This is a genomic window from Glutamicibacter sp. NPDC087673 (genome assembly GCF_044743255.1).
Lineage (GTDB): Bacteria > Actinomycetota > Actinomycetes > Actinomycetales > Micrococcaceae > Glutamicibacter.
Map to the genome: position 1 here is coordinate 283,802 of NZ_JBIUWB010000005.1, position 99,228 is coordinate 383,029.

General features: G+C 61.3%; 96 protein-coding genes, 4 tRNA genes, 1 pseudogene and 3 riboswitches (1 of these 104 running past the window's edge). Of the genes and pseudogenes, 48 read left to right on the plus strand and 53 right to left on the minus strand.

Translation table 11 applies throughout. From position 1 onward, the window contains the following. A protein-coding gene (locus ACIOTL_RS13755) for an acyl-CoA dehydrogenase (protein ID WP_400343139.1) crosses the window boundary here: on the minus strand, positions 1–587 show its 5' end (the start). The gene continues 745 nt to the left of window position 1, outside the view; 587 of the gene's 1,332 nt are visible here — the first part of the coding sequence; the start codon lies at positions 585–587; its stop codon lies off the left edge, out of view. Positions 588–602: 15 nt separating this feature from the next. Further along, positions 603–694, minus strand: a riboswitch (SAM riboswitch). A gap of 267 nt (positions 695–961) precedes the next feature. Continuing rightward, a riboswitch (SAM riboswitch) is annotated at positions 962–1,063 on the plus strand. A 5-nt stretch (positions 1,064–1,068) separates the two neighbouring features. On the opposite strand from ACIOTL_RS13755, the gene ACIOTL_RS13760 reads away from it, so the two are divergent. From ACIOTL_RS13760 to acs, 4 genes are all read left to right on the plus strand, one after another. Beyond that, positions 1,069–1,890, plus strand: coding sequence for an ABC transporter ATP-binding protein (locus ACIOTL_RS13760; protein ID WP_400343141.1), 822 nt, complete (start codon positions 1,069–1,071; stop codon positions 1,888–1,890). A gap of 87 nt (positions 1,891–1,977) precedes the next feature. Then, positions 1,978–3,000 (plus strand): aliphatic sulfonate ABC transporter substrate-binding protein, encoded by a 1,023-nt coding sequence (locus tag ACIOTL_RS13765; RefSeq protein ID WP_400343143.1) that lies wholly within the window; start codon positions 1,978–1,980, stop codon positions 2,998–3,000. Positions 3,001–3,069: 69 nt separating this feature from the next. Continuing rightward, positions 3,070–3,834, plus strand: coding sequence for an ABC transporter permease (locus tag ACIOTL_RS13770; protein WP_388024657.1), 765 nt, complete (start codon positions 3,070–3,072; stop codon positions 3,832–3,834). Positions 3,835–3,890: 56 nt separating this feature from the next. Next, the gene (gene acs / locus ACIOTL_RS13775; RefSeq protein ID WP_400343145.1) at positions 3,891–5,852 is read left to right on the plus strand and encodes an acetate--CoA ligase; all 1,962 of its coding nucleotides are present in this window, start codon (positions 3,891–3,893) and stop codon (positions 5,850–5,852) included. 80 nt (positions 5,853–5,932) lie between these two features. Here the strand turns inward: acs and ACIOTL_RS13780 are convergent, their stop codons facing one another. Continuing rightward, positions 5,933–7,804 (minus strand): BCCT family transporter, encoded by a 1,872-nt coding sequence (locus tag ACIOTL_RS13780; protein ID WP_400343146.1) that lies wholly within the window; start codon positions 7,802–7,804, stop codon positions 5,933–5,935. A gap of 665 nt (positions 7,805–8,469) precedes the next feature. On the opposite strand from ACIOTL_RS13780, the gene ACIOTL_RS13785 reads away from it, so the two are divergent. Next, a complete protein-coding gene (locus tag ACIOTL_RS13785) occupies positions 8,470–8,898 on the plus strand; it encodes a Fur family transcriptional regulator (RefSeq protein WP_388024594.1) in 429 nt (142 codons plus the stop codon). A gap of 103 nt (positions 8,899–9,001) precedes the next feature. Further along, the gene (katG, locus tag ACIOTL_RS13790) at positions 9,002–11,185 is read left to right on the plus strand and encodes a catalase/peroxidase HPI (RefSeq protein ID WP_105657950.1); all 2,184 of its coding nucleotides are present in this window, start codon (positions 9,002–9,004) and stop codon (positions 11,183–11,185) included. 98 nt (positions 11,186–11,283) lie between these two features. Here katG and ACIOTL_RS13795 read toward each other — a convergent pair whose 3' ends face one another. From ACIOTL_RS13795 to ACIOTL_RS13805, 3 genes are all read right to left on the minus strand, one after another. Further along, positions 11,284–11,913, minus strand: coding sequence for a methylated-DNA--[protein]-cysteine S-methyltransferase (locus ACIOTL_RS13795; RefSeq protein WP_332488328.1), 630 nt, complete (start codon positions 11,911–11,913; stop codon positions 11,284–11,286). Next, positions 11,910–12,407, minus strand: coding sequence for an RNA polymerase sigma factor (locus tag ACIOTL_RS13800; protein ID WP_400343147.1), 498 nt, complete (start codon positions 12,405–12,407; stop codon positions 11,910–11,912). The genes ACIOTL_RS13795 and ACIOTL_RS13800 overlap by 4 nt, the downstream gene beginning before the upstream one ends. A 112-nt stretch (positions 12,408–12,519) precedes the next feature. Next, positions 12,520–13,080: a histidine phosphatase family protein gene (locus tag ACIOTL_RS13805; protein WP_400343149.1), complete on the minus strand. Its 561-nt coding sequence runs from the start codon at positions 13,078–13,080 to the stop codon at positions 12,520–12,522. Between the two features lie 111 nt (positions 13,081–13,191). Then, positions 13,192–13,286, plus strand: a riboswitch (SAM riboswitch). 115 nt (positions 13,287–13,401) lie between these two features. Between ACIOTL_RS13805 and ACIOTL_RS13810 the strand changes: the two genes are divergently transcribed. The 3 genes from ACIOTL_RS13810 to ACIOTL_RS13820 all read left to right on the plus strand — a co-directional run bounded on the left by ACIOTL_RS13810 (position 13,402) and on the right by ACIOTL_RS13820 (position 16,083). Next, entirely contained in the window at positions 13,402–14,775 is a 1,374-nt protein-coding gene (locus tag ACIOTL_RS13810; protein ID WP_400343151.1) for an O-acetylhomoserine aminocarboxypropyltransferase/cysteine synthase family protein, read from the plus strand. Continuing rightward, positions 14,775–15,269: a CoA-binding protein gene (locus ACIOTL_RS13815; protein WP_105657946.1), complete on the plus strand. Its 495-nt coding sequence runs from the start codon at positions 14,775–14,777 to the stop codon at positions 15,267–15,269. Before ACIOTL_RS13810 ends, ACIOTL_RS13815 begins: the two co-directional genes overlap by 1 nt. A 586-nt stretch (positions 15,270–15,855) precedes the next feature. Then, on the plus strand, positions 15,856–16,083 hold the full coding sequence (locus ACIOTL_RS13820; RefSeq protein ID WP_146112981.1) for a hypothetical protein: 228 nt from the start codon (positions 15,856–15,858) through the stop codon (positions 16,081–16,083). Between the two features lie 44 nt (positions 16,084–16,127). On the opposite strand, the gene ACIOTL_RS13825 is transcribed toward ACIOTL_RS13820, so the two are convergent. From ACIOTL_RS13825 to ACIOTL_RS13845, 5 genes and pseudogenes are all read right to left on the minus strand, one after another. Continuing rightward, positions 16,128–16,391, minus strand: coding sequence for a hypothetical protein (locus ACIOTL_RS13825; protein WP_286134701.1), 264 nt, complete (start codon positions 16,389–16,391; stop codon positions 16,128–16,130). Positions 16,392–16,949: 558 nt separating this feature from the next. Further along, complete coding sequence (locus tag ACIOTL_RS13830; RefSeq protein ID WP_400343232.1) at positions 16,950–17,261, minus strand: ATP-binding protein; 312 nt, start codon at positions 17,259–17,261, stop codon at positions 16,950–16,952. Next, entirely contained in the window at positions 17,231–17,650 is a 420-nt protein-coding gene (locus ACIOTL_RS13835) for a hypothetical protein (protein ID WP_105662623.1), read from the minus strand. Before ACIOTL_RS13835 ends, ACIOTL_RS13830 begins: the two co-directional genes overlap by 31 nt. A gap of 33 nt (positions 17,651–17,683) precedes the next feature. Next, positions 17,684–18,400 (minus strand): amidase domain-containing protein, encoded by a 717-nt coding sequence (locus ACIOTL_RS13840; RefSeq protein WP_400343153.1) that lies wholly within the window; start codon positions 18,398–18,400, stop codon positions 17,684–17,686. A 26-nt stretch (positions 18,401–18,426) separates the two neighbouring features. Next, positions 18,427–19,502: pseudogene (locus tag ACIOTL_RS13845) on the minus strand (IS3 family transposase); the annotation flags it as partial. Between the two features lie 111 nt (positions 19,503–19,613). Here ACIOTL_RS13845 and ACIOTL_RS13850 point away from each other — a divergent pair. From ACIOTL_RS13850 to ACIOTL_RS13910, 13 genes are all read left to right on the plus strand, one after another. Then, on the plus strand, positions 19,614–20,090 hold the full coding sequence (locus ACIOTL_RS13850; protein WP_105657939.1) for a GNAT family N-acetyltransferase: 477 nt from the start codon (positions 19,614–19,616) through the stop codon (positions 20,088–20,090). 183 nt (positions 20,091–20,273) lie between these two features. Next, positions 20,274–21,107, plus strand: coding sequence for an AraC family transcriptional regulator (locus ACIOTL_RS13855; protein WP_400343154.1), 834 nt, complete (start codon positions 20,274–20,276; stop codon positions 21,105–21,107). Between the two features lie 117 nt (positions 21,108–21,224). Then, positions 21,225–22,067, plus strand: a complete 843-nt coding sequence (locus tag ACIOTL_RS13860; RefSeq protein ID WP_400343156.1) for an ABC transporter ATP-binding protein — start codon at positions 21,225–21,227, stop codon at positions 22,065–22,067. A 220-nt stretch (positions 22,068–22,287) separates the two neighbouring features. Further along, positions 22,288–23,181: an ABC transporter substrate-binding protein gene (locus tag ACIOTL_RS13865; protein WP_332488347.1), complete on the plus strand. Its 894-nt coding sequence runs from the start codon at positions 22,288–22,290 to the stop codon at positions 23,179–23,181. A 12-nt stretch (positions 23,182–23,193) separates the two neighbouring features. Next, positions 23,194–25,335: an iron ABC transporter permease gene (locus ACIOTL_RS13870; protein ID WP_388024607.1), complete on the plus strand. Its 2,142-nt coding sequence runs from the start codon at positions 23,194–23,196 to the stop codon at positions 25,333–25,335. Between the two features lie 57 nt (positions 25,336–25,392). Continuing rightward, positions 25,393–26,487 (plus strand): peptidase C39 family protein, encoded by a 1,095-nt coding sequence (locus ACIOTL_RS13875; protein ID WP_388063420.1) that lies wholly within the window; start codon positions 25,393–25,395, stop codon positions 26,485–26,487. A gap of 1,182 nt (positions 26,488–27,669) precedes the next feature. Next, positions 27,670–28,446, plus strand: coding sequence for a DeoR/GlpR family DNA-binding transcription regulator (locus tag ACIOTL_RS13880; RefSeq protein WP_133834940.1), 777 nt, complete (start codon positions 27,670–27,672; stop codon positions 28,444–28,446). Beyond that, positions 28,443–29,420, plus strand: a complete 978-nt coding sequence (locus ACIOTL_RS13885; protein WP_105662631.1) for a 1-phosphofructokinase family hexose kinase — start codon at positions 28,443–28,445, stop codon at positions 29,418–29,420. Before ACIOTL_RS13880 ends, ACIOTL_RS13885 begins: the two co-directional genes overlap by 4 nt. 2 nt (positions 29,421–29,422) lie before the next feature. Further along, entirely contained in the window at positions 29,423–31,417 is a 1,995-nt protein-coding gene (locus ACIOTL_RS13890) for a fructose-specific PTS transporter subunit EIIC (protein WP_388024611.1), read from the plus strand. Beyond that, positions 31,414–33,096, plus strand: a complete 1,683-nt coding sequence (ptsP, locus tag ACIOTL_RS13895; protein WP_105662633.1) for a phosphoenolpyruvate--protein phosphotransferase — start codon at positions 31,414–31,416, stop codon at positions 33,094–33,096. Before ACIOTL_RS13890 ends, ptsP begins: the two co-directional genes overlap by 4 nt. A 52-nt stretch (positions 33,097–33,148) precedes the next feature. Beyond that, complete coding sequence (locus ACIOTL_RS13900) at positions 33,149–33,427, plus strand: HPr family phosphocarrier protein (RefSeq protein ID WP_105657931.1); 279 nt, start codon at positions 33,149–33,151, stop codon at positions 33,425–33,427. A gap of 129 nt (positions 33,428–33,556) precedes the next feature. Then, complete coding sequence (locus ACIOTL_RS13905; protein WP_133834942.1) at positions 33,557–34,861, plus strand: MFS transporter; 1,305 nt, start codon at positions 33,557–33,559, stop codon at positions 34,859–34,861. Between the two features lie 103 nt (positions 34,862–34,964). Then, on the plus strand, positions 34,965–35,726 hold the full coding sequence (locus ACIOTL_RS13910; protein WP_388024613.1) for a polysaccharide deacetylase family protein: 762 nt from the start codon (positions 34,965–34,967) through the stop codon (positions 35,724–35,726). Between the two features lie 19 nt (positions 35,727–35,745). Here ACIOTL_RS13910 and ACIOTL_RS13915 read toward each other — a convergent pair whose 3' ends face one another. From ACIOTL_RS13915 to ACIOTL_RS13935, 5 genes are all read right to left on the minus strand, one after another. Then, a complete protein-coding gene (locus ACIOTL_RS13915; protein ID WP_166650869.1) occupies positions 35,746–36,177 on the minus strand; it encodes an SRPBCC domain-containing protein in 432 nt (143 codons plus the stop codon). A 142-nt stretch (positions 36,178–36,319) separates the two neighbouring features. Continuing rightward, the gene (locus tag ACIOTL_RS13920) at positions 36,320–36,694 is read right to left on the minus strand and encodes a hypothetical protein (protein WP_105657927.1); all 375 of its coding nucleotides are present in this window, start codon (positions 36,692–36,694) and stop codon (positions 36,320–36,322) included. Between the two features lie 132 nt (positions 36,695–36,826). Then, complete coding sequence (locus ACIOTL_RS13925) at positions 36,827–38,455, minus strand: hypothetical protein (protein ID WP_400343161.1); 1,629 nt, start codon at positions 38,453–38,455, stop codon at positions 36,827–36,829. Positions 38,456–38,478: 23 nt separating this feature from the next. Beyond that, positions 38,479–39,762, minus strand: a complete 1,284-nt coding sequence (locus tag ACIOTL_RS13930; RefSeq protein ID WP_400343163.1) for an AAA family ATPase — start codon at positions 39,760–39,762, stop codon at positions 38,479–38,481. Between the two features lie 135 nt (positions 39,763–39,897). After that, on the minus strand, positions 39,898–41,553 hold the full coding sequence (locus ACIOTL_RS13935) for a thiamine pyrophosphate-dependent enzyme (protein ID WP_400343165.1): 1,656 nt from the start codon (positions 41,551–41,553) through the stop codon (positions 39,898–39,900). Positions 41,554–41,921: 368 nt separating this feature from the next. Between ACIOTL_RS13935 and ACIOTL_RS13940 the strand changes: the two genes are divergently transcribed. Next, entirely contained in the window at positions 41,922–43,451 is a 1,530-nt protein-coding gene (locus ACIOTL_RS13940; RefSeq protein WP_105657923.1) for a sodium:solute symporter, read from the plus strand. Between the two features lie 93 nt (positions 43,452–43,544). On the opposite strand, the gene ACIOTL_RS13945 is transcribed toward ACIOTL_RS13940, so the two are convergent. The 3 genes from ACIOTL_RS13945 to ACIOTL_RS13955 all read right to left on the minus strand — a co-directional run bounded on the left by ACIOTL_RS13945 (position 43,545) and on the right by ACIOTL_RS13955 (position 46,816). Continuing rightward, positions 43,545–44,525, minus strand: a complete 981-nt coding sequence (locus ACIOTL_RS13945; RefSeq protein ID WP_388024617.1) for a TIGR00730 family Rossman fold protein — start codon at positions 44,523–44,525, stop codon at positions 43,545–43,547. Between the two features lie 192 nt (positions 44,526–44,717). Then, positions 44,718–46,007 carry an adenylosuccinate synthase gene (locus ACIOTL_RS13950; protein WP_400343167.1) on the minus strand — a complete coding sequence of 430 codons (1,290 nt, stop codon included), beginning with the start codon at positions 46,005–46,007 and terminating at the stop codon, positions 44,718–44,720. Between the two features lie 155 nt (positions 46,008–46,162). Next, positions 46,163–46,816 carry a Pr6Pr family membrane protein gene (locus ACIOTL_RS13955; RefSeq protein WP_105657920.1) on the minus strand — a complete coding sequence of 218 codons (654 nt, stop codon included), beginning with the start codon at positions 46,814–46,816 and terminating at the stop codon, positions 46,163–46,165. A 176-nt stretch (positions 46,817–46,992) separates the two neighbouring features. On the opposite strand from ACIOTL_RS13955, the gene ACIOTL_RS13960 reads away from it, so the two are divergent. After that, positions 46,993–47,802, plus strand: a complete 810-nt coding sequence (locus ACIOTL_RS13960) for a MerR family transcriptional regulator (RefSeq protein WP_400343170.1) — start codon at positions 46,993–46,995, stop codon at positions 47,800–47,802. Here ACIOTL_RS13960 and ACIOTL_RS13965 read toward each other — a convergent pair. Continuing rightward, the gene (locus ACIOTL_RS13965; RefSeq protein ID WP_400343172.1) at positions 47,787–49,022 is read right to left on the minus strand and encodes an ROK family protein; all 1,236 of its coding nucleotides are present in this window, start codon (positions 49,020–49,022) and stop codon (positions 47,787–47,789) included. The two genes, ACIOTL_RS13960 and ACIOTL_RS13965, sit on opposite strands and share 16 nt — an antisense overlap. Positions 49,023–49,152: 130 nt before the next feature. Between ACIOTL_RS13965 and xylA the strand changes: the two genes are divergently transcribed. From xylA to ACIOTL_RS13985, 4 genes are read left to right on the plus strand one after another with little or no spacing between them, the layout of a single operon-like run. After that, positions 49,153–50,340: a xylose isomerase gene (xylA, locus tag ACIOTL_RS13970; RefSeq protein WP_400343174.1), complete on the plus strand. Its 1,188-nt coding sequence runs from the start codon at positions 49,153–49,155 to the stop codon at positions 50,338–50,340. 41 nt (positions 50,341–50,381) lie between these two features. Then, complete coding sequence (gene xylB / locus ACIOTL_RS13975) at positions 50,382–51,809, plus strand: xylulokinase (RefSeq protein WP_400343176.1); 1,428 nt, start codon at positions 50,382–50,384, stop codon at positions 51,807–51,809. A 9-nt stretch (positions 51,810–51,818) separates the two neighbouring features. Further along, positions 51,819–53,087, plus strand: coding sequence for an FAD-binding protein (locus ACIOTL_RS13980; protein ID WP_105662645.1), 1,269 nt, complete (start codon positions 51,819–51,821; stop codon positions 53,085–53,087). A gap of 33 nt (positions 53,088–53,120) precedes the next feature. Next, positions 53,121–53,654 (plus strand): TetR/AcrR family transcriptional regulator, encoded by a 534-nt coding sequence (locus ACIOTL_RS13985; protein WP_105657914.1) that lies wholly within the window; start codon positions 53,121–53,123, stop codon positions 53,652–53,654. Between the two features lie 622 nt (positions 53,655–54,276). Here the strand turns inward: ACIOTL_RS13985 and ACIOTL_RS13990 are convergent. From ACIOTL_RS13990 to kynU, 3 genes are all read right to left on the minus strand, one after another. Then, positions 54,277–54,900, minus strand: a complete 624-nt coding sequence (locus ACIOTL_RS13990) for a thymidine kinase (RefSeq protein ID WP_105658007.1) — start codon at positions 54,898–54,900, stop codon at positions 54,277–54,279. Between the two features lie 106 nt (positions 54,901–55,006). Continuing rightward, a complete protein-coding gene (locus ACIOTL_RS13995) occupies positions 55,007–56,389 on the minus strand; it encodes an amino acid permease (protein WP_400343179.1) in 1,383 nt (460 codons plus the stop codon). A gap of 123 nt (positions 56,390–56,512) precedes the next feature. Then, the gene (gene kynU / locus ACIOTL_RS14000; RefSeq protein ID WP_400343181.1) at positions 56,513–57,793 is read right to left on the minus strand and encodes a kynureninase; all 1,281 of its coding nucleotides are present in this window, start codon (positions 57,791–57,793) and stop codon (positions 56,513–56,515) included. A gap of 127 nt (positions 57,794–57,920) precedes the next feature. On the opposite strand from kynU, the gene ACIOTL_RS14005 reads away from it, so the two are divergent. The 4 genes from ACIOTL_RS14005 (at position 57,921) to ACIOTL_RS14020 (ending at position 61,016) form a co-directional block, all read left to right on the plus strand. Beyond that, the gene (locus ACIOTL_RS14005) at positions 57,921–58,406 is read left to right on the plus strand and encodes an Lrp/AsnC family transcriptional regulator (protein ID WP_105662647.1); all 486 of its coding nucleotides are present in this window, start codon (positions 57,921–57,923) and stop codon (positions 58,404–58,406) included. Between the two features lie 72 nt (positions 58,407–58,478). After that, positions 58,479–58,910 carry a hypothetical protein gene (locus tag ACIOTL_RS14010; RefSeq protein WP_400343183.1) on the plus strand — a complete coding sequence of 144 codons (432 nt, stop codon included), beginning with the start codon at positions 58,479–58,481 and terminating at the stop codon, positions 58,908–58,910. After that, on the plus strand, positions 58,903–60,351 hold the full coding sequence (locus ACIOTL_RS14015) for a sensor histidine kinase (RefSeq protein WP_400343185.1): 1,449 nt from the start codon (positions 58,903–58,905) through the stop codon (positions 60,349–60,351). The genes ACIOTL_RS14010 and ACIOTL_RS14015 overlap by 8 nt, the downstream gene beginning before the upstream one ends. Beyond that, positions 60,348–61,016 carry a response regulator transcription factor gene (locus ACIOTL_RS14020; protein ID WP_105657909.1) on the plus strand — a complete coding sequence of 223 codons (669 nt, stop codon included), beginning with the start codon at positions 60,348–60,350 and terminating at the stop codon, positions 61,014–61,016. The genes ACIOTL_RS14015 and ACIOTL_RS14020 overlap by 4 nt, the downstream gene beginning before the upstream one ends. 18 nt (positions 61,017–61,034) lie before the next feature. Here ACIOTL_RS14020 and ACIOTL_RS14025 read toward each other — a convergent pair whose 3' ends face one another. From ACIOTL_RS14025 to ACIOTL_RS14050, 6 genes are all read right to left on the minus strand, one after another. Next, entirely contained in the window at positions 61,035–61,853 is an 819-nt protein-coding gene (locus ACIOTL_RS14025; protein WP_400343187.1) for a polyphosphate polymerase domain-containing protein, read from the minus strand. Next, a complete protein-coding gene (locus tag ACIOTL_RS14030; RefSeq protein ID WP_400343189.1) occupies positions 61,853–62,521 on the minus strand; it encodes a DUF4956 domain-containing protein in 669 nt (222 codons plus the stop codon). The genes ACIOTL_RS14025 and ACIOTL_RS14030 overlap by 1 nt, the downstream gene beginning before the upstream one ends. 286 nt (positions 62,522–62,807) lie before the next feature. Beyond that, entirely contained in the window at positions 62,808–63,224 is a 417-nt protein-coding gene (locus ACIOTL_RS14035; protein ID WP_105657906.1) for a DUF3151 domain-containing protein, read from the minus strand. Between the two features lie 2 nt (positions 63,225–63,226). After that, positions 63,227–64,249, minus strand: coding sequence for a class II fructose-bisphosphate aldolase (gene fbaA, locus ACIOTL_RS14040; RefSeq protein ID WP_105657905.1), 1,023 nt, complete (start codon positions 64,247–64,249; stop codon positions 63,227–63,229). A 196-nt stretch (positions 64,250–64,445) separates the two neighbouring features. Then, a complete protein-coding gene (locus ACIOTL_RS14045) occupies positions 64,446–65,774 on the minus strand; it encodes a peptidoglycan DD-metalloendopeptidase family protein (RefSeq protein ID WP_400343191.1) in 1,329 nt (442 codons plus the stop codon). 171 nt (positions 65,775–65,945) lie between these two features. Further along, positions 65,946–66,602, minus strand: coding sequence for a TrmH family RNA methyltransferase (locus tag ACIOTL_RS14050; protein WP_400343193.1), 657 nt, complete (start codon positions 66,600–66,602; stop codon positions 65,946–65,948). Between the two features lie 139 nt (positions 66,603–66,741). Here ACIOTL_RS14050 and ACIOTL_RS14055 point away from each other — a divergent pair, with 139 nt between their 5' ends. The 4 genes from ACIOTL_RS14055 to ACIOTL_RS14070 all read left to right on the plus strand — a co-directional run bounded on the left by ACIOTL_RS14055 (position 66,742) and on the right by ACIOTL_RS14070 (position 69,785). Further along, the gene (locus ACIOTL_RS14055) at positions 66,742–67,584 is read left to right on the plus strand and encodes an HAD-IIA family hydrolase (protein WP_105657902.1); all 843 of its coding nucleotides are present in this window, start codon (positions 66,742–66,744) and stop codon (positions 67,582–67,584) included. A gap of 79 nt (positions 67,585–67,663) precedes the next feature. Then, positions 67,664–68,302 carry a TetR family transcriptional regulator gene (locus ACIOTL_RS14060; protein WP_400343195.1) on the plus strand — a complete coding sequence of 213 codons (639 nt, stop codon included), beginning with the start codon at positions 67,664–67,666 and terminating at the stop codon, positions 68,300–68,302. 35 nt (positions 68,303–68,337) lie between these two features. Further along, positions 68,338–69,063, plus strand: coding sequence for an ABC transporter ATP-binding protein (locus ACIOTL_RS14065; RefSeq protein WP_133834970.1), 726 nt, complete (start codon positions 68,338–68,340; stop codon positions 69,061–69,063). After that, the gene (locus ACIOTL_RS14070; protein WP_133834971.1) at positions 69,060–69,785 is read left to right on the plus strand and encodes an ABC transporter permease; all 726 of its coding nucleotides are present in this window, start codon (positions 69,060–69,062) and stop codon (positions 69,783–69,785) included. The genes ACIOTL_RS14065 and ACIOTL_RS14070 overlap by 4 nt, the downstream gene beginning before the upstream one ends. Positions 69,786–69,788: 3 nt before the next feature. Here ACIOTL_RS14070 and ACIOTL_RS14075 read toward each other — a convergent pair whose 3' ends face one another. The 4 genes from ACIOTL_RS14075 to ACIOTL_RS14090 are packed head-to-tail and all read right to left on the minus strand — an operon-like array spanning position 69,789 to position 75,393. Continuing rightward, positions 69,789–72,119: a glycoside hydrolase family 3 N-terminal domain-containing protein gene (locus ACIOTL_RS14075; protein WP_400343198.1), complete on the minus strand. Its 2,331-nt coding sequence runs from the start codon at positions 72,117–72,119 to the stop codon at positions 69,789–69,791. A gap of 45 nt (positions 72,120–72,164) precedes the next feature. Beyond that, positions 72,165–73,052, minus strand: a complete 888-nt coding sequence (locus tag ACIOTL_RS14080; protein ID WP_400343200.1) for a carbohydrate ABC transporter permease — start codon at positions 73,050–73,052, stop codon at positions 72,165–72,167. After that, positions 73,049–74,086 (minus strand): carbohydrate ABC transporter permease, encoded by a 1,038-nt coding sequence (locus ACIOTL_RS14085; protein WP_105658004.1) that lies wholly within the window; start codon positions 74,084–74,086, stop codon positions 73,049–73,051. The genes ACIOTL_RS14080 and ACIOTL_RS14085 overlap by 4 nt, the downstream gene beginning before the upstream one ends. Before the next feature lie 8 nt (positions 74,087–74,094). Beyond that, a complete protein-coding gene (locus tag ACIOTL_RS14090; protein WP_105657896.1) occupies positions 74,095–75,393 on the minus strand; it encodes an ABC transporter substrate-binding protein in 1,299 nt (432 codons plus the stop codon). A 216-nt stretch (positions 75,394–75,609) separates the two neighbouring features. Between ACIOTL_RS14090 and ACIOTL_RS14095 the strand changes: the two genes are divergently transcribed. Next, on the plus strand, positions 75,610–76,680 hold the full coding sequence (locus ACIOTL_RS14095; RefSeq protein WP_400343202.1) for a LacI family DNA-binding transcriptional regulator: 1,071 nt from the start codon (positions 75,610–75,612) through the stop codon (positions 76,678–76,680). A gap of 81 nt (positions 76,681–76,761) precedes the next feature. Here the strand turns inward: ACIOTL_RS14095 and pyrE are convergent, their stop codons facing one another. Continuing rightward, positions 76,762–77,319: an orotate phosphoribosyltransferase gene (gene pyrE / locus ACIOTL_RS14100; RefSeq protein WP_181148872.1), complete on the minus strand. Its 558-nt coding sequence runs from the start codon at positions 77,317–77,319 to the stop codon at positions 76,762–76,764. A 39-nt stretch (positions 77,320–77,358) separates the two neighbouring features. Between pyrE and ACIOTL_RS14105 the strand changes: the two genes are divergently transcribed. Then, positions 77,359–77,796, plus strand: coding sequence for a MarR family winged helix-turn-helix transcriptional regulator (locus ACIOTL_RS14105; protein ID WP_105657893.1), 438 nt, complete (start codon positions 77,359–77,361; stop codon positions 77,794–77,796). A 92-nt stretch (positions 77,797–77,888) separates the two neighbouring features. After that, positions 77,889–78,713 (plus strand): ammonia-dependent NAD(+) synthetase, encoded by an 825-nt coding sequence (gene nadE, locus ACIOTL_RS14110; protein ID WP_133834975.1) that lies wholly within the window; start codon positions 77,889–77,891, stop codon positions 78,711–78,713. A 3-nt stretch (positions 78,714–78,716) separates the two neighbouring features. Here the strand turns inward: nadE and ACIOTL_RS14115 are convergent, their stop codons facing one another. From ACIOTL_RS14115 to ACIOTL_RS14130, 4 genes are all read right to left on the minus strand, one after another. After that, positions 78,717–79,016, minus strand: coding sequence for a transcriptional regulator (locus tag ACIOTL_RS14115; RefSeq protein ID WP_105657891.1), 300 nt, complete (start codon positions 79,014–79,016; stop codon positions 78,717–78,719). Beyond that, positions 79,013–79,453, minus strand: a complete 441-nt coding sequence (locus ACIOTL_RS14120; RefSeq protein ID WP_105662662.1) for a hypothetical protein — start codon at positions 79,451–79,453, stop codon at positions 79,013–79,015. Before ACIOTL_RS14120 ends, ACIOTL_RS14115 begins: the two co-directional genes overlap by 4 nt. Next, entirely contained in the window at positions 79,450–79,653 is a 204-nt protein-coding gene (locus ACIOTL_RS14125; protein ID WP_105657889.1) for a hypothetical protein, read from the minus strand. Before ACIOTL_RS14125 ends, ACIOTL_RS14120 begins: the two co-directional genes overlap by 4 nt. Before the next feature lie 116 nt (positions 79,654–79,769). Beyond that, on the minus strand, positions 79,770–80,912 hold the full coding sequence (locus ACIOTL_RS14130) for an acyl-CoA dehydrogenase family protein (protein WP_400343205.1): 1,143 nt from the start codon (positions 80,910–80,912) through the stop codon (positions 79,770–79,772). Positions 80,913–80,984: 72 nt separating this feature from the next. Here ACIOTL_RS14130 and ACIOTL_RS14135 point away from each other — a divergent pair, with 72 nt between their 5' ends. Then, positions 80,985–81,488, plus strand: a complete 504-nt coding sequence (locus tag ACIOTL_RS14135; RefSeq protein WP_400343207.1) for a MarR family winged helix-turn-helix transcriptional regulator — start codon at positions 80,985–80,987, stop codon at positions 81,486–81,488. Here ACIOTL_RS14135 and mmsB read toward each other — a convergent pair. Together mmsB and ACIOTL_RS14145 are read right to left on the minus strand one after the other, a co-directional pair. Then, on the minus strand, positions 81,483–82,379 hold the full coding sequence (mmsB, locus tag ACIOTL_RS14140; protein ID WP_105662664.1) for a 3-hydroxyisobutyrate dehydrogenase: 897 nt from the start codon (positions 82,377–82,379) through the stop codon (positions 81,483–81,485). The two genes, ACIOTL_RS14135 and mmsB, sit on opposite strands and share 6 nt — an antisense overlap. Beyond that, complete coding sequence (locus ACIOTL_RS14145; protein ID WP_400343209.1) at positions 82,376–83,428, minus strand: 3-hydroxyisobutyryl-CoA hydrolase; 1,053 nt, start codon at positions 83,426–83,428, stop codon at positions 82,376–82,378. The genes mmsB and ACIOTL_RS14145 overlap by 4 nt, the downstream gene beginning before the upstream one ends. 105 nt (positions 83,429–83,533) lie before the next feature. Here ACIOTL_RS14145 and ACIOTL_RS14150 point away from each other — a divergent pair, with 105 nt between their 5' ends. Beyond that, positions 83,534–84,334 carry an exodeoxyribonuclease III gene (locus ACIOTL_RS14150; protein WP_400343211.1) on the plus strand — a complete coding sequence of 267 codons (801 nt, stop codon included), beginning with the start codon at positions 83,534–83,536 and terminating at the stop codon, positions 84,332–84,334. A 14-nt stretch (positions 84,335–84,348) separates the two neighbouring features. Continuing rightward, the gene (locus ACIOTL_RS14155) at positions 84,349–85,191 is read left to right on the plus strand and encodes a hypothetical protein (protein ID WP_105658002.1); all 843 of its coding nucleotides are present in this window, start codon (positions 84,349–84,351) and stop codon (positions 85,189–85,191) included. 52 nt (positions 85,192–85,243) lie between these two features. Here ACIOTL_RS14155 and ACIOTL_RS14160 read toward each other — a convergent pair. The 4 genes from ACIOTL_RS14160 to ACIOTL_RS14175 all read right to left on the minus strand — a co-directional run bounded on the left by ACIOTL_RS14160 (position 85,244) and on the right by ACIOTL_RS14175 (position 85,702). Continuing rightward, a tRNA-Asp gene (locus tag ACIOTL_RS14160) sits at positions 85,244–85,317 on the minus strand. A 61-nt stretch (positions 85,318–85,378) separates the two neighbouring features. Continuing rightward, positions 85,379–85,451 (minus strand) — tRNA-Phe (locus ACIOTL_RS14165). A 49-nt stretch (positions 85,452–85,500) separates the two neighbouring features. Next, a tRNA-Asp gene (locus tag ACIOTL_RS14170) sits at positions 85,501–85,574 on the minus strand. A 55-nt stretch (positions 85,575–85,629) separates the two neighbouring features. Beyond that, positions 85,630–85,702: transfer RNA gene (locus ACIOTL_RS14175), tRNA-Glu, on the minus strand. Between the two features lie 138 nt (positions 85,703–85,840). Between ACIOTL_RS14175 and ACIOTL_RS14180 the strand changes: the two genes are divergently transcribed. After that, positions 85,841–86,212, plus strand: coding sequence for a metallopeptidase family protein (locus ACIOTL_RS14180; protein ID WP_400343214.1), 372 nt, complete (start codon positions 85,841–85,843; stop codon positions 86,210–86,212). Positions 86,213–86,990: 778 nt separating this feature from the next. Then, positions 86,991–88,691: an NlpC/P60 family protein gene (locus ACIOTL_RS14185; protein WP_400343216.1), complete on the plus strand. Its 1,701-nt coding sequence runs from the start codon at positions 86,991–86,993 to the stop codon at positions 88,689–88,691. A gap of 78 nt (positions 88,692–88,769) precedes the next feature. On the opposite strand, the gene ACIOTL_RS14190 is transcribed toward ACIOTL_RS14185, so the two are convergent. Beyond that, positions 88,770–89,747 carry a universal stress protein gene (locus ACIOTL_RS14190; RefSeq protein WP_105657882.1) on the minus strand — a complete coding sequence of 326 codons (978 nt, stop codon included), beginning with the start codon at positions 89,745–89,747 and terminating at the stop codon, positions 88,770–88,772. A gap of 169 nt (positions 89,748–89,916) precedes the next feature. Here ACIOTL_RS14190 and ACIOTL_RS14195 point away from each other — a divergent pair, with 169 nt between their 5' ends. Next, the gene (locus ACIOTL_RS14195; RefSeq protein ID WP_181148871.1) at positions 89,917–91,368 is read left to right on the plus strand and encodes an NCS2 family permease; all 1,452 of its coding nucleotides are present in this window, start codon (positions 89,917–89,919) and stop codon (positions 91,366–91,368) included. Positions 91,369–91,460: 92 nt separating this feature from the next. Then, positions 91,461–91,970, plus strand: coding sequence for a DUF2087 domain-containing protein (locus ACIOTL_RS14200; RefSeq protein WP_181149090.1), 510 nt, complete (start codon positions 91,461–91,463; stop codon positions 91,968–91,970). Here the strand turns inward: ACIOTL_RS14200 and ACIOTL_RS14205 are convergent. Both ACIOTL_RS14205 and ACIOTL_RS14210 read right to left on the minus strand, forming a co-directional pair. Next, positions 91,967–92,794, minus strand: a complete 828-nt coding sequence (locus ACIOTL_RS14205) for a spermidine synthase (protein WP_286134238.1) — start codon at positions 92,792–92,794, stop codon at positions 91,967–91,969. The genes ACIOTL_RS14200 and ACIOTL_RS14205 overlap by 4 nt on opposite strands. Beyond that, a complete protein-coding gene (locus tag ACIOTL_RS14210; RefSeq protein ID WP_400343219.1) occupies positions 92,787–93,293 on the minus strand; it encodes a GNAT family N-acetyltransferase in 507 nt (168 codons plus the stop codon). The genes ACIOTL_RS14205 and ACIOTL_RS14210 overlap by 8 nt, the downstream gene beginning before the upstream one ends. Positions 93,294–93,445: 152 nt before the next feature. Here ACIOTL_RS14210 and ACIOTL_RS14215 point away from each other — a divergent pair, with 152 nt between their 5' ends. After that, positions 93,446–93,826, plus strand: coding sequence for a hypothetical protein (locus ACIOTL_RS14215; protein WP_105657877.1), 381 nt, complete (start codon positions 93,446–93,448; stop codon positions 93,824–93,826). On the opposite strand, the gene ACIOTL_RS14220 is transcribed toward ACIOTL_RS14215, so the two are convergent. The 7 genes from ACIOTL_RS14220 to ACIOTL_RS14250 all read right to left on the minus strand — a co-directional run bounded on the left by ACIOTL_RS14220 (position 93,823) and on the right by ACIOTL_RS14250 (position 98,238). After that, complete coding sequence (locus tag ACIOTL_RS14220) at positions 93,823–94,512, minus strand: O-methyltransferase (RefSeq protein ID WP_400343221.1); 690 nt, start codon at positions 94,510–94,512, stop codon at positions 93,823–93,825. The two genes, ACIOTL_RS14215 and ACIOTL_RS14220, sit on opposite strands and share 4 nt — an antisense overlap. After that, a complete protein-coding gene (locus ACIOTL_RS14225) occupies positions 94,509–94,829 on the minus strand; it encodes an MTH1187 family thiamine-binding protein (RefSeq protein WP_400291005.1) in 321 nt (106 codons plus the stop codon). The genes ACIOTL_RS14220 and ACIOTL_RS14225 overlap by 4 nt, the downstream gene beginning before the upstream one ends. A gap of 53 nt (positions 94,830–94,882) precedes the next feature. Then, positions 94,883–95,200, minus strand: coding sequence for an AzlD domain-containing protein (locus tag ACIOTL_RS14230; protein ID WP_105657874.1), 318 nt, complete (start codon positions 95,198–95,200; stop codon positions 94,883–94,885). Then, complete coding sequence (locus ACIOTL_RS14235; RefSeq protein WP_286134236.1) at positions 95,197–95,928, minus strand: AzlC family ABC transporter permease; 732 nt, start codon at positions 95,926–95,928, stop codon at positions 95,197–95,199. Before ACIOTL_RS14235 ends, ACIOTL_RS14230 begins: the two co-directional genes overlap by 4 nt. Next, a complete protein-coding gene (locus ACIOTL_RS14240) occupies positions 95,909–96,595 on the minus strand; it encodes a hypothetical protein (RefSeq protein WP_105662673.1) in 687 nt (228 codons plus the stop codon). Before ACIOTL_RS14240 ends, ACIOTL_RS14235 begins: the two co-directional genes overlap by 20 nt. A 5-nt stretch (positions 96,596–96,600) precedes the next feature. Then, positions 96,601–97,470 carry a glycerophosphodiester phosphodiesterase gene (locus tag ACIOTL_RS14245; RefSeq protein WP_400343223.1) on the minus strand — a complete coding sequence of 290 codons (870 nt, stop codon included), beginning with the start codon at positions 97,468–97,470 and terminating at the stop codon, positions 96,601–96,603. A gap of 210 nt (positions 97,471–97,680) precedes the next feature. Beyond that, entirely contained in the window at positions 97,681–98,238 is a 558-nt protein-coding gene (locus tag ACIOTL_RS14250) for a dihydrofolate reductase family protein (protein WP_105662675.1), read from the minus strand. A gap of 266 nt (positions 98,239–98,504) precedes the next feature. Here ACIOTL_RS14250 and ACIOTL_RS14255 point away from each other — a divergent pair, with 266 nt between their 5' ends. After that, positions 98,505–98,999, plus strand: coding sequence for a hypothetical protein (locus ACIOTL_RS14255; RefSeq protein WP_400343225.1), 495 nt, complete (start codon positions 98,505–98,507; stop codon positions 98,997–98,999). Positions 99,000–99,228 lie beyond the last annotated feature (229 nt).

The following is a 99,228-nucleotide window of genomic DNA, read 5'->3' on the forward strand; positions in this document are numbered from 1 at the left end:
TAGTACTTTTCACCGTCGATCACCCAGCGCCCGTCCACGGTGCTGGCCTTGGTGTTCAAGGTGCCCAGGGCGTTGCCACCGCGTTCGGTGTAGGCGTTGCCGATAATCTGCCCGGCAGCGATGCGAGCGACCCACTTCTTGCGCAGCTCTTCGTCCTCCATCGCCAAGACGTTCTCGACGAATGCGATATGCGCACGCCACAGCTGGCCAACGTGGGAGTCCGCCTCGGACAGCTCGATGAGCAGGCGGAAGACATCCACCAGCCGTGCGCCGTAGCCCCCGTCGGCAACGGAAAGGCGCAGCGCACCGAAGCGCTCGCGGTTCAGCAGGCCTACCTGCTCGAAAGGAAGCACGCGGTTCAAGTCGCGGTCCTTGGCGGTTGCGGCGATCTGCGCAAAAACGGGACGGAAGATTTCGGCCAGCCGGTCGTATTGCTCATCCGCACTTGGTCCGGGGGTGATTTTCAGCAATTGCCTAGTCGGCAACTGTTCTTCAAACTTGTCCAGGTCCATTGCGGTGGCCTGCGAAGGGTCACTGAGCTGGTTGAAGTCCAGTCCGAGGGCATTGTGCGATTCACCAATAGGCATCAGGGTTCTCAATTCTTTCCATCGGTCCTGGCGGTAGCACCGTCCCGCTATTGGGGTGGTTGCTGCGGCGTCGTGGAGCCAGATCTCTCAGCCGCTCTGGATGGGTCGTAATTCATTTGTAACGGTAATAAACCGGTGATTCCAACCCGCGAAGTCACATTTCGTCCCAGTGCCGGAAGTGCCCATCTTCAAATTTCACAGCCTAATCCGTGTCCTGCCGAAGATGAGTTGCAAAGTTTTGCTTAATGTCGAGCAAACCGGCCTGCAATAAAATAAATAACGAAATTTCTGGGCAATGTGACGTAGTTGTCGAAGATTTTTTCATATTACGCGAGATTTGCGTTCAAATCGTTCGACTCGTTGTAATGGACACGTAACCATCCCGAGCGGCCGAGAGATCTGGCTCGTTGACGCCGCAGCAACCACCTTTGGAGTTTTGCTCTGCAGGCCGGTGCTACCGCCAGGACCGATGGAGATGAACATGACTCTTTCCTTTGCAGCGCCCGAGGCAGCTCCCGTTGTCTCAGCTTCAAGCGCCCTGGGTGTGCAGTTCAGCAACGTGTCGCGGACCTTCACCACCAAGATGGAAAGCCTCACGGTCCTGGCCGATATCAACCTGCAAATTCCAGCAGGTCAAGTCGTGGCCATTCTTGGAGCCAGCGGTTGCGGAAAATCCACGCTGCTGCGTTCAGTATCGGGCTTGGACCAACCCACCACCGGCACCATCCGCACCGGCACCCGCGAGGTCACCGGCATCAACGAGTTATGCGCCGTTGCCTTCCAGGAGCCCCGGCTGCTGCCATGGCGCTCGGTTCGCCAGAACATTGCACTGGGCCTGGCACCGGAAACCGATAAGCGCGCCGGCAACTCGCTGATCGATGAGTTGATCGAGCTGACCGGTCTGAGCCATGCAGCCAGCTTGCGCCCACGAGAGATCTCCGGAGGCATGGCGCAGCGGGTTTCGCTGGCTCGCGCGCTGGCTCGGCGCCCGGGTGTATTGCTTCTTGATGAACCCTTCGGCGCCCTCGATGCGCTGACACGCTTGAAGATGCAGGATCTGCTGCTCTCGATTCACGCATCGTTCCCCACCACCGTTCTCATGGTGACCCATGATGTGGACGAGGCGTTGACTTTGGCTGACCGCGTGATTGTTCTGGGGCGAGGCGCTGAGCATAGTGCAGCGGGCGTCATCGAAGATCTGTCCATCTCAGCTGGGCATCCACGCCGGCATACCGATGAAAAGTTCGTTGCAGATCGTCTGCACCTATTGCGCCTGCTCGGCGTCGACCCAACCAACCATTAGTCCCGGGCACGCCGTGGGGTCCGAACCATTCGGCGGCCTCTTTGCCTTTCACCTACACCGCTTGCACGCACAATTCTAGGATTCTCCATGCTTTTGAACCGTCTCACCCGCCGCACTGCATTGTCCGCCGCCGCCTTGCTCGTTGGCGCAATTGCCCTGACCGGCTGTGCTGGCGAAAACGCTACAGCCTCCTCGGATGGCCAGACCCTGTCCATCGACTTTGCCACATACAACCCGCTGAGCCTGGTGCTCAAGGAAAAGGGATGGTTGGAAGCAGCCGCCAAGGAGCAGGGCGTAAATGTCGAATGGATCCAGTCCGCTGGTTCCAACAAGGCCAATGAAGCTCTTCGCGCCGACGCAATCGATGTTGGTTCCACAGCCGGTTCCGCTGCGCTCCTGAACCGTTCGAACGGTGCACCCATCAAGACCATCGCACTGTATTCGCAGCCGGAATGGGCGGCCCTGGTAGTGGATAAGGACTCGAAAATCGAGTCCGTTGAAGATCTCGCTGGCAAGACCGTGGCCGCTACAAAGGGCACCGACCCATACTTCTTCCTGCTGCAGGCGCTGGAATCCGCGGGCTTGAGTGAAGCTGACATCAAGCTGCAGAACCTCCAGCATGCCGATGGACGTACCGCCCTGGCCAACGGCTCGGTTGATGCCTGGAGCGGTTTGGATCCGATCATGGCCGCTGCCGAAAAAGACGGCGCGCAACTGGTTTACCGGAACTTGGATTTCAACACCTACGGTGCGCTGAACGCTCGCGAAGACTTCATTGAGCAGAGCCCCGAACTCGCCCAGCTCGTTGTCGATGCCTACGAAAAGGCTCGTGGCTGGGCAGCTGACCATCCCGAGGAAACCGCAGAAATCCTGGCCGACGTAGCAGGGCTCGAACCAGGAGTTGCTGCCACCGTCATTGAGGAACGCTCCAATCTGGACGTTCCGGCAGTTCCCGACGCCAAATTCACTGGAGTCCTGAGCAAGATTGCTCCCACGCTGGTCGCTAGCGGCGATGTCTCGGAGCAGGAATCCGTTGATGAAGCTCTGGAAACCCTCATCGATGACCAGTTTGCCGTCAAGGCAGACGCAACAAAGATCTCCGGAGAGTAACCAGCCATGAGTCCCACTAACGTGGCTGGAACCCGCGGAAGCCAAACACCTGCCAAGCAGAAGGCCAGCATGGCCGCAACGATCCTGCGTGCCCCGAAATGGCTGCTTGCGCTGGTCTTGCCGCTGACCACCCTGGCTGTGTGGCAATTTGTCACCGTTACCGGAATCGTTGCTCCGTGGACACTGCCAACTCCGGGTTCAGTGGTTTCTGCTGCCATTGAGCTCTTCCAGGATGGCGAACTCGGAAAGCACATCGGCATCTCCACTCAGCGTGTTCTTCTCGGTTTCGCCTTCGGATCATTGCTGGGCTTGGCGCTGGGTGCGCTTGTCGGGCTGTCCAAATTGGCAGATGCATTTCTGGGACTGAGCATCAGCGCCCTGCGTGCAGTCCCTTCCTTGGCTTGGGTTCCGCTGCTGGTGCTCTGGATGAAAATGGGTGAAGATTCCAAGGTCACACTCGTGATCATTGGTGCCTTCTTCCCGGTCTTTACCACCGTCGCCTTGGCGTTGCGCCATGTCGATGCCCACCTGGTCGAAGCAGCCCGCGCCTTCGGGTTGAAGGGACTGAAGCTGCTGCGCACCGTCCAGCTGCCCGCAGTGGTCCCTTCGATCTTCTCCGGACTGCGTTTGGCACTAGCCCAAGCTTGGCTCTTCCTGGTCGCAGCCGAACTCCTCGGCGCGTCAATGGGCCTTGGCTTCTTGCTCACCGACTCGCAGAACAACGGCCGATTGGACCGCCTAATCATGACCATCGTGCTGCTGGCCGTCTTTGGAAAGATCACCGATGCCCTGCTGTCGATAGCAGAACGTTGGGCTATCAAGCGCTGGACCTGAAACTGGACCAGCTAGTACCCGCTGACAAAACTACCCCTCACCAAAGAAAGTTTGCGATGACCACCGAATTGGCAACAACCTCAACTCAAGTTTCAGAGGCAGCACGCCAGGAATTCTGGGACGAAGCGGCGAACCTCTTGGATTGGGACACCCCGTGGCACACCACCAGCCGCATCATTCCGGCCGATCCGGATGCCAAGCGCGGACCGGAAATTTCTTGGTACCTCGGCGGCAAGCTGAACGCCGCAGTGAACTGCGCCGACCGCCATGTAGCTGCGGGACGCGGCCAGAAGGTCGCACTGTATTTCGAAGGCGAGCCCGGTGACCGGGTAGCCGTCACCTACAAGAATTTGCAGGAGCGGGTCTCCCAGGCAGCCAACGCCTTGGAATCCCTGGGTGTGGTGAAGGGCGACCGCGTGCTCATTTACCTGCCGGTGCTCATTGAAACAATTGTCATCACCTTGGCTTGCGCCCGCATCGGCGCCATCCATTCGCTGGTCTTCGGCGGGTTCTCCGCCGAGGCGCTGAGGTTCCGCGTGGAGGACACCAAGGCAAAGGTCCTGGTCACCACCGACGGCCAGTTCCGCCGCGGCACTTCGGTTCCGGTCAAAGGCAACGCCGATGCGGCCGTTGCCGGCGAGAACGAAATCGAAAAGGTCCTGGTTATCCGCCGCACCGGCGACGAAATCCTGTGGACCGAGGGCCGCGACATCTGGTGGCATGAGGTGGTTGATACCCAGTCCACCGAGCACCACGCGCAGGCATTCGATGCGGAAACACCGCTGTTCATCATGTACACCTCGGGAACCACCGGCCAGCCGAAGGGCTTGGTTCACACCACCGGCGGGTACCTGACGCAGGCGGCCGCCAGCTACAACCTCCTGTTCGCCAACCCGGACGAGTCCCAGCGCGCCAAGGACGTGCACTGGTGCACCGCCGACCTCGCCTGGGTCACCGCGCATACCTACGAGATCTATGGCCCGTTGGCCAATGGCGTCACCCAGGTAATCTACGAGGGCGTCCCCAACGCCCCGCACCCGGGCCGCCACTTCGAGGTCATTGAACGCTACAAGGTCACCAGCTACTACACCGCTCCCACCTTGGTCCGCTCGTTGATGGGCTGGTTCCCGGACGGCATCCCCGCTCAATACGATCTGTCCTCGGTGAAGATCGGCGGCACTGTGGGTGAAGCCGTCAATCCCGAGGCATGGAAATGGTTCCGCCAGCAGATCGGCCGGGACAGCGAAGCAGGACTGCCGATGGTTGACACCTGGTGGCAGTCCGAATCCGGCGCGACCGTGCTTTCCCCCCTGCCGACCGATGGACATTTCAAGCCAGGCTGCGCCGCACGCGCGCTGCCGGGCATCTCGGTGGACATTGTCGACGATGGCGGCCTGAGCGTGCCGGCCAACCAGCAGGGCAATATTGTCATCACGCGCACTGGCCCGTCGATGGCCCGTACCGTATGGGGCAACCCGACGCGCTACTACACCAGCTACTGGGAACAATACGTAGAGCAAGGCTGGTTCTTGGCTGGCGACGGTGCCCGCTTCGATGAGGACGGCGATATCTACATCCTGGGCCGCACCGACGACGTGATCAATATTTCCGGCCACCGGCTTTCCACCATTGAAATCGAATCGGCATTGGTCACCAACCCCGGCGTGGTGGAAGCCGGCGTCTGCCCCACCCCGGATTCCAAGACCGGACACGCTGCAACCGCCTTCGTGGTACCGCTGGACAAGACCCTGGTTGCCGAGTCGCCTGACGAGCAGCTCGTTGCACGGCAGGCCGAGTTCATTGCTGAACTCCGTGATACCGTCGCGGTGCAGATCGGCCCGATTGCCAAGCCGCGGGAAATCGTCTTGGTTCCAGATGTGCCCAAGACCCGTTCGGGCAAGATCATGCGCCGCCTGCTCACCCAGCTGTTCGAGGGCACCACGCTCGGCGACACAACGAGCCTGCAGAATGAGCCGTGCATTCCGGAGATCAACGCGATCTGCCGCGCGCGCGGCTAATCGCTGCTCCCAAGCCCCTTGGGGTTAAACAAATGAAGCTTCTTCCCCGGCTGGGGAAGAAGCTTCATTTGATTTGCCGGTTAGGAATCCCCGGCCGTTGGCTTCTGGCTCTGGCCATCGCCCGCGCTGCCCTTGCCGTCCTGCACCGGGTCAGCGGTGGCTTCGGTGGCGAAAAGCTTCACTTCGGAGGCCCTGCCCTCGGCCCTGACCAAAGGGATTTCGGTGGTCATCAAGCTGAACTGGCCACCCTCATGGCGGTCAACCGCCTGGCCCACGGACTGTTCCAGGACCTGTCGAGCCACCTTGCCGCGAAGCACCAGCGGATCCTTGCTCAGGTCCTTCCACAACGCCACGCAGAGCAGGAGCATCACAATCACGAATGGCAGCGCCGAAACAATAGTGATGTTCTTCAGCCCGGTCAATGCCTCCGCCGGATGATCGCCGCCAGCCAGCAGCATCACCGCGGCCACAGCGCCGGTGGCCACGCCCCAGAAGATCACGGCCTTCTTGGATGGCTCTTCAGCGCCGCGTTCGCTGAGCGCACCCATCACGATCGAGGCCGAGTCTGCGCCGGTCACGAAGAAGATCGCAATCAGCAGCACGGTGACGACCATCAGCACGGTAGCCATCCAGCCCGACAGCGGGAGGCTGCCAAGCATGTCGAAGAGGATCAAATCGAAGTTGATGTCTGGTGCGCCATCAACAATGCTGGCCAGCTTTTCCCCGGTTTCCCCGGCGCGTTCAGCGCGTTCCTGAATACCGATGGCGCCGCCGCCGAAGATTGCGAACCAAATCAGGGTGACACTGGATGGAACAAGCAGCACGCCGGTAACGAACTGGCGAATAGTGCGGCCACGGGAAATGCGGGCGATGAACAAGCCGACGAATGGGCTCCAGGAGATCCACCATGCCCAGTAGAAGACAGTCCACGAGGACAGCCAATCAGACATTGCACCGTCGCCGGCGGCCGTACGCGAGGCCATCTCTGGCAAGTCGCCGATGAAAGCGCCAATGGCATCGGGAATGACGTTCAGGATGAACAGAGTTGGGCCGCCAATGAAAACGATCAATGCGATGATCAGTGCCAATACCATGTTGGTGTTGGACAACCACTGGATACCGCGCTCGATACCGGAAACGGCAGAAGCGACAAACAATGCGGTCAGAATGCCAATGATGATAACCAGAACGCCGGAACCGACCTTCTCCATCATCCCGGTGGCCTGGATGCCGCCGCCAATCTGCAATGCGCCCAGACCCAGCGAACAAGCCGAACCGAAGAGGGTGGCGATGATGGCCAGGATATTGATGGTGCGCCCGCCCCAACCATGGATGGCCCGGTCGCCGAAGATCGAGCTGAACATGGCTGAGAACAGCTGGGGGCGTCCCAGCCGGAAGCTGCCGTACGCCATGCCCAAGCCAACGATGGCGTACATGGCCCATGGGAATAAGGTCCAGTGGAAGAGCGTGGTGCCCATAGCGGTGCTCAATGCATCACTGGTGGAACCTTCCACCGTTCCCGGAGGAGGCGACATGTAGAAGTACAGCGGCTCGCCCACGCCGTAGAAGACCAAGCCGATGCCCATGCCGGTTGCGAACATCATCGAGATCCACGAGACCGTGGAGAACTTTGGCGTCTCGCCGTCCTTGCCCAGCGGGATGCGTCCAAAGTTCTTGGCCGCTACGACGATGGCGAAGACCGCGAAAACCGCGGCAGCAATGACAAAAAGCCAGCCAGTGTTGGTGATAACCCAGTCAAGGGCCGCGCTGGAGGCCTTGCCCAGCCCTTCGGGGCTAGCGAAACCCCAAATGATAAAGGCCAGCGCTAGAGCGCCGGCGATTCCGAATACCCAGTAATCCGTACCGGAAAGTGAGTACTTCTTAGGTCGTCTGTGACGAACTGAATGCAGTTCCTCAACGAGGTCGCCGATTGATTGATCCGTCTGCTTCATTGCGGTCTTCCTTCACTGGTGAGATCCCGTGGATAAGATCCGGGCGGAATCTGCCGAGCCATCGCCTCTCGAGTAAACGATCGCCATGCAGTGTGATTGATTGCGAATTGCTTTTCGGGTGTCGGTCCACTGTGTCTAAATCTCGCGTTGGAGCAGCCTGAAAGAAACGACTATTCTCCGCTAATATCCCGCGAATTATTCCTGCGAGTTGACTCGATTTAGCACGATTTTGACACGATAAATCCCAAAATGGGCCTTTTCCAGCATGGTCGACATCTCATCAAGGGTCAAATCAGATCCTTGATTTCTCGCCGTTTCCGGATCTTCAGCACCCCGGGATCACATTGTTTACGCTGGCAGCGCCATCCATGTGAGCTTCCTCGCCCCACAGGGTTTTTCGCTCCCCGAACCCGTGGAATCATCAATTGGACCGCAATATTTCCCAAGATAAAACCACGCACTATTCGCTTTCTTATTTCGGGTGAAATGTCTGCGATTTCGTAATTTCCCTCCCCCAGAAGCACATCACGCTTGAACATGCATCATACGGAATACTTACTAATGAAGCACCGATTCAACCAGTCAGCTGGAGTCCACCCACTTTTAACGCGAAATACACTGGAACTTATCTTGACTGATTCAAAATAAGCAGGCATGCTGGGTACATGACATCACAGGCAGGGATCGAGCAGGTGCTGAAGGCGGCATCGATGCGGGTCACGCAACCGCGCGTTGCGGTACTTTCCGCCGTCGCGGCGCACCCGCACGCGGATACCGAAACCATCATTTCGGCTGTCCGTGAAGATCACCCCAATGTGTCGCACCAAGCTGTCTACGATTCACTCAGGCTCTTCACGAAACTGGGTGTCATTCGGCAGATACAGCCACAGGGCCATACCGCCCGCTATGAAGCCCGCGTTGGCGACAATCACCACCATGTGGTGTGCCGCCAGTGCGGAACGCTGGCGGACGTCGACTGCGCTGTCGGCGGCGCCCCGTGCCTGCATGCTTCCAATGACCACGGGTTCAGCATTGATGAAGCCGAAGTGATCTATTGGGGCACCTGCCCGGATTGCCAGGCTGCGAACGCATAGTTGCTGTCTAAGTAAACCCCTAGATTTGCCATCGTCATCAGCGCAGCTGCTGTGCGATGGATAAAACCAGATAAACCCTAAACAATCCGGAAGGAAAGAGCACATGTCTGAGATGACTGCAGGTCAGTGCCCAGTAGTTGGCGGCGCGGGTCGAATTCACCCTACCCAGGGCAATGCCAACACCGAATGGTGGCCGAATAAGCTGAATCTGAGGATTCTGGCCAAGAACCAGCAGGTTTCCAACCCGCTGGACGAGAACTTCGACTACATTGAAGCCTTCAATGCCCTCGACTTGTCGGCAGTAAAAGCCGACCTGACCGAAATCATGACCCAGTCGCACGACTGGTGGCCAGCAGACTTCGGCCACTACGGCCCGTTCTTCATCCGCATGGCTTGGCACTCCGCAGGCACCTACCGCTCGCACGACGGCCGCGGCGGCGGCGGCGCAGGCCAGCAGCGCTTCGCTCCGCTGAACTCGTGGCCTGACAACGTTTCGCTGGACAAGGCTCGCCGCCTGCTGTGGCCAGTGAAGAAGAAGTACGGCCAGTCGATTTCCTGGGCCGACCTTATCCTGCTGGCTGGAAACGTGGCTCTGGAAGACATGGGCTTCGAGACCTTCGGTTTCGCCGGCGGCCGCAAGGACGTTTGGGAAGCAGATGACGATGTCTACTGGGGCCCGGAAAAGGTCTGGCTGGACAGCGAACGCTACACCGGCAAGCGAGACCTGGATGCTCCTCTGGCAGCAGTGCAGATGGGCCTGATCTACGTGAATCCTGAGGGTCCTGACGGAAATCCGGATCCGCTGGCCTCGGCCGTAGACATCCGCGAAACCTTCCGCCGCATGGGCATGAACGACGAGGAGACCGTCGCGCTGATCGCCGGTGGCCACACCTTCGGCAAGACCCACGGCGCGCATGCCGATGACAAGATCGGCCCGGATCCAGAAGCAGCTCCGCTTGAAATGCAGGGACTGGGCTGGAAGAACGGCCACGGCACCGGCAAGGGCGCGGACACCGTGTCCTCGGGTCTTGAAGTCACCTGGACCTACCACCCAACCCGCTGGGACAACGAGTTCTTCCACATCCTCTTCGCCTACGAATGGGAACTGTTCGAATCCCCAGCAGGCGCCAAGCAGTGGCGCCCGGTCAACAATGGCGGAGCCGGCTTGGTCCAGCCTGCATTCGAGACCTTGGAACACCGCGAGCCACGCATGCTTACCAGCGACCTGGCCCTGCGCTTCGACCCGGTCTACGGCCCGATCTCCAAGAACTTCAAGGAGAACCCAGACCAGTTCGCAGACGCCTTCGCCCGCGCATGGTTCAAGCTGACCCACCGCGACATGGGCCCGAAGTCCCGCTACTTCGGCCCAGAGGTTCCTGCTGAGGACCTGCTCTGGCAGGATCCACTGCCAGCAGCTCCGCAGACCACCTTGGGTGCAACTGAAGTTGCCGCACTTAAAGCCCTGATCAACGATTCGGGACTGACCGTCCAGCAGCTGGTATCCACGGCTTGGAAGGCCGCTTCGACCTTCCGCACCTCGGATAAGCGCGGCGGCGTTAACGGCGGCCGCATCCGCCTGGAACCACAGGTCTCCTGGAGCGTGAACCAGCCTGAGCAGCTCAAGCCGGTAATTGCCAAGCTGGAAGAGATTGTTGACAACTTCAACGCCACTTCCGGGATCAAGGCTTCCTTCGCGGACGTCGTTGTCCTAGCCGGCAACGTCGGAGTCGAGCAGGCAGCCCTGGCAGCTGGCCAGCAGGTCGAGGTTCCATTCACCCCGGGCCGCGTAGACGCAACCCAGGAGCAAACCGACGTTGACCAGTTCGCATGGCTGGAACCAGTTTCCGACGGATTCCGCAACTACGACTCGGGCTTCGTCAAGCTGCCTAGCGAGTACTTGCTGATCGACCGCGCGAATCTGCTGGGCCTCTCGGCACCGGAAGCGACCGTACTGCTCGGTGGACTGCGCGTCATCGGCAATAACTGGGACGGTTCCAACTTGGGCGTCTTCACCGACACCCCAGGCGCGTTGACCAACGACTTCTTCGCGAACCTGCTGGAGCTGGGGTTGGAATGGACCCCATCCGCTGACGAGCAGACCTACACCACCACCGATGGCCGCTGGACCGGCAGCCGCGTGGATCTGGTGTTCGGTGCCAACTCCGAGCTGCGTGCACTGGCCGAGGTTTACGCTTCGGATGATGCCAAGGAGAAGTTCGTCAATGACTTCGCCTCCGCTTGGGCCAAGCTCATGGACGCAGATCGCTTCGAACTGCGCAGCAAGTAGCAGCTGCTGGGCCGCGAGCCCGTAGCAATTAGTGCTGGGCTGCTGCTTCCCGCAAGGGAGGCAGCAGCCCAGCACTTGTTTCATGCGGGAACTGCCCGTCAGAACAGCGTCGCGGCGCCGCTGGCGAAGTCCGGGTTCTCCAGCTTCAGCAGCTCGGACTTGGCTTCCAAGCCTCCCAGGTAGCCGCCCAATGAACCATCGGTGCGCAGCACCCGATGGCAGGGCAGCACGATGGGAATCGGGTTGGTGGCGCAGGCTGAACCGACGGCCCGCACCGCCTTCGGCTTGCCGATCTGCTGCGCCAGCTGGGCGTAGCTCAGGGTACGCCCGTAATCGATATGACCCAGTTCCAGCTGCACCTGGCGGCGGAACTCGGTGGAGAGCTGCAAGTCCACCGGAAGATCGAAGCCATGCCGCTGGCCCGCGAAATACTCATCCAGCTGCCGGACGGCACCATCCAAGCTCGACTTGTCGCGCAGGATCCGCGGGCTGAGCCTTTCCGAGAGCACCTCCAGAATCCGGTCATGGCCTTCGGATTCAAAAGCGACCCGGACCAGCCCGGCATCGGTACTGGCCAGCAGCAAGGCCCCCACGGGGCTATCGACCACGCGATAGGCAACATCAACAAGTTCCCGTGCACGGGCCCGTTCAACGAGCCGGTCCTGCAGCGAGTCGAGGACTTGCGCTTCAGCGGCCGTAGCCTGCTGCCGATAATTTTTTCCGTTCATGGCTGCTCCCGCCATAGTTCTTGGTCATCCATCCGGGCCCGCAGATTCTTGATCCCATCGGCGCCCGAACGCCGGGCGGCAGCTTCGGTGCCGGAAAGGATTCCGGCAATTTGCGCGTAGCTCATTCCGCCCAGGTAGCGGTAGGCCACCACCTGCCGCTGCTTGCCAGGAAGCTGGTTCACCTCATGCCACAGCTGCAGGTTTTCCAACTGCAGATCCGGCCGTTGGGCCGATGGGGCCAGGCTGTCCACGTCTTGGCCGATGAGGATTTCCGGCTTGTTCCTGCGCAACTCGTCAATGGCTTTGTTCCGGGCAATACGCACTAGCCATGCCAGGACATTGGCGTCCTCCGGCAGTTGCGGGTACGCCTTGAGCGCGGCAAGGAACGTTTCGGACCAGGCGTCTTGCGCGCGATGCTCATCAAGCAGGGCACGGCAAACGCGCAGGATGTTGAGTCCATAGTCCTGGACTATCCGCTCGAACGGTGCTTGCATGGCTCTCCTGGAATTTTGCGCCTTCATGGCTTCTCACCATGTAAACGTACGAGGAGACCATTTTGTGAGGCGTGAACGAAAAAAATTCCTTCACGCAGATACCCATGGATTCCTAGAATGCCACCAGATCCAATTCGCTGGCGATCTGCTCAAGGCGGATCAAGTCCAGGTGGAGCATTTCGCCATTTTCCACGCCTTGGGGATCCGTGGTTCCGGCCAATGCGTCGCGGATGGTGCGCATGGTGGCCCCATGGCTGACAATCATGACCTTGCGCCCGGCATGCCTGCTGGCCAAGTCCAGCAGCGCTGGCACCGCACGGCTCAAGATCTGGGCACGCGGCTCACGCAGGTCCTTGGCAGCAGCCGATTCCGCTCCGCTGACCTCGGCCATGATCCGGCCTTCCAGCGGGCCGAAGCCGCGTTCAATGAGTTCCGGAACGGCGTTCCCCGTCTCGGCCCCGATCTGCTGGGCAATCAGCGCGGCAGTTTCCCGGGCACGTTCCAAGGGCGAAGCAAGTACCAGCGACCAGTTCTGGCCGATCAGCTGGCGCCCGACCTCGCGAGCTTGCTCGCGCCCGGTGTCGTTCAACGGGATATCGGTACGCCCCTGCAGGCGCCCTGCAAGGTTCCAATCGGTCTGCCCGTGTCGCACCAGTGCCAGCGAAGTATCCATGGCTCCAGCCTAACCGGGGTAACAGGTATCGAAGAATCTCCGGCATTACGTCCAATACGCAACGTTACGACTCATAGTTGGGTCAAGAACGGTCATGTTGCGAAGATTATTACACCATCCCGAGCGGTTGAGAGATCTGGTTCGATGACGCCGCAGCAACCTGCCACATCCGGTGGTTACGGTGCTACCGCCAGAAACGATGCAGCCGCCTACCCGTTGGACCACAGCAGGAAGCGACATTGATTCCGGGATTCCTGCCTCGATCGCGGCCCGCCCTACGGTGCCCGCGAAACCCCAATCGACAAGGAGTCGTAAGCCACCATGGCAGATCACAAGTTTGGATTCCGCACCCGCGCATTGCATGCCGGAGGCACCCCCGATGCCGAGCATGGCTCACGCGCAGTGCCGATCTACCAGACCACTTCGTTCGTCTTCAAGGACGCCGACGATGCGGCCAACCTCTTTGCCCTGCAGAAGTACGGCAACATCTACTCGCGTATCGGCAACCCGACCGTAGCGGCTTTCGAAGAGCGCATGGCTTCGCTGGAAGGCGGCATCGGAGCGGTAGCCACCGGCTCGGGCATGGCCGCGGAATTCGTCACCTTCGCGGCCTTGGCCCAGTCAGGCGACCACATTGTGGCTTCTTCGAAGCTCTATGGCGGCACCATCACCCAGCTCGATGTCTCGCTGCGCCGCTTCGGCATCAACACCACTTTCATCGACTCCAATGATCCCGCCGACTTCGAAGCGGCGATCCAGGAAAACACCAAGGCCGTCTACACCGAGGTGGTGGCCAACCCGTCCGGCGACATCGCTGACCTGAAGGGCCTGGCCGAGGTGGCGCACCGCCACAATCTCCCGCTGGTAGTCGATTCGACGCTCACTCCCCCGTACATCCTGCGCCCTATCGAGCACGGCGCGGACATCGTGATCCACTCGGCCACCAAGTTCATCGGCGGGCACGGCACCACCCTGGGCGGCGTGGTCATCGAGTCGGGCAAGTTCAACTGGGGCAATGGCAAGTTCCCCACCATGACCGAACCGGTTGCCAGCTACGGCAACGTCTCCTGGTGGGACAACTTCGGCGAGTACGGCTTCCTGACCAAGCTGCGCAGCGAACAGCTGCGCGACTTCGGACCGGCTCTGCCGGCCCAGTCCGCATTCCAATTGCTGCAGGGCCTGGAGACCTTGCCGCAGCGCATGGACAACCACCTGTCCAACGCGAAGCAGGTCGCTGCCTGGTTGCAGGCCGATGAGCGTGTGACCTACGTGAACTATGCCGGCCTGGAATCCCACCCGCAGCACGCGCAGGCCAAGGAGCTGCTGCCCATGGGCGTCGGCTCGGTCTTCAGCTTCGGAGTGAAGGGCGGGCGCGAAGCCGGCTCGAAGTTCATCGAAGCCCTGCAGCTGGCCAGCCACCTGGCCAACATCGGCGATGCCCGCACCCTGGTGCTGCACCCGGCCTCCACCACCCACCAGCAGCTGAGCGCCGAGCAGCTGGTCTCCGCTGGCGTGCCAGAAGATCTGATCCGGCTGTCGGTAGGACTGGAAGATGTCGAGGACATCCTCTGGGATCTGGACCAGGCGCTGGCCGCTTCGCAGGAAGCGATTGCCGCTTCCGCCGCAGGGTTCGAGGCTCCGGCCTATGATGGTTCCGCCTGCGCATTGCCAACCGCTTCGAAGGGAGCAATCTAATGACTGCCGTTGATACCGCTTGGGAAGGCCCTGGAGCCGCACAGCGCCTGGAGATCCTGCGCGACACCAAGTCCATCGCCATTGTCGGTGCCTCGAACAAGCCATCGCGCGCCAGCTATTTCGTGGCTACCTACCTGCTCTCCTCCTCCAAGTACAAGGTGTATTTCATCAACCCGGTACTCGATGAGATCCTGGGCCAGCCGGTGTACAAGTCGCTGGCCGATCTGCCGGAGACCCCGGACCTGGTCGAGGTTTTCCGCAAGCACGATGACCTGCCTACCGTGCTGGACGAGGCCCTGGCCGTAGGCGCGAAGACCCTGTGGCTGCAGCTGGGATCCTGGCATGAGGAAGTGGCCCGGCGCGCCGAGGCCGCGGGCATGAATGTGGTCATGGACCGCTGCGTGAAGATCGAGCACGCCCGCTTCCACGGCGGCCTGCGCCTGGCTGGATTCAATACCGGCGTCATTTCCTCCAAGCGCCAGGTACTTGCCTAGGGAGTCCAAGATTCCAGGAAATGGGTGCATGCAACGTTGCGTTGCATGCACCCATTTTTCTGCGGCAATTCCCCGGAATCGGCCGGTTTGGTCAACGACGCTGAACTTTTGCACGGAGCATTCCGAAGGAAGAACAAGACCTCTGACGAACCATGGTCGACGCAATTGGCCCACGGCATGCCGTGGGTGTGGCCCCGAAGTGCTCGACGCGTTCAATCACAGATCGAAAAATCTGCAAACCACAGCACTGCAACGCAAGGCCAAACGACCCAACCCTAAAACAGGCAGAGAGAATCGATTTCGATTCGCTACGAGCGCGAACGAAAGAAGAAAAATCCCGCCCGCACTGCTATATGAAAACTCAATTCCCCTGGCCCGAGAACATTCCAGCATCTCGCAATAGCATTGCGCCGCACCCTCAATGCTGCACGGAGTTGAAATTTCTCTGGGCGAGGATTCCCTCTGCGGCACCCAGCTAAGAGGCATCGGAGACAGTACTCTGGGTTGACGCACTATTCAGAATTCTCCGGAAGCAGAAGCTTCCTTGGAAGTGCGCCAGTTGACTGGAGATACGAAGGAGCAGACAGTGGATGCAAATCGAAGAACCCTATGGTCCGTGGCCCTCGGGATGAGCTTGACTGCCTTGGTATGCAGCGGGATTGCCCTGTATTCTACGGGGGTCATCATGGATGAGAACAACCTGGACTCATGGCCTGCCCCGGCTCTTTGGGTGGTGGCGATTGTTGGTGTCGTGGGGCTGCTGATTAGCTTGCCCGGCTGGTTTGCTACCAAGGAAACCAAAAAGGCTTCCTAGCTGTTGCTCCCCTTGTCCATAATCGGAGCGTTCTGCCGGACGGCCTAGTTCTTTTGACCAGTTACGTCGCCTTCCACGTAGGTGGTGTATCCGCACAACTTCCCGGTTTCATCGGTCGTCTTCGTCGCGGCGAAGATGATGTAAGGCCAGGATCCCAGGTCCCATCCGTCGCGTCCCCACCCTGGAACTTCGTACCACCCGGTACCGGCCAGCGATTCCATCCAGTCATACATTTCGCCGTACATGTCGCGCTCGACAGTTGCCGGGACGGTAACGGTTTCGCGGCTGTCTTTGGTCGTGGTCTGCATAGGTTTTTGCATCCTTTCGCTTCACGGAAAGTGGGGCAGATTGCCAGCCTCCCGTCGAAGCCCTCCCCCGGTTGTTTTTCTGCCTGCTGGCGAAAAGAAATGAAGCGGGGCCAGCCGGAAACCCATCAACCCGTCAGGGGTGCGCAATCCACGAAAATCTTGGGCCGAAAGAAGCGACGAAGGAGCGCGGACCAAGAATTTCTGGTGGAGCACGCCCGAAGCGCAGCGAGTGGCTTGTGGGTTTGGAGGTGGCCCGTACACTCCGAAGGACAGCAGCAAAAACAGGAAAAGACCGGACGAAGTCCGGGCCACCAACCGGACACGCCAGCGGACGCCCGACACACCCTGGAGACGAGCTTGCGAGGACCCAGGGTGTTCAACGGGACGAGAACCTCATGGCATACCTAGCCTGCGTCTAACGTCCACGACTATCCTGAACGGGGAATGCTCGCATGTTCAGAACCCACAGCGGGATTTGTAGCCAAAGTTTATCAACGCTAACTGAAAATTGACCCCCTACCGCCAATCGAAAATTGACCCCTCCACACCCAATTTGTTCTATACCTGCTCAGCGTTGCGCAGCAGATCCTGACGGTTCTTCACCCGATATGAATCCCCAGCCAAAGACAACACCTCCGCATGATGAACCAAACGATCAAGCATCGCCGAAGCAACAACATCATTACCGAAAACCTCACCCCACCGGCCGAAAGGCATATTCGAGGTCACCAGCACCGACCCCTGCTCATATCGATGAGCAATCAGCTGAATGGACGCAGACCCTGAATGAGATTCAGGGTCTACGTCCTTATCGCGGGGCTTGATAATACGGTAGTGACTCAGTAGTTTTCGCCAAATACTATTCGCGATCCTTTGCCAACGTCCATGAACGTAAGGTCCACGGACTTATCAGGCTGATCAGCATACACATGGTAGAAGTGTGCTGGACCGCCGCGCTCGAACTCGACCATCGTGAAGTTGGATGAGGTGACTTCTACCGAATCCATGTCGGTCTTCAGCGCAGCTAGCTGTGTGTTCATGACTGTTTCGTCTAATTTGTCCATGATCACTGAACACGCTTTGTCATGGTCAGTTGTTTCTGCAGCCTCAAGTAGTACTCGAACTGCTTCCTGTGGATCGCTGACGGGTTTTCCTCCGTCACAAGCCTGCTTCCTATCGGCTGAACACCCTGCTGCCGAAAGAGCTAGCGGAAACAGCAGTAGTGGGGCAATAATCTTTGAGATGCGTTTTTCGTACACAAATGACCTTTGCAAATCGAATGAGCTGTACGACTAGATCCTATGCGCGTACCAAGTTACATTCAGTGGTTTCAGCTGAGTGAAGGGCTTATTCAAAGTAGCGTTGCTGTGGTACGAGAGGTATGGGACACCATTGATTTTCTTAGTGGTCACCATGGTGTGCGTCATATTCTTAATCTTGGCACCGTTCGTTTTGTACTGAAGGATATCTCCAGGAACGAGGCTGTAGACACTGGCAAGACGTGAAGCCCGCTTTGATTCATTCCGGGCAAAACGATAGAAATTTTCAGCACCGCTCCAAGTCCAGCTGGTCATGACACCATTGCCAAACCATTTCGAGTTGCTCTTGTAGTAGCCTTCAATTTTCTTCCATCCACCTGCATAAAGCGCTTGGGAAGCGAAATTAGTACAGTCGTAGCCGTGCCTCTTATAGGCAGGATTGTACGACTTAGCCCACTTGATTGCGTAGTTTGCAACTTTCGTCTTGTTGGACGAACTAAGCTTTGAAGCCGCCATTTCGGCGACGTTCAGGGGGAGAGGATTGATTAATGCCCCACTGTCCTCCTCGCTGCCAGGGACAGTGGGGTCAACTTCGATTTCCTCTTCTTCGGTAGTTAGAGCTAGTGCCGCAGACTGCGAGACAAGATACTCATCATCCTTCACTACGATGTTTTGGATCTTGCCAGTGTCGTCGATTGTTAGCTCATAAGGGATGAGCTCGCTCCTGAGCTGGTCAAGTTTTTGGGACACGAACTTTGATCTTTTTGTACATTTCCTCAAGCCGTCAAAGCTAGAGGATCCCTTTCCTGATACGAGTCCAGAACCGCCTGGGGGCTAACTCCGCCATTTGCCGTATACGGGCGCTTCCGGTTGTACCAAACCGCGATGCACTCCTTCACTGCGGCACACGCAGCCACCCTGCTGCTGAAGAACCTGTGGTGGAACATTTCCTTCTTGATCGTCCAGAAGGCTGACTCGGCGACGGAATTATCCCAGGGACACCCCGGCGCGTCCCGTCGACTACTGCACCCTGTGCGCAGCACACCACCTCTGGAACGCGCCGAGGTACATTGGGGCCTCGGTCTGAATGGAACACACTACCAAACTGGATGAACGCCTGCGACGCAGCAAGCCCCCTCGCGTCAATGGCCAACTACGTTTACATGTTCTTACCCATTGACCAGCCCACGATCTGTCGCGAATTCAAATCGATCACCGTCGCCAAATACAACCAGCCTTCACCGGCGCGCAGGCAGGCAATATCGCCTAACAGTTTCGCCGCAAGCCGCGAGGAGCGGAAGTCACGCATGCCGAGATTGTCGACCCTATGGTTTTCTATACGCACCGTCCGGGATTGGCGCTCACGCACGGTCGTGGTTTTGAAGGCGCTCATCCGCCTGGCCCGGATTCTCAGCTCTTTCATGAGCGACATCACCGTGGATGTCGAGAGGTCTTCCTCATGGTTTTTGCGGATCAAATCCACTGATTGTCCGCCACCGGCGACCTGGTTGGACGCCTCACACTCGTCCTGGAGCAGTTTCGTGCGGTGTGCTCGCAGGACTTAGGCTTCGCTCAGCTCTTGGCAGGCGTTCAGACATCGGTAGTGACTGCCCCTGGAATTCTGGGTTTCCTGCCCATCCAGTTCACTGGATACTCGCCTATGTGGGCTTCGATGAAGTCTAAGACCGCGCTTACTCCTTACTGTTCGAGGCGCGATAGGCGCCGACAACTTTTATGAAGCCGTTCTCCCGTTTCACCTTCAACAGTTCTTTGCGCAGGTTCTCGTTGTGGACCGTTTCACTGGGCCGTGTTCTTCGGTTTCCGCTATGGGACGCTCGGCGCGGTCGGCGCGGGATTCTGAGCGCTCATTGACCTCTATTTGAAATAAGAGCGCCATAGGTAGGTCTAGTACTGTTTAATGCATTTAAGAGTTTTTTAAATTTACGACATCGAAAGGCTTTGGATGTCGCGCTCACAATCAATTACCCTGCGTCCATTTCGCAGCGCAGACACCGAATTCTTTGCCAGCATGGCCTCGGATGAACGTGTAGCTCGTTTTATTGGGTATGGGGAGCCATGGGACCGGCAAACCATCAACGCCTGCGTTAAGCAATCCCTCCAACATGAACCACTCGACACTGTGGGGGGCTCTCGATGGTTCCTAGCTACTGAAGCAAATGCAGCAGTGGGCCTCGTGTTTTGCACCCGGCAGGAAAGTTGCGTGGAGGTCGGTTACTGGGTATCTCCAGATCAATGGGGGCGAGGAGTTGGTGGAGCCGTGCTCGATAGCACCCTGATTTCAATTCCCAAGATATACGGAATTACGAAATTCAGTGCCCGCGTAGCTCCGGCTAACACTGCTTCAACCCGACTGCTCACCAGTCGAGGATTCAGACTGGAAAAACGTGATGACATGCTTGAGTACTACACACTGGAATAGCCTTCTGTGGGTAACCGAACGCAGCCTAGATTCCTGATTGAACCAGTTGGGGGTGAAATGTATTTGGTTTAGTAGCCGATCCGTAGAATTTTGGCACGCGATTATTGAACCGTTCTTCAAGGGGTTCGGTAGATCTCACATGAAACTTGCTATGTCATGCCGAATACTTTCTATACTGCAAATATGACTTCCCCTCCTACCTCGACCATCGGGCTTGGTACTTGGTCCCGTGAACCAGGTACTGCTCTAGTGCAAGCAACTGCCTTGCCTAGCGATGCGACCTCATCATTTGTGATTCTGAGCGAAACGCACACCATTGAGGTCTCTACGGAGTGGGAGCCTCATTCGCACCTGGCCCATGAGCTCTTATGGACCCAAGATGGGACACTCACCGCTCAAATCGAAGGACAGATTTTTACGGTCTCCGAGGGTCATGGTCTGTGGATTCCGTCCGGAGCGCTGCACGGTGGACGCCTGACCGCACATGTAGAACTTTTCAGCGCGTTCTTTTCCCCTGAACGAACCACCACCCCATTCAGTACCCCTACAGTGATCGACATGAAACCGTTGCTTAAGTCGTTGCTGGTCCATTTATCCAGTCGGGAACTGAGCCAAGAAGCCAGAGCGCGTGCGGAGGCTGTAGTTTTCGACGTACTCAAACCATCAGCTCATCAGCTAGCGCTGCGCTTGCCCGATGACCCTCGTATCCATGGCATTGCCAACCGTTTACTAGCCAACCCTGCGGATAACCGATCTCTCGAGCGATGGGCGGTAGATGCTGGAATCAGCTCACGAACCATCACGCGAGTCTTCCGCGAAGCAACCGGCTTATCCTTTGCCCAGTGGCGTCAAGCGGTGAAAATTCATCGCGCCCTGGAGCTGCTCACCAACGGTGAAGGCGTCCAAGACATCTCTGAAATGCTGGGCTACGCGCAGCCGAGTACTTTTATCGACGCTTTTCGACGCACCATGGGCTCCACACCTGGCAAATTCACCTTAGCAAATGTGAATAGGTGACCGAAAAGCCGGATGCACTGTCAGAAATCATCGATTGCTGACATCGATTAGTTAACTTAGACTTACCTAAGTGAAAATACCTATTCAAATCGGACGTATTCAATCCGTTCCTTACGCATGCTAGACGTGGCGTCCGGAGCAGCATCCGCCGCAGCCGGAACGATGCTCGCCCACGAGGTAGTGCTGCGCTACGGCAAAAGCACTGTAGTGGACGGTGCTTCCATCCGTTTATCCCCGGGTGAAGTCACCGCACTCATTGGACCCAATGGCAGCGGGAAATCCACACTTCTCCGTTCCATGGCAAGGTTGCATGAGCGCGCCGCGGGGGTGATCACGCTCTCCAATTCTCACGGGGAGGCCCGCGAAATTAGCACGCTGAATGGACGAACATTCGCCCACGAAGTTACGCTCTTCGCGCAGTCCCACGCCACCCCGGAAGGGTTAGCCGTGGCAGATATCGTCGCCTTCGGTCGCCATCCATATCGGCGCGGTTTCTCGGGGCTATCCGATACGGATCATGCGGCGATTGCCTCGGCCATGGAACTGACTGGCACTACCTCGATGTCCCGGAAGGCAGCTGGGGAACTATCCGGTGGAGAACTTCAACGTGTCTGGTTGGCCGTGTGCTTGGCACAGCAAACCAATGTGGTGCTTCTCGACGAGCCGACCAATCACCTCGACTTGAGATATCAGGTCGAGACCCTAGATCTGGTCCATGATCTAGCCCGTCAAGATCGGCTAGCCATCGGCATCGTCCTGCATGACCTGAATCAAGCCGCCGCGTTGGCTGATCGGCTGGTGCTGATGAAACACGGCCGGGTATACGTCTCAGGAACCCCCGCTGAGGTCCTCACCGCAGATAACCTCTCGGAGGTCTATGAGATCCCTGTGCAGGTCCTCTCTGATAAGCAGAATGGATTGTTGCGCATCGAACCGGTTAGCCGCCACCGGATGAGCTAACCACTTTCTTTCTACCACCGAAACATATAATTACAAGGGAAAACCTATGCCTACACTCGCTCGAAATGCAGTCACTTCAGCGGCCGCTCTAGCACTGTTGTTCTCAGCCACCGCTTGCGGTACCACGGACATTAGCAGCGCTGGTGCCGAACGGAGCCCCGCTGCCGCATCCGCAAGTTGCGCGAATGACACCACCGCCACTAGCACAGATCCGGTATCTATGACCGATGATCTGGGCCGCACACTTGAATTGGATAAACCAGCCGAGCGCGTGGTGGTGCTCGAATGGCAGGAAATTGAAGATGTACTAACCTTGTGCGTCACTCCGGTGGGCGTCGCTTCCCCAGATGGATATAGCACCTACGTCACTGCAGAGGAGCTGCCTGAGGGTGTTGCTTCGGTGGGTGAACGTGGCGAGCCAGATCTGGATTCGATCTACGCGCTGGACCCCGACTTAATCATCGTGGACGCTTTTAGTGAAGAAGACCCCGTGCTGTCGCAGCTTGATAAGGGCGACGTTCCCGTATTGGCGGTCAAGGGCAACGATTCTGCGGATCCCATCGGCAACATGAAAAAAGTCTTCTCACAGGTCGCCGAAGCCACCGGCCGCACCGAGCGTGCTGCGTTAGTGCTCAACGAATTCGACGCCCACTTGGCGCAGAAAAAACAGGAAGTCTCCGAGGTGAAGTTGGAAACCACCGACTTCCTCTTCTTCGACGGTTGGGTTGACGGCTCCAACCTGACGATTCGTCCATACACTGACGGGGCTCTGTTCACAGAGCTTGGCAAGGAACTGGGCCTGAGCCCAGCTTGGAACGATGACATCAACAAGTCCTTCGGATCCGGCGGCGTGAACAAAGAATACGGACTGGCCCAGACGGACATAGAAGGCCTAGCGGGCGTTGGCGACGTCAACCTGTTCTACTCCAACGACGCAGGCACCGGGTGGACCACCGAGCTGGAATCCAGCGAGATCTGGAACAACTTGACCGCAGTCAAGGATGGCCGGACCTTCCAGTTCCCAAACATCTGGGGTGCCGGCGGGCCGAAATCCACCAGTCAAGCGGTAGATGCCTTCACCGATGCACTGACCTCCGCCTCGGAAGCCAAGTAGCGTACAACTGAAATGAAAACCGCTGAAAAATCAGCAGAGCGACACATCGTGGACAGCAGGGTCGGCATCCGAATGACCGGCCCTGGTTATTCCCCCGCGCCAGTCACCGGTACCCGTCTCGCCACTGGCCTAGGTCTGCTCGCCGCCTTAGCGGCAGCGGTACTGCTGGTGGGTGCTTGGCACCTCACCCAGGGGACCTCCGGTATTGGTTTGGGTGAACTGCTACGCGCACTCACCGGAGATGACACCCGTATCGGAGGGGTAGGAGCCGCCGAGATCTTCACCGGCTCCCGGCTACCGCGCCTCTGTGCGGGTGCCGCCGTTGGTCTGGCTTTGGGGGTGGCAGGTTCATTGCTCCAATCCGTCACCCGCAACCCGCTGGCCTCGCCGGACACATTGGCTGTCACCTCTGGTGCATTCTTCGCGTTGAGCGTGGCTGCTGCCTTGGGAATAAGCATGTCCACGCTGGCTTCCAGCACTCTCGCATTCGCTGGCGGGCTGCTCGCCGCCGGGATCGTATTGGCTATCTCTGGGCGCAGCGCGGGAACCGCCACCACCCGGTTGATCCTCGCTGGCTCTGCCATCGCCATGGCGTTGGAAGCAGGCAGCGGAATCATTTTACTGCTGTTCAAGGAAAATACGACTGGACTGTATGCCTGGGGTTCAGGGTCGCTGGCCCAATTAAATCTCGATGCATTCTTGCGCAGTCTGCCAGTGATCTTGGTGGTGCTGGCCATCTGCCTCTTGCTCTCTCGCCGACTGGATGTCCTGTCCTTGGGTGATGAAAACGCTGCGGTGCTCGGCATCCCGGTGCGCTCAACCCGCACTCTCGCCGTCCTGTGTGCTGTGCTGCTCACCGGCGTTTCCGTTTCGCTGTCCGGCCCGATTGCTTTTGTAGGGCTTGGCGCCCCCGTGCTCGCCCGACTGCTGTCGCGCCGCCTGGTAGTCTTGCGCCGTCAACTGTTCTTGCTCCCCGCCACCGGCCTGATTGGTGCGCTACTGATCCTGCTGGCCGATGTTTCGCTTCGTGCCTCGCTCGGTGCGCAAGGTGCGGCTTCCATTCCTACTGGAGTTCCCACCGCGATCCTGGGCGGGGTGCTGATCATCATCTTGGCAATGCGACTGCCCGAAGCTTCCAGCTCCCGCAACCCGTTACAGGTAGCAAGCAAATTGCGCAGCAACCGCCGATTCGTTCTCACCATGACGCTGGGATTCAGTTTGCTGTTGGGAGCCGTGATTCTAGGCCTTTTGGCCGGGAGCATGTTACTCAAGCTGGGAGATCTCGCCTTGTGGTTCCAGGATGATGCGCCCAAGCTCATTGCCCGAGCCTTCTCCGAACGTGCACCACGGACCAGCGCGGCGCTGGGTGCCGGAGCCGCCTTAGGACTGGCTGGTTGTTTGGTGCAGGGCGCCGTGCGAAACCCATTGGCCGAGCCCGGAATCCTGGGTATTACCGCGGGGGCAGGGCTGGGCGCGGCTGTAGTGGTCACTGCCTTTGGCGGTTCCCGCTCGCTACTGGTGATTTTTGCGGTGATTGCCGGGCTCGCGACCTTCGCTGCCATCACCGCGCTAGCCTGGCGTCGAGGATTCTCCCCTGAACGTTTTGTGCTAATCGGCATCGGTGCTGGCTACACGCTCTCTGCGGTCACCACCTACCTGCTGCTGAGCATTAATTCGTGGGAAACTCCGCGCATCTACACCTGGCTGTCTGGCTCAACTTATGGACGTCAGTTCGCAGACGTGTTACCTGTTCTGACGGTGTTGGCATTAGCTCTTCCGGTCGTACTGCTCATGGGACGCAAGCTGGACCTGCTAGCCATCGACGAAGACCTGCCCCGGGTGCTGGGCGTCAAGACCATTCGCATCCGATTAGTCTCATTGTCCATTGCCGCGCTGCTTGCGGCACTCAGCGTCGTGGCCGTAGGTGTGGTTGGCTTTGTCGGACTCATCGCCCCGCATCTGGCGCGGTCGTTGGTGGGTTCCCGCCATCACCGGGCGATCCCGGTGTCCATGGTTTTCGGAGCCTTGCTAGTTTGCCTGGCCGATACCTTGGGCCGTACCGCAATCGCGCCGGCACAGATTCCCGCCGGTCTGATCGTGTCGTTACTCGGCTCCCCGTACTTCATTTGGCTTTTGTACCGATCACGCGCCTAGGTGTTAAGCGAGGATCCTAACCGACGCCGCCTCCACCCCACCTAATAGTAAGGAATCATGGCGAAACGCTCTGCCCGGCAAACGAGAATCCAGGCCTTTGACCCCGAGCAGCACCCGGCGCAACTACGGCATCTGGGTTGCATATCAGGTCCGTGGGAAAGTCTCATGGCAACGGTCAACGCTCGGCTGCTCACGATACAGTCATCAGATGCCACCATACTCGGTGCCGCATTGCTTACCGCCCGTTCGGCGACTGCATACGTGAAGATCTCTGGGGTTCTTGCCCGCGACACAGCTGCATATGAAGAGCTCGTCCGTGCGGTGCTGGACTACGCCAGGGAAAAAGATCTGGCCTGCGTGAAATGGGAAAGCTGGTCGGAAGAACCGTGGCTCGCAGACCTGGCTGAACAAATGGGTTTCCAGTCGTTGCCTGCTCCACGCTTCACCACAGATGCGTCGGTATCGATTCCAAAATTCGGCTATGTGCACTGGTCACATCCAGCCCGATATCTGCGTACCTCGCACTACCAGCAAAGCGAGAACTTCACCTGCGCGGCGGTTTCCGCGCTGGCCGCGCACGGGGAAACGATGAGCATTGCAACGATGGATCGCCTGCGTACCGCCGAGTTGTTACTGTGGCGTCAAGCGACTAATTTCATGGCTTGCGAACCCGTGGGGCTCGGGCTGGCCATCGCTGAGCGCTGGCCAGCAAGCTCAGTTCAGGTGTCTTTGGATACCGATAAGCCAGTAATCGTCGACTATTATCCCGAGGTTGAACGTGGCTGGCGGGGCATCTTGCAGGCTGACTCGCGCCGCCGTGCAGAAGCTACCGGGTTGCCGGTGACCTCTATGCGTATGGAAATCTCACAGATTCACAAAGTATTAAGTCAGGGTGCCCGCGTCTTGTTGCTGGTGTCATTGCAGCAGATGCTCGGCTACGATGTTCCGCACTGGCTACTCTGCCATGGAACGGCTGGTTCCACGGAACGTCCCGTCATTCTCATCGAGGATCCTTGGGTCGATGTTAGTAGCGGGGAGAGCTGGGTGGATGCTACCTGCCTACCGATAGCTTTCCAGCAACTAGAAGCCATGTCTTGTCTCGAGTCAGATGGCTATCGAGCTGCGCTGATTCTGACTGAGAGTGCTCACTAATCACCAATCAAGTTCGTCAATAACAAAAGAGTTCGACACCCGTCCAGAGACATCTTTCAACTCAATGGTTGCGAGAAGTCTCGCCGGGCACCGCTCCCCAGCCGAGAACGAGAATCCTTGAGAACTCACTAGTCCTAGAATCTCCCAACCATGTGCCGCAACTAATTTCGTTGGATCGTGCGGGCCTCGTTAGTCGCGAGAGGCTTTTCAGGGACTCCACGACAAGTCTCATCGGATCCCCTCGCGGATCAATCAAGGCTAAGGCGCCGATCACCAAGTCCAGGGCTTCCTCGTCATTTGATTCCGCTGCGATGCCACTGGATTCATAATGAGCTATTCGGTTCGCTGGTAGGACGGGCCGAATTCGATACAGCCCTCGAAGCGATACTTCCCCGATGCTACTTCGGTGATCACGAACTTGGTTCGGCAGTAACGCTCGAACTAGATAACAATCGAACTCTCCGGTGAAGTTCGCGAATACGACCTCGAGCTGCGGGCCGCTGGCATCTATGGCAGTGACGCCGATCCGGGATTGCCGGTGGGCCCCATGGTTTTCACCGTCAAAGTAAATTCGACCCCAATGCAACTAGGAAGCATGCGAGAACGCACTAACGAATCCATCGCCAAATGCCAATCCAACGGAAAGACTTTAGCAGACGCCCACTAGTGCAAATATCAGAGCTGGCCTCAGATCGCCTCCACGCTGTTCCGGTCGAAGTTATACCTTGGCAGAGGAACATCCGAAGAGAAAAGGAATGCACAAAGGACCGTTGCATTTCAGCCAACTCGACCGAACGCATTCAAGCGCGGAGAGTGGCATGGCTTGATCCAGGCACGTCATCCTGACGCAACTCATTCGCCCGGCAACCTATGATTCCTGTCGAATTCATGAACTGCCCGCCCTGGTTCCTGGCCGTACAGACGTCTTGCTCATTAGCTGGGTTTCCAGTCAACTGAGGCCGCACAGTTAGCGATTTCCGGAGGAAAGAATCGAGTCGCACGCTGCCTTGGTTACGCATATCTCCCAGCGTTGATTCTGCATAACCCCTAGCAAACCCACTCAAAACCAACTAAAGCCAAAGATTCCCCAGATTTTCACTTGACGATGCCACATAATCGGGCATAAAGTCATGGAAACACAGATCAATGTGTTGCAGGTCATGAGGAATTGCGGAGGCAAGAATGTTCGCCGAAGAACGACACCGGCTGATCGTTGAGCAGCTGGAAGCTGACGGGAAAGTAACCGTCGCCCAGCTCGCGCAGCGCTTCGATATCACCCGGGAAACCGTGCGGCGGGATCTGGCCCAGCTGGAATCCGAGAACTACCTGCGCCGCGTCCACGGCGGAGCGGTCACCATCACCGAAGCCAGCACCCGCGAGGAAAGCTACGTGGTGCGCACCGCCATCCATTCAGAGTCCAAGGCCCGCATCGCCCAGCGCGCGCTGAGCCTGCTGCCGGTCTCCGATGCCTCGGTCATCATCGACGCGGGAACCACCACGGAAATCCTGGCCGAGCGCATGCTCAAGAGCACCGCGGGCACCGGACTGGTGGTCATCACCCACGCCCTGCCCATTGCCTCGGCGCTGGTCCACAGCCCGGATGTCGCCTTGGAGCTGATCGGCGGGCGGGTCCGCGGCATCACCGGCGCCTCCAGCGGAGCCCGCACCGTGCAGGAGTATTCCCAGTACCGGGCAGACATCGCCTTCATCGGCACCAACGGGCTGCATGCAGGATTCGGCCTGAGCACCCCGGACCCGCTGGAAGCTGCCGTCAAGCGCGCCCTGGTCGCCAGTGCCCGCCGCGTGGTGCTGCTGGCCGACGGATCCAAATTCGACCAGGAAACCCTGGTCTGCTTCGCCCGGCTCGAAGACATCGACACCCTGGTCACCGACCAGCAACCCGGCACTGAACTTGCCGCTGCGCTGGAAGCGGCGGATGTCGAGGTGGTGATCGCATGATTATCACACTGACCGTCAACCCGGCGCTGGACAAGACCATCGAATTGGTCGCCGCATTGCAGCCCGGTGCGGTGCAGCGGGCCGCTGGCAGCCACCTGCAGGCCGCAGGCAAGGGCGTGAATGTTGCGCGGGCCATCCTCGCCGCCGGGCAGCGGACCCTCGCTGTACTCCCCGGAGCTGGAAACGATCCGCTCATTGCCGCCCTTGCCGCCGACCAGTTGCCCTACCGGGCGCTGGAAATCAATGCTGCGCTGCGCACCAACACGACGCTGACCTCGCCGGATGGATCGACCACCAAAATCAACGAGGCCGGTCCTGAGCTGGACGCGGCCACGTTGGAGCAGCTCTCGGAGCTGGTGCGCGATTCCTGCGCTGGCGCCGATTGGCTGGTCATGGCAGGGTCGCTGCCACCCGGGGTGCCGGCGAACTACTACGCCCTGCTTACCGCGTCGTTGCGCGAGCAGCTGGGCTCGAAGTGCCCGAAGATTGCGGTGGACACCTCTGGGGAGCCGCTGCGCCAGCTCTTCGCCCACGACGAGATCCACATCCCGGATCTGGTCAAGCCCAACGCCGAAGAGCTTGCCGAGCTGCTGGGCGAGGACCTGGGCGAAGCCCAGCTCGAAGCGGACCCCGGGCTGGCCGCTCGCGCCAGCTCCAAGCTGCTGCGCCGCCCCGGGGCCGCGGTGCTCACCACCCTGGGTGCGCACGGCGCGGTACTGGCCACTGCCGAGGGCTGCTGGCACGGCTGGCCGCAGCCGATCACCCCGCGCAGCACGGTAGGTGCCGGCGATTCCTCGCTGGCCGGCTATCTGCTGGCAGACACGGCAGGCCACTTGCCGGCGTTCAAGCTGCGCCAGGCCATCGCCTACGGAACCGCGGCGGCCTCGCTGCCCGGCTCCGGCATCCCAACCCCAACCGACCTCCGCATCGATGCGGTCAGCGTCATCGAACTCACCCCAAGGCAAGGATCCTGACCATGAGCGATCTGATCGAAACCCGGCTCGTCACCCTGGATGCGCATCTAGGTTCCACGAGTACCGACGTCATCAAGTACCTGGCCCAGCAGATCACGCAGGCCGGGCGAGCCGCCAGCGCTGCCGAATTGGCCGAGCATGCCTTGGCCCGCGAGGCGAAGACGGCCACCGGCGTGCCCGGCGGCATCGCGATTCCGCATTGCCGCTCAGCAGCGGTCACCGTTCCCACCCTGGCCATGGCCCGGCTGGGCACCCCGGTGGACTTCGGTGCCAAGGACGGCCCGGCAGATCTGGTCTTCTTCATTGCCGCCCCGGAAGGCGCCGACAAGGAGCACCTGAAGCTGCTCTCCAAGCTGGCCCGCGCACTGGTGAAGAAACCCTTCACCGCGGCCCTGCGTGCAGCCAGGAGCAACGAGGAAATCGTCGCGTTGGTCTCCGAAGTACTCTCCGATGCCCCCGCCGCACCAGCTGCACCAGCAGCTGCACCCGCTGCCACGGCGCGGCCGAAGATCGTGGCCGTCACCGCCTGCCCGACCGGCATCGCCCACACCTACATGGCCGCCGATTCCCTGGCACAGGCCGCCGAAGAACTCGGCATTGACTTCGCTGTGGAAACCCAGGGGTCCTCGGGGTCCAAGCCGTTGGATCCGGCATTGATCACCCAGGCCGACGCGGTGATCTTTGCGGTGGACGTCGACGTGCGCGACCAATCGCGGTTCGCCGGCAAGCCAGTGATCCAGGTTCCAGTCAAGCGCGGTGTGGATGAACCCGAAAAGCTGCTCAAGGATGCCTTGGCCGCGGCCAAGGATCCGGCGGCCCGCAAGGTACCAGCCGGCAACGAAACGGCAAACGAGCGCTCCACGGATTCTGCTTCCGAGGGCTTCGGCGCTGGCCTGAAGCGCGCGCTGCTCACCGGTGTCTCCTACATGATCCCATTCGTCGCCGGTGGCGGCCTGCTGATCGCTCTGGGCTTCCTACTCGGCGGCTACGCCATCACTGATGCAGCAGACCAGTACTTGACCGAAAATACGCTGTTCAATCTGCCGGAAGCTGGCTTGCTGGCCTACCTCGGCGCGGTGGCGTTCAAGATCGGTGGCCTGTCCATGGGCTTCCTGGTCCCGGCGCTGGGCGGTTACATCGCCTATGCCTACGCCGACCGTCCGGGCATCGCCCCGGGCTTCACCGCGGGTGCCGTGGCAGGCTTCATGGGAGCCGGGTTCATTGGCGGCATCGTCGGCGGCGTTATCGCCGGCCTGGCCTGCCGCTGGATCAATTCCTGGACCGTGCCACGCTGGCTGCGCGGCCTGATGCCAGTGGTCATCGTGCCGTTGCTCGGTTCCATCATCGCTTCGGGCCTGATGTTCCTGTTCCTTGGCGGGCCGATTGCCCAGCTCACCGAAGCCCTCAACGGCTGGCTGGGGGGCATGTCCGGCACCGCGGCGGCGATCCTCGGCCTGGTCCTGGGCCTGATGATGGCCATCGATTTGGGCGGGCCGATCAACAAGGTCGCTTATTCCTTCGCGGTAGCCGGCTTGGGCGCCGGTTCGGTGGCCGAGAACCCGGCCCCGCTGATGATCATGGCAGCCGTGATGGCTGCCGGCATGGTTCCGCCGCTGGCGATGGCCCTGGCCACCGCGGTGTCCCCGAAGCTGTTCACCGGGGCGGAACGCGAAAACGGCAAGGCGGCCTGGCTGCTGGGTGCCGCGTTCATCTCCGAAGGCGCCATCCCCTTCGCCGCGGCCGACCCGCTGCGCGTCATCCCGGCCTCCATGGTGGGTGCCGGGGTCACCGGCTCGCTGATCATGAGCTTCGATGTGCTCTCCCAGGCACCGCACGGCGGCATCTTCGTCTTCTTCGCGATGGACAGCACCTGGCCGATGTTCCTGGTGGCCACCGTGATCGGCACGCTGGTTTCCGCGGCGCTGGTGATCATCCTGAAGAAATATGTCCGCAAGGCCCCCGCACGGGCCGCTGAAGAGGCAAAGGCCGCAGCATGAGCCAGAAATTCACCGGAGTAGGCGTCAGCGCCGGACGGGTCATCGGATCCGTGCGCCGCATGCCCGACCCCATCCTCCCGCCCGCCGACGGCGCGCCCCTGCCAGCAGGTTCCAGCGCGGAAGCCGAATCCCTGCGCCTGGCCGAGGCCACGCAGGCGGTCGCCGCGCAGCTCAAGGAACGCGCGGCGCAGGCCACCGGCGATGCCCAAGCCGTGCTCAAGGCCACCGCGCTGATGGCCAGCGACCGCACGCTGCTCAAGTCGGCCACCAGGCTGGTGGCATCGGGCACCTGCGCCGAATCGGCCATCTGGGAGGCCGCCGACGCGGTCGCCACGCAGCTGTCGGCGCTCGGCGGCTACATGGCCGAACGCGCCGGGGATGTGCTCGATGTGCGCTCGCGCATCGTCGCCGAACTGCGCGGCGTGCCCGCCCCGGGCATCCCGGACTCGGACCAGCCCTTCATCCTCGCCGCGGTGGACCTGGCTCCGGCCGATACCGCGACGCTGGATCCGGCCAAGGTCCTGGCGCTGGTCACCTCCGATGGCGGGCCGCAATCGCATACCGCCATCATCGCGCGCTCGCTGGGCCTTCCGGCCATCGTGGCCGCTGCCGGCACCACAGCGCTGGCCGACGGGGACCATGTCTTCGTGGACGGCATCGACGGGCTGGTCATCACCGGTCCCGGCGAGGCCGAAGAGCACCTGGCCGCCACCTACGCCAACCGCGAGGCGCTGCCGGAGTTCTCCGGCACCGGGCAGCTGCGCGACGGGCACCGCGTGCCGCTATTGTCCAATGTCGGCAGCGGCGACGACGCGCAGCTGGCCGCCGCGGCGGGCGCCGAGGGCGTGGGCCTGCTGCGTACCGAGTTCTGCTTCCTGGGCAAGGACAAGGAGCCCTCCCATGACGAGCAGGTGGCAGCCTACGGTGCGGTCTTCGCCGCCTTCCCCGGCCGCAAGGTCGTGGTGCGCACCTTGGATGCGGGAGCGGACAAGCCGCTGCCCTTCCTGACCGATGCCAGCGAGCCGAATCCGGCCCTCGGCGTGCGCGGCTACCGCACCGACCTGTCCAGCCCGGGCGTGCTCGAACGCCAGCTGCAGGCCATCGCGCAAGCCGCCGGCGAGCACCAGGCCGAAATCTGGGTGATGGCGCCGATGATTTCCACTGCGTCCGAAGCGCAGGAATTCGCGCAGCTGGCCAAGGCCGCTGGCCTGGCCACCGCCGGGACCATGATCGAGGTCCCTTCGGCGGCGGTGCTGGCAGGCCAGATCCTGCAGCGCTGCGATTTCGTCTCCATCGGCACCAACGACTTGACCCAGTACACCATGGCCGCGGACCGCCAGCTCGGTGCCCTGGCCGAGCTCAACGACCCCTGGCAGCCGGCAGTGCTGCACCTGGTGGCCGCCACCGCCGCCGGTGCGCAGGCGGCCGGCGGCAAACCCGTCGGGGTGTGCGGCGAAGCGGCTGCCGACCCGGCGCTGGCCGTGGTGCTGGTGGGCCTGGGCGTGGACACCCTGTCCATGAACAAGCGGGCGTTGGCACCGGTTGCCGCGGTGCTGCGCACCGTAGACCTGCCCACTGCGCAGCGCCTGTCCCAGCTGGCCTTGGACGCCGAGTCGGCCGAGGCGGCACGCACTGCCGTGCGCGCGCAGCTGGGCGAGCTGGACCGATTCGGCCTCTAGGCCCCCCGAATTTACCGCAATCAACCGTTCAATAGATCCTGAAGGAGCCATCATGGCAGAACGTACAGCAATCATCGGCAGCCGCGTCGGCCTGCACGCCCGCCCGGCAGCCATCTTCGCCGAGGCCGCGGCCGAGGCGCCGGTCGAGGTCACCATCGCCCTTCAGGGCGAGCCCGTGGACGAGGCGCTGGACGCGTCCAGCATCCTCTCGCTGATGGGCCTGGGCGCGGAATACGGAACCACCGTAGTGCTGCGCGCCGAAGGCGAAGGAGCCGAAGCTGCCCTGGAGCAGTTGGCGGCCATCCTGGAAACCGACCACGACGCCGAGTAGCGCGAAGCCGAGCTCCGGGGACCACGCGCCATCGCGTGGTCCCCGGAGTTATTTAATTACCATCCACTGATTGACAAACCTCAATCAGTGGATGGATGATAGTTCCTACGCACTACCGCAGGAGCTTCCATGAGCGCGCTCAAAACCTCTGCACTGCGCCTCATCAAGCCGTTCGCCTACCGCGACTACGCCCTGCTGGCCAGCGCACTTGTCCTCTCCACCTTCGCCGCCGGCATGTGGGCCGTGGCAATGGTCTACCAGGTGCGCCAGCTGGGCGGCGGGCCCATCCAGCTTTCTGCCGTGGCCACCGCCAGTGCCGCCGGGCTGCTCTGCTTCGTGCTGCTCGGCGGGATCATGGCGGACCGCCATTCCTGCCGGCGGATCGTGATGCTGGTCGAGGCGCTGTCGCTGGCGGCCATGGGCATCACCGCGGTGCTGGCCATGGCCGGTGCCCTGGAGCTGTGGCACCTGATGCTCGCCGGCTTCTGCGGCGGGGCCGGGTCGGCCTTCTTCTACCCCGCCTACTCCGCACTGCTGCCCAAGATGCTGCCCGCCGAGCAGCTGCTGGCCGCCAACGGATTGGAAGGGACAGCCCGGCCGGTGGTGCACACCGCCCTGGGCCCGATGGCCGCCGGATTCGTGGTGGCGGGACTCTCGCCGGCGCACGCCATCGTCGGCATCTGCGTAATCCACCTCGCGGCGCTGCTGATGCTGCGCCGGATCCCCAACCGCCAGGCGTACAACGCGCCAGGCCCCGTTGACGGCCAGGGACAGCCCGGGATGTTCCGGCAGCTGCGCGAAGGCATCGGCTATACGGTGCGCACCCGCTGGCTGCTGTGGACGCTGCTGTTCTCGGTCATTTCGGTGTTCACCTTCATCGGGCCCTTCGAGGTGCTGCTGCCCTTCATCGTCAGCGGCAACCTGCACGGGGACGCGAAACTGTTCAGCTTCGCGCTGGCCTTCTTCGGCCTCGGTTCGGCGATCGGCTCGCTGCTGGTCGCGTCCGCGAAATTCCCGCGGCGCTACTTGAGCTTGATGACCGCCTGCTGGTGCCTGGGCACCTTGCCCCTGGCCCTGGTGGGCTACGTCGATGCCGCGTGGATGCTCTTCGCGATCCTGCTGGCCTTCGGCATCACCGACGCCGTGGGCATGGTCATCTGGGGCACCTTGCTCCAGCGCCGGGTTCCCGGACACCTGCTCGGGCGGATCTCCAGCCTGGATTTCTTCGTTTCGCTGGCGCTGATGCCGCTGTCCATGGCGGCGGCGGGACCTTTGACCCAGGTGCTCAGCTTGCAGGCGATATTCGTCATTGCCGGCCTCGCCTCGCCGCTGTTCGGAATCATCGCATGGTGGGCCGGGAAATTTGCCCGCGACGAAATAGCGCATCCGCTCTCGGACCCCGTTCCGGCGGAGCTGGACGGCGAGCGCAGTTGACCGGTTGCGACCAGCTGGCGCTGGGCCGGCACTGATCAAACTCCCAGCAGATATTCGCGTGTAGTTCCCGGGCACGGACCGGGCATGACGGGAAGGTGGAAGGATGACTTCTCGATTGCCCGACATGGCGCGCCTGGCCCTGTTGGCGCTGTTGGCGCTGGGCCCGGCATTCCTGGTTTCCTGTTCCCCTGCACCAGCGCCTGCTCCCGATACGCAGCCCACGGGCTCCGCGGCAAGCGAGCAGGTGGATTGCGCCGTGGCTCGATGCGTGGCGCTGACCTTCGATGACGGACCTGGCCAGTACACCGGGCGGCTGCTCGACGAGCTGAAGGCCGCGGATGCGCCAGCCACCTTCTTCATGGTCGGGAAGAACATTGCCAAATACCCCGACGCGGTCAAGCGCATGGCTGCCGAAGGCCACCAGCTGGGCAGCCATACCTGGGACCATGCGGATCTCACGACGCTGACCAGAGAACAGATCCAGCATGAGCTGGGATGGACCAGCGAAGCGGTAGAAAAGGCCTCCGGCCACGAGCCCACCGTCTTCCGCCCGCCCTATGGGAATCACGGTGCCGTCTATGACCGGCTGGTGCCCTACCCGTTGGTGCTGTGGGATGTTGACACCCTGGATTGGAAGCACCACGATCCGGAGAAAACGGTGCGCATCGCCATGGACGAAGTCCATCCGGGCTCCATCATCTTGATGCATGACATCCATGAGAGCTCAGTCAAGGCACTGCCGGATCTCGTGGAGAAGCTGAAGGCCGAGGGCTACACCCCGGTCACCGTGGACCAGCTATTCAATGGCCAGCTGGAGAATTCGACGGCCTATGCTTCGGCTCCTGCTCCCGGCGCGACGAAATAGTCTTGCGCCGCGCAGGTGCTCAGGGGGCCTGCTCTGCGTACAGCCGCAGCTGGTCCAGCTTGTCCCCTTCGCTTTCGCGGATATTTGCCGCCAGCTCCTCGCACTGCTCCACCGTCAGATCCGGGTTGATGATTGCCACCTGCAGCACTACCTCGGTATGCCCCGCGTCGTCCTTCAGGTCGTAGCGGTAGGAGAGCCCATCGGGATTCTCCGAGGTGTGCAGGATCAGCAAGCGGTTCTCGATCAGGTCATGGACGCGATACACGCGTTCATGGCCGGCAACGCGGTATACCAGCTGGGTGCCGACCTTGAGCTGCGGGTCGTCCGAATGCATGGAGCCGATCCCATGGATCCACAAGGGTGTTGCTGCCCAATCGGTAAGCAGCTCCCAGACACGGTGCACCGGCAGGTGAATGACCACGGTGCTCTCGAAAACGCTGAACTGGCTCATATCCGCATAGTGCCACCCTCGGCGGCCAAATGGAATAGCTTCATGGCTGTTGGCATGCAATCCGGTTTCCGGCCGCCTGCAGCAAAGGCCGGCACCCAGCGCGCGTACGCTGCTGGGTGCCGGCCCCTGGGCGGCAGAAGGCTTACCAGTCTTCTTCGTCGTCGCCATCCGCCTCGGAGATACCGAGTTCCGGCTCATTCTCGAGGTCGAAGTTGTACCAGGCCTCGGTGAAGTCAACCATCGCATCCAACGCGTCCTGCGCATCGGAATCCAGGGCTTCCAGCGCCTCTGGGCTGTTGAGCACTGCGGTCACCGCGAGGAATGGGTGATTATCGAAGTAATCGGTGGGGGTGGCCTCCCCATTGAACGTCAAGTTCTCGCTCTGCGCGAATAGGTCGACGTACTGAGCCACTGCCTCGGGCAGACGGCTCAGATTAATGCCAGTCAGGGACTCATTGTAGATTTCAGCAGTTGCGTCAGCCCACTGCTCAATGAGCTCTTCGCTCATCTGTGCCATCAGATTATCCACCTCGTGGTTGGGGTTCTAGTGCTCACGGGAATCGGTAGCAATTCATCTTATTTCTTCAGCGGGCGCGTGCCAAGACAGAAAGGCCCACGGCGTTGTGATCTTTTCCGCGTAGGTTCCTGCTCACTGGTTCGGGACGCCGAGGGACGGAATATCGGGCATGTCCGGCAGCGAAGGGATCGAGTATTCACGGGGCTGGGAATCCGGAGTTTCCACATCCTTGAGCTGATTCAGCAAGTCTTCGTCGAGGACGCTATCCTGGCTTGGATGACGGGGCTCCGGTGGCGAATCCAGCGAACCCTCCACTCCCGATACGAGCAGCCCCAGCGAAGCAGCTGCGGCAAGCAGTCCGGCGAACAGATGCACTCCGATGAAATACAGGCCGCCGATATTGCCGCGCAGCATGGCCCAGTTCCGGTTTTTGGCCGAGGAGCTGACAGCCAGCCCGTAGGCGAAGGCATTTTCCTTGAACCCCAGGCGGACTTGGGCTGCCAGCAAGGAGACTCCGGGTACCAGCAGTCCGGCGGCCACCGATCCGGCTGGCACGGCAGCGATCCTGCTTTCATTGGCCAAGCAAATCCCTAAGAGCACTAGCTGGATGAGCGCCAGGCACGCCCGCTTCCAGAAGCCAGCCGCGTGCAAGCCGCTGCACCGGACCAGGTACCGGCGTTGCTCGTGGCGGTCGGAGCCCTTTCTTGGCGGGCCAGCATTTTCTTGCAGGATCCACAGTGCTCCTAGCTGGCTTGCCAGCACACCGAGCAGCATCACGATGATGCCAGCCACCGGCAGGAAACAGCCCAGGACCGCTCCGCTCGTGCTCAGGAGCCAACCAATCCGGTAGGAGCGAATAGCTCGGGGCAGTTTGGGGAAGCGCGCATCAATGTCCTTGGCGTAGCCGGCGGGCAACGACCTGGCCGCCTTGCTGTACGCCTTCTTGTTCCACCATCCAAAGAGCCCGGCCACGATGGCAATGGCGGCAATCGCCAGCAGTGCCCCGGTTCCACCAGCCCGCTGCCCCAGGGCGGCGGCAACTGCCAGCACCGGAGTGAAAAGCCAGAACCGATTAGCGTAGGCAGTTTGCTTCGCAACGAAGGTTTCCGCGTAGTCCTGATGCAGGCCTTCGTTCATCGGATCCATGGATATCAATCCACGCAGCACATCGCCTTGTTCTCCGACGATTTTTTCGCCATTGCCGATACTTCCGGCCGCCCGCAACAGCCCCTGGTGATTGGGGTCGATCTGCAGCCCGGATTGGAGGAATCCGAGAGCCGCCAGGTTGTCATCTTGGGCTTCGGCAGCAATTGCCGCGCCCTGGTAGTAATCGGGGTTCCCCGGCTCCAGCCGAATCGCGTGCTCGATGGCTTGGCGGGCCAGCACCCTGTCATCGTTGCTCCGAATATCGCTGAGCGTGATCATGCTCAGCCAGTAGTGCCCGTTGCCGTATTCCGGTTCCGTTTCGATTACCTGCCGGATCGCCAGCAGCGCCTCCTCCCGTCGATGCTGGCGCATCAGGGCGATGGCCAGGCACTCCCCGGCCACCGGGTTGGCAGGATCCAGATTCAGCCCGGCTCTGGCAGCGGACTCCGCTTCGGCCCACTGCTTGAGGCTCAAATGGCATGACGAATAGAGGATCCAGAAGGCAGGGACCTGATGGTGCTCGTTGAGGTTATCCTTCAGCAAGGCAATCGCTTCGGTTTCCCGTCCGATCGCCAGGTGGTGGGTGATCCGGTGATGCAGTCGCTCGAATTCCATGCGGTGTACTCCCCCGGTGCTTTCTAGAGCATGTTCTGCGAAACCAGATACTCGGATAAATCATCGTAGCGGCCATGCTGGTTGCTGAAGCGCACCACATTTCGCGCGGATTCCAGCCACGGCAAAGTCGACGCCTTGATTTCCGCCAGGGCAGTTCTGATATGGCCCATGTCCAAGGGGAGAACCTCGTTGCGCTCGATGGATTGCATCATTGCCTTCTCGGCGGCAGTGGTGCACACGTGCTCCAGGTCCGCGCCCGAGAATCCGTCGGTCTGTGCCGCAATCCATTCCAGGGCGATTCCGGCAATCGGGCGGTTCTTCAGGTGGTACCGCAAGATGGACTCACGTGCCGGCGCGTCCGGCGGAGTCACCAGCAGGGTCCGGTCCAACCGGCCTGGACGCAGCAGTGCTTCGTCCAGATCCCATGGGTGGTTGGTAGCCCCCAGAACGTAAAGGCCATCGTTGTTTCCCGCAAGCGAATCCATCTCGATCAGCAGCTGATTGACCATCTGGCGCATCCACGCGCCCGATCCAGTCAGCGAACCGCGGCGGATGCCGATGGCATCAATCTCATCGATGAAGAGAACCGTTGGAGCATTCTTGCGGGCCTGGTCGAAAATCGCCTTGAGCCGCTTTTCCGTTTCACCGATGTAGGAGTCAACCACATCGGTAATGGTGACAGACATGAAATTGGCTTTCAGCTCACCGGCCACCGCGCGAGCCAGGAAAGTCTTGCCGCATCCCGGTGGCCCATACAGCAGCAGCCCGCCGCGCAATGATTTGCCAAAAGCCTTGGCAATTGCGGCGTTGCGCATCGGTGCCAGGAAGGATTCGTGCAGGCGGTCCTTGACCGCCTGCAAGCCACCCACATCATCCAGGGTGACTCCCGGTCCGGCCGGGTTCTCGATGGGAGCTTCCGGAACATCGGACCCCGCATCTGAATGCAGTGGGACCCGTCCTTCAATAAAGGGCGCCGGCAGCGAACTGCCGAGTTCCTTGGAACCTGCTTCCCAGTCGTAGCCTGGTGGCGTATCGTTCTGCTGGTTTCCAGCCGGCGCGGCATCCGCTGCGGGTGCGACGGGCGCCTGCGGGGCCATCGTTGCGGCCATCGACGCGCTGATCGCTCCAAGCATTCCCAGCGCGGACGCGTTCCCCGGATCCTGCTGCAGCACGATGCTGACATGGGACAGCGCTTCGGCGGATCGACCGGCACCATCGAGCTGTTCAGCCAGGTGCAATCGCAGGGCATGGTCGTCCGGCGCTGCTTCTACGGCCCGGAGAAGGCTAGCAATAAGGGCATCGTTCATTCTAGGGCCGCTCCACGGTTGAAGGTCTCGGTCTGTTGCCTCTGCTGGTTAAAGCATCCAGCGGGTATCGCTAGAAACGACACCCGCTGGAATTATACGTCGCAGACCCGACTGTTCGCTGAGCGCACCCAGTGCCTAGTAGGCCTTGATTCCCTGCTCTACCACCAAATGGATCAACGCGAATTTCTTGTTTTCGTCAATGGCCTTCAGCGCATTTTCCAGGGCAGCCGGGACATCTGAATCATTCTCGACGCGGACGCCGAACCCGCCGAAGGACTGCGCCATCAGCGCGAAGTCGGGGTTGGCCAACTGGGTTCCGGAAACCCGTTCCGGGTACTGGCGTTCCTGGTGGGTGCGGATGGTGCCGTACTGCTGGTTGTCCATGACGATCACCAGCGGGGTGGCGCCGTACTGGGCAGCGGTAGCCAGCTCCTGGCCATTCATCAAGAACTCGCCGTCACCTGCGATGGTCACCACGCGGCGCCCCGGGTAGTTCAGCGAAGCGGCGACGGCGGAAGGAATCGAGTAGCCCATGGAACCGTTGCGTGCCGAGAGCATCGAAGCGTAGCCGTTGGTTGGGAAGTAGCGGTGGGCCCAGTTGGTGTGCTCGCCAGCGCCGAAGGTCACCAGGGCGTCTTCGGGCAGGGATCCAACCAGATTAGCCATCATGGTCGCCATCCTCGCCTGGCCCGCGGAAGGCTGCGCTGGTGGAAGTTCGGCGAACTTCTCCTGCTCGCCGCGCATCCGGGAAGTCCACTCCTTCCAGGATTCCTTGACCGGCAAATCCATCAGCAGCAGGTCGCGAACGAAGACATCGGGCTTGGCGACAATCTGGTGCGATACCGGGCCGGAACGTCCGCGCAGCGACGGGTCGATGGTGACCAGGAAGTTCTTCTTGTCCCAGTTCTGGCGGACATTGAAGCCGTCGGTGATGACGTCGCCTGGAACCGTGCCGACGAAGATCAGCAGATCAGTCTCTTCCAGCAGGTCATAGGTCGGCTTGGGGCGGCCGTAGCCGATCGGGCCAACATAGGATGGCGAGTTGAAAGGCACGGTACCCTCGCAACGCCATTCGGCAGCGGCTGGCAGGTCGTGTTCCTCGAGCCAACGAGTGAAGTCCGCTGCGCCTTCGTGGGACCAGTCGTTGCCGCCGAAAATGAACAGCGGCTTATCCGCTTCCTGCAAGGCAGTATTCAGCGCCTTCCAGTCGGTCACGGTCATGCCGCCGGTAGCCACCGGGATTTCCGGATGGACTTCGGCGGAAACTTCGTTGCGGATGATGTCTTCTGGCAGGCCGACGACCACCGGGCCCGGGCGTCCGGACATGGCAGCGAACATGGCCTCGGCGACGACTTCGCTGGCGCGATCGGCGTGGTCCAGGATCATCACGCGCTTGGCGCCGGTGCCGAACCATGCCTTGGGATCGAATTCCTGGAAGGCTTCCTTTTCACGGTGCTCGAACGGGATCAGCCCCACGAATAGCACCAGCGGGGTCGAATCCTGCCATGCGGTATGCAGGCCGACGTGGGCGTTGGCAGCTCCCGGGCCACGGGTCACCATGGCAATGCCGGGGCGCTGGTGCATCTTGCCTTCGGCTTCGGCCATGTAGGTGGCTCCGCCTTCGTGGCGGCAGACCACGGTTTCGATTGGCGAGTTGTGCAGCCCATCAAGGACATCCAGGTAGCTTTCACCCGGCACCACGTAGGCGCGTTCCACGCCGTGCGCGGCAAGCGTGTCGACAATGACGTGTCCGGCCGACTTCTTTGTCAGGCCCTGACCATTTTCACTCATCTTCTAGGCGTCTTTCTGGTTTCGAGAAATCGTCTGACGCAACGGCGGAGAAAACGGCCCTGCTGGCCAATGATGCAACGCTGCGTCAACGTGAAACAGTACTAAACAAGCTGCGATTGCACACATTGCCGATCGAATGCTACGCATATGTGACACGATGCCGTATGTGAATCATATTTGAGTGCAAAATGTCTAGAAAGTTTCACTGAATGGAACGGTTTGCTTCGTCACATTGCGGCTGGCCAGAGCAGTGCGGTGGGCAATGTTCGCGATTTCCGTTGATCGGCAGCGCCAGCGCTAGTAGCCTGTGATGCAACAAAAGTTTACTTAAGGTAAGCGCTGCTTTTATCCGGACATCGAGGTTCTCCATGGAATTCATCAACGGCGCGATTGTCGCCGCCTACCTGGCCGCAATGCTGGCCTTTGGCTGGTGGGGCAAATCCCGCACCAAGAACAGCAGCGACTATCTGGTGGCCGGCCGGCGCCTGGGCCCCTTCCTCTACACCGGAACCATGGCGGCGGTGGTGCTCGGCGGAGCCTCGACCGTGGGCGGCGTTGGCCTGGGCTACAAGCACGGGATCTCCGGCATGTGGCTCGTGGTGGCTATTGGCGCAGGCGTGATCCTGCTGTCGCTGGCTTTCGCCCCGACGCTGCAGAAGCTCAAGGTCTTCACCGTTTCGCAGATGCTGACCCTGCGCTACGGCAGCGCGGCGGCAACCAATACCTCCGGCATCGTCATGCTGGCCTACACGCTGATGCTCTGCGCCACCTCAACCAGCGCCTACGCCACCATTTTCGTGGTGCTCTTCGGCTGGGAGAAATGGCTGGCCATCGCCATCGGCGGCGCCATCGTAGTCATCTACTCCACTATCGGCGGCATGTGGTCCATCACCCTGGCCGACCAGGTGCAGTTCGTCATCAAGACCGTCGGCATCTTCGCCCTGATGCTGCCATTCTCCATGAATGCCGCAGGCGGCATGGATGGCATCCGCGAGCGCGTGGGCGCCGAATTCTTCAGCTTCACCGGCATGGGGCTGCAGTCGATCATCACCTACTTCGTGGTCTACACCTTGGGCTTGCTGATCGGCCAGGATATCTGGCAGCGCGTTTTCACCGCCAAAACCCCGAAGGTCGCCCGCTGGGGCGGGATGACCGCCGGCATCTACTGCATCTTCTACGGTGCTGCCGGCGCACTGATTGGCATGGCCGCGAAGGTGGCGCTGCCGAACATCGCCGGCGCGGCGGATAACAAGGACGTGGTTTATGCCGAGGTCGCCACTCAGTTGCTGCCCGTTGCGGTGGGCGGATTGGTCATGGCCGCGGCCGTGGCCGCGATGATGTCCACCGCTTCCGGTGCGCTGATCGCCGCCGCCACCGTGGCCCGCACCGACGTCACCCCATTTGTCGCCAGCTGGTTCGGCAAGCACTTGGAAGTGAATACCGATGAGAACCCGGAGCATGACGTGCGCGCAAACCGCATCTGGGTCATGGCCTTGGGCGTCGTGACGGTCGCGCTGGCGATCTTGGTGGATGACGTGGTCGCAGCATTGACCATTGCCTATGACATCCTGGTGGGCGGATTGCTGGTGGCAATCATCGGCGGCCTGCTGTGGAAGCGCGGCAACGGCCTTGGCGCTACGGCCTCCATGGCTGCCGGATCGATAGCTACTTTGGGCACCATGATCATCTTGGAGATCCAGGCCGAGAACAAGTTCGACGGCGTCTATGCCAATGAGCCGATCTACTATGGCCTGATCGCTTCGGCAGCAGCGTTCATTGCTGTTTCGCTATTGACCAAGTCGACGGACCGACAGGTGATTGAGCACTGGAACCTGCGGGTTGCGGGCAAGATCCAGGACGCTCCGGTCAATGCCACGGCACAAGAGCCTACGCTCTAGTCCGCCAGGAATACCGAGTCGAGCAGATAGATTCGAGCCCTGTGCCCAGCGGTGAAAACCGCTGGGCACAGGGCTCGTTTGGTTCATCGAGCTTCAGTTCTTGGAACCGGCGCCCCATTTTGCCGCTGGCGCTTCCCACGAGGATAGGGCATCCAAAAGCGCTTCCGGTTCGCTGGCGACCACCAATGAGTCACGGAACTTCGGGGCCAGGAAACCCTGATCCGTCATGTGATCCAGCATGCTCAGCAGCGGCTGCCAGAATCCGTCGACATCCAGGAGTGCTACCGGTTTTGCGTGGATTCCAAGCTGTTGCCAAGTCCATACTTCAAAGAGCTCTTCCAACGTTCCGGCGCCACCAGGCAGGGCGACAAAACCATCAGCCAGTTCTGACATGCGGTGCTTGCGAGCATGCATGTCGGGCACAACTTCCAAGCTCGTTAATCCTGGATGCGCCAGTTCACCATCAACCAGGACCTGCGGCATAACTCCGAAAACGTCTCCACCGGCCGCTCGGGCAGCATCAGCAATTGATCCCATCAGGCCTACCCGTCCGCCGCCGTAGACGATGGCTCGACCCGAGGCAGCAACAGTGCGCGCGAAGTTTTCTGCCGCCTGCTCATAAATAGGTGAATTGCCCGAAGCGGAGCCGGTGAAAACTGCCAGCCTTCGAATCTTTCGGTGCTGGGCGGCCAAGACTGGGAAGACCACGTCTTTGAGCAAAGGAGCGAGCTCATCCAGTTCCGCTAATGGGTCAATCCACCGCAGCTGTTCAATTTCGGCCAGAGGTTCAGCAATCGGTACCAACGGATGTTCAAATACGGTGGCTTGAACGCTATGCCCTTCTTCGTTAGCCGCCGGGGCCGTGAAGGTTCCAATGAGACGCAGCAATGCTGAATCCAAGCTCACTCCCAGCTCTTCGCTCACTTCTCGCATCGCTGCATCAATAGCCGCTTCCCCTGGCTCTGGCTTGCCACCAGGGAACATGAATGATGCCGTACCCCGTTTGCGGACTGTCAGAACCTGCCCCGCATCGTTTCTGAAAATGACGGCGCTGACAATAATCTGTTCTGGCATTCGAGTTCCTTCTTGGTACATCCGCATACTGGTTGCGCCTGTTCGGCACAACCGGCAGGCACCATTCAATCCTAGAGTTTCATCTGGGTGTGACTGGATCTCGTGGCCAACATGCTTTGGCGCTACGCAAACGAAAAGGAGCCGCCGCAGTTCATCAGCTGATGAACTGCGGCGGCTCCTTGGCTACAGGAACTAGTCCTGGATCAGATCGTGGCGCACGATGGTCTGATCGCGGTCCGGTCCTACGCCGATGGCGGAGATCCGGGTGCCGGAGATCTTCTCCAGGGCCAGGATGTAGTTCCTTGCGTTCTCCGGAAGCTCTTCCATGCTCTGCGCACCCGAGATGTCCTCGGTCCAGCCCGGGAAGTACTCGAAGATCGGCTTCGCGTGGTGGAAGTCGGTCTGCGTCATCGGCATTTCGTCGTGGCGCACGCCGTCAACGTCGTAGGCCACGCATACCGGGATCTGCTCAATGTTGGTGAGCACATCCAGCTTGGTGACGAAGTAGTCGGTGAAGCCGTTCACGCGCGAAGCGTGGCGAGCCAGCACGGCGTCGTACCAACCGCAACGACGCGGGCGTCCGGTGTTTACGCCGTATTCGCCACCGGTCTTCTGCAGGTAGAGGCCCATGTCGTCGAACAGCTCGGTAGGGAACGGACCAGCACCCACGCGGGTGGTGTAGGCCTTGATGATGCCGATGGAGCGGGTGATGCGGGTCGGGCCGATGCCCGAACCCACGGACGCGCCACCAGCAGTCGGGTTGGAGGACGTCACGAATGGGTAGGTACCGTGGTCCACGTCCAGGAAGGTGGCCTGGCCGCCTTCCATCAGCACGACCTTGTCCTCGTCCAGAGCCTTGTTCAGCTCGTAGGTGGAGTCGATGACCAGCGGGCGCAGGCGCTCGGCGTAGGAGAGGAAGTACGAGACGATTTCCTCGACCTCGACGCTGCGGCGGTTGTAGATCTTGACCAGCAGCTCGTTCTTCTGGCGCAGTGCGCCTTCGACCTTCTGGCGCAGGATCGATTCGTCGAAGACGTCCTGCACGCGGATGCCCAGGCGTCCGACCTTGTCCATGTAGGCGGGGCCGATGCCGCGGCCGGTGGTGCCGATGGCCCGCTTGCCCAGGAAGCGTTCGGTGACCTTGTCCATGGTCTGGTGGTACGGGGCCACCAGGTGGGCGTTGGCCGAAACGCGCAGCTTCGAGGTGTCGGCGCCGCGCGATTCCAGGCCGTCGATTTCTTCGAAGAGGGCTTCAAGGTTCACCACGCAGCCATTGCCGATAATCGGAGTGGCGTTCGGGGAAAGGATGCCGGCAGGAAGGAGCTTGAGCTCGTACTTCTCGCCGCCTACGACCACGGTGTGCCCGGCGTTGTTGCCGCCGTTTGGCTTCACTACATAGTCGACCTTGCCACCGAGCAGGTCGGTAGCCTTTCCTTTGCCTTCATCGCCCCATTGGGCTCCGACGATCACGATTGCTGGCATGGGATCCTCCCCCTTGCTTAAAGCAGCGGTTGCGGCGTGCTTAGCGCCGTCCCGGCACGGTGCCGGACAAAAAATATGCCCCTGTCCTGCTCACTGAAACCTGAAGGTCCGTTGCAAGAGTTAGGGGCTCTTACGACCAAAGTTTACCGAAACGATTAGCGAATCTCGAGTTGCACGTCACGATGTCGCCCACGCAGGCCATAAGCGACAACCAGAAAAGCTATTCCCGCGAAGAGCACGGCAATGGAAACAACGTACAGGGCAATGACGGGGTATCCCTGATCCGGGTCGAGGAACGGGTAAGGAACCCATCCATCGGACGCTCCGCGAATCAGCACTACCCCGGTCCAGAGCAACGGGTAAATCAGCAATAGCGGCACCGCCCGGTAGGACAGGGAAGTACGGTCCCTGGCCAAGAGCCAATCGGCCAGAACCAGCAGGGGACCGAGAATATGCATTACCCAATTCGCCCAAGGAAGCGGAACCCCGCCTGCGGCCCCTAAGGGTGCCAGCAGCGTGAGGTAGATCAGCCCGACCACGACCATGCACACGCTCGCCATGGCACGCAGGCCCACAACCCAGCGGGGCATCGAAGCACCCTTGGCTAGGCCCATCAGTCCTGCGATAAGCCCGACCAGAACCACCACCAGATTCGACTGGATGGTGAAGTAGCCAAAGAAATTCAGTGGCTGCACCGGGCCCCGTGAGGCAGTGTCGGCGTAGGTCGCCACGATAGCGCCCAGGGTGGCCAGCGCCCACAGTATCCGAGCCAGGTTGAGGAAGCGCAAGGCGGTTTGACGGGTCTTCACCCTGGAAGACTATAGCCAGCTGCTGCCTCATCCAAGGATTCATGCGTAGCTGCTCGGAGATTCCGGAACTTTGCCGGCCGTCAAAACCGCCCGGGAGAACTCTCGCGATGCAACAATTATTCCAGAACCAGCCAAGGGCTTGACCCTGACACAGTGTGAGGGCGGAGAACTGAAGCATGCTATCCATCGGGGCGTTTGCGCAGATCGGCCAGGTTACCCACCGCATGCTGCGGCACTGGGATACCGCCGGGGTGCTCAAGCCCGCCCACGTAGACCCGTGCAGCGGCTACCGTTCCTACGACCCTTCCCAGCTCCAGCGCTTGCATCAGATCGTGGCCTTGCGCGAGCTGGGTTTCGGCCTGGAAGAGGTTTCCCTGATCCTGGATCAGGGAGCCACCGCGAAAAAGATTGCTGAGCACTTGCAGAATCGTGCCGCGCAGGTCGAGGCCGAACACCGGCTGGCCACGCAGCGGCTGCAGGATGTGCAACGGCGCCTGCGCTTGATCTCAAAGGAGAATCTCATGTCACGCATTGAAATCATCCACAAGCCACTGCCCGCAGTGCGCTTGGCCGCAGGCCGCTTCACGGTGTCCGAGCAACCTGAAATCGCTGGTCGCATCGGCCCGCTCTTCGACAGAATCGCGCAGTCCATTCAGGGCCAAAGCCTTGCCACGCCCATTGCGCAATACAACGGAACGGAGGATGGAGTAGAGGTCATTGCCGGATACGCCACTAACGCTCCCAACCTCGCCGATGTCGAAATCATCGAGCTCCCCGCGGTGCCCGAAGCCATCTGCGGAGTGCACCTCGGCTCCATGGACACCATCCATGAAAGCTGGCAGGCCGTGCACGAAGAAGTCCTAGCCCGCGGTTTGGTTCCGACCGGTCCGTGCCGCGAAGTCTACGTGCGTGCCATCTCCGAAGACCAAGGTGATTGGGTGACCGAACTGCAGCAGCCGGTAGGCGTTTCTCAACCCACCAGCTGATGCGGGGCCTCCAACAGGTCCCCCGCCACGCTGCGCGCGGCACCGACCAGCGCACCTGTTTGGCCCAGCGGCGAGCACAGCAGTCGAGCCTGGCCGGCGATGCTCGGCGCGTGCATCTGGAGGCTGGCTTCCATGGCAGGACGTAGCCACTGTTCCAGGGCGGCAAAGTGCCCGCCAAAGACTACCGTGGAAACGTCATACAGGCGCATGGCCGAGGCCACCGCAATTCCCAAGGATTTTCCGGCCTCGGCTACCGCGCTCAGCGCGGGTTCGGTTCCGGTTTCCAGCGCTTGGAATAGCTGGTGGATCCGCCGTTGGCGCGAGGCGCTATCGACCATCGCCCCTAGATCAGCGGCAGCCAGGATCGCTTCCTGCCCGGCAATGGTTTCCAAGCATCCACGACCGCCGCAGCTGCAGGCCCTGCCCTCGGGGGCAATCACCACATGCCCGAGTTCACCGGCGTGTCCCTGGGGACCGGCAAAAAGTTCAGCGTCGATTATCAATCCGCCACCGATGCCCACTTCCCCGGAGACAAACAGGAAGTCGCGTTCTTGGACGTCCATCAACTGCTGCTGGGCCAGCGCTGAGGCGTTGGCTTCGTTAAAGAGCCTGAAGCGGGTTTTGGCGTCGGGCAGCAATGCTGCGACATCCAGGTCTTGCCGCTCCCAGCCGAGGTTAGGGGCCTGCAGGACGGTGTACCGCTCCTCGTTGACCAAACCAGGAACAGCCAACCCGCCGCCGAGAATCATTAGCCCTTGGGCCCGGGCGGCAGCTTGGAGCCTTTGACTCAGCTCTCCCAGCGCAGCGAGCACTTCGCTGGCTGTTGAGCTGTGGTTGGCACTGGGCAGGATTTCGTGTGCCAGCAGTTTGCCGCTGAGGTCCACCAGCCCGGCGGCTATGTAGTCAACGTTGATTTCCATGCCCATGACACAGCGTGCGGGGTTCAGGATGAGCCCCACCGAGGGCCGCCCGCGTTCCCCGTCGCGGTGCACGCCAATTTCGATAACTAGTCCGGCCGCCAGCAAATCGGCGACCAGGCTGGAGACCGAGGCCTTGGTGAGCTGGCTGAGTTGGGCGATATCGGCGCGTGATAACCGCTGGTCTTCCCCTGCGCCTGCGACCACCGATAGGACCCTGGCCAGGTTGGCTTTGCGCACGTCTCCGACGTTACCCGGGGCCGAAGAGCTTGCGGCACGGGCGCTAGACGCTGGTTGGCGCATGCCTTCTCCTTGAGAATTTTTTGGGACGAATCGTTCACTGCTCGCTATTGACTCTAGCGCATCACCACCCATATAGTTCAGGACATAAACTAAATGGCATCAGCCAACCCCCGATCCAAGGATGCATCCCATGACTCTTCAGCCAACCGCCGCCGACCGCTTCACTTTTGGACTGTGGACCGTGGGATGGACCGGTGCCGATCCCTTCGGTGTCGCCACCCGCAAGAACCTGGATCCGGTGGAAGCTGTCCACAAGCTGGCCGAGCTCGGCGCCTACGGCATCACCTTCCACGACAACGACCTGATTCCTTTTGACGCCACCGCTTCCCAGCGCGAGCAGATCCTTTCGGACTTCCGTGCAGCACTCAAGGAAACCGGCCTGAAGGTCCCGATGGTGACCACCAACCTGTTCAGCCACCCGGTATTCAAGGATGGCGGCTTCACCTCCAACGACCGCTCGATCCGCCGCTTCGCGCTGGCCAAGGTCCTGCACAACATCGACCTGGCAGCCGAAATGGGCGCCGAAACCTTCGTCATGTGGGGCGGCCGCGAAGGCGCCGAGTACGACGGCTCGAAGGACCTGGCCGCGGCACTTGACCGCATGGGCGAAGGCGTGGACACCGCAGCCGGCTACATCAAGGACAAGGGCTACAGCCTGCGCATCGCGCTGGAGCCGAAGCCGAATGAGCCACGCGGCGACATCTTCCTGCCCACCGTAGGCCACGGCCTGGCCTTCATCGAGAAGCTGGAACACGGGGACATTGTCGGATTGAACCCGGAGACCGGCCACGAGCAGATGGCTGGCCTGAACTTCACCCACGGCATCGCCCAGGCGCTGTGGGCAGGCAAGCTGTTCCACATCGACCTCAACGGCCAGCGCGGCATCAAGTACGACCAGGACCTGGTCTTCGGCCACGGCGATCTGACCAGCGCCTTCTTCACCGTCGACCTGCTGGAGAACGGCTTCCCGACCGGCGGACCCAAGTACGATGGCCCCCGCCACTTCGACTACAAGCCATCGCGCACCGACGGCTACGACGGCGTGTGGGACTCCGCCAAGGCAAACATGTCCATGTACCTGATGCTCAAGGAACGCGCACAGGCATTCCGCGCAGACCCCGAGGTCCAGGAGGCGATGAAGCTCTCGGGCGTGTTCGAGCTGGGCGAGAGCACCCTGGACGCCGGCGAAACCGCGCAGCAGCTGATGGACGATGCGGCAAGCTTCGCCGACTTCGACGCCAACGCCGCAGCGCAGCGCAACTTCGCGTTCATCCGCCTGAACCAGCTGGCCATCGAGCACCTGCTCAACGCCCGCTAGACCGCTCACCCCCGCCCACCGCAGAAAGCAGCCGAAGAACAATGACGCTCGTTGCCGGCATAGATTCATCCACCCAGTCATGCAAGGTGGTCATCCGCGACGCCGCAACAGGCGCCCTGGTCCGCTCCGGCCGTGCCTCGCACCCCGATGGCACCGAAGTGGATCCGGAATCCTGGTTCAGCGCATTGCAGGAAGCGATCGCCCAGGCCGGGGGCCTGGACGACGTGGACGCCATCTCGGTGGGCGGGCAGCAGCATGGCATGGTGGTGCTCGACGCCAGCGGTGCGGTGATCCGCCCGGCACTGCTGTGGAACGACACCCGCAGCGCGCAGGCGGCCAGCCAGATCATCACCGAGGCAGGCCAGGGCGATGCCGCGGCGGGTGCCCGGTACTGGGCACAGCGCACCGGCACCGTCCCGGTCTCCTCGATCACGCTGACCAAGCTGCGCTGGCTGAGGGACAATGAGCCCCAGAACGCGGCCAAGGTCGCTGCCGTCTGCCTGCCGCACGACTGGCTGTCCTGGCGCCTGGCCGGCTACGGCCCGGGCTCCGGGGCAGCAGGGCTGGCCGCCCTGCGCACCGATCGTTCGGATGCCTCGGGCACCGGCTACTACCGTGCCGCCGAAAACGCCTATGACTACGAGGCGCTGGAGCAGCATCTGGGCCACGCCCCGATTCTGCCTACGGTCGCTGGCCCGCTGGAATCCATTGGCCGCACCGCGTCTGGCGCATTGATCGGTGCCGGCGCGGGCGATAACGCCGCAGCCGGATTGGGCGTAGGCGCCAAGGTGGGCGATGCGGTGATGTCCCTGGGCACCTCCGGCACCGTCTTCGCGGTTGCCGATTCCCCCTCGGCAGATGCTTCCGGCCTGGTGGCAAGCTTCGCCGACGCTACCGGCAACTACCTGCCGTTGGTATGCACCCTGAACGCCACCCGCATCTTCGACGCCACTGCCAGCCTGCTGCAGGCCAGCCTCGAAGAATTCAATGACCTGGCGCTGTCCGCCGCCCCGGGCTGCGACGGCCTGGCCTTGCTGCCCTACTTCGACGGCGAGCGCACCCCTAACCTGCCAGAGGCCACCGGCTCGCTGCATGGCATTACCCGAGCCAACTACACCGCCGCGAATCTGGCCCGCAGCGCGGTGGAAGCGGTAGTTTGCTCGCTGGCCGACGGCCTGCGCGCACTGGAAGCGCAAGGTGTCCAAGCCCAGCGCGTCATCCTGGTCGGCGGGGGCGCTCAGTCCCGCGCGGTCCAGCAGATCGCCGCACAGATCCTGGGCTTGCCAATCCTGGTCCCCGCCCCGGGCGAATACGTGGCCGATGGAGCCGCCCGCCAGGCGGCCGGCGTCCTGGCCGGAGAATTCCCCCACTGGGCACAGGGCACTGCCCAAGTCCCGGCGATGGAACCGGCCCCGCAGGTACTGGAACGCTACCGCGCACTGGTTTCCAGCCAGTGGCTCGACAAGTAGGGAATAGCCTTGGAACTGCGCAACAGGGAACTGAACTGGGCCGGAAATCTTGAATACCGGGCCAAAGAACTGCTCTACCCCACCAGCCTTGAACAGTTGCGGAACCTGGTGCGTGCTGCAAAATCCGTGAAGGTCTTGGGTTCGCGCCATTCATTCAATGACATCGCCGATACCGAGGAGCTGATGATCTCTCTGGCCAAGATGCCAGAAGCCATCGAGATTGATGAGCTGGCCATGGCCGTGCGCGTCAGCGCCGGCACCACCTACGGCGCCCTGGCTGATGCACTGCAACGCGCCGGCTATGCCCTGCACAATCTCGCCTCCCTGCCGCATATCTCGGTTGCCGGGGCGGTATCCACGGGAACCCACGGTTCCGGCGAAACCCATGGCAACCTCGCCACCGCCGTGCGCGCGGTGGAACTGGTGCTGGCCGATGGCTCGCAGCTGAGCGTGAAGCGCGGCGGCGAGGATTTCAATGGCATCGTGGTCGGCCTGGGTGCGTTGGGCGTGCTGACCCACCTCACCTTGGATATCGTGCCCAGCTTCGAGGTGGAGCAGACCGTCTACCAGGACCTGTCCTGGGACAAGGTGCTCGAGGACTTCGACACCATTCAGGCTTCGGCCTACAGCGTCAGCCTGTTCACTGACTGGAGCGGCGAGCAGGTAGGCCAGGCCTGGCTCAAGCGCCGCGTTGGCGACGCGCTGGCAGAGCATATTGACCAGGGCCGATTCGGCGGGTTCCCGGCGACCGCTGCGCTGCACCCGCTGCCCGGCGCCGACGGCGGGATCTGCAGCATCCAGTTGGGCCAGGCCGGTGCATGGTCGGATCGCTTGGCGCATTTCCGCATGGACTTCACCCCCAGTGCCGGCGATGAATTGCAGACCGAATACCTGGTTCCGCGCGAGCACGCAGTCGAAACGATCCAGGCTGTCCGCAGTCTTTCTCCTGCCATCACTCCCCTGCTGCTGGTCTCGGAAGTGCGCACCATTGCCGCCGATGACCTGTGGCTCAGTGGAAACTACGGCCGTGACGGCATTGCCTTGCACTTCACGTGGAAGCCCCAGCAGGAGGCTGTCGAGGCGCTCCTTCCACGGATCGAGGAAGCATTGGCACCTTTTGCGGCACGTCCGCATTGGGGCAAGCTCTTCGCAGCCACCGGCGCGCAACTGGCCGGGCTGTATCCGAAGTTCAACGACTTCATTGCCTTGGCGCAGCGCCTGGATCCGTCCGGCAAGTTCCGCAACGGCTTCCTGAACCGCACGGTGTTTGGAACCTGAACGCGCACAGGCGTTGCGACTAGACTTGTCACCATGGCATTGACTCAGTTAACGGTCGTGGACACCGCGGTCGGCATCCTGCAACAGTTCGGGTTGGCTGATTTGTCGATGCGCCGATTGGCCAAGGAACTTGATGTCCAGGTCGGTGCGCTCTACTGGCATGTGAAGAACAAGCAGGAGCTGCTGGCGCAGGTTGCCGCCCAGCTGCTGAACACCCCTGCGCTGTCGGTGGTTGCCGAGGACTACAATTCCCCATCCGAGGCAATCCTGCAGCTGGCGCGCAAGCTCTACCTCGCGTTGCTGCCGATCCAGGACAGCCCCGAGGTCATCGAAGTCGCCACCGCAATGCAGGCCACCGAGCTCCAGCCGGTGCTGCAGCTTCGCACCCTGCTGGAAGCAGCAGGGCTGCCTGCCGAAAATGCCCGCCATGGACAGCAGCTGCTGCTGAACCACGTGCTCGGCTCGGTCGCCTACCGCCAGAACCTCGTGCAGCTCGATGTCGATGCACCCCTGGCTGACGGCTTCGACTGGGGCCTGCAGCGGGCCGTTGCCGGCCTCATCGGCTAGCGCCTCGCGCCGGGGCGTCCTCAACCAAACTTGCCAGGTAGTCCTTCGCTTCCTGCACCGAGTCGACAAGCAGCCAGGCTGCTTTGCACTGGATCTCCAGTTACGCGAACTCGGCCAAGGCCATATCAGCCACCCAACGCGCAATCACTGGCGTGCCGCACATCCGAGCGGCGGCGATCCGTTCCTGCGCGAAATCCTGGTACGGTTGGGCGTCCTGCGCGCCAGGTCGTGGAGCACTGCCATGGCAACAGCTCCGGCAGTACACCCTTGCTCGATCGCATCATGCGTCAATTCCTTGTTCACGGCTCCCTCCTGGAACCGCTGGCATGTGCTTGCGGCCGGACGCAGGCCGTTCTTTCCGCCATGGGTTTTGCGCCTTCGAGGGATCCTGATGAGCCGGAGGCAAGGCCAGCGGGATGAATTTTCATTCTGCTCTTCGAGCTGGTCGTATCGTTCCCGCGCTTGTCCGATGCCGGGCATATGTTTCACTGTCCGGCACAGGAGCGCATCGATCGGTGCGCGCACGGTCTTGCCTATCGGCGCAACGCGGCACTCGACTGCTACCGGACTAGCCGCCACTGGGCAGACCGGCCGCTGGCTGCCGGTCCGAAAGGCTGCTGAGCTAGCTCAGCTTGCCGCCGGATGCTTCCAGATAGCAGGCAGCGCACAGCGACTCGTACCAGACCTCTTCACCGTCGATAGCGACCTGGTCTCCATCAAAAACAATGTGGTCACCCGATCGGCGGGTATTGAACATGGCCTTGCGCCCGCAGCGGCAGATGGTCTTCAGCTCTTCAAGCGAGTGCGCCAGTTCCATCAAGCGTGCCGAGCCCGGGAAGGCACGGGTGCGGAAGTCGGTACGGATACCGTAGGCAAGCACTGGGACATCATCGAGCACGGCAATGCGCAGAAGATCATCGACCTGGGTGCGGGAGAGGAATTGAACTTCGTCGACCAGCAGGCAGGCTACCGGCGGCGCATCCACATGCGGCAGCAAGGCATCAGGGTCATCGCCGAGGCAATGGGCCGCGAACTTCTCGCGGAGGTTCTCTTCCGGCCCCACGCTGAAGTCGACTTCGCGTTCGATTCCCAGGCGGGAAACGATTGATTTCTCGCCCTTGGTGTCAACCCCCGGCTTGGCCAGCAGGATACGCTGGCCGCGTTCCTCGTAGTTGAAGGCAGCCTGCAGCAAGCTCGTGGATTTGCCCGAGTTCATCGCTCCGTAGCGGAAATACAGCTTGGCCACCATTGCTCCTCGAAAGTTGCGGCGCCTGCCAACCGGCAGGCCCCTTAAGATCTTAGTGCCCGCGCCGCGGATCTCCAGCGAACCAGTACCGCGGACGACTGCCCTGCTACTTCGCCGCAGGCTGTTTCTTGCCGGCGAAAACCAGCCTGTAGAGCACCGACATCACGATGACGAAGGGAACACCGAAGATCAGGGTGTACTTGAATTCCGGCACGAAGAACGAGGTCACCAGCAGGCCGGCGAGCAGTACCGAGCCGAGAATCGACGCGGCCGGGTAGCCTGGCAGCTTGTACTCCAGGACGGCCCGGTCCAGGCGCACCTGGCGGCGGAAGGACACGTGGGTCACCAGGATCATGAACCACGTCGCCAGGGCACCGAAGGTAGCCAGCGACATCATGATGCCGAAGCCTCCCTCCGGAACCAGCGCGTAGACCAGTGCTGCCACGGCGATGCCTCCGGCAGACATCCACACCGCGTGGATAGGAGCGCCCGCGCTGTTGGTCCGGTGTGCCAGGCGCGGCGCGTGCCCGGAATCAGCCAGCGAATGCAGCATGCGGGTTGCCGCATAGAGCTGGGCATTCATGGCCGAGAGCGCGGCAATGATGAGCACGAAGTTCAGTACCGAATCGGCGAACGGGATACCCATCTGGGACATCACAGTGACAAATGGCGATCCGCCGGCCAGCAGTTCGCTGGTGGGCGCCACCGCGAGGATCAGGGCCATGGTGAACACGTAGAAGAGCAGCAAGCGCAGGAAGGAGACCTTGAAGGCCTTGCGTACGGCAATCTTGGGGTTCTTTGCTTCTGCGGCGGCAATGGAGATCGCCTCGATGCCCATGTAGGAGAAGATCGCCACGATGACAGCGGTCCACATGCCGAACAGGCCATTGGAGAAGAAGCCGCCTTCGGCCGAGTAGTTATGGAACCCGTATTGGTCGCTGGGGTCGTGGAACACCAGCCAGAGGGCAATGATGATGAACGCGACCACCGCGAAGACCTTGATCGCGGAGAACCAGTATTCGGTGGTTCCGAAGATCTTCACGCTGGAGAAGTTCACGCCCAAAAGCGCGGCCGAGAAGACAAGGACCCAAACCAGCCTTGGAATCTCGGGGAACCAGTACTGCATGTACTCGCCTACCGCGCTGACTTCGGTGCCCACGGCGAAGATCAGCGCAGACCAGTACAGGTACTTGGTCAGGTACCCGGCGAAACGTCCAAGATAGCGTTCGGCGTAGACCCCGAAGGAACCGGCCACCGGCTGCTTGACGGTCATTTCCGCCAATGCGCCCATGACCAGCAAGGCGACAACCCCGCCAATGAGGTAGCTGATGATCACCGAGGGACCGGCCATGGCGATGGCGAGCTTGCTGCCCGCGAAAAGGCCGGTGCCGATGGCACTGCCCAGCGCGATCATGGACATCTGCCCAGGAGTCAGCGACTTCTTCAAACCCGAACCGACTTCAGTGGCGCGTACCGGCTGCTTGCCCAACGATGCTCCCTTTAGACCTATGCGAACAGCACGGCATCGAAAATGCCGTGCTGCTCTTAAGGTTACTCTCGCGCAGATTCGCTGGCTTCGGGGCACCAAGGCCTGAAAGCGGCGGAATTTGCGTTATGTCACGGCATTACGCACGGCGTACTCTTCGCGCTGCCAGGCATTGGTGTGCAGAATTTCACGCAGTTTCTCCACGGCATCCCAGATATCGGTACGCGTCAGGTACAGCGGGGTGATGCCAAAGCGCAGGACTTCCGGTTCGCGGTAGTCCCCGATGACACCCCGGTCAATGAGCGCAGCGATGATTTCGTACCCATGCTCATGGCGGAAGCTGACGTGGCTTCCGCGAGCAGCATGTTCGCGTGGAGTCACCAGTTCCAGGCCGTAGCCGGCACAGCGGGTCTCAACCAGCTCGATGAACAGGTCCACCAGCTCCAGCGAGTTGGCACGCACCTTGTCCATGTCCGCTTCCAGCGCGATATCCAGGCCAACCTCGATCATGGCCAGCGAAGTGACCGGCTGGGTACCGCACATGAAGCGGCGAATGTCATTTGCTGGAGTGTAGCTATCAGCCATCTCGAAGGGCGACTTGTGCGACCACCAGCCGGACAGGGGCTGCCAGAAACGTTCATGGTGGCGGGCATTGACCCAGATGAAGGCCGGAGAGCCCGGGCCGCCGTTGAGGTACTTGTAGGTGCAGCCCACGGCGTAGTCGGCATCTGCTGCATTCAGGTCAATCGGCACTGCACCCGCGGCATGAGCCAAGTCCCAGACCACCAGGGCTCCGGAGCCGTGGATTGCTGCGGTGGTCTCGTCCATGTCCCACATGGAACCGGTGCGGTAGTTCACGTGCGACAGGGCAACCACGGCGACAGTCTCGTCCAGTGCAGCGCGCAGCGACGCCTCGCCATCGATGAGCTTCACTTCATAGGCCACACCTGTTTCCTGCGAGAGCGAGTTGACCAGATCAGCCAATCCCTCGGCGATATAGATATCTGTTGGGAAGTTGTCGCGTTCGGTGAGAATCACCCGGCGCTGCGGGGCATCAGCCTTCTGCGTGCGCAGTGCCGATGCCAAGGCCTTGAACAGATTCAGTGTGGTGGTATCGGTGATCGCGGTTTCGCTGGGGTTCGCGCCCAGCAGCCGCCCCAGCTTGTCGCCGAGCTTCAGCGGCATCTCGAACCAGCCGGCGGTGTTCCAGGAACGGATCAGGCCCTGGCCCCATTCTTCGGTCACCACCTGGGCGGCACGTTCGGCCGCACCCTTCGGCAACGCGCCCAATGAGTTGCCATCGAGGTAGATGACGCCTTCCGGGAGGTTGAAGCGGTCGCCAAAGGCCACCAGCGGGTCTGTCGCGTCCAACTGGGCAAGGGTCTCTCGGGTCAGTTCCGTGGTCATTGGATCTCCTGTTCAGCCAAGATCAAAGCGGGAGAACTTCCGTTCTCCATGGTGTTTCCATCGTAGAATCAGATTCGATATAGTGCGACTAAATCTGAACTTTCCCAAAGAATTGAGTTGATCAACCGTGGCAGGTTCATTATGGACAGTTCAAGGCGACGCCAAGCCGAATCCTGTTCGTGTAGACGAAGCGGATTTGTCCATTCTCGCCGAGCTGAGCAAGGATGCTCGAATTGCCAATAACGTCCTGGCTGCAAAAGTCGGCCTGGCGCCGTCCACCTGCTTGGGCCGGGTGAAAGCCCTCTCCAAGGCGGGGGTGATCACCGGCTACCATGCTGCGATCAATGAGCAACTTCTTGGCGTGGCCGTCAACGCCATGATCTCTATTGTGGTCTCGTCCACAGCCCGAGACCGCTTGCTCTCCTCGGCGCATCAGCTCAAAGAGCTCGCCGAGGTCAAGGAAGTCTTCGTTCTTGGCGGCTCGCCGGATTTGCTGGTTCGGGTGGCTACCAGAAGCATCGAAGACCTACGGGCATTCGTGGCCGCGCACTTGGGCTCCAACCGCGCGTTCTCATCCACCCAGACGGTAATTATCTTCGAGCACCTGGCTTAGCCGAGACAGGCTTTTTGTCATCTAACGGCGTCTCTCATCTATATCTCATTTATTTCAGCCACAATGAAAAACATGGGAAAGGAAGCTTTGCGCCGCGTCTTTGCGACAATCGCTGTCATCGCAGTCGTGTTTCTTGGCGCTTTCGGAATCAGCCAAGCCTTGGAAGGTCCGGCGGACCAGGACCTCGGGGAAGGGTTCATCTTCGAAGAAGCAACTCCGTCTCCGACGAGCGGCACCCCCAACAGCCCCTCCTCCTCGCCTTCTGCCCCAGCGACTGGATCCCAAAATCCGTCTTCCAGATCGAGCACCTCCGCCAAGCCGAAAACCTCGGAAAAGCCTAAGCCTAGCGCTACCCCGACACCGAAGCCCAGGCCGAAACCTCCAGCACCGGCACCGCCAAAGAAGACCGTCGTTCCGCTGCCTCCTTCGGGCACCCAGTACGACGATGATGACGACGACGATGACGATTACGACGACTACGACGATGACGACGACGATGACTAGAGCGCCAGAACGCCGCTGGTCCATCCGAGCACGGGTCCTGACCGGCATGATGCTCCTGGTAGGCCTGGCCCTGCTGACAGCGGGTACCGCGAGCTTTGCGGTTCAACGCCACGAACTGAATGAACGCCTCGACGAGTCATTGACCCGCACCGTCAAGGAATTCGAAGTTCTCACCGATACTGGTGTCGATCCGCGAACCATGGAACGCTTCAAGCACGCCGAAGACTTGCTGTATATCGCAATGCAACGCACCCTGCCCTCCCCGAAGCAGGGCATGCTCTCCCTGGTTGGTGACGAGGTGCGTTGGACCGCACCGGATATCGTCAACACCCGCCTGGAAGATGATCCGGAATTCCTCGAATGGGCCAGAAGCGTCCAGGACGCCAACCATATCCGCTTGGGAACTGTCGACACGGACATCACGACCTACCGTGCCGTCGTTGTTCCGGTTAGCCTTCCTGCAGACCACGAGCATGGCGCGTTCGTGCTGGCCTACGACTACTCTGCCGAGGCCATCGCCAACGACCGCAACTTCATGATCTATGGTGCCGTCGGCGCCTCGGTCATGCTCGTGGCCGCGCTGGCCGCCTGGCTTGTGGTTGGCCGAATGCTCGACCCGATCCGCCGCCTGCAAACTACCGCGCAGCAGATCTCGGAGACCGACGTATCCCAGCGCATTGAAGTTTCCGGAAATGACGAATTCGCCGAATTGACGGTCACCGTCAACGAAATGCTGGATCGCCTTGAAGGCGCGCTCAGCTCCCAGCGCCAGCTGCTCGATGATGTCGGGCACGAATTGCGCACGCCGGTGACTATCATCAACGGGCATCTGGAATTGATGGATCCCAACGATCCGGACGACGTTGCCCAGAGCCGCGATATCGCCATGGACGAGCTCGGGCGCATGTCCTTGCTCATCAATGACCTAGTCACCCTGGCAAAGTCCAACCGCACGGATTTTCTCCAGGTGGAGCCGGCAGAAGTCGGCAAGCTGCTTGACGACATCCTCGACAAAGCCCGCGGCCTGGGGCCTCGCCAGTGGCGCGTGGACTACCGCACCGAGGCCACCGTTGCTCTCGACCCGATCCGGACCACCCAAGCCATGCTGCAGCTCTGCGCCAACGCGGTGAAGTTCTCTGCTGCGGATAGCCGCATCGGCTTGGGCAACGAGATCGTGCGCGATGGGCATGGCAACACCACCTTGCGCTGGTGGGTATCCGATGCGGGCGTGGGCATCCAGGCTGAAGATCTTGAACGTATTTTCGAGCGCTTTGGACGGGGCCAGAACTCTGTTCGTTCTTCGGGGTCCGGCCTGGGGCTGAACATCGTGCAGGCCATAGCGGAGACCCACGGCGGACGCGTTTGGGTGAACTCGGAACATGGCAAGGGTTCGACGTTCTACATTGACATGCCGTTGACGACTGGAAGCAAGGAAGCATGAGCCAGATACTGATCATTGAAGATGAACCGCGAATCAGTTCGTTCGTAGCCAAGGGGCTGCGTGCTGCGGGATTGACCTCATCCATCGCAGAAACCGGGCATGATGGCTTCACCCAGGCCATTGACGGTGACCATGAGCTGATCATCCTCGACCTCGGCCTGCCGGATGAAGACGGCTTCTCGGTATTGCGGCGTCTGCGCGCCGCGCAGATCGATACTCCGGTGATCATCCTGACCGCACGCGGCAGCGTGGAAGACACGGTAGCCGGCCTGCAGAACGGCGCCGATGACTACATGGCCAAGCCATTCCACTTCGATGAGTTGCTGGCGCGGGTGCGCTTGCGCCTGCGCGCCGAGGACAACGCACCCGAGGTTTCCTCACTGGCCCACGAGGACCTGAACATGGACCTGCTGCGCCGCCGGGTGACGGTCAATGAGCGCGAAGTCGACCTTTCCGCGCGTGAATTCGCGCTGGCCGAAGCCTTCTTGCGCAACCCCGGCCAAGTGCTCAGCCGCGAGCAGTTGCTTTCCCGGGTCTGGGGCTATGATTTCGATCCAGGGTCCAACGTGGTGGATGTGTATGTCCGCTACCTGCGCAACAAGCTCGGCTCGGAACGTTTTGAGACGGTACGCGGATTCGGCTACCGACTCGCCTCCGAGCGCTAGCCGAATCCTGCACGGAATCTAGCGCAACGTCGGGTCCGGAACGAAGCTCTGCTGGAGCAAACGGCTCCAGCGATTGGCCGGCAGCTGCGGGTTCAGCAGTGCAATGCCGATGCAATACTTGGACATCGATACCTCTCGGATGCCCAGCTCGGCCAAGGCCTGGTCCGACGCGCCCCGGCCATCAGCGGACTTGGTCTCCACGACAACCAGGTCCGGTCCGTCAACCCTCGAATCGCCGTTGGCGTATTCCAGTTCAACGTCGCAGGTCAGCCGTTCGCCATCGATGGGGTTCACGAAAGTTGCACGCCGGTAGGCACTGTCCAGCACAGGTTGCAGTTGGGGCACGTCCTGCCCGTACTCGCGGCGCAGGACCGATTCCAAGAACTCGAGGTTCTCTTCGGTCAGCTCGCCGGCGCTGTCCAGATCCTGCTCGACGCGATGCTTCACCGTCGAGCCGCGAAGCCCCTTGGTCTTGATCTCGAACATCGACAGCCCGGTGTCAGCATAAGTGCGCGAGCGCACCTTGTATCGCCGTCGCCGCCCCTGGCGGTGGGCGCGGTACTGGTCGTAGTCCTCGGTATCGAAATACACCGATTCGTAGCGGAAGGTGCGCAGGCCATCGATCTGCATGATCTTGAATTGATCGCCCAAGCGCTCGGATAATGCCGTGAACTCCTCTGGGGCCAACAGGAACTTCTTGTCGACTCGGGTCTGCAGCGCCGCTTCGGAGATCACGTCTTCGAGACTGATCGGCTCCCGGCCGATGACGGCTTCTTCAAGAGCCGCGCGCGCCTGGGAGGCAACGACGTCCGCGCTCTTGGTTGCAAGCGCAGTCATCAGGACCACGTCTCCTGCTTGGCTCCGTTCTGCGCTGCCGGTGCGGACTGGCTGTTCGCCAATTCATAAGTGCCGGAGAAGCTCTCGGATGCGCTGGACTTGGCATTGGACTTGCTGCCGGCAGCGTTGGTACGGAAGCGGACATCAACGATGGTCAGATCGCGAACCATGTCCAGCTCGACAACTACGGTTCGCAGCACCTTGGCATCCAGCAGTTCTTCCAATGCAGCCTGCAGATCCGCCTTCTTCGGGTAGGCACGTTCCAGGGTCACGGTCTGGCGCTCGGTGCGCGGAGCGAAGCTCGGGTGGTCAGCAAGGAACATCACCAGAACCAGGGCCGCGGTGGCCGACGGCGCCAACCATGCCGGATCCGGGTGCAGGCCGTTGACCAAACCAATGGCCAGCGAAATGAAGTAGTAGGCGACTTCTTCCTGGGTCAGCGTGTCTGAGCGAAGGCGAATGATTGAAAGGATACCGAAGAGCCCCAGCCCCAGCCCCATGCCTGCGCCGCTGCCTGAAAGCAGCAAGGTGACCGCGAAGATTCCCATGCTCAAAGCGATATATGCGAGCACGAGGTCGCGGCGGAAGTGACGGCGGAAGTATACGAAGTACACCAGCACCGTAATGCCGATGACGTTTGAGGCTAGTCCCGTCCAGAATGACAACATCGCTATCCCTTTCAAAAGTGTGAAGTGATGATCCCTTCTAAATGAACTTTAGGTGAACTAAATGAGTCCAAAAGTAGAACAACATGAGAACGCCCTCATGTTACTGAATAGGCCTTGACTTGCATGTTTGCCTTCTGCTGACGGAGAGTGTGCCGTCTGGCTGGTTTTACTCAGCTTCCGCGCACACGAGTTCTCTTACTTCTTGAGCATGCCCTCGAAGCGTTAAACAGCTAACGGCGGCTATTCTCTCTGCGAGAATAGCCGCCGTTAGCTGTTGGAGTATCGCTTACTTGCCAGCTTCGATTTCAGCCTTGGCCGTCGAATCCGAATCGTTCAGGAACTTGCCGATGCGGTCGACTTCTTCAGTCTCGCCGATGGCTGCGGCCGCACGGCCTAGCGCATAGAGCGAGCGAAGGAAGCCTCGGTTTGGCTCATGGCGCCAAGGCACAGGGCCCTGTCCGCGCCAGCCGGCTTTGCGCAGCGAGTCCAAGCCTCGGTGGTAGCCAACTCGTGCGAACGCGTACGACTCCACGATGCGGCCCTCACTGTGCGCTTCGTTGGCAAGCAGCGCCCAAACCAGTGACGAGGCAGGGAACTTTGCCGCCAAGTCCGTGGCTTCATCACCGGCTTCATAGCGTGCCAGCACTTCGGTTTCTTCCGGAAGCAGGGTTTCCGGGATACCCAGCAGGTTTTCTCCGACCATGGTTACTTCAGCGACTTTCCGGCCGAGCCTAGCTGCTGGGCAGCTTCAACGATGCGGGCAGCCATGGACTCTTCAGCCTTGGCGCCCCAAACGCGCGGGTCATAGGTCTTCTTGTTGCCAACTTCGCCGTCGATCTTCAGCACGCCATCGTAGTTGCCCAGCATGTGGCCTGCGACCGGACGGGTGAATGCGTACTGGGTGTCGGTGTCGATGTTCATCTTGATCACGCCGTAGGCAACAGCGTCAGCGATTTCCTGCTCGGAGGAGCCCGATCCGCCGTGGAATACGAGATCGAATGGGTTAGCCTTGCCGATTTTCGCACCAACCTGGGCCTGGATATCCTTCAAGATCTCTGGGCGCAGCTTTACGTTGCCTGGCTTGTAAACGCCGTGGACGTTGCCGAAGGTCAGCGCGGTGATGTAGCGTCCCTTTTCACCGGCGCCCAAAGCCTCGATGGTAGCCAAGGCATCTTCGACGGTGCTGTACAGCTTGTCGTTGATCGCGTTCTCGACGCCATCTTCTTCGCCGCCCACGGCACCAATTTCAACTTCGAGGATCTGCTTCGCGGCAGCGGTGCGTGGCAGCAGTTCAGCAGCAATACGCAGGTTCTCTTCGAGGGTCTCAGCCGAGCCGTCCCACATGTGGGAGTTGAAGAATGGATCGCGGCCTGCAGCGACTTCAGCCTCCGAAGCGGCCAGCAGCGGCAACACGAAACCGTCCAGCTTGTCCGCTGGGCAGTGGTCGGTATGCAAGGCGATGTTCACGCCGTAGTTCTTGGCAACCTGGCGCGCGAAGGCCGCGAAGCCCAGCGAGCCGGTAACCATATCCTTGATGGATGCACCAGACCAGTATGCGGCGCCGCCGGTGGAGACCTGGATGATGCCGTCGGATTCAGCCTCTGCGAAGCCGCGAATTGCGGCGTTCAGAGTCTGCGAGCTGGTCACGTTCACTGCTGGGAAGGCGTAGCCGCCTGCCTTGGCAGCATCGATCATTGCATTGTACTTATCGGGGGTTGCGATAGGCATGCTTCACTCCTGGTGATTAGCGAGGTTACGCGTCTCCATTGACGGCGGTTCGCCATCCATCCTATCGGCTATGTCACTAACTAAGCCCTAAATCTCGTATCGTGACACGGGGAATTCCGCGGTTTACCGCAAAGCAAACGGCCAACCCAGATGAGAGCTTGTCTCATTATGGTTGGCCGCTGGCTTTTTACGTTCTCTATTCGGTTGTTGCGCTTACAGAGGTGCTTCCCGACGGAGCTAGCTGTGTCTTGGTCGTGGTGCTGGGCACTGATGCAGAGCTCTTGGAAGCCGCCGGAGTTTCAGTTCCGGTCGAGGCCGACTTCGACGAATCCGTCTTTGGTGCAGAAGCTGAGCCGGTTGGAGTATCCGTAACGGCTTCTTCTTCTGGCTTCGTTGGCTCTGGAGTTGGAGCCTCCACCTCATCAGTGGCATCCGGATCTTCGGGTCCGTCCGTAGCGCCTGGACTCTTCGTAGCGTCTGGACTCTTCGAATCGTCAGGGCTCTTGGAACTATCTGGGCTCTTCGAGCTATCAGGGCTCTTCGAACCGTCCGGGCTCTGTGAACCATCTGGAGACTGCGAACCGCTCGGGCTTTCACTCTCGCTCGGCGACGGGCGCTGTGATTCCGATGGGCTTGGCTTCGGCCGTGGAATGCTTGGAGTGTCATCCTCGGGGACAATGACGTCTGGATCCGGGCCGCTTGGAGCCCGATCAGGAACGCGGGAGCCGTTGCCCTTGGGAGCACTGCCCGCATTGACTGTCAGCCGCTGCGAATTAATCATCGCCTGGCGCTGGCCCGGAATGGTTGGCAGGTAGTTGCGCGGATCATGCCAACGGCCGTCGATGATGACCTCGAAGTGCACGTGGCAACCGGTCGAGTTGCCGGTAGTGCCAGCCAGGGCGATCAGTTCACCCTGCTCGACTCGCTGCCCCACCTTGGCAATCAACTTCGAATTGTGGCTGTAGCCAGTCTGGACATTGCTGCCGTGGTCGATAGTCACGCGCATGCCGGAGTGCCCAGCCCATGCCGATACGGTCACCGTTCCAGCTTCAGAAGCGTAGACCGGCGAGCCGCAGGAAATAGGGTAGTCCTGGCCAATGTGGATCTGGTTGCCAGGACCGGTAGGGTTGGCACGCCAGCCATAAGGGCTGGAAATACTGCGGGTCTTGACCGGGTGCATCAGTTGCAGGTCGCCAGGCAATTTGCCGAGCTCGCCGACCATGCCCGCAAGCAGAGCTGAGGATTCGTTGTCATTGCCGGACGCTTCTGAGCCCGCGTCAGCGCCATCAAGCATTCCAACGGGACGGCCGTCAATAGCCAGCTCCTTGCCGGAACCGCCAAATGAGTTCAGCGGCGCATCTGCACTGACGTAGACCGGTCCGTTGAACATTGATGGATCTGCCACAGCATCGATGCCTACAGGGATATCGCCCTGCCTGGAGTCACCGGCCTGTGCCATGATCGGGATCGCCAGGGCTCCCGTCAGTCCGAGCGCGGCGACGATAGAAGTGGACCATATAACCAATGGCCTTCTGCGTCGAGGCAGCCCGGGCAACAGCAAGTCACGGTTTACTTGATGACGTCGTTTCACGACCACCCTCTCCCAGATCACGTTTTCATAACTAAAACCCAGAGTAGGCGGAAAATGATAACTAATCCAGATGCTCGACTAAACTCGTCAGTATTAAATTTCTTGTTAACCTACTTTTTGCCCAAACACGTGCCTGCGTACCCACGCATGCATGGCAATCCCGGCTGCGGATGCCGCGTTGATTGAACGAGTCGAGCCGAACTGCTCGATGGACAAGGTGTCCTTGGCCGCAGCGTGGACTTCCGGGCTGAGTCCCGGACCTTCCTGCCCGAAGACCAGCACGCAGTCCTTCGGCAGGTCGTAGGTCTCCAGGGGAACGGAGTCCGGGAAGATATCGATTCCCAGAATCTTCAACCCCTCGCCCTCAGCCCAGGCAACGAACTCCTCCACCGTTGCATGGTGGCGTACGTGCTGGTAACGATCAGTAACCATGGCGCCTCGTCGATTCCAGCGGCGACGGCCGATGATATGGACTTCTTTGGCCAGGAAAGCGTTTGCGCTGCGTACCACGGTGCCGATGTTCATATCGTGCTGCCAGTTTTCAATGGCGATATGGAAATCGTGGCGGCGTTCGTCAAGATCAGCAATGATGGCGTCCATCGTCCAGTAGCGGTACTTGTCCGCGACGTTGCGCCGGTCGCCCTCGGCAAGCAGCTGGGGATCGTACTTTCCGTCGGTTGGCAGTTCCCCCTCCCAGGGGCCTACTCCGATCACATGCTGCGCGCTCGAGTCATTAACTGGTTCATGCGTTTCTTCGTTCACAGTATTAAGCCTAGTTCGTTATGTTCGTGCCCTTGTTCACGGTGCATTTGCGTGCGCCTGTGTAATCTCTTAATAGAACGGGATACTTTCAGTGCCGATAGCTCCCACCACATATTTCCCTAGGGAGGATCCACGCCTCGTGACAACTTCAATCCGCGGTACGCGAACTGTCCACGACATCAAATGCTGGCTCACGGACATGGACGGCGTATTGGTTCACGAGAACCAGGCCATCAAGGGCGCCGCCGAGATGCTGAGCTACTGGCGCGACAACAACCTGCGCTTCCTGGTCCTGACCAATAACTCCATCTACACCCCGCGCGATCTGCGTGCTCGCCTATTGGCCTCGGGCCTGGACGTCCCGGAGGAAAACATCTGGACCTCCGCGATGGCCACTGCAGAGTTCCTGGCTCGCCAGCGCCCCGGCGGCCGCACCTTCGTCATTGGCGAAGCCGGTTTGACCACTGCCCTGCATGATGCGGGGTTCATCATGACCGACCAGAACCCTGACTACGTCGTGCTGGGCGAAACCCGCACCTACTCTTTCGAAGCCATCACCAAGGCCATCCGCCTGATCGAAGGCGGGGCGAAGTTCATCGCCACCAACCCGGACGCTACCGGACCGTCCACCGAAGGCATTATGCCAGCCACCGGTGCGATCGCGGCCTTGATCTCGCGTGCAACCAACCGCGAGCCATACGTGGTGGGCAAGCCGAACCCAATGATGTTCCGTTCTGCCCTGAACCGAATCGATGCGCACTCGGAAACCACCGCAATGATCGGCGACCGCATGGACACCGATATCGTTGCGGGCATGGAAGCCGGACTGCTGACCGCATTGGTCTACACCGGCATCACCGCCCGCGAAGACATGGACACCTTCCCGTTCCGCCCGGACCTGCAGTTCCCATCCGTGGCGAATCTGCACGCGGAACTCGCCAAGGGTGCCGCTGCAGCGGAAGCGCCTGCAGCCAAGAAGTAGCAGCTAGCGGATTCAGCAAGGCCGGGCTTTTGCCCGGCCTTGCTGCGTTGACGCAAGATTCCGGAAGTATGCTGAAACCGTGACCGAGCACGTACCGAACGAGGTCCCGAGCGCGCGGAAGCGTGGACGGCCCAAAGGCAGCACCACGGGGACAACTAGAGCGGCGATCCTCAAAGCCGCGTCCAAGGAGTTCTCCCGTGCCGGATACGAGGCAGCCAGCCTCCGGTCGGTAGCGCGCCGAGCCGGGGTGGATCCAGCACTGGTTCACCACTATTTCAAGGACAAGAGCGACTTGTTTGTCCAGACCATGCGCATCCCCGTCAACCCAGGGGAAATCATCGCCGAGGCGGCAACAGCGCCGTTGGAGGAGATGGGCGAGGCGCTGACTCGCGCATTGCTCGCTACCTGGCGCAAGCCGGCTTTCTGCACGGCAGCAACGGCAATGATCCGGGGCTTGGTCTCCAGCAGCAGCGCGGCGAAAGTCCTCCGTCCATTCCTGCAAGAGCAGATCTTCTCGCGCTTGGGTGCGCGTTTGCCGGAAGAAAGCGCCGAGCCGAGGGTAGCCCTGGTGGCCAGCCAGGTTGTCGGCCTGATTGTCGCGCGCTACATCATTGGCTTGGAGCCTTTGGCCTCCATGGATGATGAGCAGGTTATCGAGCTGGTGGCCCCCACCATCCAGCGCTACCTCACCGGCCAATTGCCTGCGTTGAACCATTGACATGCCGCTGGCAGAGGTCCCTAATTCATTATGTGATGAATAAAACGGCTTGTGTCGATGTGCAGCGGCTCGACGTCAGACGCGGAAGGGCATTGGTCCTGGACCACGTGGAATTCCAGCTCGCGCCGGGACGGATCATCGGCTTGCTCGGCCCCAGCGGCAGCGGCAAGAGCACCTTGCTGCGAAGCATCGTGGGCAACCAGGTCATCAGCAGCGGAACAGTCTCCGTTCTCGGAAAGCCCGCCGGGCACAAGTCCCTGCGCAACCGGGTCGGCTACATGACCCAGGCAGCCAGCGTCTATGACGATTTGAGCGTCCGGCAGAACATCGCCTACTTCGCCAAGATCCTCGGCCAGCCCCCAGCAGAAGTGGATCGAGTCCTCGAAGCCACGGACCTGGCGGACCAGGCTGGCCGGCTGGCCATGGGCCTGTCCGGCGGACAGCGCAATCGGGTGTCCTTGGCCATCGCGCTGCTCGGCTCGCCAGAAATCGTCATCCTGGATGAACCCACGGTGGGTTTGGACCCGGTGCTGCGTGCGGATCTGTGGGCGATGTTCTCGCAGTTGGCGGCCACCGGCCTGTGCCTTGTCGTCTCCAGCCATGTCATGGACGAAGCCATGCGTTGCGATGAAATCCTGCTGCTGCGCGAGGGGAAGCTGCTCGGCCAGATGAGCCCGGCTGCATTGATGGAGTCAACCGGTGCAGACAATCCCGAAAATGCCTTCGTTGCCCTGATCGCGGCAAAAGGGAACCAGCCATGAAACGGACGCTCGCCACCACCGGTCGGGTCCTGGCCCAGGTGCGCCATGACCCGCGGACCATTGCCTTGATGCTCATCGTGCCCAGCCTGCTGATCGGCCTGATCGCATGGATCTTCACCGACACCCCGGCCTTCAGCCGCATTGGCCCGGCAATGATCGCCTTGTTCCCCTTCGTGGTCATGTTCCTGGTCACCAGCATCGCAACACTGCGCGAGCGGCGCAGCGGAACCCTTGAGCGCCTGCTGAGCATGCCGCTGGCCAAGGGCGAATTCATCTTCGGCTACGCGCTGGCGTTCACCCTGGTTGCGATCCTCCAGACCATGATCGCGGTCAGTTTCGCCATCTGGGTTTGCGGCTTGGAGATCGAAGGCAGTTTCTGGCTGCTGTTCGCGGTGGCCGCCCTCGACGCGCTGCTGGGCATCAGCCTCGGCCTGATGGCCAGCGCCTTCGCACGCACCGAATTCCAGGTGGTTCAGTTCATGCCGGCGCTGGTCATCCCGCAGTTCCTGCTGTCCGGAATCATCCTGCCCCGCGAGCAGCTGCCCGGCGCGCTGGAGGCCATCGGCGCCTGGCTTCCGCTGTCCCACGCCATCGACGCCCTCTCGGATGCCGCGGCGGGAACAGTGGATTCGGCGACGGCAAGAAGCATGCTGGTCATCGCCGCCTGGATCGCCGCCGCGCTGATCGTCGGTTCCCTGACCCTGCGGCGGCGCACCGCCTAGCGGCTACGCGATGTCCACCGGGGTGTCCAGCACGCGGCCCTCGGCCACTTCGCGCACCTTCCCGGTGATCCGGAACTCGGCCTGCAGTGGCAGGTCCTCGCTGCTGGTTCCCACCAGCGCGGTGAACTTGCCCGGTTCCACAATGCGCTTCCCGGACAGCCCGGTGAACGAGGTTCGGTCAGCATGCACGGTGAAAGCCACGCGCTTCGACTCCCCTGCCTCAAGCTGCACCTTGGCGAAGCCGGCCAGCCAGCGGCGCGGGCGCACCACCTGCGACACCGCGTCAGCCAGGTACAGCTGCACCACTTCGGCACCGGAGCGCGCTCCGGTATTGGCCACGGTGGCACTGACCCGAATGGTGCCGTCGGCAGCGATTTCAGTTTCCGGCAGTTCCAGCCCGGAGATCTCGAAGCTGGTGTAGGAGCTGCCGTAGCCGAAGGGGTAGAGCGGACGCGGATCGAGGTTGGTTACGCCTTCGGCATGCCACGCCAGCTTTGAGGCCAGGTAGGTGCCCGGCTGCCCGCCGATATGGTCGGGGATCTGCACCGGCAGCTTGCCCGAGGGGTTGACCTCGCCGGTCAGCACACTGGCCAGCGCCGGCCCGCCTTCCACACCCGGCATGAAGCACTGGATGATGGCCGCGGTGCGATCCGCGAACTGCCCGAGCGAGTACGGGCGCCCGGTGACCAGCACCAGCACCGTCGGGGTGCCGGTCGCCAGCACGGCTTCCACCAGATCCCCCTGCCGCCCGGGCAGGCGCAGGTCGACAACGTCGCAGCCCTCTCCCGAGGTGCCACGGCCGAAGAGGCCGGCGAGGTCGCCGACGGTGACCACCGCGACTTCGGCGTTGCGGGCCGCTTCGGCGGCCTGGGCGATGCCCGAATCATCCAGATCGGTGAAGTCCACGCCACGGGCATACTCGATCTGCGATCCGGCGAGCGCGGGAGCCTGCTGCAAGGCTTCGAGGATCGAGGCCATCGGCACGCCGTAGTCCTGCTGCTCGGCGAAGCGCGAGTAGACATGGTTGGTGAAGGAGTAGCAGCCTAGGTGGGTGCGCGGCTGGGAGGCGCTGGGCCCGATGACCGCCAAGCGTGCCGGGCTGGCCAAGGGCAGGATCTGCTCGTTGCGCAGCAGGATGATCGATTCCTCGGCCATTTTCCGGGCATGGGCACGGTTATCGGCCGAATCCAGTTCCACGTCATCGCCCAGCCAGGCCTGGCGCGGGTTCCAGCCCGGATCCAGCAGGCCCATCTGCAGCTTCTGGGCCAGCACGCGGCGCACCGCGGTGTCCAGGACTTCCTGCTCCAGCGCTCCGGCGCGGACCGCCTGGGCCAGGTTGGCGAAGGCGGTGGTCTCCGGGAGCTCAACGTCCATGCCGGCTTCCAGGGACAGCCGGCCCGCGGCGTCCTCGTCTTCTGCCACTTCGTGCATGCTGTGCAGGAAGCTGACGGACCAGTAGTCCGCCACGACGGTTCCCGCGAAGCCCCAGCGGCCCCGCAGCACTTCGGTGAGCAGCCGGTGGCTGCCAGCGGGCGCTTCGCCATCCACATCCGCATAGGAGTTCATCACGGACTTCACTCCACCCTCGCGAACTGCGCGTTCGAACGGCGGGAACACCGTGTCTTCCAGCGCCCGGGGGCCCATGGAGACCGGCGCGTGGTTGCGCCCGGCTTGCGAGGCCGCGTAGCCGGCGAAGTGCTTCAAGGTGGCGTGCACCCCCGAGTCCTGCAGGCCGCGCACGTAGGCTACGCCCAGCTCCCCAACCAGGTGGGGGTCTTCGCCCATGGTCTCTTCCACCCGGCCCCAGCGGTAGTCGCGGGTGACGTCCAAGACCGGGGACAGGCCCTGGTGCACTCCCATCTTCAGCATGTCGGCGCCGATGCGCCGGGCCATGCCGCCAATGAGTTCCGGGTTGAAGGTGGCGCCCCAGGCAATGGACGCCGGGTAGCAGGTCGCGCCAAGGGTGGTGAAGCCAGTCAGGCATTCCTCGTGGGCGATGGCCGGGATGCCCAAGCGGTTCGCGGCAATGACCTGTTCTTGCAGCTCGACCAGGCGTTCGCGGCCTTCGGCGGGGGCCAGCGGGATGGTGCCGAAGGCGCGGGTGATATGCCCCAAGCCGTCCTTGATGGCGGTTTCGAAGCTGGGGCCTGCGGTGAAGGTATCGGCCATCGGCGCGACGTTGCCTTCCCCGTCCTGGTTTTCTTCCTCCGGGCGGATCCAGAACGAGCCCAGCTGCCCGGCTTTCTCTTCCAGGGTCATTTCATCCATGAGCGCGGCGACGCGCTGTTCGGCAGGAAGTGAGATGTCGTGCCAGGTTTGCTCGACGGTTTTCATGGCAGTTCCTTGTCTTCAAAGATTTCGATTGCTTGCGGGGGCGGATCAGCCCTTGACTGCGCCCTGCAGTCCATTGACGATGCGCTTCTGCATGGCCAGGAAGAAGATCAGTGCCGGGATCATCGCCAGCGCGGTGAACGCGAAGACGCCGGCGGTGTCGGCCGAGTGCTCGCTGGAGTAGTCGGCGACGCCCAGCGGCAAGGTGCGCATATCCCCTTGCAGCAGCAGCAACGGCAGCAGGTAGGCGTTCCACGAGCCGACGAAGGCCAGTACGCCGACGGTGACCATGCCCGGCCCGGACAATGGCAGCAGGATCCTCCAGAAGAAGCCGATGCGGCTGGCGCCATCGAGCTGGGCGGCTTCTTCCAGCTCCTGGGGCAGCGCCATCAGGAAGGGGCGCAGGATGACCACGGTCATGGGCAGCGCGAAGGCCGCCTGCGGCAGGGCGACGCCCCACCAGGTGTTGCCCATGTCCAGGTCCCGGGTAATCAGGATGAACAGCGGAACAATCGCCACGGTGGCCGGGAACAGCAAGCCAAGCACGAAGACCATGAAGATCGGCTCGCGCAGGCGGAACGTGTAGCGGGCCAGCGGGTAGGCAGCCATGATGCCGAAGACCACCACGACGATGGTGGTGATCACCGCGATCATCGTGGAGTTCAGCGCGTACTGCCAGAAATCCGGGTTCTTCAGCACGCCGGCGTAGTTCTCCAGCACCCACGGCTCGGGAAGGCCTGCCGGGTTCTCGGCCAGCTGCGCGTTGGTGCGGAACCCGCCGAGCACCCCGTAGAGGACCGGGCCCAGGGTGATCGCGGCAACCGCCAAGGCGATGGCGTAGACCAGGACGTTTCCGCCTTGCCGGCCGTTGCGCTTCTTGGCGCGTTTTGCCTGGGCGGGGGTGTGCTGGGGCCTGGTAGCCAGGGTGGCGCTCATGCTTTGGCCTTCTTCCGCTTCGTGCGCTCATCATCGGGCTGCGAATCCCGCTTGAGGATGAACTGCTGGTAGGAGATGGCCAGAACCAGGGCGACGATGAACAAGATGACCGAGGCGGCCGCGGCGATCCCGAAGTTCTGGCGCTTGGTTCCTTCCGAAACCAGGAAGCTGGCCATCGTGGTGGTGGCGTTGGCCGGTCCGCCGCCGGTGAGGATCCAGACCATGTCGAAGAGCTGCAGCGAGCCGATCATGGACAAGAAGCCCCAGGTGCGCAGGGTGGGGCCCAGCAGCGGGATGGTGATCTTGCGCTGGATCTGCCACCAGGAGGCGCCGTCGATTTCCGCCGCTTCGTAGAGCTCGGACGGCACCCCCTGCAGCCCGGCAAGGAACAGGATCACCGCCAGGCCAAGATACTTCCAGGTCAGCACTGCCAGCACGGTCCACAAAGCGAGTTCCGGCGTGCCCAGCCAGCCCTGGGCCGGCCCCTGGATTCCCAGCTTGGACAAGATGGTGTCGATCACCCCGTACTGCGGCTGCAGCAGCTGGAACCAGACCACCCCGGCGATGACTTCGGACAGCACGTAGGGCACGAAGATGATGGTGCGCAGCAGGGACTGGATCTTCATCTTCCGGTTCAGCAGCAGGGCGATGCCCAGGCCGATCGGCAGCTGCAGGGCGATGGAGCCGCCGATGATGACCAGGTTATGGACCAGGGCATCGGTGAACACCTCGTTGCCCAGCACCCGGACGTAATTCTTGAAGCCCACGAAGTCCACCAGCGGGCCGAAGCCCTTCCAGTTGTACATCGAGAAGCGCACGGCCTGGATGATGGGGACCAGCATGAAGACCGCGATCAGCAGCAATGCCGGGCTGACGAAGAACAGGATCTCCAGGTTCTTGCGCCGCTGCGCGGGCTTGCGCGTGCGCTTGGCACCGGCAGGCGGCAGTCCGCTTGGCGTGGAACGCCGCCTTTCGGAAAGCCCTGGGCCACCGCTGGCTGGCGGACTGGCTGCGTAGGTTACTTCTGGGGCCACGGCGTGGATCACTTCTCCAGGTCAGCGGCATCTTGGCTGGCGTCGACGATCTTCTGCGCGTCGGATTTGCCGGCGAAGAGCAGGGCGATCTCGTCGTTCATGGCCCCGCCAATGGAGGCGCCGAACGAGGTGTCGAAGTACAGCTGGAAATATGGAGCCTTGTCGCGCACGTCCATCAGCGAAGCCAATGCCGGATCCGAGATCGCGTCCTTGGCCGCCGGGTTGGTCGGCAGGCCCATGTCCAGCTCGGCGAAACCGCGCTGGACCTCGTCGGAGAGCATGTGCTTCACGAAGTCCACCGCCGCGTCGGGGGCGCCTTCGGAAACTGCCCAGGCGTCGCCTCCGCCAAGCTGCGCGGCCGGGTCGCCCTGGCCGCCCTCAATGGCAGGGAAGGGGAACCATCCGGTGTCTTCCCCCATGCCAGTGCCGTCTTCGGTCAGGCCCTGCATGACCCCCGGCTCCCAGTGGCCAGCCAATTCCATGGCTACCTTTCCGGTGGCCAGCAGGCCCGAAGCGGAGGTGGGGCCGGACTGCGCCGGGGTAGAGAGGAAGCCCGGGTTGAATGGCTCGGACTTGATCAGCTGGTCCACGTCTTCCCCGGCCTTGGTGAAGCACTGGTCGCTGAAATCGAGATTGGCGACCGAATCGGCCAGGGTCTGCTGGGAGCATTCGCGCACTGCCGCGTAGTACCAGTAGTGGGCTGCCGGCCATTTGTCGCCGGCGCCGATGGAAATCGGGTCGATGCCTGCCTGCTTCAGCTTCCCGGTGGCCGCAATCAGTTCATCGAAGGTCTGCGGGGCCGAGTCGATGCCCGCTTCCTTGAACAGCGCCTTGTTGTACCAGAACCCCGCGCCGCCCAGCGAGAACGGCAAGGCGTAGGTCTTGCCATCGAGCTGCCAGCCGCCGGCGTTCTCGCCGAGGAAGGCGATTTCCTCGGAGGCCGCCTCGGTCAGGTCCTTGGTCAGCCCGGCGGCCACGTGGGCTGCGAGCTCCCCGCCACCACGTTCCATGTAGACATCCGGGGCGTCGCCGCTCTGGAAGGCCGCATCGAGCTTGGTGAGCATGTCCTCGTGCTGCATTGCGCTGACTTCGACCTCCACCCCTTCATGGGCGGCTTCGAAGTCGGCTGCAACCTGTTCGTAGTAGGCCTTGCCGTCGCCGTTATTGGAGTTGTGCCACCAGGTGATGGTGGTGGTTCCGTCTGCCGACGTCCCTTCCTGGCCTGCATCGGCGGCGCAGCCGGTGGCCAGCAGGGCAGTCGTGGCGGCCAGCGCCAGAATCTGCGCACCTCGGATCTTGGATAACATGCTCGTGCTCCTCAGCTGTGATGAAGACCTGCCGGCATCGGACGGCAGGCGATTGGCTCCACCAAGAATTGCACCGTGACGCAGGTCATGTCAATCGTTTTCGATAACGTTTTCGAAATCCATTGCGAAAACGTTGTCGAAAGATCCGCAATCAGTCGTCATGCCCCCGTGAAGTCACGGAATTCCGGAGTATTTTGCGCTACTGTTAGTGACGTGATGACCCCTCAGACCGGAATCCCCGGGATCGCCAATGCCCAGCAGCCGCAGATCCCCGGCGAGCCTTCCAGCACACGCGTGACCATCAACGACGTCGCGCGCGCCGCGCAGGTCTCCGTCTCCACCGTCTCGAAGGTCGTCAATGGCCGCTACGGGGTCGCCCCGGCCACCATCGCCAAGGTCCACCAGGTCATCAGCGAACTGGGCTACGAGACCTCGCTGGTCGCCTCCTCGCTGCGCAGTACCCGCACCAACATCATCGGCATCCTGGTGGCGGAGTTCGAGCCCTTCTCGCTGGGCCTGCTCAACGGCATCTCCGCGACCCTGCGCGGAACCCAATACGATTTGATGGCCTACGCGGGCAACCTTTCCCCCGAAGGGCATGCCGGCTGGGAACGCCGCTCCCTGTCCCGCTTGGGCGGAACGCTGATCGACGGCGCCATCATCGTCACCCCCACCGTGGAAGTCCCGCACAGCTCGGTGCCGGTCGTCGCCATTGACCCGCATGCCGGTCCGGAAATGCCGATCGCCATCGACGTGGACAACCGTTCCGGGGCCTATACGGCCACCCGGCACCTGCTGGATCTGGGCCATCGCCGCATCGGGCACATCCGCGGGCGCGGGGACCTGGCTTCCGCGCACCTGCGCGAGCAGGGCTACCGCCAAGCGCTGGAAGAGGCCGGCGTGGAATTCGATGGGCAGCTGTCGCACGATGGCGATTACCAGCATGATGCCGCGGTGCAGGCCGCCCATGACCTGCTGGACCTGCCCCAGCCGCCCACGGCAATCTTCGCGGCCAATGACCTCTCAGCCCTGGCCGCCTTGCAGGTGGCCGGCGAACGCGGGCTACAGGTTCCCGGCGATCTTTCGATCATCGGCTTCGATGACATCCCGGCCGCGGCACAGTCCTCTCCCCCGCTGAGCACCGTGCGCCAGCCGCTGCATGAGATGGGCGCCCAGGCGGTGAGCATGCTGCTGGGCCTGCTTGCGGGCGAGGACGTCCGCTCCCCCGGCCACCTGCCTGCCGTGCTCGTCCCGCGCGAGACCACGGGCCCCGCGCGCAGCAGCTAGCCGGGAAAAGCAGAGCACCCCGCCGCGCACCGGGAATTCTCCGGTGGGCAACGAGGTGCTGTGCAGGGAATCGCTTGCCGGCTACAGGCCCAGCTCGTTCTTGCCGTAGGCGAACAGGTACGGAACGCCGGCTTCTTCTTCGATGCGTTCCTTGGCTCCGGTGTCGCGGTCAACGATCACGGCCACGGCAATCACGTTGCCGCCGGCCTTGCGCACGCCCTCGACAGCGGTCAGCGCCGAACCGCCGGTGGTGGAAGTATCCTCGAGCACGATGACATCGCGGCCTTCGACGCTCGGGCCCTCGACCTGGCGGCCCATGCCGTAGGACTTCTGCGCCTTGCGGACCACGAAGGCGTCGATGGCGCGGTCCTTGGCCCGGGCGGTGTGCATGATGGCGGTGCCTACCGGGTCAGCGCCCATGGTCAAGCCGCCCACATTGCTGAATTCCAGCTTGGCCTCGTCCAGCAAGCCAAGCATGACTTCGCCAACCAAGCCCGATGCTTCCTGGTGCAGGGTTACACGGCGCAGATCGATGTAGTAATCAGCTTCCTTGCCCGAGGACAAGGTGACCTTGCCGCGCACAATGGCTAGTTCTTGGATCAGTTCTTTTAGTCGCTCACGGGCGCTGGTTTCGCTCATACCCTCGATTCTAGTCGGCATCATGGCTAGGCTGATTCCATGAACGCAAAACGCCCCTTGGGTTACTGGCTGAAATTGGTGGATTCGCTGATTGACGAGCAGTTTGCAGCGACTTTGGAAGAGCACGGTGTGACACGCAGGCAATGGCAGGTGCTCAACCTGCTGGAGCAGCAACCTGCCACCGAGGCGCAACTGGACGCCGGGCTTTCCCCGTTCTTCGCCTCGCCGGATGAACCGCAATCATTGAGAGAGCACCTTGCCGAGTTGATCGAATCCGGCTGGGTTACGGCAATCAACGGCGAGTATTCCATCACCGATCGGGGCCACACCTCGTTGCTCAAGCTCAGTGAGCTCGTGGAAAAGATCCGCACCCAGTTCGGCCAGGATCTGGACGGTTCCGAATATGACGCGGTGGTCGAAGCCTTGGAAAAGATTGCGCGCAATCTCGGCTGGAACCCGGACCAGGATTCCGAATAGCCCCTCCGGGATTTGTTGAGAACAGATTAACTTTCGTTCCCAGCCTGTGCAGCGGTACCGCACGGCGAGGGCTCATGCCTAGGATTAGAAGCATGCGTGAACTGCAAGCAAAGATCATTGAAGAGCTGGGCGTGCGCCCGGAAATCGACGCGGCCGACGAAATTCGCCGTCGTATCGACTTCCTCAAGGACTATCTGGCCGCTACCGGCGCCCGGGGTTTCGTGCTGGGCATCTCCGGCGGCATCGATTCAACGCTGGCTGGGCGCTTAGCCCAGTTGGCCGTCGAAGAGGTGCGCGAATCCGGCGGCGAGGCGCACTTCGTGTCGGTGCGCCTGCCGCATGGCGTGCAGAAGGATGCGGCCGATGCGGAAGCGGCCATGGATTTCGTGGCTGCCGACGAGCAGTTCGAGGTGAACATCCAAAAGCCTGTCGCCGCTTTCGATGAAGCCCTGGCCGATGCGGGCCACCTGGCGCTGAGCGATTTCAACCGCGGAAACCTCAAGGCCCGCACCCGGATGATCATGCAGTACGCCATGGCCGGGGACCGCGGGATGCTGGTCCTGGGCACCGATCACGCGGCCGAATCGATTACCGGCTTCTTCACCAAGTTCGGCGATGGCGGAGCGGACCTCCTGCCCCTGGCCGGGCTGAATAAGCGCCAGAACCAGGCACTGCTGCGCGAGCTGCAGGCTCCTGAGCTGCTGTGGGCCAAGGAGCCTACCGCGGACCTGCTGGACGGCCAGCCGCTGCGCGCAGATGAAGAGGAACTTGGCCTGACCTATCCGCAGATTGATGACTACCTCGAAGGCCGCGAGATTGACCCTGCGGCGGCCGAGGTCATCGAAAGGCGCTTCGTGGGATCCCGGCACAAGCGCACCGTACCGGCCACCTACTGGGACAAATGGTGGCGCGCTTGAGGATTACCCCAAGCCGGTGATTTCCTTCAGCGCCTGGACATGTTGCGCAAAGGCCTCCTGCCCAGCTGAAGTCAGCTTCGCCCAGGTACGAGGCCTTTTGCCCACATACCCTTTCTTGATCTGCACGTAACCGCCGGCTTCCAGTGCGCTCAGATGCCGGGAAAGCACCGAATCCGAAATGCCGATGGCTTCTTTCAAGGATTTGAAATCGGCTTCGTCCACGGCTTGCAAGGAGCCCATCAGTGAAAGCCGTACCGGGTTGGAGAAGTCGTCGTTGAGCCGTTCGCGAGCATGGGCATTCACTTGCGCACCATCGCAATTCCGGTCAGGAACAACGGCGCGGCAACGATAATCCAGATCAACGCGATGGCGCCCCAGCCCATGGGTCCCGCCCCGAGCAAGGCCACTGCCACCGCGTAAAGCACCATGCTCGCAATGAACCCCCGAAGATACATCTTGGAATGCCCGCGCGGCAGCGAGCGGTAGAGCTTCCCGTAAGCCAAGGACATCGCTGCAACGGATACGCAGAACAACGCCATGATGACGATGAAGCCGATAAAATCCGCATCGGGACGAAAGACCTGCAGCAGAGCAGCCAGGCCGCCCATGAGCACTCCCAAGATGATGCAATAGGTGCCCAGCAATTTGGCTCCGTACCCGGCGGCACGCTGCATTCCCTGCTGCGCCAACCCCAGGGCGGCCAGTTGCTCTTCAGGGCTCATTTTCTTGCCGGAACTCATTTGCTGGCCGCCTTGCGAGCCTTCTGCTGGCGCTGTGCGTAGACGGACGTCATGGTCATGCAAATTGCCATGAAGAAGCCCATGCCAATGAAGATCAGGGAGTTGTTGCCCGTGGCATAGGCGGTCATGGCCATTGCCGCGAAGGCCAGACCTGCCGCAACGGTGATGATGGTGTACCAGGTGCTGAATGGAATCTTCATTGTCCTGCTCCTTTGGCTTTGATCTTCCGAGTTCCCCAACCATAACAAGTACTTTCCGCTTTGGAAAGTACTTGTTATGAATTAGCTGGAAAGATTCCAACGGACGGATGCCCCGGCTACACGAAGGCACTGACTCCGGTCAGGGCACGTCCCACAATCAGCGAATTGATTTCATAGGTGCCTTCATAGGTATGGAGAATCTCGACATCGCAGAAGACCTTGGCCATTTCGAAATCGCTCACAATGCCATTGCCGCCAAGCATCGCTCGGCCCAAGGCGGCCGAATCCCGCGCCAGGCGGGTGGCAGTCGACTTCGCCATTGCCGCATCCACCATGTGCAATTCCGCGCGCTCTTGCTTGCGGGCAATATCGCCCATCATGGAAAGGCAGGCGCTCAGGTTGCCTGCAATTTCGGCCAGGGGCTGCTGAATCAACTGGAAAGCGGCCAGCGGCTGCCCGAACTGCTGGCGCTGCGCGACGTAGGCGCTGCAGATGTCGAGCGTTGCCATCATCGCGCCGACAGCCTGCCACCCCACCCACGCGCGAGATTGCATTAATAGCTGGTTTGCCGCAGCGAAGCTGGTCACCCCTGGAAGCTTATTCGCGACGGGAATCCGCACATTCTCCAGCCGAATATCCGCATTCTGCATGCTGCGCAGCCCGATCTTGTGTTCGATCTTGGAAGCGCTATAGCCAGGGCGGTCCGCTTCAACGAGGTAGGCCCCGACCTGCGAAGTTTCTTCGTCCTTGGCCCAGACCAGCGCGAAATCGCTGAAGGTGCCCATGCCGATCCACCGCTTGGCCCCGTTCAGAACGTACTGGTCCCCGTCGCGCTGCGCGGTGCTCCGTATGCCGCCGGCGATATCCGATCCATGTTCCGGTTCGGTCAGCGCAAATGCGCCGTAGGCTTCAAAGCCGGCGAGCTTGCCCAGCCACTGCTCGCGCTGCTCTTCCGAGCCCAATTCGCGGATCATCCCGATCACCAGTTCGTTGTGGATGCCGACCACGGATGAGATTGAAATATCGGCGCGGGCGAGTTCTGCATGGATCAGCCCCCGCAGCAAATGCGAGCTGTCCCCCAGCTGCAATCCGCCCAGTCCGAGTTCGGCCAGTTTTCCAATCAGCTCGGTCGGAAATTCTTCGCGGTTCCAATAGCCAACGGACTGCTTGCGCACCTGATGCTGCGCTACCTGCCTGATTCCAAGCAGTCGCTGCCGTTCGGTTCCACTTAGTTCTCCGGCCACATTCAAGAGGTCCATCCGGGGATTCCTTCCAAACCATAGGATGTCCAAGTATATTGTTGGACTAAGTCTTCTTTTGGGGGTATGCACATGACTTCTCCGCTCTCACGCGATCCAATCGCGCAAGCCAGGGAACAATGGATTTCCCATGGATGGTCAGCCGAGGCCGACTCCATGGCCGCAATTACCGCGGTGATGCGCACGGCATCGATTTACCTGCAGCGAGCCGATGCCATCCTCAAGCCGCACGGGCTGACCTTTGCGCGATTCGAAGTACTCGCCTTGCTCGGTTTCTCCAAGCGCGGCTCCCTGCCCATGAGCCAAGCCAGCCAGCTCCTGCAGGTCCACGCCACCAGCCTGACCAATTCGGTAGACCGCCTGGAAGCTACCGGTTTGGTGCGGCGCATCCCGCACCCGACCGACGGCCGCACCCGCCTTTTGGAACTCACGGCCGCAGGCCAGCAAGTGCTGCCAGCGGCCCGCGGCGATCTGAACGAAAAGCTCTTTGCCCAGAGCGATCTCTCCGGCAACGACGCCACCGAGATTTTCGAGATCCTGGCCCGATTCCGCAAGGCCTCCGGGGACTTCCTATAGCGATCCGTCGCGGATCGCGTTGATAATCCCGGAAAAATCGGTTCCCGCATCGCCCTCATCGCTGAACTTGCGGTACAGCGCTGCGGCCAGGGAGCCGAGCTGGGCATCGGTACTCGTATGCTCCAGCGCGCTAGCTGCCAGGCCGAGGTCCTTGGCCATCAGCGCTGCGGCAAATCCTGGCTGGTAATCGCGATTGGCAGGGGAAGCAGGCACAGGTCCGGGCACCGGGCAATTGGTGGTGACCGACCAGCATTGCCCCGACGCGGAGGAAATGACATCGAAGAGCGCCTGGTGCTCCAAGCCCAGCCGTTCTCCGAGCACGAAGGCTTCGGCAGCGCCAATCATCGAGATGCCCAGCAGCATGTTGTTGCAGACCTTGGCGGCCTGGCCTGCGCCGTACCCGCCGCAGTGCACGATCCGCTTGCCCATGTGCTCCAGCAGCGGGGTGATCTCTCCGAGATCTTCGGCCTGCGCACCGAGCATGAACGTCAAAGTCCCCGCTTCTGCCCCGACCACGCCCCCGGACACCGGAGCGTCGGCGCTTCGATGCCCCGCGGAGACCGCAAGCTGCGCCGCTTCACGGGCCTGCGCTACGTCGATGGTGGAGCACTCCAGGAACAGCGTATTGGGCTTGGCGCTATCGAGCAGGTATTCGCGGTAGGCATCGAGCACGTGCTTGCCCGAAGGGAACATCGTGATGACGATGTCCACGCCGGCGGCCGCCTCGGCTCCGGTAGCCACGGTGCCGATGCCTGCTTCTCGGGCGGCCTGCACCGCATCAGGAACCACGTCGAAGCCCTTGATCCGGTAGCCTGCCTTGTGCAGGTTGATGGCCATGGGCAATCCCATATGGCCCATGCCCAGGAATCCGATAACTGGTTTTGCGTTCATGAGTGGCTCTTTTCCGCTAGATCTTCACCGAGCAGTGCGAAAGTTAGTTCTGCCCCGAACAGGGGCTCCAAATGCCGTTGCGTGCGCTGGCCCGGGCTTAGCCCCGGGACTGCTTCCGTCCATTGCGGGGTGCGGTCCTTGTCGATGACTGCGGCGCGAATCCCCTCGGCGAAATCGGGGTCATCAAGCCGGTGAACGGCAGCCCGATACTCTCGCCGCAGGTCTTTTCTCAAATCCGCTCCAGCCAGGTGGATCAGTTCTTCGGCCAAGCGCACCGAGCTCGGGCAGGCGGCGCCCAATGCCTTCAACGCCTCTTGGGCTTGCGGGCAGTCGTGCAGCTCCAGTGCACGCATGACCGCTGGGGTGCTTGCCTCGCCAAAGGCCTGCACCCATTCTTCGTGCAGGAAGCCAGGCTCCGGAGTCTCGGCATAGATGGCCAGCACCGATGCGGCCGGCTGGGCCTCGAGGTCTGCGAGCACGTCGGGGATCCGGGCCTCGGGCACATACGAGTCGGCCAGGCCCAAAGTGATGGTGTCGGCCGCGCCGAATTTCATTCCAGTCAATGCCGCCAATCGTCCGGCCGCATGCGGGGCACGCGCCAGCAAATGCGTTCCGCCTACGTCCGGGAAGAATCCGATACCGACTTCCGGCATGCCGCAACGGCTGGTTTCGGTAACTATGCGATGGCTGCCATGCGCCGAGATGCCGATGCCGCCGCCAAGGACGATTCCGTCCATGAGCGCAATGTACGGCTTGGGGTACTCGTCGATCAGGACGTTGAGCTGGTATTCAATGCGCCAGAAGTCAGCCGAAGCACCGCTGCGGTCCAAGATATCCCGGTAGATCGCCACGATATCCCCGCCGGCGCACAGGCCGCGCTCCCCTGCGCCCATAACCGCTACCTGGGCGATATCCGGGTCATCGCGCCATTCCAGCAGCACGTCGAGGAAGTCGCGGCACATGTCCGCGTTGAGGGCGTTCAGGGCCTTCGGCCGGTTCAGCGTTATGAGTCCCAGGTGCCCCCGGCGTTCGGTCAGAATCTCAGGCAACAGACTCTCCTTTGAGTGATTGAGGTCACCTATTAGTGTCGAATATACTCGGACTTCCAACTAAATTGAAGTGGCACAAGACAGCAAACTTGATAGGTTGAACTAGTGAAGATTGCAACCTGGAATGTGAACTCGCTGCGAGCCCGCGCCGACCGTGTTGAGGACTGGCTGCGACGTACCGATGTAGATGTCCTGGCTATCCAGGAAACTAAGTGCAAAGACGACAATTTCCCCTGGGAACTGTTCGAGAACAACGATTACGAGGTAGCGCACTTCGGAGTCAACCAGTGGAATGGCGTTGCCATCGCTTCTCGCGTTGGCCTCGAGGATGTTGAGCGCACCTTCCCCGGGCAGCCGGAATTCGGCAAGGCCGGCAAGAATCCGATCCAGGAGCCTCGCGCCATCGCGGCAACCTGTGGCGGGGTGCGCGTCTGGAGCCTGTATGTACCCAACGGACGCGCGTTGGATGATGAGCATATGGGCTACAAGCTGAACTGGCTGGATGTGCTCAAGCAGGAATCCGCCCGATGGCTGGCGGAAAACCCCGAAGCGCAGATTGCCTTGATGGGCGATTGGAACATCGCGCCAAAGGACGAAGACGTGTGGGATATCGGCTTCTTCCTCGAGAACAAGTTGACCCACGTCTCGGCGCCAGAGCGCGCCGCCTTCGCTGCCTTCGAGGAGCTGGGCTTCACCGATGTCGTGCGCCCGCACACCGAAGGCGAATACACCTACTGGGATTACACGCAGTTGCGTTTCCCCAAGGGCGAAGGCATGCGCATCGATTTCTCGCTCACCTCGCCTGCGCTCACCGCACGCGTAACCGGCGCAAGCATTGACCGCGAAGAACGCAAGGGCAAGGGCGCCAGCGACCACGCCCCGGTCATCGTGGAGCTGGCCGACTAGTCATGGTGGCAAAGATGATTGGGCCCGCCGCAGAGCTGACCGCAGCGACAGCGCACCTGCGCGTCTACGAGCCGCTGGATGCTTTCGAGGATTGGGCCCAGTCCATCATCCTGCGTACCCCGCGGCGCACCGCGGAGCAGTGGGATGACTTCGAGAACGAGCGGCTGTGGAGCCGCACCCTGCGCCATGTCTCCGACCCGTTCCCGCATAATGAGCCGGAATTCTTCCGCAGCGTGAAGTCCTTGGACTACCAAGGGGCCGAGCACACGCGCTATTGCCCGGGGCAATTGCAGGCACGCAGCCTGCTCGCTGCCGAACAAGCCGAAGAAGCCATGCGGGCCGAGGTTTTCGACCTGCTGGTACCGCCGGCAGCGCGGCAGGCTAACGCACAACGCGTTGATGCCGACCGCCTGGCCAATGACCTGACCCATCTGCACACGAGGACCTCTTCATGGGGCATCCCGCTGGGCTGGTTTGCCCTCTTCCGCGAGGACGACGAGCACGAGCTGCTTCACAGCGGTGAGCAGCTGAAGACGGTTCGCATGTACGCCACTTTCGAACAGGCCATTGACCGCCTGGCTTGGGCAGTCCAAGCGCTGGCATCCCATGCGCCGCAGTCGCAGCTCTTCGAGGAGCTGGGCAGCCTTGGCGGCTGGCTGGAATCCTTCGACAACAGATCGGTCATTGAACTGGATTATGGCCTGTTGGCAGAAATTGTGTGGCCCGATGATTCCGCGAACGACTTGATGCACGGCATTCAGGCGTTGGAAGACGAGGACATGACTAGCGCCGCCGCCGCATACCGCCGGCTGAGCAATCGCTGGATTGGTCCGCGGCATCTTGGCCGCGCGAACTAACTGCCCCTGGATACAGCAAAAGCCCCGGAATCCGGAGCTTCTGTTTAGTGTGCGACCCTGACGGGACTTGAACCCGCGACCTCCGCCGTGACAGGGCGGCGCGCTAACCAACTGCGCTACAGGGCCTAGTGCTTTGAATAAATTCAAGTCACACAGTAAAACCCCCGGGATAAACCGAGGGCCTGCGTGGCTCCGACCGGCGTCGATCCGGTGACCTTTCGATTTTCAGTCGAACGCTCTACCAACTGAGCTACAGAGCCTGGTACCACTAAGTGGACACCAAATCTACTATTGAAATAGTAAATTGAGCGACCCTGACGGGACTTGAACCCGCGACCTCCGCCGTGACAGGGCGGCGCGCTAACCAACTGCGCTACAGGGCCTTGCTTTCGCAAGCCAATGGATTTCTCCATCTGACAACCACATAATGGTTGTTTGTACCCCCAACGGGATTCGAACCCGTGCCGCTGCCGTGAAAGGGCAGTGTCCTAGGCCGCTAGACGATGGGGGCCTAAGTTGTTCGCTTCGGTTTCTTGCTTCTCCGTAGCGGACTCCAATAACTATACGCAGTGTTTTTTGCTTTTGCAAAATCGGCACCTGGACGAGTTTCATCCATGCCAAATCGGGTGCGCGGGCCTAGTCTGGAAGCATGCTTTTTGAGATGGATGACGACGAATTCCAGACCCTGGTCGAGCAGGCCATCGACGCCAATCCGGAGGCTGCATTCGCCATGATGGACAACGTCATTTTCTTCATCGAAGACGAGTATGAGCCGCTTCCAGGAGAACCCAAAAACCCTGAAATTCTGGGGTTATACGAGGGTATTGCGCTCACGGAACGGGACCTGGACTGGGGCACGGGCGCACTTCCCGACCGCATAACGATCTTCAAGAATCCGACGCTTCGAGCCTGCGAAACACGTGAAGATGTAGTGCGGGAAATTGGGATTACAGTGATGCACGAAGTGGCCCATCACTTCGGAATCGACGACGCGAAATTGCACGATTTAGGGTGGTCATAGCCCCAAATCCGCAGAATCTTCTTTTGAGATCTGCCTCACAAAAATACTCGAATACAGTGGTCGCGTCGAGGTCGAAAGAGACCCAAAGCACAGGCGTGGCGCTTGGAACCGCCATCCGGGTCCAGTCGACCGGCGGGCAAGCCGCCCAAAAGCCGTTTCGCAACGACTGGCGCGCCGGTCGGTTTCCCGTTGCCCCGCTAGCGGCTGCTTTATCCGGGCGTGATCAGGTGCAGCTAGCCGGAGGAACCTGGCATGTCCCTTGCCCTTGTCCACCCAGCGGCTCTGGGCCCCTCCGCCACCAAGGGCAGCGAGGTGATCCCGATTGGGAGCACGGCACCGCACCCCTTCAAAAGGATTTCGCCATTGGAGCCGGCGCCTCCGAGGCAGACCCAGCGAAGCAGAGCTTTGCGCCCTCCCGGAGTACCTTCCCTTTTAAAGGCAAACCTTTTTTGCAGCCGCACATTCCCCTCCGGCACGTTACCCAAGCTTCACGACAATCGATACCTTGGTAACGAGGCGAGATATATGTCTGAGTAATTTCCCAGCCACTCTTGATCAGCCACACAGATCCCAAATGCCACTATCTTCGCAGATCACCGCCGAATACCCAGGCGAATTACACGAATGGGATTCATGTGACTGATGTGAACAGTGTTGCCAAGCGTGTCTTAATTGGCCTAATGTGCTATTTGGAGTCTTATCCGAATCGTGACCTACTCATCGGTGAAGGTCACGACTCACGCACTCCGCGTCATCCAAGTACTTAGTGAGGAACGATATGGCTACTCGCCACACGCTCGGTGTTGCTGCAAGCACCCTAGCCCTAGCGGTGTCCTGCATTGCAGGCGCTTTGCCCGCTTCCGCATCTACTTCAGCTCTGCTTCCTCAGTCTGTGGCCATCGCTGCCGCACCTAGCGCTTCCGCGCTACCTTCGGACGCAGAGGTCCAGGACGCAAAGAAGGATAAGGCTTCGACGAACGCGATGATCGCGCGCATCGAAGCTTCCCTGGCTTCCAGCCGCGCCGAACTGAAGCGCGTTGAAACTGAGGCCGCTCAGGCTCAGGAATCCCTGCTCACCGCCGGCGAAGAGCGCGATCTGCGCACCGCTGCGGCCGAGAAGGCTGTAGAACAGCTCGAGTACGCAAAGACTTACCTGGAGCAGAGCCGCAACGATCTGGGTGCTATCGCTTCGGATATCTACCGCAATGGCGCAGGCACCTCGACCCTGAGCCTGCTCCTTGATGACAACCAGGAAGGCGACCTGTTCTACAAGGCCGCTACCATCGACGCGTTGAGCGAACAGAAGGTCCAGTCCGTCAACACCGCCACCGAGGCCGAAGGCCTCGTTTCGGCTTGGCAGGAATATGCTGATGCGGCACAGAACGCCGCCGAAGAAGCTGCAGCCAACTATGACGCAGCCGCAGCGACCGCGAACAGCACCCTGTCCACCTACGAAGCAGCTATCGCACCTGAGAAGCAGCTGCGCGATGACTTGATCGGCCACCTCGCCACCTTGAAGCAGAAGGAAGAGGCCGAGGTTCGCCAGGCGGTTGAAGAGCGCGAAACGCAGGAGCAGGAAAAAGCTCTCGCGGACGCCATCGCCGAAGAGGAAACCGCCAAGGTTCCCGAAACGAAGCAAGACTCCGTTCAGCCGCTCTCGGTTGAAAAGCCACGTGAGCTGGAGCAGGCCGAACCTGAAGAGGAAACGGTCAAGCCGGAGCCTGAGAAGGTTGAAGAGGAGCCGGAAGCTGTTGAGCCTCCCGTAGCGCCGAAGTCGGAGCCAACTAAAAAGGCCGAGCCAAAGCCGGAACCGACCAAAAAGGCCGAACCGAAGCCGGAGCCAACCAAAAAGGCCGAGCCGAAGCCAGAGCCAACCGAGAAGGCCGAGCCAAAGCCGGAGCCAAAGCCAACCAAGAAGGCCGAACCGAAGCCGGAACCCACCAAAAAGGCCGAGCCGAAGCCGAAGGCTACCCCGAAGCCGGCACCCAAGCCTGAGCCAAAGCCGGAGCCCAAGCCGAAGGTCACCCCGAAGCCAGCGCCTAAGCCTGAGCCAAAGCCGGAACCTAAGCCGGAGCCGAAGCCTGAAGTCGCGCCGCAGTCCGGCAGCAACTACTCAGCAGCGTTTTCCTGGGCCTTGAAGACCGCGGATGATCCCAGCAAGTACTACGTTTACGGTGCCAACGGTCCCGATGCTTTCGACTGCTCGAGCTTCTCGCAGCGAGCTTTCGGCAAATCCGGCATCAGCCTGCCACGTACTTCGTCCCAGCAGTTCGCTAGCGCCCCGCAGTACGTGTCGCTGAGCAACCTGCGCCCAGGCGACTTGGTGTTCTCGTCTTCCAACGGCGGTTCCTCGTTCTACCACGTAGCCATCTACATCGGCAACGGCCAGGTCGTCCACGCTCGCAACCCGAACGCCGGCATCTCGGTGACTCCACTGAGCTACGTCAACAACCTCTACCCGAAGGCAGCCCGCTACTAAGTGCCACCCCCTCGAGCACGAAGGCCGCACACCCTTTTGGGTGTGCGGCCTTCCTGCATTCTGGCTACAGGCGTGCGGTCACTGCTCCTGCGCCCGCGTATCGAAGTCCTTGCGGTTCTCCAGGCGAGGGTCATCCGAGTCCGGCACGACCATCACCGGGCCCTTGGAGTGGTGCAAAACGCCCTGCGAGGTTGAGCCAAGCAGCATCCCGGTAAAGCCGCCGCGGCCCCGCGAGCCGGTGACGGTCAGTACCGCATGCTCGGATTCGCGGATCAGCACCTCGACGGGAGGCCCGGAGACCACATCGGTTTCCATCTTCAGCGACGGATAGTGCGACTTCAGCCATTTGGAGCCCACACTCATCTGGTAGCGCACATCTTCCAGCACGGCTTCCTGGTCAACGGTCGCCGGCATCCATGCCAGCGCCGCCCCCACCGGCGGCACCGCGCAGATCAGGCGCAGCGTCAGGTCGCTGGCGATGGCCGCGTCCGCGGCCGCCAGCACCGCTGAACGCGCGCGGTCTGAACCGTCAACGCCGACCACGATGCAGTTGCGGTTCGACGCCGCGGCGGCACCGGCCTCTTCCTGCTCCTTGGCCATGGCCAGCGGAACCACGACGGTCGGGCACTTGGAGTGCGCGGGCAGTGCCGAGGACACCGAGCCGAGCAGGCGGCCAACGAAGCCACCGCGGCCACGGGTTCCGACCACTACCAATTCGGCGTCCTGGCTCAGGTCCAGCAGCACGCCGGACGGGTCGCCGGATTCGATATAGGTGCGGATGGCCGCCGTGCTGCCTTCAAGCTCTGCGCGGGCCTGGCGCACAATGTCCTCGGCTCCCCCGCGGATCAGGTCGTCATCCAGGGTCGAGTAGCCTGCGTCCATGGAGGACGCGGCGAACACCGGGATGGTGTAGGCGGACACGATATTCAACACGCTGCCGCGGCGTACCGCTTCGCGTTCGGCCCAGCGCAAAGCGCATCTGCTCTGCTGGGATCCGTCCACGCCAACGACAATTCCTTCAATCTTCTCTGCTGCGACTGGTGCTTCGTCACTCATCAGACTCGCTCCTCAACTACCTCAGATATAACGGGATGTGATTTCCCTTACCACCAATGTACTTGCTTCCGCAGTTCTAGGTGTGAGTTGGGTCTAAAGTTTTCGCGTACAGCCTACTGGACACTCGGATCGATATGAATCAGCGCCCGAAACGTCATAGAATTTTTCCATGTCCTCCTCCACACAAACCGCGTCCGGGAATGCTATGGCCGCGCGCATCGACCGATACTTCAAGATTTCGGAACGGCGTTCAACGTTCTCCACCGAAGTTCGCGGCGGCATCGCCACCTTCTTCGCGATGAGCTACATCGTCGTCCTCAACCCGCTGGTTCTTTCCGGTGCCGATTCCTCGGGCGGCGAGTTGGGCATCCAGCGCGTTGCCGCGGTGACCGCATTTGTCGCCGGCATCCTGACCATCCTGATGGGCATCTGGGCCCGCCACCCATTCGCCATGGCTACCGGCTTGGGCGTCAACGCCTTCGTCGCTATCACCGTGGCAACCAACCCGGAACTGACCTGGGCTGATGTCATGGGCCTGGTGCTCATTGCGGGTGTGGTCATGTTCGGCCTGGTGCTCACAGGGTTCCGGACCGCGGTGTTCAATGCGGTTCCAGCCGGATTGAAAACCGCCATCGTGGTGGGCATCGGCATGTTCATCGCACTGATCGGCCTGGTCAACGCCGGCTTCGTCCAGCGCCTCCCGGATGCCGCGAACACCACCGTTCCGGTGGGCCTGGGCTTCGACGGAGAGCTGATGGGCTGGCCGATCCTGGTCTTCGTGGTCGGCCTGCTGCTGACCATGGCCCTGGTGGTGCGCAAGGTCAAGGGCGCGATCCTGATCGGCATCGTCGTTTCGGCGATCCTTGCCAACATCCTCGAAGCCGTCTTCCACATCGGCGCGATGGAGACCAATACCTGGTCGCTGGTGGTTCCGTCGCTGCCCGAGTGGACCCTTCCGGACCTGTCGCTGATCGGCCAGGTCAGCGTATTCGGCGCCTTCAGCAAGATCGGCGCCACCGCCGCTTCGCTGCTGGCCTTCGTCATCCTGCTCTCGATCTTCTTCGATGCCATGGGCACCATGGTGGGCCTGGCTTCCGAAGCGGGTTCCATGGACGAGAACGGGCAGATCCCCAACGTGGACAAGGTCCTGCTGGTGGATGCGGCCGGCGCGATCGTCGGCGGCGGCACCTCCAGCTCCTCGGCGCAGATCTTCGTGGAGTCCGGTGCCGGCATCGGCGAGGGCGCCCGTACCGGCCTGGCCTCGGTAGTCACCGGCCTGCTGATGATCGTCGCGATGTTCCTGAGCCCGCTGATCTACCTGGTGCCTTTCGAAGCCGTGGCGCCGGCACTGGTCGTGGTCGGTTTCATGATGATCACCCAGGTCTCCAAGATCGATTGGAACGACTGGGGCATCGCGCTGCCGGCCTTCCTGACCTTCACCCTGATGCCGTTCACCTACTCGATCGCCAATGGCATCGGTGCCGGCTTCATCTCCTACGTCTTCATCCGCGCCACGCAGGGCCGCGCCAAGGAAATCCACCCGCTGATGTGGGTTGTTTCCGCGGCTTTCGTGCTGTTCTTCGGCATCGGACTGATTGAGATGTGGGCCGGGGTCAAATAGCCCCGAAGCCCTCCAGGCGCCCCGTCATTGCTCCGGCGATGGCGGGGCGTTTTTTGCCTCCGGCCCGGCGGGAACTGGCTAGGATGGGCACTATGAGCGATCAGCAGAACACCGCTGGGCAGTGGATCCAGGTGGCCGCAGGCTTGAAGAACCCCTCGATGCGCCGGCTTCTCGGGGCGGTATTGAGCGGGCACGGGGTACCCGAGCAGGCCAATAAGTCCGAACGCAAGGACTTGGAGCGCTGGGCCAGCATCGGGCTTCTGCGCCAAGAGGGGTCCGGCTGGGCGCTGAACGACGAACTGCTGGAGAAGACCTTGGCTTCGGCCTCGGCCGCGAAGGCCGACCGCGTCGGGATCCGCCGCTTCTTCGACGAACACAAGCTGCATAGCCTCCCGGCGAAACCAGCGGACCGCCATGAAGTGCTGGTCTACCTGCGCAATGCGGTGATAGGAGCCGGGGACGAACTGCGCGAAGAGCAGCTCAATGAACGGCTGCGGGTATTCCACCCGGACGTCGCGCTGCTGCGCCGCTACATGGTTGACCACGGCCTGCTGCAGCGCGCAGCAGACGGGAGCGGATACCGGATGGGCCCCGGGAGCTAGCCGGTAATCGGCACGGCCCCGGTGGCGAAGCGCTGCACTGCCGCCCCTGAAACCAGCTGCGCCGGCAACGGCGCAGTGCGCAGGCTGCGTTCGAATGCAGGGCCGAGCTTGAGCGGTTCGTCGCTGGCCAGGAACACGATGTTCCCGTAGCGCCGGCCCTTGAGCATCGGCGGGTCGGCGATCATGGCCACATGCTCGAAGACCTCCAGCAGCGTCGCGGCTTCCGCCTTGGCGCCGGACAGGTCCGCGGTATCGCCGCAATTCATGATGTAGACGCCCCCGGCATCCAGCACGCGCTGGGCTTCGCGGGCGTAGTCCGCCGTGGTCAGCACGCGCGGGGTGGTGCTCCCGGCGAAGACATCGCGGATGATCACATCGCGGCTCGCATCGCTCAAGGTGGGCAGCACCTGGGCTGCGTCTCCCACGCGCAGGCGTACCAGCGGAGCGCGCGGAACCTCGAAGTGGACGCGCACCAGCTCGGCCAGCTTGGCATCCAGCTCCACCACGACCTGCCGGGCGTTTTCATAGCTGGCCGCGACCCAGCGGGCCATGGAGCAGCCACCTCCGCCAAGGTGGAGCACGCGCAGCTTGCGGGCGCGCCCGTCGTATTGCCCGGCCGGGAAACCGATGGCGAAGACCGGTTCCATCCAGCGCATGTACTCGAAATCGAGGTAGGCCGGGTCCTCCAGGTCCACATGGGAGGAGGGCACGCCGTTGACCTTCAGGATATAGCGGCTGGCGCCGTAGGGATCAGCTTCAATGATCGCCGTTCCGGTGTCGATCGGATACTCTCCGAGCATTGATTCCTTGGCATCCCTAGCCACGCGCGCGCACCATTCGTTGTTCGATTAAGCCATTCCAGCTGCCAGTCAGGGCTTCACTGGTTCCATCAGGCGTGAATCCCTGCTTCGCGAAGAAGGCCAGGGCCCTCTCGTTGCCTTGCAGGACCCAGACCAGGGCGTCGTGCTGTCCAAGGACAACATCGAAGAGGTGCTGGCCCAGTCCGGTACCGTAGTACTCTTCCAGGACATAGAGCATGCCCAATTCGACGTCCACACCGGCATCCTGGTCTTCTTCGATGGCCGGAGTTCCACCGGCTAGCCCGATGATGCGGCCATCACGGTCTTCCGCGATGAAGAATTGCGCTCCGGATGCCAGCCCGCGTTCCCACCAGGCTGCCTGGCCATCAAGTTGGCCATCATGGTGGGCGAAAAAGGACTCATCGCGAAGTGCGGCGTACGCTTCTCGCCAGGCTTGCAATTTCATTTGCAGCGCTGGGCGGACGTCTTGTTCAGTAGCCAGTCGGATTCGGTAGTCGTTCATTTGCGGCACTTCTCTAGCCTACGGCAGTGACTTCGCTATTTTCTTCCAACGCACCAAGGCCCCCTCCTACTAAAGTAGTATTGCGGACTGTCCAAATGCTTGAAAAAATATTCACGTAGTCGTAAACTTTTTGGCTCAAAGGGGGGGCGGACTTGAACCGGAATACAAAATACGCTGCCTTGACTGGTGGCCTTGTCGGTTCCCTGACCCTGACCATCAGCCTTTCCTCGACCTTCTGGGTGATTTTGCTCGGTTGCGTTCTCCTAGCCGCCGGCTTCAGCATTCTGGCCAGGTTCGAACGCTTCTGGGGCCCGGCCGAACCGGACCACTACTACTACATCGTTCCCATGCTGGTTGGCCCGGTAGTTGCGGGGCTGGTGCGCAATACCGGTTATGCCCTGTGGGTCGGCCCGCCGATGGGTATTCTCTGCGGATTGGGCGTGTACTTCTTGATCCTGAAGTCGCCGCCGTTCAAGCACGATGAAGCCGGGGAACTCGAATTCGAGCGCCCCGAGCGCTATCCAACGCGCTAGAGGACTCGCGCTAGCGCGAACCCGTCCCACCCCTTGACGCCTATAGTCTGCAGCGCCGTGGCTGATACGCGCGGGTCATCGCGCAACCACCGCAAAGAGTCCTGGATTCCGCGAACATCGGCTTCTTGCGTCCCATGCCGGGATGGGTCATCCAAGACCGCGCCGCTGCGCACCACGTTGTCGAGCACCAGCACGGTGCCTGAATGCGCCAGCTCCAGTGCGCGTTCCAGGTAGGGCACGTTGTTGCGCTTATCGGCATCTATGAAGATCAGGTCAAATGGTGCAACGCGTTTGGAAATCAGCGAATCCATGGAACCCTGAGCGGCCCCCAACCGGATTTCAACACGTTCTGAAAGCCCTGCCCGCTGCAAGTTCTCACGCGCAATCGAGGCATGCAGGGGTTCAAATTCGCAGCTGATGACGGTACCAGCTGCACCGACGCCCCGGGCGAGCCAGCTGGTGGAGTAGCCTCCGAGGGTTCCGATCTCGAGGACCCTCCGGGCACCTGTGATCTCGGTGAGCAGCTGGAGGAACTTTCCCTGGGCAGGACTGACTTCAATCCGTGGAAGCCCGGCACTATGGGAATGCTCCCGGCCTGCCTCCAAGGCATCAACGCGCAACCCCAGCGCCTGTTCCAAATATTCATCGACGGCTGCGGCATGGTTCTCTGCAGAATGGTGGATCATGACGACATGTTCTCCTCACTATCCTCAATAGCCTTCTCCAGGCGTTGGATTTTGCCATCGAGCTCACCTTCGTAACCGGGGCGGATATCGGCTTTCAACACCAGCGATACGCGCGAACCGAATCGGCCAACGGCCATGGTGGCTTGCTTGACTACCTCCATGACTTCGTCCCATTCACCTTCGATCTCGGTGAACATGGAGCTGGTGCGATTGGGGAGGCCAGAATCGCGGACGATTTTCACCGCTTCGGCCACTGCATCGTGGACCGAACCGTTGGGGTTGTCGTTACTTGGGGCTACGGAGAAAGCTACAATCATGCTTCCACTGTCCCACTACGCCTTGTGCTTGTCATCCGCCTTGCAGGCAATATCTAGGCAGCTAGTCCGCTCGCCCTCAAGACGATGGCCGCCAGAGCACCGACGACAACGACGACAAGATAGGGTGCCTTGAAAGCCAGTGCGATAATCGCCGCCGCGAGCGCACCGATACGGGCGTCAATCACCAGTTCCTGCCCGGAGGTGAAGGCGTTGACCGTCACCAACGAGGCGAGCAACGCAATGGTCAGCGTGGCCGCGACATGGGACATGGTCGGCGAGTCCAGAACCTTGCGTGGCACAAAGTAGCCGCAGAGCTTGATTGCGTAGGCCGTCAGACAGGCTCCCAGAATCCACCAGCTCAATTCGCTCAAGGCTGGTCCTCCTCAATGCTTTCCAGATCGCCGTGCTCGGTCGCAGCCGGGGTCCGGCGGCCGGTGGCCACCGCGTAGATCGCAGCGCAGGCCGCGGTTACCAGAATCGGCAAGCCCGGCGCGGTGACCGGCACAGCCAGCGCGGTGAGGATTGCGGCCGCAATCGCGATCATGACCGGTTCAACTGACTTCAAGCGCGGCCAGAGCAAACCGATGAAGGCGGCGACCGCGGCGCCATCGAGCCCCCAAGCCGCGGGGTCCCCCATGCGTTCTCCGAGCAAGGCTCCGACGAGGGTGAACAGATTCCACAGGACGTAGACGCCCACCCCGGCGGTGAAGAAACCACGGCGCTTCTCGGCCAGGTCCGATTGCCCCAAGCTGACTGCGGTGGATTCATCGATGGTCACCTGAGCCATCCAGGGCACATGCCGTCCCAAAGGCCGCAATGCCTGCTTGATCTGCATCCCGTACACGGCATTGCGGATTCCCAGCAGCGAAGCGGCGGAGAACGCTGCCGAGGCAGCACCTCCGCCTGAGATCACGCCGATAAAGGCGAACTGCGATCCGCCGGTGAACATCAAGGCGCTCAAGGCAACGGTTTGCCACAGATCCAGTCCTGCAGCAATGGACAGGGCCCCGAAGGAAATGCCGTAGAGCCCGGTGGCGATCGCGATGGAAAGGCCCATCCTGGTCGCCGGAGTGAACCAGCTAGCGGACGTGGCGTGCATCGTACCTGACCTTGTAGACACCGCGCTTGACCTTTGCGTCGCCGATCTCGACGTGCTGCAGCTGGTTCAGGTGCTTCACGTGGGTGCCACCGCAAGGTTCGGCATTCACCCCGGCGATGCTCACGGTACGGATGCCCTGAGCATCGGTGGCCGTTGTGATTTCTCCGCCGCCAGCGATGAGTTCATCGACGCGTCCTTGGAGCCAGGCCTTGGCGGCGGCCCGTTCGTTCTCATCGCCCAATGGCAGGTCGAGGCTGGCCGGATCGAAGTCGAGGCGCGACTGCCCAGGGAAGTGCGAGTGGCCCTGGTGCTGCCAGCCGCGGTCTTCGCCAGCGAAGCCCAGGACGTGCCCTGCGGTGTGCAATGCGGCATGGGAAAGGCGCAGCTCGCCATCGATCTCAGCTAGGACCTGATCACCCACCTGCCGGGCGCCGGCGCCGTACAAGACCACCAGTGCATTCGCGTCGCGCTGGACTGAGACAGGCAGCCCGTCCACGGTGCCTGAGTCTTCGGGCTGGCCTCCACCACGGGGATGGAAGATATTGGGGCTCAGGGCAATCCACTGCCCGTCTTCGCCGCTTCCCGTTGCAATGACTCGGGCCTCCGCAGCAAAAATGTACGTGTCCTGCAGGTACAGGTTGACCTGTGCGATTTCTCCGGTGTTCATGTGGCCTAGCTCAGCTCCAATTCTTTGCGCAGTTCTGCCGGGCGGTTGCTCGTCAATTCCCCGACACCCAGGTCCACCAGGAATTGCGCATCCGCGGGACGGTCAACCGTCCAGATGCGCGCCTTCAGCCCTTGTTCCAGCCAGCGGCGCACAAGATGCTCATTGGCTCGGGTCCAGGCGACCCCGGATCCAATGATGCCAGCTCCCCCTGCGTTGATCAGTTCGATTCCTTCAGTCACGGAGCGGTAAAGAACATCGTAGACACCTGCTCGCCCCAGGTCGCCGGAATCAATGAGCTGCCGGACATAGTCCGGGTTGACCTCGGTCATCAGCTGGCACAATAGTGAAGTGCTGACGGTGCGTGCCAGATAGCGCAGGGAATTCGGCTCAAAGCTCATCAGGGTCACCGCGATCTGCCCTTGCGAGCCGGCCGTGCCCGTCTGCGGGTCGAAGCCATGGGCTGCGAGAACCTGCAGCACACCCTTTTCGAGCAGGTGGCCATAGGGGCTTGGATGCTTGATTTCGATAGCCAGGCCAATTGGCTTGCCGCGTGCTTCAATGAGCTCGAAAAGTTCGCCGAGGCTCAGGAGCTGTTCATTCTCCGCCCCGTACTCGGCCGGGACCATGCTCGGAACGACTCCAGTGAAGTCCATGGCTTTCATCTGGGCCAAGGTAAATCCGGCAACCAGACCGGCTGAATCAGAGGTGCGGTCGACTGTTGGATCGTGGTGGCAGACGACGATTCCGTCTTTGCTCAGATGGACGTCGCATTCGATTCCATCGGCGCCTTCGTCGATGGCCTGCAGATAGGCAGCACGAGTGTTCTCCGAATATTTATGGGAGCTGCCGCGATGGGCGAAAAAAAGCGTATCCATAATTCCTACGCTACGCGATCATCGCTCCTTGGCAACGCAGATTGGCCTCTGCCAAGACGCTAATTTCTTCGACTGCTTTCGTGGCTTCGGCCTGCGAATGCAAGCACTTGCTGCCATCGTGCAAAACACGAAGTTACCCGGCAAGAAAAGGTGTCCGCTTTCCTGATTCTGCCCCGGAATTCCAAGGCAAAATCGCCATCGTCATGGGAATCAGCCTGCACGCCGATAGCTGGCTGCGATTGCCCCGCTGGCCAGCGGCTGCGCTGATATCAACTGGAGGTGACGGGAATCCTGCAATCCTGCCTCATGCAGGGTTGGTCCGTGCCCGGCGATGACTGGATGGACTAGGAAGTGGTATTCGTCGATAAGTTCCATCCGGTCCAGAACCGTTGCCAATTTGCCGCTACCGAGCAGCACTCCATTGGGGTACTGGTCCTTCAGCTTCTGCACCGAGGCGCGTAGGTCGCCGCTTAGCAAGTGCGAATTCTTCCACGAGTACGCGGTGCGGGTGCTTGAGACAACGTACTTGGGCTTCTCCTCCAGCTGCTGCGCCCAGCGAAGCAGCGCTGGTGGCGCTGCGATATCTCCATGAGCGACGGCCGGCCAGTAATCTTCCATCAGCTCGTAGGTGGCACGCCCCCAGAGCATCGCTCCGTGCGCATTCATCAGTCGTGTGAAGTAGTCGTGCAATTCGTCGTCGGCGATGCCTTCGCGATGATCTACACAGCCATCCAGCGTGACGTTGATGCTGAATGTCAATTGTCCCATCGCAAGCTCCTGTAGCTATAGCCTCACCACCAGGTCCCCGGTGCCTTGACTGTAGGGTTGCCGGCCAGCCACGTCAAGCAGCGACGATGCATCATCAGGCAACTGGTGCGAAAGCAGAGACAGGCCCGTTCGCATCGGCGATGTCCGCCCAGCATCTGCGTTGGATGCAGAACCTGTAAGCGAAACACAATTTCACGCTCATCTTCCGGGAGACTAAGCGTCAAAGGTAGGCTCGCAGTGTGCCGCCACCAGACTCATCCCCAAGTTTGTCGCCTGGTCCCCGCGACCTCATGCCCATTGTCCAGGGCCTGGTCCAAGGCCCCTGGCCAAAGACCGAAGTCGAGCGTGAAGTCCTGTTCGGTGCCCTTGGATTCGTTTCCGGAAACAACGTTGATGCCGAAGACCACGATTCACCACATCAAATGATGAGCCTAGACCTCGGCCTGCCAGGAAAAATGGTGAGTTTTTGGGATACTTACCGTCGGCAATTCCTCAGCGTCTGCACCCACCTCTACGGATCGCTGAACGCCCAGGACCCGGTGGCCCAGTATGGCTACGAAGCCCTGCAGGCGCAGCTTTCCCAACTGTATGGCACTCCTGAGCGCCCTTGGGACGACGAAGATCAGTCGGTGGGCATGTGGCGCTGTAATGGCCGGAGCATCACCCTGCAGCTATTTGACCGGTCGGATAGCACCGTGATGCTCACCATCGAAGACCTGGTACTCGCGTCAATAATTGAAGCCGAAGAAGCAGCCCACTAGTCTTCTCACTCCTTGGACTGCTTGAAGCGGTTCAAAGCGATTGCGATGCTTCGATAATAGGCAGGCCGCAAGCCAACAGGAACAGTGCTTAAACAAGTGCAGGGGCCAGGCTTTCATGCCTGGCCCCTGCACGGGTTAAACAGGTGAGGCCCCGGCACCAAACGGTACCAGGGCCTCAAACCATCTACTCAAGTTAAGTCCGGCGGTGACCTACTCTCCCACACCCTCA

Excerpts from the sequence above, each read along its gene's own strand:
- ACIOTL_RS14070 (WP_133834971.1), top strand. The coding sequence starts at position 69,060 with ATGAAACGGACGCTCGCCACCACCGGTCGGGTCCTGGCCCAGGTGCGC.
- ACIOTL_RS13865 (WP_332488347.1), top strand. The coding sequence starts at position 22,288 with ATGACCGATGATCTGGGCCGCACACTTGAATTGGATAAACCAGCCGAG.
- ACIOTL_RS13770 (WP_388024657.1), top strand. The coding sequence starts at position 3,070 with ATGGCCGCAACGATCCTGCGTGCCCCGAAATGGCTGCTTGCGCTGGTC.
- ACIOTL_RS14090 (WP_105657896.1), bottom strand. The coding sequence starts at position 75,393 with ATGTTATCCAAGATCCGAGGTGCGCAGATTCTGGCGCTGGCCGCCACG.
- ACIOTL_RS13965 (WP_400343172.1), bottom strand. The coding sequence starts at position 49,022 with ATGCGCCAACCAGCGTCTAGCGCCCGTGCCGCAAGCTCTTCGGCCCCG.
- mmsB (WP_105662664.1), bottom strand. The coding sequence starts at position 82,379 with ATGAACGCAAAACCAGTTATCGGATTCCTGGGCATGGGCCATATGGGA.
- ACIOTL_RS13760 (WP_400343141.1), top strand. The coding sequence starts at position 1,069 with ATGACTCTTTCCTTTGCAGCGCCCGAGGCAGCTCCCGTTGTCTCAGCT.
- fbaA (WP_105657905.1), bottom strand. The coding sequence starts at position 64,249 with ATGCCTATCGCAACCCCCGATAAGTACAATGCAATGATCGATGCTGCC.
- ACIOTL_RS14240 (WP_105662673.1), bottom strand. The coding sequence starts at position 96,595 with ATGAACACCGGAGAAATCGCACAGGTCAACCTGTACCTGCAGGACACG.
- ACIOTL_RS13780 (WP_400343146.1), bottom strand. The coding sequence starts at position 7,804 with ATGAAGCAGACGGATCAATCAATCGGCGACCTCGTTGAGGAACTGCAT.
- ACIOTL_RS13875 (WP_388063420.1), top strand. The coding sequence starts at position 25,393 with ATGGCGAAACGCTCTGCCCGGCAAACGAGAATCCAGGCCTTTGACCCC.
- ACIOTL_RS13855 (WP_400343154.1), top strand. The coding sequence starts at position 20,274 with ATGACTTCCCCTCCTACCTCGACCATCGGGCTTGGTACTTGGTCCCGT.
- ACIOTL_RS14195 (WP_181148871.1), top strand. The coding sequence starts at position 89,917 with ATGTCCTCCTCCACACAAACCGCGTCCGGGAATGCTATGGCCGCGCGC.
- ACIOTL_RS14185 (WP_400343216.1), top strand. The coding sequence starts at position 86,991 with ATGGCTACTCGCCACACGCTCGGTGTTGCTGCAAGCACCCTAGCCCTA.
- ACIOTL_RS14125 (WP_105657889.1), bottom strand. The coding sequence starts at position 79,653 with ATGAAGATTCCATTCAGCACCTGGTACACCATCATCACCGTTGCGGCA.
- ACIOTL_RS13880 (WP_133834940.1), top strand. The coding sequence starts at position 27,670 with ATGTTCGCCGAAGAACGACACCGGCTGATCGTTGAGCAGCTGGAAGCT.
- ACIOTL_RS13785 (WP_388024594.1), top strand. The coding sequence starts at position 8,470 with ATGACATCACAGGCAGGGATCGAGCAGGTGCTGAAGGCGGCATCGATG.
- ACIOTL_RS14065 (WP_133834970.1), top strand. The coding sequence starts at position 68,338 with ATGAATAAAACGGCTTGTGTCGATGTGCAGCGGCTCGACGTCAGACGC.
- kynU (WP_400343181.1), bottom strand. The coding sequence starts at position 57,793 with ATGACCACGGAACTGACCCGAGAGACCCTTGCCCAGTTGGACGCGACA.
- ACIOTL_RS13850 (WP_105657939.1), top strand. The coding sequence starts at position 19,614 with ATGTCGCGCTCACAATCAATTACCCTGCGTCCATTTCGCAGCGCAGAC.
- ACIOTL_RS13940 (WP_105657923.1), top strand. The coding sequence starts at position 41,922 with ATGGAATTCATCAACGGCGCGATTGTCGCCGCCTACCTGGCCGCAATG.
- ACIOTL_RS14245 (WP_400343223.1), bottom strand. The coding sequence starts at position 97,470 with ATGGATACGCTTTTTTTCGCCCATCGCGGCAGCTCCCATAAATATTCG.
- acs (WP_400343145.1), top strand. The coding sequence starts at position 3,891 with ATGACCACCGAATTGGCAACAACCTCAACTCAAGTTTCAGAGGCAGCA.
- ACIOTL_RS13815 (WP_105657946.1), top strand. The coding sequence starts at position 14,775 with ATGACTGCCGTTGATACCGCTTGGGAAGGCCCTGGAGCCGCACAGCGC.
- ACIOTL_RS13930 (WP_400343163.1), bottom strand. The coding sequence starts at position 39,762 with ATGAACGATGCCCTTATTGCTAGCCTTCTCCGGGCCGTAGAAGCAGCG.
- ACIOTL_RS14030 (WP_400343189.1), bottom strand. The coding sequence starts at position 62,521 with ATGTTGTCATTCTGGACGGGACTAGCCTCAAACGTCATCGGCATTACG.
- ACIOTL_RS14010 (WP_400343183.1), top strand. The coding sequence starts at position 58,479 with ATGGGAAAGGAAGCTTTGCGCCGCGTCTTTGCGACAATCGCTGTCATC.
- ACIOTL_RS14220 (WP_400343221.1), bottom strand. The coding sequence starts at position 94,512 with ATGATCCACCATTCTGCAGAGAACCATGCCGCAGCCGTCGATGAATAT.
- nadE (WP_133834975.1), top strand. The coding sequence starts at position 77,889 with ATGCGTGAACTGCAAGCAAAGATCATTGAAGAGCTGGGCGTGCGCCCG.
- ACIOTL_RS13795 (WP_332488328.1), bottom strand. The coding sequence starts at position 11,913 with ATGAACGGAAAAAATTATCGGCAGCAGGCTACGGCCGCTGAAGCGCAA.
- ACIOTL_RS13870 (WP_388024607.1), top strand. The coding sequence starts at position 23,194 with ATGAAAACCGCTGAAAAATCAGCAGAGCGACACATCGTGGACAGCAGG.
- ACIOTL_RS13960 (WP_400343170.1), top strand. The coding sequence starts at position 46,993 with ATGCTATCCATCGGGGCGTTTGCGCAGATCGGCCAGGTTACCCACCGC.
- ACIOTL_RS13910 (WP_388024613.1), top strand. The coding sequence starts at position 34,965 with ATGACTTCTCGATTGCCCGACATGGCGCGCCTGGCCCTGTTGGCGCTG.
- ptsP (WP_105662633.1), top strand. The coding sequence starts at position 31,414 with ATGAGCCAGAAATTCACCGGAGTAGGCGTCAGCGCCGGACGGGTCATC.
- ACIOTL_RS13920 (WP_105657927.1), bottom strand. The coding sequence starts at position 36,694 with ATGGCACAGATGAGCGAAGAGCTCATTGAGCAGTGGGCTGACGCAACT.
- ACIOTL_RS14020 (WP_105657909.1), top strand. The coding sequence starts at position 60,348 with ATGAGCCAGATACTGATCATTGAAGATGAACCGCGAATCAGTTCGTTC.
- xylA (WP_400343174.1), top strand. The coding sequence starts at position 49,153 with ATGACTCTTCAGCCAACCGCCGCCGACCGCTTCACTTTTGGACTGTGG.
- ACIOTL_RS13890 (WP_388024611.1), top strand. The coding sequence starts at position 29,423 with ATGAGCGATCTGATCGAAACCCGGCTCGTCACCCTGGATGCGCATCTA.
- pyrE (WP_181148872.1), bottom strand. The coding sequence starts at position 77,319 with ATGAGCGAAACCAGCGCCCGTGAGCGACTAAAAGAACTGATCCAAGAA.
- ACIOTL_RS14225 (WP_400291005.1), bottom strand. The coding sequence starts at position 94,829 with ATGATTGTAGCTTTCTCCGTAGCCCCAAGTAACGACAACCCCAACGGT.
- ACIOTL_RS13915 (WP_166650869.1), bottom strand. The coding sequence starts at position 36,177 with ATGAGCCAGTTCAGCGTTTTCGAGAGCACCGTGGTCATTCACCTGCCG.
- ACIOTL_RS13810 (WP_400343151.1), top strand. The coding sequence starts at position 13,402 with ATGGCAGATCACAAGTTTGGATTCCGCACCCGCGCATTGCATGCCGGA.
- ACIOTL_RS14155 (WP_105658002.1), top strand. The coding sequence starts at position 84,349 with ATGATTGGGCCCGCCGCAGAGCTGACCGCAGCGACAGCGCACCTGCGC.
- ACIOTL_RS13985 (WP_105657914.1), top strand. The coding sequence starts at position 53,121 with ATGGCATTGACTCAGTTAACGGTCGTGGACACCGCGGTCGGCATCCTG.
- ACIOTL_RS13885 (WP_105662631.1), top strand. The coding sequence starts at position 28,443 with ATGATTATCACACTGACCGTCAACCCGGCGCTGGACAAGACCATCGAA.
- ACIOTL_RS13900 (WP_105657931.1), top strand. The coding sequence starts at position 33,149 with ATGGCAGAACGTACAGCAATCATCGGCAGCCGCGTCGGCCTGCACGCC.
- ACIOTL_RS14210 (WP_400343219.1), bottom strand. The coding sequence starts at position 93,293 with ATGAACGACTACCGAATCCGACTGGCTACTGAACAAGACGTCCGCCCA.
- ACIOTL_RS13935 (WP_400343165.1), bottom strand. The coding sequence starts at position 41,553 with ATGAGTGAAAATGGTCAGGGCCTGACAAAGAAGTCGGCCGGACACGTC.
- ACIOTL_RS14235 (WP_286134236.1), bottom strand. The coding sequence starts at position 95,928 with ATGCACGCCACGTCCGCTAGCTGGTTCACTCCGGCGACCAGGATGGGC.
- ACIOTL_RS13805 (WP_400343149.1), bottom strand. The coding sequence starts at position 13,080 with ATGGATACTTCGCTGGCACTGGTGCGACACGGGCAGACCGATTGGAAC.
- ACIOTL_RS14190 (WP_105657882.1), bottom strand. The coding sequence starts at position 89,747 with ATGAGTGACGAAGCACCAGTCGCAGCAGAGAAGATTGAAGGAATTGTC.
- ACIOTL_RS14105 (WP_105657893.1), top strand. The coding sequence starts at position 77,359 with ATGAACGCAAAACGCCCCTTGGGTTACTGGCTGAAATTGGTGGATTCG.
- ACIOTL_RS14075 (WP_400343198.1), bottom strand. The coding sequence starts at position 72,119 with ATGAAAACCGTCGAGCAAACCTGGCACGACATCTCACTTCCTGCCGAA.
- ACIOTL_RS14200 (WP_181149090.1), top strand. The coding sequence starts at position 91,461 with ATGAGCGATCAGCAGAACACCGCTGGGCAGTGGATCCAGGTGGCCGCA.
- ACIOTL_RS13925 (WP_400343161.1), bottom strand. The coding sequence starts at position 38,455 with ATGGAATTCGAGCGACTGCATCACCGGATCACCCACCACCTGGCGATC.
- xylB (WP_400343176.1), top strand. The coding sequence starts at position 50,382 with ATGACGCTCGTTGCCGGCATAGATTCATCCACCCAGTCATGCAAGGTG.
- ACIOTL_RS14120 (WP_105662662.1), bottom strand. The coding sequence starts at position 79,453 with ATGAGTTCCGGCAAGAAAATGAGCCCTGAAGAGCAACTGGCCGCCCTG.
- ACIOTL_RS14135 (WP_400343207.1), top strand. The coding sequence starts at position 80,985 with ATGACTTCTCCGCTCTCACGCGATCCAATCGCGCAAGCCAGGGAACAA.
- ACIOTL_RS14095 (WP_400343202.1), top strand. The coding sequence starts at position 75,610 with ATGACCCCTCAGACCGGAATCCCCGGGATCGCCAATGCCCAGCAGCCG.
- ACIOTL_RS13800 (WP_400343147.1), bottom strand. The coding sequence starts at position 12,407 with ATGCAAGCACCGTTCGAGCGGATAGTCCAGGACTATGGACTCAACATC.
- ACIOTL_RS14015 (WP_400343185.1), top strand. The coding sequence starts at position 58,903 with ATGACTAGAGCGCCAGAACGCCGCTGGTCCATCCGAGCACGGGTCCTG.
- ACIOTL_RS14025 (WP_400343187.1), bottom strand. The coding sequence starts at position 61,853 with ATGACTGCGCTTGCAACCAAGAGCGCGGACGTCGTTGCCTCCCAGGCG.
- ACIOTL_RS13905 (WP_133834942.1), top strand. The coding sequence starts at position 33,557 with ATGAGCGCGCTCAAAACCTCTGCACTGCGCCTCATCAAGCCGTTCGCC.
- ACIOTL_RS14180 (WP_400343214.1), top strand. The coding sequence starts at position 85,841 with ATGCTTTTTGAGATGGATGACGACGAATTCCAGACCCTGGTCGAGCAG.
- ACIOTL_RS13860 (WP_400343156.1), top strand. The coding sequence starts at position 21,225 with ATGCTAGACGTGGCGTCCGGAGCAGCATCCGCCGCAGCCGGAACGATG.
- ACIOTL_RS14080 (WP_400343200.1), bottom strand. The coding sequence starts at position 73,052 with ATGAGCGCCACCCTGGCTACCAGGCCCCAGCACACCCCCGCCCAGGCA.
- ACIOTL_RS13945 (WP_388024617.1), bottom strand. The coding sequence starts at position 44,525 with ATGCCAGAACAGATTATTGTCAGCGCCGTCATTTTCAGAAACGATGCG.
- ACIOTL_RS13765 (WP_400343143.1), top strand. The coding sequence starts at position 1,978 with ATGCTTTTGAACCGTCTCACCCGCCGCACTGCATTGTCCGCCGCCGCC.
- ACIOTL_RS14130 (WP_400343205.1), bottom strand. The coding sequence starts at position 80,912 with ATGGACCTCTTGAATGTGGCCGGAGAACTAAGTGGAACCGAACGGCAG.
- ACIOTL_RS14035 (WP_105657906.1), bottom strand. The coding sequence starts at position 63,224 with ATGGTCGGAGAAAACCTGCTGGGTATCCCGGAAACCCTGCTTCCGGAA.
- katG (WP_105657950.1), top strand. The coding sequence starts at position 9,002 with ATGTCTGAGATGACTGCAGGTCAGTGCCCAGTAGTTGGCGGCGCGGGT.
- ACIOTL_RS14250 (WP_105662675.1), bottom strand. The coding sequence starts at position 98,238 with ATGGGACAATTGACATTCAGCATCAACGTCACGCTGGATGGCTGTGTA.
- ACIOTL_RS13950 (WP_400343167.1), bottom strand. The coding sequence starts at position 46,007 with ATGCCAGCAATCGTGATCGTCGGAGCCCAATGGGGCGATGAAGGCAAA.
- ACIOTL_RS13825 (WP_286134701.1), bottom strand. The coding sequence starts at position 16,391 with ATGCAGACCACGACCAAAGACAGCCGCGAAACCGTTACCGTCCCGGCA.